Below are 108,912 nucleotides of genomic sequence, written 5' to 3'. Positions count from 1 at the left end.
CAACGCCAACGCCAACACCAACACCAACACCGACGCCGACGCCAGTCGGCGGGCGCGAAGTTGGTTCCTACTTTGCGCAATGGGGCGTGTATGGCCGCGCCTATGAAGTGGCAGATATCCACACCACGCAGACGCCAGTGAATGGCGTGCAGACCAGCGTAGCTGATCAACTGACCTTCATTAACTATGCCTTTGGCAATGTGTATGCAAAAAATGGTGGCTATGAGTGCGATATGGTCACCAGGACAGAGACGGGTAATAACAACCCGCCGCCTGCCGATGCCGGTACTGGCGGTGATGCCTTTGCCGATTATCAGCGCCAGCCTGCACGCACCGTCGATGGCAAAACCATACCCTGGGATGCTAATCTCACCGGTAATTTTGCACAACTAAAACTACTCAAGGCGGCACATCCAAACCTGAAAGTATTCATTTCAATCGGTGGCTGGACGTGGTCAAGATACTTCTCGGCAGCAGCGAAGACGGATGCCTTGCGCAAGCAATTGGCGAAGTCTTGCGTCAAGCAATTTATCGCAGGTGATTTACCTGTGCAGGATGGACGCGGTGGTCCTGGTGCGGCAAAAGGCGTGTTTGACGGCATCGACATCGACTGGGAATATCCAGGTGGTGGCGGGCAGCCATACAACACGGTGGATGCTGCCAATGACAAGCATAACTTCACTTTGTTGATGGCAGAATTCCGTGCACAACTCGATGCGCAAGGGGCTCTCGACAACAAGCGTTATGCGCTGACTGCAGCGATAGGTGCGGGCACTGAAAAGATCGCCCAGACCGAACCTGCCTTGTATAGCCAGTACATGGATTGGGTGAATGTCATGACCTATGACTTCCATGGCGGTTGGGAGAATACCACCAACTTCCATTCACCGCTGTACCATGACCCTGCAGACCCATCTACGGGTGTGCTTGCCAAGTACAATAGCGATGACGCTATCCAGACACTGGTCACAGCCGGTATGCCACGCAATAAAATCTTGCTGGGTATCCCGTTCTACGGGCGCGGCTGGAAAACTGTCAGTGCCGGGCCAAATGGCAATGGCCTGTACCAGGCAACAGGTGGGCCAGCAGCGGCCACCTATGAAGCAGGGATAGAAGACTACAAGGTCTTGAAAAACAAGACCGGTACGCGCACCCTGCACCCAGTGACCAAGCAGTTGATGCTGTTGACTAATAATGGCGAATGGTGGAGTTATGATGATCCGGCTGTCATCGCCATTAAAATGAAGTATGTGCGTGACCAGAACCTGCGTGGCGCATTTACCTGGGAACTGGATGGTGATGCTGGCGGTGCCCTGGGTAGTGAAGTCTGGAAAGGGCGTTAATCCTGGCTTGAAGTAAATGGCTGCGGATGTGATGATGTATAAAATCACATCCGCAGTTTTTTAGTGAGAGGAAAGCAAATGAATGCACAACTTGGTTTGCATGCAGCAGCAAGTCAAACAGCTCAGTCCATGAGCGATGACTGGCGTCGCTGGATCGCAGAAAATCTGCTACTCGGCGCGCATCCGGCCACTCTGGAAAATGTCTTGCAACAAAATTCCTTCAGTCTGCATACAGCCAGGTTGGAAATCAGTGCGGCTTTGTCCAGCCCTTATTTTCAAGGCGTGCAAAGACTCAAGAACCGCCTGGACAAGCGTGACTGGGTGTTGGCCATTACTGCCAAACTCGACCAGATAGAGCCGCTTGCACTGGAGCGTAAACAACAGTTAACGGGTGAACAGTTTTTGCATGACTATTACCAGCAAAATCGACCCGTCATCATTACCGGCATGCTGGACGATTGCCCGGCGCGCAGCCGCTGGAATCTGGCCTGGTTGCGTGAGCATTTTTCTGAGCGTCAGGTAGAAGTGCAATTTGGCCGCAATAGCGACGCCAATTATGAAATGAACAGCATCGTCCACAAGCGCCAGATGCGCTTTGGTGACTACGTCGATTTGGTGGAAAAAAACGGCCATAGCAATGACATGTATATGACTGCCAATAATGATTCCAGCAACCGTAAAACACTCAATGAACTGTGGGAAGACGTACCCTCATTGCCAGAGTACCTGAAGACAGATCAGGGCAAGCAAGGCTTTTTCTGGTTTGGCCCGGCCGGGACGATTACGCCTTTCCACCATGACCTGACCAATAATTTCATGATGCAGATCATGGGGCGAAAACGCGTCAAACTTATCGCGCCCTGTCACCTCGCCAAGCTGCAAAATGAGCGTCATTGTTTTACGCCGGTGGATGGCCGAAATATTGACCTGACACGCTTCCCCCAGATGCGGGATGTGCCTGTGCTTGAATGCGTGCTGGAGCCTGGTGAGATACTCTTCCTGCCTGTAGGCTGGTGGCATTTCGTGGAATCACTGGATATTTCTGTCACTATCGCTGCGACGAATTTTCGCTGGGATAATGACTTCTTCAGTAATTACCCGGCTAATCACGACTTCTGATCAAGTGTCTCTTACAAGAAAACTGCAGAAAAGAAAACTGCGCTTCCAGCGTATGCCGGAGCGCAGTTTTTTTATAAGCTATCCATACGCCGCCCGTTATCAAACAGGCGGCGCATTTCAACACTAAGGCAAGGTTTTCAAGACAGCCTTGGTCGGTGCCGAGAAATTATAGCCATCATGTTTATCCCAGTTGATAGACCAGGTCATGACTCCCCTGAAGCCAGGGTAGGCTTGTTTGGGGACGATGTTGCCGCAGTTTAGAAGCCTGGTTAAACAGTTCAGCGCATTACTGACATCTGCTGAAGTGGTAAAGCCGGAATTGGCAGAGCTACGGCCAGACGGTACACCAAAAGCAACCTGGTCAGGGCGCAGACCGGCAAAGGTATTGCCAGCATAAGTAAAGCCCTCAATCAGCATTTTTGCTGTGCCCACCAATTGGTCTGCCGACCCCGCCCTGAGTGGCGCAGCCTGGTAAGGTGTATAGATATCGCCATTATTGTAATACTGCGGATGCAGGATAGTCAGCTCATCACGCAGCGCATTGATGATGGGGATGTAGGCACCCCAGATAGAACCGTAGGAGGTAAAGCCACCTTCCACATACACCCATTCCGGTGCCATCGACAGGTAGAAGTTTGCCCCCACTTTGGCTTTCAGTTTCTTGACGGCGACAGGCAGATAAGTCTGGATAGCTGCACCCTGTGCGACGCCGTTTTCAAGGTCAAGATCTATGCCATCAAAACCATATTTGCTCATAATGTCGTACAGGCTGTTGGCGAAGTTGGTCGCTTCTGCATCAGAGCCTACCGAGACTGAACCATTCTGGCCACCCAGTGACAACACCACTTTTTTTCCCTGCGCCTGCTTGGTCTTGATATCCGCAATAAATTGTGCTTCGCTACCGGCACCTGGGTCCAGCGTAAAGCTCACATTGCCACCACCCGCATTGTCACCAAACGAGACGACGATGACATCCCAGTCATTGCTGACTTGCGCGATAGGATAGGTATTACCGCTGGGATTGGTAAAATTATGCCAGTAACCTACCAGCGCATGTTTGGCCAGGCCGGGGACTGGCGTAGGAGTGGGAGTAGGAGTCGGTGTCGGTGTCGGAGTCGGAGTCGGAGTCGGAGTCGGAGTCGGAGTCGGAGTCGGAGTCGGAGTCGGAGTCGGAGTCGGAGTCGGAGTCGGAGTAGGAGTAGGGGTAGGGGTGGGCGTGGGCGTCGGTGTCGGTGTTGGTGTTGGCGTCGGTGTTGGAGTAGGGCAGGCATTGGTAGTGACTGATGTCCATGCGCTGGTCCAGGCCCAGCCTACACCAGGCTCATAAGCCGATGCCCCGGTCGAACACCAGCCCGCGACATCGCAACGATAGTAGCCGCCTGCATTACTGACCACTCTTCCAGCAAGATATTGAGTGCCGGCGACATAGGGAGAACAGTTAGGTGTTGGCGTCGGAGTTGGTGTGGGAGTCGGCGTAGGTGTCGGGGTTGGTGTGGGCGTTGGAGTCGGAGTGGGCGTCGGTGTTGGCGTAGGCGTAGGCGTTGGCGTGGCATCACATGCACCTTTGCCCGTCCAGGGTTTGCCACTGCCAGAGGCTCCGCTATTGGTCGCAGGGTTTTCATTGTGCGTCCACCAGTTCGCGACATAATTATTGCCACCCGCACTGACCAACGCGCCGCCATTGTAGGCCGTTGCCGCATCCCAGGCGACGTAGCAAGCTGTAGAAGCGACAGCAGGCGGGGGTTGTGGTGTGGTATTGGCCGGGCTTGTGCCCGCACTGTCACTGCCACCACCGCATGCCACCAGCAAACCACCACTGGTCGCGCACAGCAGCATGTTTCGAATCAAGTTTCTTAAAGTTGTATTTTTCATTGCCGTCTCCCCATGATTTTGTGAATTCAGAAAATGTGTTTACTCCTAAAAAATGCAGTCCTGAGATGCTCGTTCTTATTGCAAACCAGCCACCCAGAGATTCAGCATGTGTGTCAGCAATGCGGTGGTCAACTGGTTTTACTATTATCTAGCCACTTAGATACCACTTAGTTTTCGGAAATAAAATACTGTCGCAATAAGACTGTAAAGCCAATTTGCTAGCGCTTTTTGATGATGTTTGATCAGACCAGTGTGCCTGTTAGCATCACTGGTATTACGAAGATTTGACAAAAAAGTCTGCTTTGAATTGCGTCATCGCCAGTGTTGATCAGGCAGCCTGATAGATAGCTTGATCGACAGCAGGATAGACAGCATGCCTCAGGAGTGGTTTACTGCCATTGCGAAAGGCGAAAGCATGATAATGTCTGCACCAAACTCCGGGCTACCGGATAACAATGAGTCTACAGAAATGATCATCCAATCTTCAGCTTCCTTCCCCGACTTGTCAGCAGATAACGCAAGGGATCTTGTTCTTGCCATACTGGATAACTATGCGGTCAGCCTCAATGCGCAAAACTATCCAGCCACACTGTATGCAGAATCGCTGCTGTACATGATTTACTGGTTCCATCGCCTGCGTGACCCGGCCCGCAAGAGTGGCATGGAAGATTGCATCGCAAAATATCTGGAGTTAGCCAGTGAGTCGGCTGCCGTGCAAGCCTTGTTGTCGGATAAGCGGCTTCAAGCCCTGGCAAAACAGCGCATAGATCAGGGCGTCATGGTGCGCAAGACGGTTGATGTGCTGGTGATGCGCGACGGGCAAGGTGGCCGTGAATTTCTGACGCTGGACAGGACGATTTTCCCTGAGGGTATCGCTTTGCCAGGTGGCTTGTTGCAGGATGACGATGAACACAATGGTCTGGGCATTCCAGCCAATATTTTTGCGGCACTGCGGGTAACGGGAAGCAAAGTGTTTGGCGCTATTGCGCCGGAATATGGGATTGCAGAAGCAGATGGGCGCAAATATTATTTTGTGCAAGGTGAAGCAAAAAACCAGGCAAAAAACCAAGCCCGCATCTACATGGATAGGACTGTCACGCACGGCTATCGCGACCATCTCAAAGAAATTGCCGTCCCATCTGATCCGCGCCATATCGTCGACACTATTGGGTTTTTAGTAGAAATTGCCGACACAGCAGGCATACAGGGAAGGTGGTTGCCTGAGAGCGTGATGACAACGCCAAACGCAAAAGAAGGCGCATTCGCCTTTGGTCATCACAAGCAGATTGCCGCCGCATTGGTGGCAAAAAATTTCACCCGGACGCAAGGTATCTCTCATCACGAATGGATAAGGGAATGGGTCAGGAATCCGGTCGACTTATACCAAGAATTGCGCACGCGGTTTGAGTCGCATGACAACAGTCTGGATACCTCAGTCATGGAATTGTTGCCAGTGGTGGATTATTTCCGTAGCCAGATGATGCTACCGGCGATGGATGAGAAGTGCCTCAATAATCCTGCACTTTCCTTTATGCGGGACCAGTTGCTGCATAAATTCCATCATGTCACCATACAGAATGGTGCTATGTGCCCGTATGCGCCAACGCTTCGTATTCTGTTTGAGGCAGTTGGCTTTTTTGATGTGGCATGCCGCACAGAGAAAAACCTGAGTACGCATTTTCAAAAGAAATACTGGTATCGTTATGAAGCGCTGATGCACAGGATTCCTGAAGTCATCATCATCCCGACTTTTGATAATATTTCTGCTACTGACCTCATGAAAATACGCGGCACGCCTGTGTATTTTATCGGTGTATCAACCGAGCCTGTGTATGTCGATGAATTTTGGCAATCTCCACTGGAATTTCTCATCCACGACCTGAACCACGCCTGGAAGATGATGGACATGGACGACCGGTTTTTCCAGCATAGACCAGAAACAAGCAGGGATGAACTGATCAGCACATCCAATGCCTTCATCCGAGAGTACTTCCCGACGATCGCCATTCAAAAGACGGATACGGAAGAACAAAAAGAACTGAAGAAGCTCAAGAAGATACTTTTGTTCGAGGTGGGACATGAAGACGCCCGGCCGCTGTTGCCAAACATCGTCAGCGAAGCGCTGCTGGAAGATGAGGGATATGAATTCCCGGATATCGTCGTCCGTTATGATGAGAGTGGCAAACAAGCCTATCTGGAACAGCGCACCATCCCCGGCATCACCGCACTTTCTTATGTCAGGCATAAATTGCAGCATGGTTTTTTTGATCAGACTGATTCCCAAAACATCCAGATCGTCTCGCCAAAATACCGCAGCGTGGAATGGATAGTCAGGGCGACCGAAGAGTTGTTGAACGAAATGCAGGCGACAATTCCACCCGCAGTGCTGGCTGAAGGATTGACAGAATATCTGACACGGCAAGCCTGTTCCAGAGGCCCGGCGATTCTTCATTCACCGCAAAATCTCGACCCCGCGATAGACGAGTATGGCGATGGTACGGTTTTACGGGGATAGCCATTCATCTATCCACTAACATAGACGGCAGTGATGAGCTCGGGCCTTTGCATTCACCTGATTGCATTTAATCAAAACCAATGCAAAACCGCCCTGGCAAGGGCGGTTTTTTAAAAGCGATCATCTGGCCGTGATCATTTTTACGTCAGATTTTCTTGTAAAAATTGTGACGGCAATTTCTGTATATCCCGGTGCTGCCCAGATAACAATAACTACGCAATAACTACTGTCCTTTGACCACGATGAGCACGGTTTCCCAGCCCGGGTAGCCGGCACCGCTACCACCTACCGTGCCGGAAATACCAAAGCTGCCAGTGGCATTAGGGCGCTGTTCATAGATGCGCGAAGTGATGTAGGTGCCTGCCTCGGGGCTCACCAGTTGCCAGGTGCCGTTCGGGCTGAATGGGATGGCATTGCCTATGCCCAGGTCAACCAGTGCAAGCACCAGATCATTGGCTTTGGTGCTGACTTGTGTTTGTGAAGACAGGGCCGTAGATGCAAAGCGTGGGCCTGAACTGGTTTCTGTCGGCACATCCAACAAAGTAAGTGCATCTGCATTCTGGATTTCCACCATATGTATGCTGCCCTGGTTGGGGATGCCAACGGTCAGGGTGTAGACACCGGATGTGGTGGTCTTTGCTGCATACAGATCAGTCCCCATTCCATCGACATAGATACGGCCCAGCGGGGTGAAAGAATTGATATCGGCATGCCCCTGATTGTCGGACAAGGTGCCAGATACACCCAGCGCATTATTGTTCACGCCCACGGTCACCAGTATCCAGTTACCTGCTGACACAGCGCTGGATAATTGATGCTTGCTGGTTCCTGCCGTGATCACCCCCGAGTATTGCTGGCGCACGCTGGGCGAGGTGGATGGGTCAGGGTTGCTCACCAGGTTGGCACTGCAGCTTGCCGTTGTGCCACCATTGCTGCCAGCACAGCTCCAGGCCCAGCCATTACCAGTAAATGACACTAATGAGGCGATGCCTGAGGAACAAAGCTGGCTGCTAGGTGCCGCGCTGAACGACTGCCCGTTAGCTGCGCCGCACATGCCATTCACAGGAGTCGGGCTAGGTATCACCGCGCCGCTCAGCTCGAAAGCACCGATGTCCTTGCTCATGCCTTGCGGGCGCAGGGTATTGTTGATGTCATCATTGACGGCAAAAATACCAGGCTGAGTGGCTGAGTCCACCGCTGGGCTGGTCGGCAGCAAAGTGTAGTTGGCTGCCGCTGCATTCTTGAACTGTGGGTTGCCAGAGATGGCCAGGTTGTCGCCCAGTGTGCCTGGCAATGGCGTGATTTGCCCGTTGCTGAAATACAGGTTCTGTTTGAAGTCGTAGCTGGTGGTGGTTGATGGTGTACTGTAATCAATCAGCCAGGTCGTGCCCGGCTGGGTGTCAGGGCCGAAGGCAAAAATATTATTGTAGAACTTGTTGCGTATGCCTGCACCACTGCCAAAGCCTTCATCCATGATGTAGGCTTTATTTCCAGAAGCGCCGGTCATGGCGTTATATACCGTATTGTAGGCAAACCACATGTTTTGCGTCGTGGCGGTTGAGTTGATGCGTATAGGGTAGAGCTTGGTGCCGGTGATGACATTGTTCCAGCTCTGGGCTTCATACGTGCCCTTGTGGGTACTGCCCTGGTCATTGAAATTGATGCCGTATTTCGCGGCGTTTTCCAGCCAGTTATGATGTATGCGTATGCCGGTAAAACCCTGCCAGATGCCGCCGTGAGGCAGGGTGTAGGAACCTGCACCACCTTCGTTGTCATTGAACTGTATAGCCGAGCCGCCGGTGATATTGTGTATCCAGTTATAGGCAACTTCCCAGTTCTGCGCCGTGGTGTCTGCGTAGATGCCATGGTTTTGCAGCTCAGTTGTGCCAGCAATATCATGGATGTTGTTACCTAAAACCTTGTTGCCGTTACCGTGGCCAGACACACCTGCGGCATTGAGTGTGACAGAGCTGCCTGCAACCCAGGGGCCCAGCTCATTGTTGACGACACGCCATGGGCCCGCGGTGTATTGGAAGTTGACAGGCGCAGCATCACGGCTGGCACCGCCAGCCACATCCATCCTCAAATTGGATACCGAGATGTACTCACCTGTCGTACCCGCGATGGCCGACCAGGGACCGGCGATGCCGCCAGATGCACCGGCTGGCGTCGTATAGTGGACATCTTCTATGGCATTGCCGTTGACAGGTCCAGGATAGGCGGTGACGTGTATCCAGGCCGAGGGGCTGCCGTTCCTGGCATAGATGCCGCTGCCAAAGCGCATCCAGGTTTTATCCTGACCATTGGTGTCATGCCAGGCACCGCCGCGTATGACGACCTGGTCACCCGCCTGCATGGCAAAGTAGGCACCTTTCAAGGTGCTCATGTTTTGCAATGAGCGCCAGGGTTTGGCAATATTATTGGCTACTGCGCTGGTATCCGAGCCAGATAGTGAAACGAAAAGTACCCGGCCAGAACTAGGCGTAAAGCTATTGTCCGTATTCGAGGCTGCGCCGTTAGAGACGACTTTGACAGGCAGTGCGCCGCCCGCAGCTGCACCACCTAGTGAGCCTAGCTGTACAGTGATTTGCTGCAATCCTGTCTTGCTGCTGGATTTTGCGTTTCCCAGGTAGCGATAATTGGCAACTTCCTTGTCGTTGATATACACCCTGGTATTCGTACCCAGGTCATTCGCAGAACCAAAATTTTTACCAAAAATAGAAAGGTAGCCACCCAGGTTGTTTTCTCCACCTGTGGTCGGCGCGCTTAATGTATCGGTATATAAGACTTGCGGCGCAAGGCTGCTGCTGGCTACCGTCGCTTTTACCGGGGCTGGGCTCACTATTGTGTTTGCAGTGTTCGTTGTCTGCGTCTGTGTATTAACCAGAGAGGAGTTGTCCGTGCTCACTGGTGGCGGGCCTGATGTGAGTGCCTGCGGGGAGCTTGAACCTGCGCTATTGTTTGTACCGCCGCATGCACTTAACAAAGTGACCAAGCTGGCTTGCAGCACCCAGGACGTCCATCCAGACTTGCGAATTGTGTACATCACTTGCACCTTTTGAAAGAGGGCTTCCAGGTGGAACAGGCAAGGCCTTGCCATGTTGGAAAATAAAGCAAATGCTGGCAGATTTAGTACTTATTCACAATCTTAATGATTTTTTGTTACCAAAACCTACAATTGGTAACCAATGTTCACTTGTCAATCAGCCCTGCACAACATTGTTTTTATAAGAGCAATTCAGTAATGAAAAGAGCAGTAAAATGCCGGTGCAATATTCGAGATGAAGCAGTTAAGGAAGCAAGTAGTTTCTGTTTTGATAGCACGATAGAAGTCAAGGAAGTGCTTATAGAAGATTTTAAAAATTCCTTGAAGCTCAAGCAGCAATAATTAACAAAAAACTGATGATCCCGCTCTATATTGAAAATGGATGCTCTCAGAAATACCCTAAAATAAATGGAACCTGGAAAACTGCCTGGTATCTGAAGATGAAAAAGAATAAAAGACAACTTGACCGCTTAGAGCGCATCATCGCGACACAATCACTGCTCGCCCAGGCAGATCTGGATCTTGCGGCATTCATGCAGCTTGTTGTAAACACATTGCAAGAATTGACAGAAGCCAAAGGCGCGGTAGTTGAACTGGTCGATGGCGATTATATGGTGTATCGCTCTGCCAGCGGTACAATATCCCAGCATGTTGGCCTGCGTCTGCTGAGAGCGAATAGCTTGTCTGGCTTATGCGTCAGTAGCGCAAGAATCCTGCAATGTGATGATGCAGAAACCGATCCACGTGTCGATGCAAATGCCTGCAAAAAAGTCGGTGTTCGTTCCATGATATGCACGCCGCTTTTTGAAAGAGGCTTGCCAGTTGGTGTTCTGAAAGTCATGTCAGAACAGGCATGCGGATTTGATGAAGAAGACTTGCAAACGCTGGAACTCATGGGAGCAGCCCTGGGGGCCGCGCTCGGCAAGCAAGTCGCTTTTGACGAGATGCTGCGTGTGCAGGCTCAACTACGCACGAGTGAAGAACGTATACGCACCATTTTGGAACATGCCAATGATGCTGTGATATCGATAGACAATCTTGGGGTCGTCACACAATGGAATCGGTCTTCCGAATCCCTGTTCGGCTGGACCAGTCATGAGGCCATGGGGCGCAATATTGCCGACCTGATCGTGCCACCTGTTTTTAGAAATTCCTTCGTCAATATCCTGACGCATCTCGATAATAGTGAAAAAGCAGCAACGACTGCGCGACGGGAATTTCTCGCTGTGGACAGGGAGGGTAAAGAAATTTCCGTCGAGGTCAGCCTGAACGTGAATAATATCGCAGGCCGACTCGAATTCACGGCGTTTTTGCACGATATTTCCGAACGTAAAAAATGGGAAGAGACGCTCAATGAAATGGCCTTGTCAGATGGCTTGACCGGGCTCCCGAACCGCCGGCATTTTATGGAAGTCTTGCATCAGGCGATAGTCCGTCAGCTACGACAAAACAATGGCCTGGCTTTATTGTTTATGGACTTGAACGGCTTCAAAAAAATCAATGACACTAACGGACATGACGCCGGGGATCAGGTACTAAAAGAATTTGCGAAAAGAGTTTCTGGCTGTTTACGCGAGAACGACACCATGGCCCGCCTTGGCGGAGATGAATTTGTGGTGCTTGCCGAGGGGGTGCGGGTATTGGAACATGCCCAGGTTTTAGCCAAAAAAATTGTCACAACGCTGGATGTACCTTTACCCGGTTCTACGATCATGATGTCAACGAGCATCGGTATTAGCCTTTACGATTCCCTGGCGAATGCCGAACAGTTCCTGAAGGAAGCTGACATCGCCATGTACAAGGCAAAACAAGCTGCATCCAGTCGCAGCGCGATTGCGGCATTTGCGGAGTGAAGCGTATTGGTTAATTTATTTTTCCGCTGATTTATATTGAAATTTGGCTCGCTTTGCCTGATCGATTCTGATCAACGTCTGGCAAATTATCCTATCTATCTTGATAAGTCGGGGGCAGGTGTGATCTCTGTGCCTTATCTGGTATTACTGACACTGGCACATTCGTGACCATCTTCTATGACTTGAGATTACCAGACGACTGACTGGGCACCTCTCGCAATACAGTGCGGCACCTGGCGAGTAAATTTCTTCAGGTCAAAGAATTCAGCGCTAAGTGTCAATATCCGTTTAACTCTGAACTTTCATGGGTTTCGTTCAGCCAACTCTGAACTTTTCGACTTCCCCAATTTTATTCAAATCTTTTGGTCGTTTTTACTAAATATGTTGTCTCTTGTTATCTTGTAAAGGACATTAGAATTTATGATTGATACAAAATCGTGCCATGTATTGCATCTGTCAAAGCTATTTTCGTAAAAAAATAGAGATATATATTTCCCAGGGGAGAATTATCAAATGTACCGCATGTTTGTTCTATCCCAATAAACTCCAGCTCAACGTGGCAAGTCGAACAAAATTTTTTTTACCAAAGGTTTAAATTGGTTTGCGTAAGTGGTTGTGATCTGAATGAAGGTGAGGGTGGCTTGTGAATCTCCCGAGAATTCATACTGACCAGTTAGCTACTGCATTTTTTTACTTTTCGGGTAAAAATTGCGTGACCTTCGCCAAAAGTAATACTAAAGCCCCGCATGCTATGGACAGGCCTTGACTTTGATAGACGCGTTCCTATTTGGGCAACTTATCGCATTGCCATCCTGCTCCTTACAGCTTGTGCTCATAGGTAATGCGCCAGCCCGGACGCACTGGGCTGGTCGTCATGCTGTCGTAGTTGCCTTCCGGACCATCGAAGCGCAATTTACTCACATTGTCAGGGCGCAGCAGGTCGCGCGCTGTGATCCGCAACTGGATCTTAGGCGTGAACTTGTATAGCAGGTAGGCTTCGAGATCGCGTCGCGAGGAATTGAAGCGCGAATCGGTCAACGAGGTACGGGACCATGAACCTTCCACATACGAGAAGCTGGCGCCGCCATTCCATTGACCAAGCTTGATGTCAGCGCCAAAGTTGGCCGAGAGGCGCGGCTGGTTATCGAGGCGACTACCTGGGCCTGGCACGCCATCGACGGTAGACCAGTTGCGGCTGATGCTGGCGCGCACGTCAACGTTAGGCGCATCCTTCATCACGGCCTTGAGCGGGAATTTTGCTTCCAGTTCCAGACCCTTGACGTGGGCCTTGCCCTGGTTGTACGGTGCTGAGACATAGCGGTCGCCGACGAGACGCACTTCATTGCGGATTAAACCTTCGATCTCGCGTGACGATACCGCAACCGACAGCAATGCGCCTTCGGACCAGTAGTGCTCGAAGGCAGCATCGATGCCCAGTGCCAGTTCAGGTTTGAGGTTCGGATTGCCGCTAGAGTCAGGTGAGACAGCGGTGTTGAACGAATTGTAGAAATGGCGTGGCACCAGTTGCCACAATCCCGGTGACTTGTAGGTCTTGGTCATCGCGAAACGCAGCTGGTCACCTTTGTGGTCAGGGATCTTGTACAGGGCCTGCATCAGTGGGCTCAACACCGACAGATGCGAGTCCGAATCAATGCCAATGGCCGTTGCATGAGTGCGCACGCCTTCCCATCGTGCGCCGAGGTACAGCGACAAGTTCTTGGTAATGTCCCACTCGTCCTGCGCAAACGCAGCGAGGCGGGTGATAGTCGCGCCGTAGTTATTGTTGAAGTCTAGCTGCACCTGGCCGGGCAACGGCGCGTCATCCTGAACTTCGTTTTCATGATATTTGGCGTAGCCGAAGTCCCAGCCAAACGCGATCGAGTGGCCGCTGAACCAGGGTGCCGTGTATTTACCAGTAGTGCTTATGCCACGGTCCTTACCGCGCGTGGTGTAGTCGCGGTCAAGCACGAGGGCATTGGCCGTGTCGCGACCCCGGCGGCCGACGAAGCGCTCATTGTCCGAACTGGAGATGCCCAGCTTGGCATCGAGCGTGCCACCGTCGATGAACTTGGCCACCCAGTTCATATCGCTGCGCAGGTAGCGGAACATGCCGTCGAAGTTAGCCACCAGCAAAGGATAAGGATAGGCCGGTTCCGTCAAAGTCGTGGTGCGGTCGTCGTTGTTGCCTTTGAAGTAGCCTTGGCTGGCAAAGGTTTGCCAGGTAAAGCTGTCTTCCCCTTTGAGTTGCCAGTTCAAGCGACTATTGAGATTGATGCCCTCGACTTGACTGGTGTTGACTGAGGTCGTGTTGCGCTTTTCGGTCAGTGCACCATTGGCAGCGTGGGCCTCAACGGTGCTGTACGACGGATTGATATTCCGGTTGAAATTCAAGTTGGCATCAAGCGTATAGGACAGCTTGTCCGCGCGGTCCGAGGTTGATAGATTGGTGCTGGCATTGCGCTGACCATGGGCACCACCAACGAGCACCTTCACTTCGCTGCTATCCTTGGCAACTGCCCTTTTGAGCACGATGTTGATGGTACCAGCGATCGCCTGAGTGCTGAATTCGGCAGTGGCAGCGCGCACGATCTCTACCCGCTCCACCATGTCTGGTGCCAGCGTATCGAGCGAGAAGCCAGCCGACGGGCGCTCACCATTGACCAGAACCTGCGTGTAGCCATTGCCAAGACCGCGCATGCGCACACTGGTGCCTTGCACAGTCACGCCGGGCAGGCGCTTCATCGCGTCGAGCACGTTCTGGTCTCCGTATTTGACCAGCTCTTCATTGGTGACGACGATCTTGGTGGCGGTTTCGTTGCGGCGTATCGCATCGACAGCACCGCGGATTTCAACCGACGGCGTCGCTGGCGCTGCATCTTTTGGCGCGACTGCCGCTGCAGATTCTTTGGCCACCGGCGTGGTATCAGCCTGTGCGGCTGCTTCCTTTTGTGCGTGAATGATGCCGGTGGTGAGCAAGGAAACGAGGAGACGACGAGGCATTAGAAATTTATCTGATGATAAAGTGAATACGATACGCGTTTTGTCTTCTTCCCGGAAAATTATCTGGCGCTACGCCAGTGTTGTCAAGAATGGTGTTTTTATGCCAGAAGCGCGGGAAGCAGCTTTGCGGAATCCAAATTAGCATTTGTAATGTGTTTAATTCTCCACTAATTCTGCCAACGAATTAATCGTAGAATTTGTCGAAGGAGTATTTTTCCGGTTTAAATGCACGCTGCACATACCAATGCTTTGGGGGCCGATATAATCAGCCAGCAGCGTGTCTCCAACAAACAAGATCTTGGATGGCGCAATATTTAACGCATCATTATCCGCAAGAGTTCAGAGTTAAATGAACAAAGTTCAGACTTAAATGAATTTCGATAAATTTTGTTAAACGAATAATAATTAGATGATTGCCAACACTTCGCTGTAAAATCCTCTGTTCAACAATCTATGCAAAAAGTCGCTTGCATAAATCACTGTTTTTTTATACAGTACTGCAAATCGCAGGAAATTAAGCCTGTATTCCTTTTCCACCCGCCGCTTATTGAATGAAAGAATGTATGGACGATAAGAAACCAGAAAATGCCTCAGAAAAAGCAAAGGCACTTGCAGCAGCGCTGGCACAGATAGAAAAGCAGTTTGGTAAAGGTTCGGTCATGCGCATGGCCGACGGTGAAGTGGTGGAAGAGGTGCAGGTTGTTTCTACTGGCTCTCTGGGGCTGGATATCGCGCTGGGCGTCGGTGGCTTGCCACGTGGCCGCGTGGTTGAGATTTATGGTCCTGAATCTTCTGGTAAAACCACATTGACGCTACAAGCGATTGCTGAAATGCAAAAGCTGGGCGGTACTTGTGCATTTATCGATGCTGAACATGCGCTGGACGTTGGTTACGCTCAAAAACTGGGTGTGAATCTGTCTGATTTGCTGATTTCACAGCCTGATACAGGTGAGCAAGCGCTGGAAATTACCGATGCGCTGGTGCGTTCTGGTAGCGTCGATCTGGTAGTCATTGACTCGGTCGCGGCATTGACGCCACGTGCCGAGATTGAAGGCGACATGGGTGATTCTTTGCCTGGTCTGCAAGCACGTCTGATGTCCCAGGCTTTACGTAAGCTGACGGGCAGTATCAAGCGTACCAATACCCTGGTGATCTTTATTAACCAGATCCGTATGAAAATTGGTGTCATGTTTGGCAGCCCTGAAACCACGACAGGCGGTAATGCGTTGAAGTTTTATGCTTCCGTGCGTCTCGATATCCGCCGCACTGGCTCTATCAAGTCGGGTGATGAAGTGGTGGGTAATGAAACCAAGGTCAAGGTTGTCAAGAACAAGGTGGCGCCACCATTCAAGGAAGCACACTTTGACATCATGTATGGTGAAGGTACTTCACGCGAAGGTGAGATTCTGGATCTGGCGGCGGATGCCAAAATCATAGAAAAAGCTGGTGCCTGGTATAGCTATAACGGTGAGCGTATCGGTCAGGGTAAGGACAATGCACGTACTTATCTGAAAGAGCGTCCTGAGCTGTCATTTGAAATTGAAAACAAAGTGCGCTTGCATCTGGGCGTGCCTTTGTTGATGCCGTCGGCGGCAACGGCTGAATAAGCTGAAGCACTGAGCTGAAGCCTAAGTTGTAGTACTGTCAGCACCATAGTTTTGTATCATGCCGGTTGGTAGCTGCCAACCGGCATTTTTGCTTTTAAAGTATGAAAAAACCTACCATCAGCCTGAAAGCGCGCGCCCTGCGTTATTTATCCATGCGTGAGCATAGCCGCATGGAGCTGGAACGCAAGCTGGCACGCTATGCGGAAGAGGGCGATGATGTAGCTGCCGTACTGGATTTTCTGGAGGCGGCCAAGTATTTGTCTGGCGAGCGCTTTTCTGAATCGCTGGTGAACCGGCGGCAGGCGAGGTTTGGCAATAACCGCATTTTGGCGGAGTTGCAAAGCCATGGACTGGATGCGCAGGATATAGAAAACGTCAAGGAAGAGCTGAAAGAGTCTGAAGTAGAGAGAGCGGTGCAGGTCTTGCACAGGAAGTTCCGGCACGCGCCACAAGATCATCAGGAAAAAATGAAGCAGGCGGCATTTTTGCAGCAGAGGGGGTTTTCCAGCCGGGCGACACAAGCGGCGATGCGAGTGCCGCGGGATGAGGATGTGGAGTAAATATAGAGTAAACGCACACTTCAGCAATGGCGCAGCGCAGACTGGGGCCTAGCGGCGTTGCTTGATTTTGTTTGTTCTTGACTTATTTGTATAAACTCAAGAATCGTGAACAAGATTGCGGCAGATTTGGCTCTAAAGTTGTTAATACGATGGATTCCTGCCTGCGCAGGAATGACGAAGTGGAGGGTACTTTTTCTATTGAGGCTGAGACGTGAGCTTGATAAGCCGCAGGTGCAGGTGAGTCCAGCACCGACCTTCGAAAGCTTGGCCTTTGTCAGTCCGATACTTGGCCTCGAAACTTTGTAAGTGTTTATAAACGCCAGGTGTTGGGTTGACGGAGCGTAGTCTGACGAGGCGCGGTACTAAGCTACGAAGCTGATAAAGCGCAGCCTGGTGAACCCAGTGCTTAGCTGCAAAGCAAAAACTTTGGTCTGAACTTTGAAATAGACATTCATTTTCGATTTGAATGAGCACTGCTTCCAAGTACATATCGATATTGTAAGGAAAGACATTTATCTGATAATCACCCGGTTTTCTTTTGCCAAACCACAAAAAACTTAATTTTCTGCTTAGATTTTTGCATAAGCATACTCAGAAAACTGCTTAAATTGTAGTCATATGATGAGTTCACGGCTGGTCTGTGCTAAACTCTGCTGGTTTTTTTGCAGGGCCGCAGGAGCGGCTGTTATCGTAGAAGCTGCGGTAACGACACGCAATTGTGGCTATTTATTCAGTAATTCCGGTTTAGCCGCCAGCAGGCATGATGCCCTTATCTTCGTCAACCAACAGACGCGCCTTAAAGCACACGCGTACTATCCAGATCGAAGCGTTCGCGCGCGATGACGGATTGTGGGATCTTGACGCCCGTATCACTGACTATAAGCCCCGCGACATCACCCTCGCATCCGGTGTGCGCCCGAATGGCAGCGCACTGCATGACCTTAGCCTGCGTATTACCATCAACCTGCAAATGACGATTGTGGATGTGGAAGCGTCTTCGGATGCCGTACCTTATCCTGGCTATTGCGAAGCCATTACTCCAGATTATAAAAAACTCATCGGTTTGAATTTGATGAGACAGTTCCGCCAGGGCGTCAAAGAACGCATGGCTGGTGTGCAGGGTTGCACCCATCTGACGGAAATGGCGCAAATTCTGCCCACTGCTGCTGTCCAGGCTTTTGCCGGGGATGTGATCGATACCCGCGATGGTGCGACAGATCATGGTCAGCAGGCGCAACAACCTTTTCAACTTGATCGCTGTCACGCTCTTCGCATAGATGGGCCGGCGGTTGTTCAATATTACCCGCGTTGGGCAAAAGTATCGCCTGACGCGAAATCACCCAGCTAGTTTGTTTGTTTAATTATTTATACCTCAGTGTCTGAAGGGAAGTCGTATGAAAATTCATGAGTATCAGGGTAAAGAAATCCTCCGTAAATTCGGAGTGACAGTACCACGCGGTATTCCATGCCTGTCTGTTGACGAAGCTGTCAAAGCGGCTGAAACGCTGGGCGGACCAGTCTGGGTTGTTAAAGCACAGATCCACGCCGGTGGCCGTGGCAAGGGTGGTGGCGTGAAAGTCGCTAAATCCCTGGAACAAGTGCGTGAATACGCTGACGCGATTCTGGGCATGCAACTGGTCACGCATCAGACCAGTGCTGAAGGTCAAAAGGTTCGTCGCCTGCTGATCGAAGAAGGCGCAGATATCAAAAAAGAACTGTATGTCAGTATGGTCACTGACCGTATCAGCCAGCGCGTGGTCTTGATGGCCTCCAGCGAAGGCGGTATGGATATTGAAGAAGTGGCAGAAAAACATCCAGAACTGATCCACAACCTGGCAATCGACCCGACTGCTGGCTTGCAAGATGCTGAAGCTGACGACATCTCCCGTAAAATCGGTGTACCTGAAGGCTCTATCGCTGATGCGCGCGTTCAATTGCAAGGTTTGTACAAAGCCTTCATGGAAACTGACTGCTCCCTGGCTGAGATCAATCCTTTGATCCTGACTGGCTCCGGCAAAGTGATCGCACTGGATGCAAAATTCAACTTCGACGCGAATGCCTTGTTCCGTCAACCAGAAATCGTGGCTTACCGCGATCTGGATGAAGAAGATCCAGCTGAAATCGAAGCCTCCAAATTTGACCTGGCTTACATCTCCCTCGACGGCAATATCGGTTGCCTGGTCAACGGTGCTGGTCTGGCGATGGCAACCATGGACACGATCAAACTGTTCGGCGGCGAACCAGCCAACTTCCTCGACGTAGGTGGTGGCGCGACGGCAGAAAAAGTAACTGAAGCCTTCAAGATCATGTTGAAAAACCCAGGCCTGAAAGCCATCCTGGTCAACATTTTCGGCGGCATCATGCGTTGTGACGTGATCGCTGAAGGCGTGATCACTGCATCCAAGGCAGTTTCCCTGCAAGTACCACTGGTTGTGCGTATGAAGGGTACTAACGAAGACATCGGCAAGAAGATGCTGGCTGACTCTGGCCTGCCTATCATCGCGGCTGACACGATGGAAGAAGCAGCACAGAAGGTTGTTGCAGCTGCTGCAGCTCAAGCTTAATAATCGCAAGGAACAGATATGTCCATCCTGATCAATAAAGACACTAAAGTCATCACCCAAGGTATCACTGGCAAAACTGGCCAGTTCCATACTCGCATGTGCCGCGACTACGCAAACGGTAAAAACTGTTTCGTCGCTGGCGTGAACCCGAAAAAAGCTGGCGAAGATTTCGAAGGCATCCCGATTTTTGCTAACGTATCTGAAGCTAAAGCAGCTACTGGCGCGACAGTTTCTGTTATCTACGTTCCACCAGCAGGCGCAGCCGCTGCCATCTGGGAAGCCGTTGAAGCTGACCTGGACCTGGCAATTTGCATTACTGAAGGCATCCCTGTCCGTGACATGATGATGTTGAAAGACCGCATGGCAAAATCCGGCAGCAAAACAAAATTGCTCGGCCCTAACTGCCCAGGTCTGATTACTCCAGACGAAATCAAGATCGGCATCATGCCAGGCCATATCCACCGTAAAGGTCGTATCGGCGTGGTTTCCCGTTCCGGTACTTTGACTTATGAAGCAGTGGGTCAATTGACTGCACTGGGTCTGGGCCAGTCTTCTGCTGTTGGTATTGGTGGTGATCCTATCAATGGTCTGAAACACATCGACATCATGAAGATGTTCAATGATGATCCAGATACTGATGCGGTCATCATGATCGGTGAAATCGGCGGTCCGGACGAAGCGAATGCTTCTTACTGGGTACGCGACAACATGAAGAAGCCAGTTGTTGGCTTCATCGCCGGTGTGACTGCGCCTCCGGGCAAACGCATGGGCCATGCTGGCGCGCTGATCTCTGGTGGTGCTGATACTGCACAAGCCAAGCTCGACATCATGGAAGAATGCGGCATCAAAGCCACTAAAAACCCGTCAGAAATGGCGCGTTTGTTGAAAGCAATGCTGTAAGTTAAGCGCTTAAAAGCTACTTAGCAAGAAAAAGAGTCGCAAATTTTGCGACTCTTTTTTGTTTATGGCCGGGTTTATGGTGGATATCCGTGCAAATAGATTTCCTTAATGTTAAGCTTCAGCATGATGCACAGTTCACAATTGAATTGTGATTGAATTGTGATTGAATTCATCGTGAACTGCAGGCACTAGCTAAAACGAAGCAAAATAAAAAACAGAATAAAAAGCAGGGCAAGCGGTTAATGAAACTAGCCTATGAATACAGGTTTAAAATTTAGCCAATAAAATCTGCGTAAAATATTATAAATTTATACACTCAGAATAATTCCCAGCGTTTATTGATGCCATACCAGCGTGTTCTAGAATTTGCCGCCCTGTCTGATACGGGCTTAGTCAGGTCGCACAACGAAGATGCCATCATCGTTTGTGCAGACTACGGCTGCGCCATTCTGGCCGATGGCATGGGTGGTTACAATGCCGGTGAAGTCGCCAGCGCCATGACGGCGCAAATCATTGCAGAATATTTATGCAGTAAGATGGATGCCATCTGGTTCCCTTCCATGGGCCCCAGGCCTTTGGCGATGGCGCGCTGGATTACCGAGTCTGTCGAACTGGCCAACCGTAACGTGCTGTACGCAGCGCAAACCAATCCAGAATGCTCAGGCATGGGCACCACAGTGGTGGTGGCATGTTGTTTGCAGGACAAGCTCTTGCTTGCTCATGTGGGTGATTCACGTGCTTATCGCTTTCGTGATGGTATATTAAGCCGTCTGACCCAGGACCATTCGGTGTTGCAGGAGCAAATCAATGCCGGTCTGATATCGGAAGAAGATGCGCGTTTTTCTTCCATCAAGAACCTGATTACCCGGGCTGTCGGTACGCTTGATGAGGTGCATACCGAGTTGCATACTCACCATACCGAAGAAGAAGATTTGTATCTGATGTGCTCGGATGGATTGACCGATATGTTGGAGCATGATGAAATCCAGAGTCTGATCAGGATGTATGGCACTGATCTTGATCGTTGTGCCGAAGCACTGATAGACAGGGCAAAGGACAGGGGGGGGCTGGATAATATTTCTGTCGTCTTGTTTCGTCTGGTTGGTGAAAAAAACCAGTCCTGGTTGCAAAGAACATTTACCCGGTAGTCCGGGGCTTATGAATTGATGAGAGATTTATGGCGAAAATTATCGTCACCTTTAATGGTCTGGTTCAGCAAGAAATCACTATCAGCAAATCACGCCTGACGATAGGACGGCGCCCCAGCAATGACATCGTGATCGATCATCTGACGGTGAGCGGCCAGCATGCCGCAATTGATACTTCTTCGAATGGTTCTTTTGTTCTTGACCTGGGCAGTACCAATGGCACCATGGTCAATGGTCAGCCAGTCAAAAAGCATTTGTTGCAAGATGATGATGTTATCGACATAGGCAAATACAAATTAAGATTCCAGGTTGAACAATCCGGCAAACAGACTTTTGTGCCTGAACCAGGGCAAGTGCAGCCACCGGCGATCGTCGACAAGCAAAGAGCCAAGATCAAGGTCATGAACGGCACGAATGTGGGTAAGGAGCTTAATCTTGTCAAAGCCGTCACTACCATAGGCAGCCCTGGCACTCAGGTCATTGCCATTACCCAGCAAGGCAAGGACTATGTCATTGCCCAGGTCGAGGGCAGTGCTGCGGCAACCGTCAATACCGTCTCCATCAAGGACAAGCCGCACACCTTGAAGCATGCTGACATGATAGAGCTGTCAGGCACGAAGATGGCAGTCATCTTTTATTGAGGGCGCTGGGCCAGACCTGGCGAGGGCATTTCCCTTTTATCAGGATTTACGAAAACCGCCCCAATTGCGTTACAGTTCCTGGCCGTACTAAAGTGCTGGCTTCGTCGCTGATGTCTTGCTGGGACAATTTTGCGTCAGTCCTGCTTCTACGATATAAACCAGCTTGCCCGTCCATAAGGGCGACGCTTTATAGCGTATATGCAGGTAGGCAAGGGGCAATATGAGTATGGATAGTGAACACTCACCCCAAGTGTGTCAGGCAGCGGATTTCATCTGCTCCCGATAGTCTGGCCCCTGCTTTTCTATTTGGGCAGGACATAGTTACTGAAGCACCGCCATCACCTCAGGGCAGCTCCATAGCTTACCCTTAATGCCAACAATCACTCCAAGTCAGAGTTTTTAGTCATCACTTTGCCATGACAATTTCCCTTGCATATGAGGTGATCTGTGTGGCGGCGCATTTCTTTATTACCCTGACGCCTATTCAGCCTGGTCAAACATGCACTGAGATTATTAATACACACTTCTTGTAAAGTAAGTATTTATTATTTAATAATAAAAAGCTGAAATATGTAACTTAGGTTACAGGAGTGACATTCTCGTCAGTCATATTTATATTTTGACATAAGAAATGACAAAAAATTGCAAAGGGATTTTGGAGGCTATTGACGCATTTTGTCAGTTGCCCTGAGTAAACATCCAAAGATATGTATTTCCACCACAAAACCCCCTGTTTTCAGGTCTTGCGACGAGTTGGCACGGCGCTTGCTGATGATGAAGCGTTGTTCCCGAATTTAACTTTTTTACTGGAGTTCAAGATGAAATCTATCCCTAAACAGCTGCAACGCGGCTTTACATTGATCGAGTTGATGATTGTTGTTGCAATTATCGGTATTCTGGCAGCGATCGCTATTCCTCAATACTCTGATTACACATCCCGTACTCGTGCTGCTGGTGCTAGGGCTGAGTTGGATAGTTTGCTGACATCTATGGCAGTTTGTTATCAAGAGAATAATGGCACTTGGGGTGCTGGTGCTACAGGTTGTTTTTCAATGGGCAATAATGGTATCCCTGTTGTCGTTACTTCCAAGTTTTTGCCTAATGCTCCAGTACCTGCTGCTGGTTCAGTAGCGATGACTAGTGCTGCTACTTTAAGTGGTGCTGCTACACTGTTGAATGGTACTCTGACAGCAACGTCTGTGACCAATCAAGCAAACATGATCTGGGCTTTTGCTGCTGGTGATGCTATCTGTAATGGTCAACGTGGCTTGAAGGCCGGAGCTGGCGGCTGCCCATAATAGGTAAGAATTCTATCGAAAAAGCCCCTCAATTTTATTGAAGGGCTTTTTTTATGTATTGATTTATATTTGTTCACTGCAAATCTATGTTGGACAAGGTTGATTGGTTGTTTTTCACTTGGATTTTTTCGAATTGTTGTTGAAGTAAGTACTATCAATAAGAGTAGTTTGAACACATGTGGATGTTTAACTGAATCACATTGCGATGGAATTTACTATGGCTAATTTTTTCTTATGGGTTTTGGGGAAATGTATATGTACTCCATTTCAAAGCGGTTGCAACGCGGCTTTACACTGATCGAGTTGATGATTGTTGTTGCAATTATCGGTATTCTGGCAGCGATCGCTATTCCTCAGTACTCTGATTACACATCCCGTACTCGCGCTGCAGGTGCTAGGGCTGAGTTGGATAGTTTGCTGACATCTATGGCAGTTTGTTATCAAGAGAGTAATGGCACTTGGGGCCTTGGTGCTACAGGTTGTTTTTCAATGGGCAATAATGGTATCCCTGTTGTCGTTACTTCTAAGTTTTTGCCTAATGCTCCAGTACCTGCTGCTGGTTCAGTAGCGATGACTAGTGCTGCTACTTTAAGTGGTGCTGCTACACTGTTGAATGGTACTCTGACAGCAACGTCTGTGACCAATCAAGCAAACATGATCTGGGCTTTTGCTGCTGGTAACTCTATATGTAATGGTCAACGTGGTTTGAAGTCTGGGGCTGGCGGTTGTCCATAGTGTTTTGTGCTGGCTCAATGCTTAGATAGGATGGCAGGAAAGTCCAAATAACGCCTGACGCGCAGTATTGGTTTTTTGGGTGTCAGGATTTTATGCAACCGGTTTTAGTTCATTTCTGCGACATCCGGTCATCAAACTGGATGGTAAGGTGGTTGAGAGCACCTTTTAAGTCCCGTATGGGTACGTCAATTTCTTGCTTATGGTGTTGAGTGCCATGTAAAACAGCTTGCTGACCCTTGTCAGTAGGGAAGGCGCTACTTGTCTTGATGACCTTTGCATACTGATGTTAAGCAATTCAATGACGTTCGTGGTGTGGATGACCTTACGAATCTCCGCCGAATTGTCGAAGATCCAGATGGCCCGTGCCCAGTTACTCTGGCATGATTGCACTATTAATAGGTATCGCTGATCCCAATTGCCCTCAAATTGTATGAGTATAAGACTGCCCTCGTCAGCAGCGGCTGCACTGTAAATACGACGCAAATCGACGGTCACTTCCTTTTGATCTTTTCATGGCACAAAGTGCGGGCTGTTGCGTGCCATGTGAACAATGCAGAGCTGGACAGTCGCCTTCAGGTAGGCAGCTTCGATCGCGTCAAGGAAACCTTTGAGACCTACCACAAAGGCAATGAAGTTGTCCTGCATGCCATGATTTTTCAGTTTCATGACTATTTGCAGCCAGAACCTGGCTCCCTCGATCTGAACAATCCACAGGTGCAGCACTTCTTTACGGCTGTTAATGGTCACGCCAACGGCGAAAAATGGGGCCTTGTTACTCATGGCATCAGCATCGCGTGCTTTGATGTGAGTGCAGTCAAAGTACAGGATGAGATAGGGGGAGTTGGCGGGTTTGCTAGGCCTTTGCTTGCCCACTGACACCATCGGTTACGTTGGGAGATAGGGCTGGTGATGTTTCTGTGCCATACACCTCTTCTAGGTGACTCTGGATCTCCCGTGCGCTCAAATCACAGGTGTAGCTTGAGACGATCTTGCTGGATGTCGATTGGCAGCACGCCGAAATCGTCTTTCAACGTTTGGCCTCTATGACCATTGCGCGTGTTGGTGCTGTTGGCATTGACGGTCCCACTCTAGCGTAGCCAAGATGGTCAGTTATTTCGACTTCCTGCGCACGCTCGACGAGCATAATGGTGAGTTGCTTGAGCAGGCCGTTCTCACCAACCAGGTCTATGGGTTCCTGGTAGGAGGCCAACAATTCTTTTGCCAGTTTGAGTAACTCCGAATCGGGTTTGGCCTGCTTGTTACTATTTACAATGACTATCATTTCTACTTGAAAGTAGCTGTCTCCTGCTAAATGAACGTTTGCACAAAAATAATTACACCCTCTTTTTTATTTGTGGCAAACAGTCTGTGATTGCACTTGTCAGTTAGTGGATGTTGAAAAGATTACGTTTGGTTGCAAAGGTGCCTTGCTGCATTCGGTGGTTGCTACATAAACCATCTTGGTGCTGGCCGGCGAGGCAGTGACACCACAGATCACCATGCAGATTTTCAAGGGTATCCCTTGCATTTATTGGCTCCTATTGTATTTGAATCGTGTTATTGCCAACTTTGAAATGGTATGAAATTTGCTTTTGCTTAATTTAGCTTTATATCTTTTTCTATGGAGGTAGGAATGCAACTTACTTTAAAGCAACTGCACCGAGGCTTTACATTGATTGAGTTGATGATTGTTGTTGCGATTATCGGCATTTTAGCTGCAATTGCCTTACCTCAATATACCGATTACACCTCGCGTACCCGTGCTGCTGGCGCACGATCAGAGTTGGAAAGCTTGTTGACTTCGATGGCTATGTGCTACACAGAAAGTAATGGCACTTGGGGTGCTGGTGCCACAGGTTGTTTTTCTATGGGGAACAATGGTATTCCTGTTGTCGCTACTTCCAAGTTTTTGCCGAATGCTCCGGTACCAGCTGCTGGTTCAGTAGCGATGACTAGTGCTGCTACTGTAAGTGGTACTGCTACACAGTTGAATGGTACTCTGACAGCAACCTCAGCGACCAATCAAGCAAACATGATCTGGTCTTTTGCTGCTGGGGACTCTATCTGTAATGGTCAACGTGGTTTAAAGTCTGGTGCTGGTGGCTGTCCATGAGGTGAGTTACGTTGCATGTAGACCATTTTTAGATACGGTTTCATTGTAATTGATAACATGCATCTAATAATTTTTTATCCCTATTCTGCGATTTTAAATAAATAATTGTAGAATTATTGGGCTCCGGCATTTGTTGTTACCTTCTAAGGTATTAGTTGAAGCATAAGATTCGTTGAAAGATAGGATCCAGTTCACAATAATCATTGCATCACTAGTGCCCTAACGTTTCTCATAGGTCATGCATCTGTTTTGGTTGATTTACATCGTCGAGATTTCCACATGGGAGCATAAATAGTTGATTTATTGCTGTTGTTTTAAGCATGGTGAGACTTAGAATTTGTAAGATTTCGTAAAGGTTGTAGGGCTAAAACAGATATTTTTTGACAATAGTAATGAGTACGCAAATACAGAACTCAATTCATATTGGCGTTATCATGGCATTCTTGCTGGTTCGCAGAAAGGTTTTGATATGCGAATGTTGCTTGTCCACTTGAAGAGTAAATCGACCTGCGAATACTGGTTGTAAAGTTCCGAAATCATTTCGGGTTTGAGAGTGAAATTTTTGCTCAAGAAAGCATTGTGCTATCCAGCGGCGTCTTTGACGTCGACATTACGCAAAGTCGCTTTGCAATCCTTGCTTGCATAGAAAAGCGGAAATCTGACCGTTTGATTGCAGAAAATGTTGCTCATCGTCTGATCGACATGATGCGAATACCAGCGTTTGGACTTGGTATTGTTTTTTGCTCTGGTTACAAGGAACGTGCCCATCTTATCCTAAGATATGTCTTCACGATAAGGAATTCTCAGGGCATCATTTTGTTACGTCGTATATTTATAGAGTCTGAGAGAGTTGGCGAATGCTGAATTGGTTCAAGCGTTATATTTTTTTTATTGATGAAAGTGTGACTACCACCAAAGAAAGTGATCACAATGTTGGGGGCGAATTTAAGGCGAAAGTTGAACAAGAGACGAGTCTGGAACGACTAGGTGACCTTAGTTTTAAGAGCGGCGACTTGGTTGTTGCTGCGCAATATTATCAACGCGCTCTATTGGCGGAATCATCTAATGCAGTGCTATATAGCAAGCTTGGAGACGTTTTCTATGAACAGTATGAGTATGCACTTGCCGAAGTTCAATACAAGCATGCCTTGGTATTACAATCCGACTTTCCTGAGGCTGAATTAAGCCTGGGATTGTGTCTGGATAATACCGGGCGGTATCAAGATGCTTTGATTTGTTATCAGCATGTAGTTCAAATGCAGCCTGCAAATCATTTTGCTCATTATAATATTGCAGTAACTCATACCTCGCTCGGTCATATAGCTGAAGCAATGTCTGCTTACCGAAATGCGATCGACATTAAGCCAGATTTTAATTTTGCTCAATTTAATCTTGCGGTATTGCTGCAGCGTCAAGGAAATTTGCTTGATGCTGAGACTCTTTATTTACAGATTTTATCAGACAATCCAAATCATTTTTTGGCTTACTGCAATCTTGGTATTCTGTACATGGAAAACCATAACTATATTTTGGCGCGCGAGAAACTGTTGCATTCTTTGAGTATTAATTCTCAGCATGTTGAGACAAGTTACAACCTTGGAAAACTTGAGCTTGAGCTTGGTAATGCAAATCTCGCTTCAAATTATTTTAATCGTACTTTAGTGCTAAAACCCGATTTTGCAGGCGCCATGATCGGTTTAGGTGATGCTTATAAAGCTCAGCATTTGCTGCAAGAGGCTGAATCAACTTACCGTTTGGCCATAGGCTTGCAACGAGAGCATCCTGCGGCTTATTGTAACTTAGGAGTCATGTTGCATGACCAGCAGCAATATGCCAAGGCGCTCACCCTTTATCAGCAAGGCGTTGTCAATGGAGCTGGTTCAATATTGCTATACAATAATCTAGGTAATACTTTAAGCTCTGTTAATTGTTTGTCAGAGGGAGAGGCGGCTTATCGTAAGGCGTTAGAGCTTGGCACTGAAGTGCTGGAAGCGGATAGTGAATTGGTCGGTTTAAGTGGCCCTGATCAAATTCTCACTCATACTAATCTTGGCCTCATGCATATGCAGAAGAAGGAGTTTCTTCTCGCTCGTGAGAATTTCCTGATATCTTTACGCAATCATCCTGAACATGTTGAAACTATCTACAATCTGGGCTTGATAGAACTTAAGCTTGAAAAAACAGAAGCAGCATTGACCTATTTCAAGCAAGCCTTACATTTGCGCTCCAATTTTTTCGAGGCAATGATAGGCATTGGTAATGTTTATACAGCGCAGCAATTGTTGTCACAAGCTACAGCTATATATCGTCAGGTGATTGCCACGAAAGCAAACAATCCTGAGGCTTATTGTAAGCTGGGCGCCATTTTATATGGTCAAAAAAAGATAATGGAAGCCATTGCGATTTACGAGGAAGCAATTGCTAACGATGTCAGTTCAATGACGCTTTACAGCAATCTTGGCAAGGCTTATAGCTCTATCAATTGCTTTGCTGATGCTGAGGTCTGTTTTTCAAAGCTATTTCAAATGGAGCAGGATGGTTATAGCGGCTACATTAAACTGGCCCCTGAATATGCGCAAACCTATGGTAATTTACTATTCGCACTTAATTATGACCCAGACCGCAGTGCCGAGGATATTTTTGACTCCTATCAGGAATATGAGAAACGTTATGCACTTCGTTATAAAAGTGCCTGGCTACCATTCGCCAATGACAAAAATCGTCAGCGCCGTCTAAAAATTGGCTATATATCGCCAGATTTTTGCCATCATCCTGTCCAGTATTTCCTCGAACCATTAATGAGCCAGCATGATAAAGACCTGGTTGAAGTGTATGCCTATGCGCAACTAAGCACGGAAGATCATGTCACCAAACGCTATAAACAATATGCTGACCACTGGGTCCCAACCGGTGGCTACAGCGATGATGCCCTGGCTCAGCGCATCCGTGATGATGGTATCGATGTCTTGATTGATCTGGCAGGCCATACTGCCAATAACCGCTTGTCAGTATTGGCGCGCCGGCCCGCACCCGTGCAGGTGTCATGGTTAGGGTTTGCGTATACGACAGGTTTGACGGCGATAGACTATTATCTGACCGATCATATGAGTGCTCCACCGGGTAGTGAGCACTTATTTGCCGAGCAAGTGTGGCGGCTCAATACGCCATTCATCGTTTACCGTCCTGCCGCAGGTATGGGAGAGGTCAGCCCCTTGCCAGCACTGACTGGTAAAAAAATCAGGATAGGCACCCTGACACGATCAATACGGATTAACCATAAAACCATACGCACCTGGGCCGCCATATTGAAGCGAATTGACAATGCCGTGCTGGTTGTTGATAGTGCGAATTATCAAGACTTGCAATTACGCCAGGCCTTGATTGATAAATTTGCAGCTCATGGCGTCGATGCATCGCAACTCGATATTGGCTTTCATACGCCACCCTGGAATACCCTGAGGTCACTGGATATAGGGCTGGATTGTTTTCCGCATAATTCCGGGACGACCTTGTTTGAAACGCTTTACATGGGCGTGCCCTTCGTCACACTGGCGGGTCGCCCCAGTGTAGGGCGCCTGGGCGGCAGCATATTAATTGGCGCAGGGCATCCAGAGTGGATAGCAAATACAGAAGAGGAATACGTGGAAAAAGTCGTCGCTTTGGCGCAGGACATTCCAAAACTGGCTGAAACAAGGTCAGTTCTGCGTGAAGAAATGCAAAACAGTGCCTTGATGGATGAAGCTGGTTTTACCCGTGAAGTGGAAAGCGCCTATCGCTCCATGTGGGCGAAATGGTGTGAAACTCCAGCCTGAATAGTAGCTTGCCATCCAGGCTGATTAAAGTAGTCTTAAAACCCTAGTGCACTGCCATCCGGATTGCGTGGGTCTGAGTATCCGGCAAAGCCCTGTTCCAGCACTTGTATGGTCTGGGTTTTGCCCAGGGTAGCAGCCGGGCGCAGCACCTGGCCTTTTTGTTCCAGCAGGCGCAGGGTATCGATACTGATGCCTTTTTCATAGCGCAACTGGTCCGGCATCCATTGCTGGTGTATGCGTGGCGAGATCGTGGCTTCGGCCACGTTCATGCCATGGTCGATGACATTCAAGATGGTTTGCAGTGTCGTCGTGATGATACGGCTGCCACCAGGGCTGCCAGTGACCAGGAAGGGTTTGCCATCTTTCAGTACTATGGTGGGGGACATCGAGCTCAAGGGCCGCTTCCAGCCCTGTACTGCATTGGCGTCCCCTCCCAGCAAACCAAAGGCATTCGGTACGCCTGCCTTGACCGAGAAATCATCCATTTCATTATTCAGGACTATGCCTGTGCCGCTGGCAACGATGCCACTACCGAAGTTCAGGTTCAGGGTATAAGTCGTGGCCACTACATTGCCGAACTTGTCGGCCACGCTGTAATGGGTGGTCTGGTCGCTTTCATAGGGAAGGGGTTTGCCAGGTTTGATCTCGGCAGAAGGCGTGGCATGATCGGCCTGTATTTTCTTGACCAGCTCATCCGCATAGGCGCGTGAAGTCAGGCCCTTGAGTGGTACTTTATAGTAATCAGGATCACCCAGGAATTCAGAACGGTCAGCATAGGCCAGTTTCATGACTTCGCTGAGTTGATGCAGGGTTTGCGCACTGTTGGCCCCCTGTTCTTTCAGCGGGTAGTGTTCCAGCATGTTCAGCATCTGGATGATATGTACGCCGCCAGAACTCGGTGGCGGCATTGATACTACTTCATAGCCACGATAATTGCCGCGTACGGGGATGCGTTCCACAGCCTTGTAATTCTTCAGGTCACTGGCAGAAATCAAGCCTTCATGTTGCTGCATCTCGGCGACGATTTTTTTGGCGACCGCACCTTCATAAAATGCTGATGGGCCTTGTTCGGCGATCAGGCGCAAGGATTGCGCCAGGTCTTTTTGCAGCAAGCGCTCACCTGCCTGCAAGGGTTTGCCATCCTTGAAAAAAATTGCCCGGCTGGCTGGCCATTTTCCCAGCTGGTTTTTGCTGGAATCGATCAGCTCGGCCAGATGCGGGCTGATCTCAAAGCCCTGCTCGGCCAGGCGTATTGCCGGGGCGATGACGTCTTTCCATTTCATGCTGCCATATTTGCGTAAGGCCAGGTCCATGCCTGCTACCGTGCCGGGTATGCCGACAGCCAGATGGCTGAACAGGGACTTGCCGGAAATGACATTGCCCTTCGCATCCAGGTACATGTCGCGACTGGCTTTTTCAGGAGCCAGTTCACGAAAATCCAGGGCGATATCCTTGCCTGATTTGCTGTCATGAATAATCATGAAACCCCCGCCACCGATATTGCCTGCGTTGGGCAAGACCACAGCCAGTGCAAAGCCGACTGCCACCGCCGCATCTACCGCATTGCCACCACGCTTGAGTATCTCGAGGCCAACCTGGCTTGCCAGCGCTTGCTCAGTCGCCACCATGCCTTGTCTGGCATAGACCGGGCTGATGATGGGGTAGCTGGTGTCGTATTTGATACCGGCAGCGAGTTGCGCCTGGCTGGCAGGGCTGGCTACAGCGAAACACAGGGGGATGAGCAGACTCAGGCATAGCTTGCGGGAGGAGGGCGAGGGCATGCAGATAACTCCAGAAATCAGTGATGGCAGAAATAGTAATACCAATTCCCGTATTTCGCATAAACAAAGTTTCGCGCAAGCCAAAAATAAAAAAGCCGCCCTAAGGCGGCTTTCATTCATTTGCATGCAAATGCAAATTATTTTGCTTCAGCTTCTGCAGAAGTTGCGCCAGCTGGAACAACAGCGATAGCAACAGTAGCGTCACCGCCGTGTACTACAGCTGTCACGCCTTTTGGCAATGCCAATTGAGAAACGTGGATGGATTGACCGGCTTCCAGTTTGGACAGGTCAACTTCAACGAATTCTGGCAAGTCTGCTGGCAAGCAGGAAACGTCCAGTTCAACAGCAACGTGGCTGATCACTGCAGAAGACAGTTTCACAGCTGGGGAAACGTCAGCGTTCACGAAATGCAGAGGCACTTTAACGTGGATTTTTTGGTTAGGATCTACGCGTTGGAAATCAGCGTGCAAAACCAGTTGTTTGTATGCGTGGACTTGGAAGTCGCGCAACAATACTTTTTCTGATTTGCCATCAACTTCCAGGTCCAGAATGGACGAGTGGAAGGCTTCTTTTTTCAATGCATGGTACAGGGCATTGTGATCCAGAGTGATGGCGACTGGTGCTTCTGTACCGCCGTAGATGATGCCAGGTGTTTGGCCAGCAAGGCGCAGGCGGCGGCTCGCTCCGGTCCCCTGTACATTGCGTGCAAATGCGATTACTTTCATGGTGTTACTCCAAAAAATGCAAACCGTTTATTGGGTTTGCGGTGTTGAACCCCCGCGACCAGGGGCCCAGAAAATAGCCCCACCATCAAGGAGATGGCAGGGCCGGAAATAATTTAGTCCGTGAACAGGGAGATGACCGACTCGCCCTTGGTGATGCGGCGGAAAGTCTCGGCCAACAGGCTGTCGCAAGACAATTGACGAATCTTGGGGCAGGCACGAGCAGCTTCAGACAGGGGGATGGTATCGGTCACGACCAGTTCATCCAGCGGTGATTGCGAAATACGTTGTATCGCAGGGCCGGACAAGACAGGGTGAGTACAATACGCCAACACTTTCTTGGCACCGCGCTCTTTCAATACTTCGGCTGCTTTGGTCAGCGTACCGGCAGTGTCTACCATGTCATCCATGATGACGCAGTTACGGCCTTCGACTTCACCAATGATGTTCATGACTTCAGAGACATTCGCTTTTGGACGACGTTTGTCGATGATGGCCAGATCGCAACCCAGGCGTTTTGCCAAAGCGCGAGCGCGTACTACGCCGCCCACGTCAGGGGACACTACCAGCAAGTCTTCGTAATTCTTGGCAACCAGGTCGCCCAGCAAAATGGGTGAAGCGTAAATATTGTCGACAGGGATATCAAAGAAACCCTGGATTTGGTCAGCATGCAAGTCCATGATCAGGACGCGGCCTACACCGGCTTCTTCCAGCATATTGGCGACGACCTTGGCAGAAATCGCCACACGTGCAGAGCGTGGACGACGGTCTTGACGGGCATAACCAAAATAAGGGATGGCAGCAGTGATGCGACCGGCAGAAGCACGTTTCAGTGCATCAACCATCAACATGATTTCCATCAGGTTGTCATTGGTAGGAGCACAAGTGGATTGCAGGACGAAGACATCTTTACCGCGGACGTTTTCATTGATCTCGACCATCACTTCGCCGTCGGAGAATTTGGAAACGTCTGCCTTGCCGAGGGGGATGCCTAGTTGTTTGGCAACACCGGCAGCCAGTGCAGGATTGGCGTTGCCAGTGAAAACCATCATGTTGTCATTTGCGCGCGCATTTGCCATGGCTGGGACCTATCGGCTGAGATTTTTGTGGGTCTGGCTTATTTTGCATGGGTTTTACACAAAAGAAGCCGCTGATAAAACTGAAAAAGCCGCCGCACAATCTATGCGGCGGCTTTAATTTAATGGCAGGGGAAGAAGGATTCGAACCTTCGCATGCCGGAATCAAAATCCGGTGCCTTAACCAGCTTGGCGACTCCCCTACACAACCGTTTTGCCTGTTTCCAAGTTCGCCGCTATTTTAGCGTTAAACTGGCTTCAAGCCAAATATTTTTCGATCCCAATTTCTTCGCCATCGGGTGGCGACTCAGTGCTTTTGCTTTCCATGATACCCAGCGATCCGGTACTTGCTGTAACACTTGCTCAGCTGCTGATTCTTCAGCAAAAGCGCAAAAAACGCAAGCCCCTGATCCTGTCATCTTTGCATCGCCGTATTGTGAGAGCCACTGAATGGCTGCATCAACTTGCGGAAACAATGCGCAGGCAACTGTTTGCAGATCGTTTTTCCAATCATGTTTTGCATCACTGGAAAAGTCCGCTATTCTGACGGGCTTTGTGTCTCTTGTCAACTCCTTTGCCGAAAAAATTGCTGGCGTGGGGACTTGCACACCCGGTTCCAGCACCACAAACCAGACCTCAGGGGTAGTCAGCGCCTGCAATTCTTCACCCACACCTTCAGCAAAGGCATTTTCACCAAACAGGAAAAAAGGCACATCGGCACCCAGTTGCAGGGCCAGACGCATCAATTCTTCACGCTGCAAGCCGGTTTCCCACAAATGATTCAGGGCCAGCAGAGTGGTGGCGGCATCGGATGAGCCTCCGCCCAGACCTCCACCCATGGGCAGGTTCTTGCGCAATGTCAGATTGGCACCAAGCGGGCAGCCAGTATGATTTTGCAATAATCTGGCAGCCCTGACGATGAGGTCGCTGTCGGCAGGCACGCCGTCTATCTCATTGCTGCGGCATATCTGGCCATCCTCACGTACTTCCACATCCAGGTAATCGCAGCGGTCTATGAGCTGAAAAGCGGTTTGCAGCAAGTGATAGTCGTCGACGCGGCGGCCCGTGACATGCAGGAAGAGATTCAGTTTGGCCGGAGCCGGGCAATTGTCGAGTCGCTTCATTTCCATTCATTCACCACGATGCGGATAGAGACATCACCTGCTTGCTCTGTGTATCTTTGCAAGTCTATACGCTTGGGGAAACTGGGCTGTTCATGCCAACTGACGTAACGCAGCTTCCAGCCCTGGATATTCAGGGTCTGCTCTTCTGCCTTGACGGCGATGGCTTGTTTGCCATCGATGGCGACAAAGCCTTGCAACCAGTCACGCAGACCTGCCACTGGCAAAGACCAGCCCAGGGTATCTTGCAAGAGTTGGTCCAGGTCGCTGGCGCTGCGCGTGCTCTTATCATTGAGTTCCAGTGTTGCCCCTAGCTCATTCTGGTTGATGCGGGCCATGACCTGACCCAATTGCGACAAAAGATTGATACGTATCCCCTGGGCATCCTGCTCCCATTCAAAACTGCCTGGCAGGCTTTGTGGCTTGCCAGCTTGTTGGTACTGTATGGAAATCTTGCCGCTGATTTGTATCTGCGGCTGGTATCGCCGGGTATTCGCTGCCTGAGCACTGGCTGTCACGGGTGCAGGCTGGCTATGCAGGCTGGCACAGCCGGTATTGAGCAATGCTAAAAAGAGGGCAGTAACCAGTAGTTTGAAACGGATAGTGGATGGCATGTGGGCTATTTTGATTCAGTGTGTATCGTATAAACTGTATGTCAGAGCTTGAATAAATAAGGCGGACAGTATCTGTCCGCCTTGTTATTAAACTTGGTAAATCAATCAAGGTTTGACTTTCAATCTTTCCAGTGTCGATTTCAGGGTGGCATTGTCCGGGTCTTTTTTCTGGGCATCGCGCCAGATTTTTTTTGCATCATCTTTCTGTCCCATGGTCCACAATACCTCGCCCAGATGGACGGCGATTTCAGCGTCAGGGCGCATTTGATAAGCACGGCGCAGAGCTTGTTCTGCTTCGTCATACTTGGCCAGCCTGAACTTGACCCAGCCCAGGCTATCGAGGATGAAAGGATCATCTGGTGCCAGTTGATTGGCTTTTTCTATCAGGGTATTGGCTTCGTCGAGTTGTATATTGCGGTCGGCAAAGGAATAACCCAGGGCATTGTAGGCATGCTGGCTGGTCGGTGCCAGTTCTATGACTTTACGCAAGGATGTTTCCATGCCGTTGATGTCTTTTTGCGACTCGGCCAGCATGGCAAAGTCATACAGCAAATCAGGGTTATTGGGTTGCTGTTTGATGCCTTCTTCGAGTACGGTCTTGGCCTGGTCCGGCAAACCGGCATCACGCAAGAGCTGTGCTTCTGATTGTATCAACTGGATTTGCTCGGCTTCATTGCTGGCCTTGATTTGCTGTATGAAGGCACGCGCCTCCAGCAGTTTGCCCTCTTTGGCCAGCAAGAAAGTGCGGCGTATCTGCACATTGAACCAGGCCGGGTTGCGGCCATCATAAGCTTCGACCTGGGCCAGCCAGTCTTGCGCCGCTTTGTAATCCTTGCGTTCGGCAGCGATGCGCGACAGGTTCACCAGTGCGGTCGTAGGATCGCGTTCCTCTCCAGATTTGCCATCCAGGGCTTTCAGGTATTGCAGGAAATAGGCTTCGGCTTTTTGCGTCTGATTGCGCTCCATTGCCAATACGCCCAGGGTATAGATGGCGCTGATATCATCGGGTTTATCACGCAACAGGGTTTCAAACTCATGGGCAGCCTGGTCGAGTTGCTTCAGGTCGATCAGTATGCTGGCATAGGCCAGCCTGACATCACGTGCTGCCGGGTTTTTTGCCAGAAAAGCTGACAAGGCCTTGGCCGCCTCGGGCTGTGGTGATGCCTGGGCTATCGTCAACACGGCCAGTTGCGAATCCGGCTTGTTCTTCAAGACAGTCTGCGCCTCGGCAACTGCACGTTGGCTGTCGGCCTTGGTATAGGCGCCCTGGGCCAGGGCCATATGCGCATCCGTACTATCTTTATAGGGTTGCAGCAGGGTTTCCAACGTGCTGAATGCAGCGTTTTTATCGCGTGCACGTGACAGCAGACGCTGGGCTTGCAACATCGTCACACCCAACTGTTTTGGGTCGGCGTTTTTCATTTTTTCAGCATAAACGCTCTGGATTTCCGCCAGATTATTGTTCATGACCATGAAGCCCAGGTAATACTGGGTAGCTTCATTGGAATTCGGTGCCAGTTCGCGCCACAGGCGTACAGCTTGCAGGGCTTCACCAGATTGCTTGGCAGACAGGGCGATTTCAGCGGCGCGCCGGGCAATGCGGGGGTCGCGGGTTTGCTGGGCAACCGAATACAAGGTGACATAAGCACCTTGCCAGCTACCGCGCTGGTAGGCGATTTCGGCAGTAATGATTTTGTAGAATAATTCTTCTGACAGTGCCACTTCCGGCAATTTGTCTTCATAGGCTGGCAGACTGCTGACCCCGTGCAGGGTTTGCTCTGCAGACAGGGCCGCCTGGGCCGCGTCGCTGACATGATGGGTATCATCGACAGCCTCGCTGCTTTGCTTGCCTATAGTCGCACATCCGCTGACCAGTGCCACACTTAAGAGTATCGTGGCGGGCCGCCATGGCGAAGCAGCCGTGATAGCGGATATAGCGGATACAATAGGCTTGAATAATAATGTAGGCAGTGTTTTCAAAACGAGTCCGGATTTGACGTTGATAACTGATTTTACGCTTAAGCTGGAGAACTGTGGGTTCTGCAGCGCTTATACACTGTGTCAAATTGTAATGGTAAAAGTTCCCCTCCATGCCAGAATTACCTGAAGTAGAAGTGACACGTCGCGGCGTAGAGCCGCATCTGACCGGCAAGCAAGTCACGGGTGTGATTTTACGCCGTGCTGGCCTGCGCTGGCCTTTCCCGCCAAATTTGCCAGATTTGTTAAGCGGCCAACGCATACTGGCAACCGGGCGCCGCGGTAAATATCTTTTATTGCATTTCCAGCATGGTACTGTGCTCATCCACCTGGGCATGTCTGGGCATTTGCGCGTGCTGGATAAGGATGTGCTGCCAGCAAAGCACGACCATATTGATATAGTGGTTGGGGATTTTGCCTTGCGCATGACAGATCCACGCCGCTTTGGTGCCGTGCTCTGGCATGATGCTGCCGATGGCAACCTGGAAGAGCATTTGTTAATACGTCAGCTCGGTGTAGAGCCGCTGGAGGCGAGGTTTACCGCAGAATTATTGTATAAATTGACCAGAAACCGTAGTGCCCCCATCAAGCAAGTCTTGCTGGCCGGGGACATTGTGGTAGGTGTTGGTAATATTTATGCATCTGAAAGCCTGTTCAGGGCCGGTATAAATCCTAAAACTCAGGCTGGACGCATCAGCCTTAAGCGCTATACTTTATTGGAAGCGGCCATACGTGCGACCCTGGCCGCCGCCATAGAACAGGGCGGCAGCACCCTCAAGGATTTCATCGGCGTGGATGGTCAAAGTGGCTATTTTCAGCAATCTTATTTTGTGTATGACCGCACAGGCGAGCCTTGCAGGGTCTGCGGCGAGCCTGTCAAACAGATAAAACAAGGACAACGTAGTAGCTTTTATTGTGCAAAATGTCAGAAATAAACCCACAAATATGGCTGAAATGTAAGCAAAATTCGATTTACACGTATTTTTTTAACGCTTCCATATATACTTGGAATATCAAAAAAGTTAACTGAGGGGAACATGAGCAATCTGGTTCAGAAATTCCAGGAGTACAGCGACTGGCGCAAAGGAGTGGTCAAAGCGCTGGAGCAGTACCGGTCATGGATACATGGATCGGATATGGCCGATGCCGCCAGTGATCAGCGTATTGCACGTCTGATGGAGCGTCTGGTTGACGACAAACTGTCCATCGCCTTTGTTGCTGAATTTTCACGCGGCAAGTCCGAACTCATCAATGCCATCTTCTTTGCTGATTATGGCCAACGCATATTACCGTCATCTGCCGGTCGCACCACCATGTGCCCGACCGAGCTTTTGTATGACGACACCATCCCGCCTTGCATACGCCTGCTGCCTATAGAAACCCGTGCCGAAGCGCAATCGACCAGTGAATACAAGGGCCAGAGCCATGTCTGGACGGTGCTGCCGCTGAATATCAATTCCGGTGACGGCATGCTGGAAGCCTTCAAGCAAGTCAGCCTGACCAAGAAAGTCAGCATAGACGTGGCCAAGCAATATGGCCTGTTTGATGAAAACGACCCCGATGCATCACTGGAAGTCGATGAAGATGGCTTGGTAGAAATTTCTCAATGGCGTCATGCCATTATCAATTTCCCCCATCCTTTGTTGAAAGAAGGCCTCATCATCGTCGATACGCCGGGCCTGAATGCCATAGGTACTGAGCCTGAACTGACGCTGAACCTGATCCCGAATGCGCATGCCGTATTGTTCATCCTGGCCGCTGACACTGGCGTCACCAAGAGCGATATCGATGTCTGGCGCAATAATATAGGCAATGGCCCAGGCCGCATGGTTGTCCTCAATAAGATAGACAGCATGTGGGATGAGTTGCGCACGCCTGAAGAAGTGGAAGCACAAATCGTCCGCCAGATCAGCACCGTTGCTCATACCCTGGGTCTGGAAGAAAAGCAGATTTTCCCTATCTCGGCGCAAAAAGGCCTGGTTGCCAAGATCAACAAGGATGCCCCTTTGCTGGCTAAGAGCCGTCTGCCTACGCTGGAATATGCCCTGTCCAAGGAATTGATACCAGCCAAGCAAAACATCATCCGTGCCCAGCTGACTTCAGAAATCAATGAAATCATCCATGCCCAGCAAGCGGTTATCTCTGCCCGCAGCCGCAGCATGGTTGAGCAAATGATGGAATTGAAGAGCCTGCGCGGCAAAAATATGAACGTCATTGAACACATGATGAAGCGTATCGATGCCGAGAAAAAAGAATTCGACGCTAGCCTCTTGCGCATGCAGGGTACACGTTCAGTCTTCACCCGTCTGTCTACCGAGGTCTACACCAGCCTGGGCATGGATATCCTGCGTGAAGAAATCCGCAAATCGCGTGAAGCCATGGAGAAGAGCAAATTCTCTATCGGTCTGCGCGAGTCTGTGCGCCAATTCTTTGCCCAGGTTAAATTGAACCTGCAGACATCCAACAGAAAGACGGATGAAATTTCGGAAATGATGACCGTCATGTACCGCAAGTTCTCGACTGAGCATGGCCTGGCACTGTCCGCGCCTATGTCCTTCTCGCTGGATAAGTACATCAAGGAAGTCGAAGCCATCGAGGGCGTGTACCAAAAGCAATTCAGTACCGCCACTTTGCTGACGACACCGCAAGTCGTCCTGATGCATAAATTCTTTGATTCTGTCGCTGCCCGCGTCAAGCAAAGCTTTTTGCAAGCCAACCGCGATGTCGAAGCATGGCAAAAAGTCGTCATGGCACCGCTGGAAGCACAGATTCGTGAACACAAGGGCCAGTTGAAAAACCGCATGCAATCGATACAGCGTATCCATGTGGCGACCGACAGCCTGGAAGACAAGATAGGTTCTTTTGAGAGCTTGCAGGCAGATATCGATGCACAGAAAAAAGCCCTGACTGATCTGGAAGACAGCCTCAAGACTGCATTGAATGCCGAATTGAAGGCACTCAGGGTGGCTGCCTGACACAATGAAGTCCACAGTATCAAGTAGCAAGGCTGGCCCGCAGGGCCAGCCTCAGTTTCATGCTCAGCCCCAATCTGCCAAATCCGCCTACACCGATCCCAGTTTTTCGTCCGATCTGATTACCTGGCAAAAGCAACATGGCCGCCATGGTCTCCCCTGGCAGCAAAGCCGTGAAGCTTATCGTGTCTGGCTGTCTGAAATCATGCTGCAACAGACCCAGGTGACGGCGGTCATCCCTTATTACCAGCGTTTCCTTGAGACTTTTCCTACCGTGTTTGACCTGGCTGCAGCGCCAGTTGAGCAAGTCATGGAACACTGGAGTGGGCTGGGTTATTACACCCGCGCTCGCAATCTGCATCAGTGTGCCAAACAGGTGGTGGAAAAATACCAGGGCAAATTCCCGGCTGACCCTGCCTTATTGCAAGAGCTGCCTGGTATAGGCCGTTCTACAGCAGCGGCGATCACGGCATTTTCTTATGGCACGGTGGCAGCCATCCTGGATGGCAATGTCAAGCGGGTATTTGCCCGTGTATTTGGCATAGATGGTTATCCCGGCACCAAACCCGTTGAAGACAATATGTGGCTGCGTGCCCAGGCCTTGCTGCCAGCGCAAGACATAGGCGCCTATACCCAGGGCCTGATGGACCTCGGTGCTACCCTATGTGCCCGCAGCAGCCCCAAATGCCAGCTATGCCCTTTCCAGTCGCGCTGTGTGGCGTATGCCCAGGGCCGGACAGCCGAGCTGCCTGTGCGCAAGCCCAAGAAAGCCCAAAAAGAAAAACAGGCCATCATGTTGCTGCTACAAGATGGTGCTGAAGTCTTGCTGGAAAGACGGCCACCCACAGGCATCTGGGGCGGTTTATTGTCACTGCCAGAACTGGCAGGCATGCAAGACTGCCAGGATGCTGCTTTCTCTGTCGATGCACAAATGGCGACCGTGCGCGCTCAAGCAAGCCGTTTTGGTGAGATTGCCAGTATCCAGGTCTTGCCTGTCTTTGCCCATGTCTTCACCCACTTCAAATTGCATATCCTGCCCGTGCATGTGCAACTCAGCAAACGATATCTACAAGTCGCGGAAGCCGATCATGCCTGGCATCCACTCAGTGAGGCCGCGCAACTGGGTTTGCCTGCACCTGTCAAGACTTTGCTGACGAATCTCGGTACACAGGCCAGCCTGGCATTTACTGAATAAACAATTACGCTTAGACTCCTGAACTTGCAATTCGCATCATTGCTTTTCAGGAGACCACTTTGAACCAAAGATTCATGCTCGGGCTCGTGTCCGGGCTGGCACTGTGCAGCAGCATGGCGGCTCATGCCGCCGCCCCTGCCACCACCAAGGCTTGTCGCTTGCCAGACTTCCCGCAAGAAGTGCAGTGCGGGCAGATACAAAGGCCGCTGAACCCGGCCCAGCCGCAAGGCAAGCAGATAGACATACACTATGTCGTCGTGCCATCGCAAGACAGGAACAAACTGCCGGATGCCGTCTTCCTGCTGGCAGGTGGGCCTGGGCAAAGTGCCATCAATGTCGCCAGTTGGGGTACAGCCCTGATGTCGCGCCTCAACCGTCGCCGTGACCTGGTGTTTGTTGACCAGCGTGGTACAGGGCGCAGCGCACCATTGGAATGCCCGGCGCTGGAAAAAGCTGATGAAGTTTTGTCCCCAGAGCAAAAAGTCAAACTGACCGATGATTGCATGCGCCAGTTGCAAACCCTGCCTTATGGTGAATTGCAATACTTCAGCACCAGCATCGCCATGCAAGACCTGGAAGCCGTGCGCTTGAAGCAAGGCTATGGCCGCATCAATCTGGTCGGTGCTTCGTATGGTACCCGTGCCGGACTTGAATATTTGCGGCAATATCCGCAATCCGTACGCCGCGTCGTGCTTGATGGCGTGGTGCCGCCGACCATGCGTCTGGCCAGTTCCGATGCGCAAAAGGCGCTCGATGCTCTGTTCCGCGATTGTGAAAAAGAAGCCGCCTGCAATGCCAGTTATCCTGACCTGGCAAACCGCTGGAAAAAACTGCTGGCCAGCCAGCCACAAAAAATCAGCCTGCTACACCCGCGCCTGGGCACACCCATCAAGCTCGACATGACGCGTGATGGTTTGCTGGGCCTGGTGCATAAAACCCTGTACAACCCTAATTCGCTGGCCGCCTTGCCCTATGCGCTGACGCAGGCAGAGCAGGGTAATTATGCGCCCTTGATTACCATGAGTGGTGCAACAAGCTTGCCCGGTCCTGGCGGGATTTCTTATGGCATGCATTTCTCGGTCTGGTGTGGTGAAGCCTTTGCCCAGTCGGCGACTTTGCCTGCCAACGACGATTTTGAAAAACTCATGGCCGAGATGTATACCCAGGCTTGCAAAAAATGGCCACGCGCCGAGATACCAGCAGGCTTCTTTACCATCCCTCAATCTGCTACTCCCGCCTTGTTGCTCAGTGGTGGCATAGACCCGGTTACTCCTATCAGACACGGTGCAGAAGTTGCCAAGGCACTGGGCCCAAATGCCCTGCATGTACAGATAGAAAACACTGGCCATGGTTTGCTGGCACAAGGCTGCGTGCGCGATGTCGTGCACCGCTTTTTGAATGCCAAGGAAGATAGCGAAGCCATCAAGGTCGATACCGCTTGTGTGCGCCAGATCCCACGCGCCCTGGCCTGGCAGGCACCGACGCCAGCTTCTGCCAATAAAGCTGGCAAGGAGGCCAAGCCATGATTATCGTCCATGACTTGCACAAAGAATTTGTGCGCCTCGGTAAATCCTCAGGTAATGCCCTGGTCCAGACTGCGCGCAGCCTGGGCTTGATGAAAAAAAATCGTGAAGTGGTGAAGGCTGTCAGTGGCGTCAGTTTCAGCGCTCAGGATGCCTGCATCACTGGCTTGTTGGGTGCCAATGGGGCTGGCAAGACCACCACGCTGCGCATGATTGCCGCCCTCTTGCAAGCCGACCAGGGTGATATCAAGGTGGATGGCACTGCTGTCAAGGCCGGCACTTCTGCCACGCAATCGCAGATGGGGGTGTTGTCGGATGCCCGTGGTTTGTACCCACGCCTGACCGCGAGGGAAAACATTCATTACTACGGGCTCTTGCATGGCATGGACGCCGGGCACGCCGAGCAACGCACTTTGCAACTGGCGCAATGGCTGGACATGGATAAATTGCTGGACCGCCGCACCGATGGTTTCAGTCAGGGCGAGCGCATGAAAACCGCGCTAGCCAGGGCGTTGGTACATGATCCCAAGAACATCATCCTGGATGAACCCACCAATGGGCTGGACGTGGTGGCCACCCGCGCCCTGAGAGAATTCCTGCGCTTCTTGCGCTCACCAGAAGGGGGCGGCAAGTGCATTATCTTTTCTACCCACATCATGCAGGAAGTAGAACGCCTGTGTGACCAGGTCGTCATCGTGGCTGATGGCAAGGACGTGGCCCATGGCACGGTCGATGATTTGCTACAGCAATCTGGTGAAAACAATTTCGAAGATGCATTCGTCAAACTGGCATTTTTGCATCCACAAAAATCCCTGACAGGAGTCAATTGATGAAAGCCACTTTAGCTATCCTGCGCAAGGAATTGCGTGATGCCTTGCGTGACCGTCGTACCCTCCTGGTGGCCCTGATCAGCTCATTGCTGGGCGTGCCACTGATGCTGCTGATTTTTTCCGTGGTGCTGACGCAAGTGGAATCACAGGAGGAAAAACGCAGTGTACTCGTCAAGGGTATAGAGCATGCCCGTGGCCTGGAAAATTTCATCCAGCGCCAGGGGTATAAAATCAAAACCGCGCCTGACGACTATGCTGCCAAATCGCAAAGCAAGGAACTGGATCAACCGGTATTGCTGATCCCTGATGACTTTGATGAAAAGCTGGCTACAGGTGACAAGGGCACGCTGGAAATTGCCTTTGATACTTCGAATCGTCAGGCAGAATTTGGGGTGCGCCCGCTGCGTCGCTTGCTGGACGGCTATTCGCAAGAGGTTGCCACCATGGGTCTGGCCATGCGTGGCGTCTCTACGGAGTTGTTGCAACGCATAGATGTGCGTGAGCGCCATATCAAAAAGCCGGAAGAACGCAAGGCCACCATCACCACCATGCTGCCCATGATGGTCTTGATGGCTATTGTTCTTGGGGGCATGTATGCTGCCATCGATACAACTGCAGGCGAGCGTGAGCGTGGTTCGCTGGAACCCTTGATGATGAATCCCGTCACCGGCTGGCAACTGACTATCGGTAAATGGGGTGCCGTCGCCATTGTCGGCATGGGTGTGGTGGTGCTGACCATAGGCAGTTTCTTTCCTTCGCAATGGCTGATCCATAATGAAACCCTGCGCGCTGAATTTCAGTTCAATGTCAAGGATGCCTTGGGTTTCTTGCTGGTCTTATTGCCGCTGGCGGCCAGCATGGCAGCGATACAGATAGCCGTCTCGCTTGATTGCAAGAGCTACAAGGAAGCCCAGGTGCGCAATCAAATGGTGACTATGTTCATTCCCTTTGTTTCTTTGGTCCCCATACTTTTCCCTGGACGCGAACCTGCCTGGTTCCAGTGGGTACCCGTGCTGGCGCAAAACCAGATGATGAATCAGGTCTTGAAGGGGGAAACCATGAGCACAGTGGCAGTCGGCATTGCCTTCCTGGTCTGTGCCTTGATGAGCCTGGTCAGCCTGGCGTATATCTCGAAAAAAATGCGCAGGGTAGTCATGCATTGAATGCAAAGAATGGCTTGCCAGATGTTAAATGCATGAGTATCTGGCGCATTCCCTGGACAAAGAAAAAGCGCACCCGGTGCGCTTTTTCTTTGTTTGCTGAGCCTATCTGAACTTATTTGAACTTATCTGAACTTTGAATTCACTTTCAGCAATTTGTTGTTACGCCATGGGCGCGGTTCCCTGTCCTTGACAGCATCAAACGCTGCCGGTGGCGGGGCTGGGCTCAATGCCGTAGTCGGGCATGCACCAGTGTTGGCATATTTCAGGGCAGCTGACAGGCGCGGTTCATTTTGATCGCCCAAAGCATAATTCAAACTATCGGATACCCGGCAAGTCGGTGTGAAGCCATTTGTGAAATCCCCCTGGTTCAAGGCATTCACACCAGAAAACTGGATGGCAAAATAAGCGGTATTGCAGTTATTGGTCTGGATAAAACCATAGGGTTTGCCGCAAGTGGTGTCACCGATCAAAATCACGTCCATGAAGGGTTTCAGGCTATTAATGACGGACTCACTGGCTGAGCAAGTGATACTGCCGGTCAGGACAAATACACGTGGCAGATTGAGTTGTGGCAAGGGACGATCGTAGGAGTCTGTCTCGTAGAAATACTCAATATTACCCGCAGTTTCATCAGGATGTTTATCGTTGAACTGCAATTTTTCAAAGACATAGTTGACAGCTTTTTTACCAGCGATCATGGCCGCCAGTTCATTGGCAATGTACAGGTAACCGCCACCGTTATAACGCAAGTCCAGAACCAGATCACTGATGCCCTCCTGTTTGAACTGGGTGATGGTGCTGATCAATGGTGCTTCTGCCGTGCGTATATGGTCAGTAAACACCATATAACCTATCTTTTTGCCATTCGAATACAACACCTGGCTTTGCAAGACCGGGGCAGTCATGACTGTGGTGGCTGTCATCGTCACCGGACGGCTGGAGATGGAACCATTATCCATTATCTGGAAACTGTGGGTTTCAGCCTTGACCGGGTAGATGGCACCATATTGAGTATCGGTCAGGTAAGAGCTGATAGGGGTATTGTCTATGCTGATCAGGGTCGCACCACGCTTGATTTGTGCCCTGTCGGCAGGTGAGCCAGGCTGCACATAACGTACCCGTATGGTACCGCTATCGCGGGTCAGGCTAAAACCAAAGCTAACATCAGTACCATTTTCAAAATAATCATCAATACTGCCTTGTTCGATAGTAAAGCTGAACCTGTCCTTGGATTTGACGATCAGCGCCTGGAAATAATCCTGCGGTGTGCTATAGAAGGATTGTGGTACGTTGATAATATCTTTGTACCAGAGATAGGCATCATCCAGATGCGCACGTACCCAGTTTTTCTCACCTGCTGGCGTACAAATATTGGCCAGACTGTCGGGAGTGCCATATTGGCTCGTGATAATTTGACTGAAGTCATTGCCACTGACACCGATCAAGTCCAGGGCGGCAGACGTAGAGTTGCTGGTGACGGCGGCGGCAATTGCCATGTTCTTGGTGATATTGTCGCTACGCGTCAGATAACTCAAACCTTGTTGTACCGCAAAATAATTGGCGACATCAAGCTTGTTATTGAGTAATGCGGCAACCCAGGACCAGTTGGGGTCATTGGCAGTGTCGCGCGCGGCAACCAGCACTGCCCTGACGATACTACCCTTGGACGCACCTTTTTTAAGCTGGCTGGACCAGTAATCGACCTCAGCTGCATTAGGGGCAGTGCTGCCACTACGGCTCAGTACATTTTTATAGATCAGGCGGATAAAGTCATCATTTGTAATATAGCTGGTATAACCAGTCAGCTCTGGTGATTGCGCAGCCACCAGGTAAAAGCTTTCGGCAATTTGCGCTTCCGTTGCACCTGCTTTGTACTGGTCTATCCAGTAAACCAGACCATCTGCATCTGGCACACAATTGAAGAAGGCAATGTACAGGTCAATCAGATTGTTCAAGGCCGTTGTGGACAAGGTTTTGGACTTGTCAGCTATTGTCAGATTGACGCGGAAATCTGTAAATTGCAGTACCTTGATACTGGTGCCTACAGTGGTGGCTGGTATGCTGGCGGTAGTGTCAAGTACGACAAAGCCTGTATCCGTGCGCGTGATCCTGTAGTTTTGGCGCTTGCCAGCAAACTGCATGACATCTGAGCTAACCGGCGCTGCCTGCATCAAAGGAGCTGGCGAAACTGTGGTTTGCCTGGCATCCTGGCTACTGCTGCCACCGCAGGCACTCAGGATCAGTGTCAATGCAGACAAGGCCAGCAGTTGCGTACTGCTTTGCTTAAAACTCAACATGGTTATTCCACTATCTGATGACGAAAGACGATTCTAAGATAAATAAGTAAAATGTCAATTTTAATTGAAAATTTTTGTTAAAAAGCTTTTCTCACATCCTATCTTACTCTACATGGTTTTTTACGTATGAAGACACGTTGCAGCTGGGCCAATCCCTCTAACCCTTTGTATTTGCACTATCACGACCATGAATGGGGCCAGCCCTGTCACGATGAAGTACGCTTGTTTGAGATGCTAAACCTTGAGGGCGCGCAGGCTGGACTCTCCTGGGAAACCATACTCAACAAACGTGAAAACTATAGAGTAGCCTTTGATGGCTGGGATGCCAAAAAAATTGCCAGTTATGATGATGCCAAAGTCGCCAGCTTGCTGGGCAATGCTGGCATCGTCAGGAATCGTCTCAAAGTCGCAGCTGCCATCAGCAATGCCAAAGCGTATCTGCGCCTGTGTGAAGAGAAAGGCAGCCTGGATGCCTATCTGTGGGCTTATGTCGATGGCAAGCCCATCATCAATAGCGGTGAACGCATCATCACCACAGAATTATCAGACCGCATCTCCAAAGACTTGCTGAAACGTGGCTTCAAGTTTGTCGGTTCCACCATCATCTATGCCTATATGCAGGGCATAGGCATGGTGAATGACCATGCAACTGACTGTGCCTGGCGCAAGCACAAGCAATAAGCTCATTTCCTGATATTGGCCTGGCCCAGGCATGTGACTTCAGGCATTTGTAAAAGCAGATCAGCTCTGTTATCGTTTAATAATTAGTGAAAACTTGATAAAAATGAAGCAAATTACACCCAAACTGCGCTTGCAGGCCGCCTGCCTTGGCCTTTTATTCATCGCCTATGCTAGCCATGCAGAAATCTATAAATGGGTAGATGCCAATGGCAAAACACATTATTCCGAGAAAAAGGATGATGCTGGTAAATCCAAGGTAGAAGAAGTCAAAGTCAAAGCCTTGCCTGAGTCAAGCAATACCGCTCCCTCGCAAAGCTGGCAAGACAGGGAAATTGAATTCCGCAAGCGCCAGGTGCAAAAACAGGAAGCCGATGCCAAAGCAGCCAAGGCGAGCGAAGCCAAGCCGCCCGCAGCCCCCGACTATCACCAGGAAACCGATGCCTCACGTTGTGCCCTGGCCAAAGACATCCTCAGTGGCAAGGCAGCACATGGAAATGGTGCCAAGACCGATGCCAATGACAGGACCATCGCTGAGCGGGATAAGAGTATGTTTTGCCATTAAGTCAGGTTTTGTATCTGAGCTTGAATGAACAGTGGGCTGCGGCTTAGCCCCAATACATCCTTAAGCCTGCTTGCTATTGTCAGGCTGCTGCGCCAAAGACTGCAAAGGTGAAGGCGTATTTGCCGTATCCCGCAACTCAGCTGGCACGGCGACGCGCACAGGCTTGCTGTGCATATTGGTGGCTGACAAGACATTGCCCTGGACCTCGGGGCTGGCGTTCCAGACCGGGTCGTCTATGCTTTCAAAGACCGACTTCAATTGCTGGCCCCAGGTATTGCGTATCATCTGGAAATACTGGTTTTTTTCATCGATGGTGACAAAATGGGTGATAGCCAGTTTATTGTCTTCATACACCAGCAAATCCAGCGGCAAGCCCACCGAGATATTGGAACGCAAGGTGGAATCCATGGAGATCAGTGCGCACTTGGCGGCTTCATCCAGTGGTGTCGCCGGTGTCACCACACGGTCGAGTATGGGTTTGCCATACTTGGCTTCGCCGATCTGGAAATAAGTATTTTCATTATGAGATTCAATGAAATTACCGGCAGAATAAATCTGGAACAAACGGCAACGCTCGCCCTTGATCTGGCCACCAAAAATCAGGCTGACATTAAAGTCTATGCCAAATTCTGAAAGTGACTTGGCATCGCGGTGATACACAGTGCGCACGGCCTCACCCAGGATGCGTGCAGCCTCATACATATTCGGTGCAGTCCAGATGGTCTTGCCAGCAGCATCGACATGCTCGGACACCAGTTGGCGTATGGATTGTGAAATCGACAAATTACCCGCAGTCATCAACACCATGGTGCGATCACCCGGGTTTTCAAACACTGACATCTTGCGGAAAGTGCCCACATGATCGACGCCAGCATTGGTGCGCGAGTCGGAAAGAAACACTAGCCCGGCGTCTAGGCGCATGCCAATACAGTAAGTCATAGTGCGGATTCTTGATCTGTCGAAACTTGAATTCTACCCGAAAGCGGGGCGACGAAATACGCTTGTCACATTGGTATGTAGCATAGCGATTGTTTAATGAGTAATATCGTGGACTACGATTTAGTCGGGCGCACTACAGGCTACTACATTGAATGGCATGCTGTTAAAGCCTAATTTGCCCGGCGTTAACCAATATACACCGTCGCAATATTCCTGAACTGCAAATTTTGAATAGCCTCTCGGTAAAGTTAGTTCGTATTCCATCCCTTCATTTAAGACATATATGCTTTGCTTGCCTTTGCGTTGGCCGCTAGAGAAAAATGGGCTGACAATCACGCGGTCGAGGCTTGCGCATATATGTGCAAGGCTTTCATCAACAGGCTGAAATACTGGGGCATGCAAACTCAAATCCACATGGTTGCGGGTAAGGATAGAGGGGGATACGCCATCTCTTTGATAAACGGGGTTATAACCAGCAACAAACAGATGCCAGTATTCATCTATCCACGCACAGTCATGGATGAGAGGCGGCAAGTCCATGTTAATACTATTGTTTGTGAGCCTTGCACCACCCGTGCCAGTTTTCGAATAGGGTTTGTAGTCATTAAATTTGGTAGATCGCGGAATTCCCAGTTCTTGGGTGGATAACCATTTTGCCTGTTTGCTTTGTTCGTCGATTTCCAATAGGCAGACATGACGCCCTCCATTGCCACTATCTTCCGGTGAGGAAAATACAACTGGCAGCAAATTACCACTGGGATTGCCACAATGCACAGGCATAAAGTGGCTGTCCTTTTTAAAGGAATTGTATTTCGGTGCACTGAACAATCGGAAGTGATTTTCAATTTTTAGCAACTGTGGCGATGCATCGATATCATCTAAAAGATAAATGTATTCGCTTCCAAGCAAAAGACCAAATGCCTCCCCGAACTTGAAAGCCTGAATTTGGGTTCTTGTGGAATCTTCGTGCAAAGAGCCAGAAATGACTAGCTTGAATTGCTGAATTATCTCAGCGGGCAAAATGCGATATCGAATACCTTCGCGTGTTATCTCAGCGAGCCAATAATTGAGTTCTGAAGCGGATGATTCCCTATTTTTTTTCCAGCCAAAAGCAATCGCTTTACTATTAGCGAAAGACATCAATTTAGTCATACTGTTAATACCGGAAAACTCTTTACCAAGGTTCAGTTCAACCTGGAAATTGTATTTCAATTTAATCAATCTTTTTGCTCTCCATAAGAAATCCGGTTACAAGTCAATCAAAAATATGGGCTGGATTCAAATTACCTAATCTATGCAATAGAAAGATAGCAGACTTTTCGCTGCAGCACGGACGTTGCAGTAAAAGCTCAATCATCAAACTCGTCAAGGTGGCACAATCCACGCGCTCTCACCTGGGTGTGACTTGCACAGTCACACTCAAAGTCTCCAAACCACCACCGCGGCGCACGCCGCGCACCGGCGCGGCTGAATCATAGTCGCGTCCTATGGCCAGACGGCAATAGGCATCTGTCATCAGCACGGCATGCGTCACATCGACGCTGACCCAGCCGCTATAGTCGCCGTCTTCTACCCAGACATCCACCCAGGCATGACTGTCGGCATGGCCAGTGGATTCAGGATCAATATAGCCAGACACATAGCGTGCCGGTATGCCACGGGCATGGCAGCAGGCCAGCATGATATGGGCATGGTCCTGGCAGACGCCGCGGCCCAATTGCAGGGCATCACTGGCACTGGTCGTGACGATGGTTGCACCGGTTTGGTACTCGACTGCACCACGTATGTGCGCTGCCAGATTAAGTAGTGCAGCCGTGCTGGTCTTGCCACTGTCGGGCAAGTGCGCATGAGCAAAGTCCATGATCGCTGGCACTGGTTCGGTCAGCCGCGTTGGCACAGTAAATACCAGCGGTGAAAATGTGTCAGGGTCGGTGATGCGCCCCTGATAAGGTGTCGTCAGTTCGACTACCCCTTCGGCAATGATGGCAACCTCGTGATGCTGGCCCGTGATGGTCAGGGTATGCGAAGGGTTGCCATAGGCATCAATATACGAATGGCGCTGCCCTGCAGTCTTGATTTGCCAGGAGATGGCATGCTGGTGTTGCTCGGCACGTGGTGTCAGGCGTAATTGTTGTATGGTGTAAGTCAGCGGTGCTGAGTACTTGTAGATAGTCTGGTGGCGTATAAAAAGTTGCATGATGTTTTCTCAGGCCGCCAGCGGGACCAGGAAATCGCGACTGACACGATTACCCAGGTCAAAAATGTTTTCCATGAAGCGCGTCAGGTTGTCATGCAAACCTTCTGCCAGGATCTCTTCTATGCGGGCAAATTGCAATTCTGCATGCAGCTTGCCAGCAAAACGTTCAGTGTCTGCTGACACATCGTTACGCACTTCTTTCAGATTGGCGACCACCTCATCCATGCACGCCAATAAGGAACGTGGCATATCACCCCGCAGCATCAGCAATTCTGCCACCCGTTCAGGTGTGATGACATCGCGATAGACCTTGCGGTAAATTTCAAAGCCAGAGACTGAGCGCAGCAGCGCCGCCCAGTAATAAAAATCCCTTTGCAAGCTGTCATTGCCGCGCCCGCTTTCCTTGGCACCGTGGAACTTCACATCCAGTATCCGCGCCGTATTATCTGCGCGCTCTATGAAAGTACCCAGGCGGATGAAGTGCACCGCCTCATCTTTCAACATCGTGCCCAGCGTCACGCCACGTGACAGATGCGAACGGTACTTGACCCATTCAAAAAACTGGCTGGGATCGTTTTCCAGTATCGTGTCTGACAACCTGTCCTGCATGTCCAGCCAGGTGGCATTCTGGGTTTCCCATACCTCGGTCGTCAGCGTGCCGCGCACGGCCCGGGCATTTTCCCGCGCTTCCTTCAGGCATGACGCGATAGAGGAGGGGTTCATCGGGTCCCTGACCATGAAGTCCAGCACATCCTTCTTCGTCAGCAAACCATATTGATGGTCAAAGGCAGACTGCAATTCAGAGATACCCAGCATGGCACGCCAGCCACGTTCAGCATCTTCGGCAGACTGTGGCAACATCGAGGTCTGGATATTTACATCCAGCATACGGGCAGTATTCTCGGCGCGCTCGGTATAGCGCGCCATCCAGAACAAATGATCGGCGGTACGGCTTAGCATGTATTTTCTCCTGACTTAATTTTCCAGAATCCAGGTATCTTTCGTCCCGCCACCCTGTGAAGAATTCACTACCAGCGAACCCTCCTGCAAAGCCACCCGCGTCAAACCGCCTGGTACCATGGAGATGGTCTTGCCAGACAAAACAAAGGGTCGCAAATCTATATGGCGCGGGGCAATGCCGCTTTCAACAAAGGTAGGGCAGGCCGACAATGCCAGCGTAGGTTGGGCGATATAACCATCGGGCCTGGCCAGCAAACGCTGGCGAAAATCTTCTATCTGCGCCCTGGTCGAAGCCGGGCCCACCAGCATGCCGTAACCACCTGCGCCATGCACTTCCTTGACGACCAGCTCAGCCAGGTTCGCCAAGGTATAAGACAGGTCTTCGGGTTTGCGACACTGGTAAGTCGGCACATTGTTCAAGATAGGTTTTTCTGTCAGGTAAAACTTGATCATGTCCGGCACGAAAGGGTAGATCGATTTATCATCCGCCACACCTGTACCTATCGCATTCGCCAGCGTTACACGACCAGCGCGATACACCGACAGCAAGCCCGGCACACCCAGAGAAGAGTCAGGCCGGAAAGCCAGGGGATCAAGAAAATCATCATCAATACGGCGATAAATCACATCCACCCGTTTGGGCCCGCGCGTGGTGCGCATAAAGACCGCATTGTCATTCACAAACAAATCCTGGCCCTCAACCAGTTCCACCCCCATTTGCTGGGCCAGGAAGGCATGCTCAAAATATGCCGAGTTATACATGCCCGGCGTCATGACCACCACAGTAGGGTTATCCACACCCACGGGAGCGACTGAGCGCAGGTTATCCAGCAACATGTCAGGATAATGATCCACCGGTGCAATCTTGTTACGTGCAAACAGTTCAGGAAAAAGCCGCATCATCATCTTGCGGTCTTCCAGCATATACGACACGCCAGAAGGCACCCGCAAATTGTCTTCCAGTACGTAGAATTCGCCCTCGCCAGCGCGCACAATATCCACACCAGCAATATGGGCATAAATGTCAGAAGCAACTGAAATACCCTGCATTTCAGGTCGATATTGGGCATTTTTATAGATTTGCTCAGCCGGGATGATGCCCGCCCTGATGATATTCTGATCGTGATAAATATCATGGATAAACATATTCAGCGCCTGCACTCGCTGCGCCAGACCCTTTTGCAACTGCGCCCATTCACCCGCATGGATAATGCGTGGGATGATGTCAAACGGGATCAGCCTCTCCGTACCCGCATCATCACCATACACGGCAAAGGTAATGCCCACCCGGCGAAAGCTCAGGTCCGCCTCGGCCCGCTTGCGCTTCAATCTCTCGGCAGGCTGTTGTGCCAGCCAGTCGCAAAACTCACGGTAATGTTCCCGTGTCAATTCTCCGCCAGGTGCAGCTGCACCCGGTGCGGCATCATCATAGGCATGCATTTCATTGAAAAACTTGGCCATGTTCTCGTCTCGTGGTTACGGTTCCATTACAGCATATCAAGAAACGTGCCAGTGCCCATCAGGGTTAACCGTAGCGTGGTTTTTTTGCGATGGTGGACGTAGTCAGGCTGGCAATAAGATCGAAATTTTTAAGTGCAGTTGAGTGATGGCGCCAGGCAATGCTTGTTAAAAATATATTTTTCAGATGCTTAAGATAAGTCGAAAACAGTATTTTATAATCGGCTTGTTTTTATTGAAACGCGGGCTACTTTCTTCATTTTCAGAATTTTTTGCTGAACGCAGTCATGGCTTACAAGTTAAAACTACTTGGAGCCAGCATATTTTGATTGCGCGTGCACAGCCCCCTATTTTTCACCTATCTATATTCGCAGTGTCAGGCCATGCCCTGATGTTTTTTAAAATCCTTAAACAAAAACAGAATAACTGTTTTGCACCCGATGCAAGCAAAGCGGGAGTTTTGACGGAGTGATTACCTACATGAAGTTTATCTACCATCTTATTTCGCGTCCGCTGGCATTGCTGGGTGTGGCGTTCATGTTTTGCTCGTCCCAGGCACATGCTGGCTATGTTGAACCTACCTATGCTTATGGCTATCAAATTCTGCATAAAACCTTAGATAGTCTAAGGGAGGCGATCATTTCAAGTATGACCAATGGCACCATGCAGTCGGATTATTGGCGTTGGGAAGATGGAATATTTCCATACTTTGATGATCGAACACCTACGACTATAAATGGTGGGGCGCGGTCTTTTTATGTATTGGCACATCCTACTCAGAGAGCAATTAAAGAGGGACTTGTGCCTCCCGGCGATTACAAATGGATAGGAGGATTGGTATCCGCTATTTGTCCAGATGGCTATACAAAAATTGATTCCGCCGATGCATTTCCTGCAGGCCCGGATTTCCATGTGGCTTGCTTTAAGCCTGAACCTTGTAATTGCGATAAAGCGGGCAATCCTGTCTTGATTTCTTCCGGCACCAAAACAGAAACTGCAGTCGACTACCAGGGCGCGCCAGGCCTGGAGTTTGTCCGCAATTATCGTAGTGACCGTCAGGGCTGGACGCACAATTATGCCGTCAAAGGATTTGATACCGGATCTGCGGCATCAGTAGACGCTTTGAAAAACTATTACGAGCAACTGCCCTGCATTGCTGGTATTGATCAACAGTTCAAGCAATCGTATTGTTTCAAGCAGGTTTCTCCCAACTTTGCCTATAATATTGGCACCCACCCCAACGAATTTATTCTGATACGCGGCAATGATCCCATGCGGGCTTTTGGCACTGCCAACAACTACAATCCTTTATCAGATAACAATGATCGCGTCACCAAGATTTTTGATGCAGGTGGTGCGGCCACAGGCTGGTCCGTCTATAACTCTTCAGACGAATCTACAGAGTATTTTGATCTGAAGGGGTATGTGGTCAAGATAGTCGAACGTGGTGGCATGCAAAAGCTGTTCACTTATTCTGATATAACTACACCAGTCGCAATCGCCCAAAAGCCCGGCTTATTGATACGCGTGACCAATCACTTCGGTCAGCAACTCAACTTCACCTATCGCGGTGACCGTATGCTGACTATGATTGATCCTGCCGGTGGTGTCACCACCTATGCCTATGATGAAGCCAGTTCCTTAGGGGCCAATGGAACCACTCCCAAGGGTAACCTCACATCTGTCACTTATCCTGACAGTAAAAAACGCGTCTACTGGTATAACGAACAAGACAAGACCAAAGGCACGGATTTAGCGATTGCCCTGACCGGTATTACCGACGAGAACGGTGTACGTTTTGCCACCTGGACCTATGACGAAAAAGGTCGCGCAACCAGCTCTGAGCATGCTGGCGGTGTAGAAAAATATACCTTCACTCCTGCAGGCTACCTCATCAATCCTACCCATACCGATCCATTGGGCGTGGTATGGGAACATTATTATGTCGACGTGCAAGAAACCAAGCAGCTAGGATATAAAAAGCGCATAGTAGGTTCAGAATCTTCCCAGATTCACTATACCTATGACTATAATGGCAATGCCTACGACATCACCGGTTATAGAGGCCAGTCAACAACACGCACCTTTGATAACAATCGCAATCTGGAACTGACACGCACAGAAGCCACAAGCCGCAGCGAAGCCCAAACCACCACCACCAGCTGGCACCCGGCTTTCCGCATTCCAGTCCAGATCAATGCCCCTTTACTGCGCATCAGCTACAGCCACGATCTTAAAGGCAACGTCCTCACCAAGACAGAACAAGCTACCACTGACACAAACGGCAGCCAGGGTGCCAGTGCACCTGTCACCGGCAGTCCGCGCACCTGGACCTATACCTACAACGACATCGGCCAGGTATTAACCGTCACTGGTCCCCGTACCGACGTCGTCGATAAAACCACCTACACCTACGACAACCTTGGCAACCTGAATACCGTCACCAACCCCCTCGGCCATGTGACCATCCTCAGCAACTACGATGCCAACAGCAGAGTAGGCCAGATCACCGACGCCAACGGCATGGTCACTAACCTGAGCTACACCCCCCGTGGCTGGCTCAAACAACGCACCACCAATGCCGATGGCGTGACTGAAACCACTGTCTACGACCACGACAACGTCGGCCAGATGACCAAAGTCACCCTGCCAGACAACAGCAGCATCAGCTACACCTATGACGACGCCCATCGCCTCACCAAGATCAGCGACAGCCTCGGCAACAGCATCAACTACACCCTGGACGTCATGGGCAACCGCACCAATGAAACCGTCACCGACGCCAGTGGCACACTGAGCCGCCAGGTCAGCCGCGTCTACGACCTCCTCAACCGCCTGCAAAAGGTGACAGGAGCAGCACAATGAAGCGCACAACCAATACACCCATGAAACAGCACATCACAGCGACCCTCGTCAGCCTGGCCCTGGTCATCAGCTATGGCCAAGGCACCGCCCTGGCCCAGACAACGGCAACGTCTCCAAGCACCGTCTACCAATACGAATACGATCTTAACGACAACCTCATTAAAATTACCAACGGCAACAATGCAGTCACCAAGCAAAGCTATGACATGCTCAACCGCCTGCAAAGCCAGACCGATGCCGACAACAAAACCACCAGCTACACCTACAATGGCCAAAACCGCCTGACCCAGGTCACCGACGCCCGCAACCTCAACACCATTTACAGCATCGATGGTCTCGGCAACCAACTGAGTCTGACCAGCCCCGACACTGGTGTGACGACGACCACCGCAGATGCCGCAGGCAACATCCTCACTAAAAAAGACGCCAAAGGCCAGACCACCACCTATGCCTATGATGCCCTCAACCGCATCACCAGCATCACCTACCAGGATGGCAGCAGCACCACCTACACCTACGACCAGGGCAATAATGCCAAAGGCCGCCTGAGCCAGATCAGCGACCAGAATGGCAGCATCGCCTACACCTACGATGGCCGTGGCCGCGTACTGACAGAAACCCGCAGTATCAATAGCGCAGGCAGCAACACCACCCGCTACCAGTACGACAATACTGGCCGCCTGAGCACATTGACCTACCCCAATGGCCGCCAGATCAGCTACACCCGCGACAGCCTGGGTCGCGTCAGCCAGATCGACACCAGCAAAGACGGCATCACCATGACCGTCCTGAGCCAGGTCAGCTACCGCCCCTTTGGTGGCGTCCAAAGCTACCGCAACAGCGCAGGCCAGACCACCAGCCGCAGCTTCGACACCGAAGGCCGCATTGCCAGCTACACCCTCAACAACAAAGTACAAGCCATCAGCTACGATGCCGCAGGCCGCATCACCGCCATTAACGAAGCCAACAACCCCAACCGCCAGACCACCTACGGCTATGACAACGTCGACCGCCTCACCAGCTACCTGACACCCCAGGCCAGCCAGGGTTTCAGCTACGACCCCGTGGGTAACCGCAACACCAAGACCAATGGTGCCGCCAATACCAGCTACACCTATGCCAGCAACAGCAACCGCCTGAACCAGGTCACCGACAGTCAAAGCAAAACCATCGTCACCGACCCCAACGGCAGCATCACCAACAACGGCAACAACCAGTTCAACTACGACACCCGTGGCCGCATGATCTCCGCCGTCACCCCCATAGGCACAGTGCAATACCTCATCAACCCCCTGGGCCAGCGCGTACAAAAGACCGTCCCCGCCAACGGCAGCAATCCTGCCACCAGCAGCCTGTACCACTATGACCAGGGTGGCAAACTGATCAGCGAACGCACAGGGCAAAGTGATATTGACTACATCTACCTCGATGATTTACCGGTAGCCGTCATCAAATAAGCCTGGCTCTAAAAACTAAGCCATTACTAAAAAACCGCCCTCAGCTCACCCACGAGAGATGAGCCAGGGGCAGGGGAGAAGAATTTGTTTCAACAACGATTATTAAGCAGGATAAGCATCAGCGCAGCCCTGGTTTGCCTTGCTGCCATCAGCAGCCAGGCATTCGCCGTGGTGCCCACCGTCAGTTTGACGGCACCCACCGCCAATGCCCGCTATGCTTCACCAGCAGCGATTACCCTGACGGCCAACGCCAGCAACACCGGCGACACCATCAGCAAAGTCGATTTCTATCAAGGCGCCACCTTACTGGGAACCGCCACCACGGCCCCTTACACCTATACCTGGAGCAATGCGCCCACCGGCAGCTATAGCCTGACTGCCAAAGCGACCAATAGCCATAATGAAGTCAAGACTTCCACGGCTGTAGCTGTTGTCGTCAACAATGGACCCACAGTCAGCCTGACAGCACCAGTAGCCAATAGCAGTGTCGCAGGCAAAGCCACGATTACCATCACCGCCAATGCCACAGATGCCGATGGCACAGTGAGCAAAGTTGAGTTCTACAACGGCGCAACATTGCTAGGCAGTAGTACCACCAGTCCCTACAGCTATAACTGGGTCAATGTAATACCTGGCACGTACAGCATCACTGCCAAAGCAACAGATAATCTCAGCGGTACAACGACCAGCAGCCCGGTCAGTATTACCGTCACTAATCCGATCACCGTCAACGTCACCGCACCGGCGAATAACGCCAGCGTGACTGTAGGTACACCCATCGCCATTACTGCGACAGCAGCAGATAGTAAAGGCACGATCAGTAAAGTCGAGTTCTACAATGGAACAACACTACTGGGTAGCAGCACGACTGCTCCCTATAGCTACAACTGGGCCAATGCCGTAGTCGGTACTTATAGCCTTACCGCTAAAGTGACAGACAGCCAAAGCCTGACACAAACCAGTACCCCAGTGACCGTACAAGTCAAGGCAGCAGTCACACCGCCCACTGTCAGCCAGACACCGGCACTCAATCAAACTACCCAGACAGCACCAGCCAATGGTACTTTCGTGGCACCAGCAGGCATCAGCTTGGCAGCGACAGCCACAGCAGTAGCAGGCAGCACGATTGCCAAGGTCGAGTTTTACCAAGGCGCGACACTGATAGGCACAGCCACTGCACCAACAACAGCCAACGGCAGTAACTACAGTGTCAACTGGACCAATGTCACAGCGAATAGCTATAACGTCACAGCCAAGGCGACAGACAATAACAACGCCACGGCAACAACAGCGCCAGTGACAGTGAATGTCATCAACAATAACGCGCCCACGGTCAGCCTGACAGCAAGTCCGCAAAACGCCACGGCACCAGCGACCATCATCCTGAATGCGACAGCCACAGATAGCGATGGCACGATCGCCAAGGTGGAATTCCTGAATGGCACAAACAGCATTGCGACAGTGACGCAAGCGCCGTATAAAACCAATTGGGAGAATGTGGCGCAGGGGAGTTACAACCTGACGGCCAAGGCGACGGACAACCTCGGTGCAAGTACGACTTCAGCAGTTGTACCGGTGGCTGTGACGGCAAATACACCGAAGATGTATGATATTCATGCGGATCATCTCAATACACCGCGGGTGATTACGGACGCGACAGGAACAGAAGTCTGGCGTTGGGATAGTGCGCCGTTTGGGGAGACGGTGGCGAATGAGCAGCCGCAGAATAATGCGACCAAGTTCACGTTTAATCAGAGGTTTCCGGGGCAGTATTATGATCAGGAGACGGGGCTGCACTATAACTATTTTAGGGATTATGATCCGCAGATGGGGAGGTATGTTCAGAGTGATCTGATTGGGTTGGGTGGAGGAATAAATACATTTGCATATGTAGGTGCGAATCCGAATTATTTGAGTGATTTTTTTGGGTTAGAAGTTGACTTAAACTACTTTACACCCGGTTCCAAAGATTGGTCTTATGCAAATAATGTGAAGTCAATTCCTGGAACATATATTATTGCCGGGCATGGAAATAATTCTTGGGTTATTGACATGAGAATAAGAGGTACTGAACGGGAAATTCCTGTAGAGGAATTAATTGAAAAAATTCTTTCTGACAAAAATTTTAAAGGAAAAAAAAGGATACTAATTCTTTCATGTTTTGTCGGACAAGATGAAACCAGAAATGGAAAGCCTACAGGTGAAAATTATTCTCAAAATTTGGCGAATGGGACAGGGGTAGAAGTAATAGCTGCAAATAGTTTCGTTGATCTTGCTGCTGATGGAAGTTATTCACCTCGAAAACCAGGGAGGTTTGTAGTTAAGAAATGTGCTTGTGGAGAAAAAAAATGAGTGTGAATAGAAATATTTTAATAATGTTTTATTTTATTAATATCTCAGCGATGGCTCATGTTACAAATTCATTTTTTGAGTCAGATGTTGTTGAAAATAGTGGATTTAATGGTCAAGAACGATGTCAGCAAACGGAAGATCGTTACTTAGATATTAAAGACTATATAAAAATGTCGAAAAGGGAATTTTTTACGTTACTCGCCAACGCAAGAAACGGAGATGCATCTTCTGCAAATAGTCTTGGTATGTATTATGATGTTGTGCCAGGTTGTTATAATAAAGCAGTTTATTGGCTTCGGATTGCGGCAAAAAAAGGTTATGGAATAGCACAATTTAATTTGGGGTCTTTATTGCTTAGGAATCAAACAAAAGATAGTTATACAGAGTCCATCCATTGGTTAGAATTAGCAGAAAAAAATGGTGTAGATAGCGCAAAATATTCAAAAAAAAGAGCTTTAAACTGGCTTAACACTAACAATTAAAAGGGGTGGCTGTTGATTTGCACTGAAAATTGACCCACTTTGCTGGATAAATTGCATCTAAAATTGACCCACGTTTAGCACACAATCCTACTTATCTTGATGAGTAGGGAGCAGGAGTGATTGACGTGGCATTACTAGGTATTATTCGACGCTGGCACATTCGTGACCAGATTCCATTACGCGAGATTGCCAGGCGACTGGGCATCTCTCGTAACACTGTCCGGCGCTATCTGCGCTCTGAAGTCACAGAGCCAGCATACGCGGATCGACAAACAACAAGTGCAATCGATAAATACGCATTACAGCTTTCAAGCTGGCTTAAAACCGAAGCTAGCAAGAATCGTAAGCAGCGACGAAGCTTAAAACAACTTCATCTGGATCTGAAAGAACTGGGATTTGAAGGGTCGTATGACCGTGAAAGAAAGGGTCAGGTCTTACATTCATACATTTCTAAGAATAGAATCCACCGAGTCAGTGCCACCATAAGCCAATGCCTTGATGTGATCGATAACATACCCAGGGCAAGCGCCCTTTGTATTGCCTGTGCTGGGGCATGGGTTCTGCCGCTGGGTTTCGCGCTTGACGCTTGAGCTGCGGGCTGGCGCAGCCGTCACAACTACTGAATGCATAAGCAGCGTGGCAACAATCAGAAACACGACCTGACGTCTCATTTTCCCACCTCATCCGGACAGACTTTTACCCTTCCCTTCAAGTATTCAAGTTGCCTCTGCATAGACTCAAGCCTGCTCACCATTAACCTGCTCACAGCATCCCTTAAAGGTTCAAAGACGACTTTGCCATCCGCATCCACATAAAAATCATGAAACCCCACGTACCCGCCCGTGCTGTTCTTGCCATTAACCTGACCACAAAGGCCTTTGGTTTCCCGCACATACTTCACATCCATAAAAACCGCAGAATCTGGGTCTATAAGCTCATTTCGAACAAGTTGTTCCCCTCGATACTGCGGATACCATGCATACGTCATCACTCCCCCTGCAAAGAGAAGAATCAAGGCACATACTAATATTATTTTCTTTGACTTCAATTTGCTTCCTTATGAATTTTACAAAATTATTCCCATAGCGACTCGCAAAAGTCATAATCACCGCAGCTAACCAATTCACGGGCTTTTAGAGTAAACATAACTACGACTCCACGCTGCACGATCGCATTCCGCTAATGGTGTATTCCCTTCTTTTGAACGACTAGCGCGGCCAGAAGCCAATTCACATTGCAATGCATTGGCCCTATAAGCAGTCTCAGAAATCGGCAACTTCGGCAAAACGCATTTATTCGCCTGCATCAGAAGTAGATTAGCCTGGATAGCACCCATCTGGAGAACCTGGTTTAGCTTTCTGTTTGTTTCTCTGGGTGCGCTGTTATCCAATATCCCCGTCATTTCATAATATGCCAACTCTTTAACCCCACCCTCAACAGCAATAGACAACTGCTCACAAGTAGAATCGACGGCCTTCGTTTGTGCCTGCACCACGTTCACACCTAACAAAAAACACAAAAAAACTAAGTAACTTTTCATCTTAACCCCCGCGTAGCCGCATTCATGATATCAACAACTGACACTAGAGTGACTAGTATTGTTATTACTGCAAACACCTTCAGCGTCACCCCGTTGTCTTTTGCGAGAATCATCTCAACCATCCGCGTAAACCAAGAAAGGGTCAAGTCTTAAATTCATACATTTTCCAAGAAAAGAATTGTCGTAATATAAGACCTGCCCCCTTCTTTTTTGATAACAAAAAATGAGCAGGATTTAGTTGCCGAGAACTATTCAAAATCAGCAGACATCGAAAGTGTTGATATATTGAAATTGCAAAATTCGACTAATAAATTGCTGGCTCCACCCACCAGTGAAAATAATTTTGGAGATTTTGAAATGATTGAATTCCCAGAAATAAATGTACCGTCACCGGTATCAGAAAGCGCGGTAATGGTGAATGTTGGAAAGAAAGGGGCAGGTCTTACATTCATACATTTTCCAAGAATAGAATTGTCGTAACGTAAGACCTGACCCCTTCTTTTCGTAATGCAATACCTGCACCTATATTTTTGCCGGTGACCATGAATAAGCACTAAAGACTCAATGGATTTCATAGATAGGAGAAAAGAATGTCAGCATTGAATGCTACTGTTGTGAGAGTTGAAGCCATAGGCTTTGTAGAGGCGATGCGCCCTCATGCTGAGGATGATTACTGGGGTGGCGAAGAGGCATGTATCACATTAACTGAGGGTTTTACTCCTGATGCCTTAAAGGGGCTCGCAGACTTTTCTCATGCTGAAATTTTGTTCTATTTTCACGAGGTCGATGACGCAAAAATTATCTCGGGCGCACGCCATCCCAGAAACAATAATGCATGGCCTGAAGTGGGTATTTTCGCTCAGCGTGGCAAGAACCGGCCAAACAGAATCGGCAGCACGATTTGCCGTATCTTTCGAGTGGAAGGTGTAAAGGTTTTTGTTGCCGAGCTTGATGCAATCAATGGAACACCCGTGCTGGATATTAAACCCGTCATGAGAGAATTCCTGCCGCGCCAAGAGCTTCAACAGCCAGCGTGGTCACATCAAATAATGAGTGAATATTGGAAAAGAAAATAGTACTTGGGCGCTTTAACTCCATCAATCCATAACTCATGGACAGTTCGAATATTGTGCCTTTGGAGAGCATGTCTGGCAAAGCTATGCCGAAAGTAGGTAGACTGAAACTAAGGTGTGATGTTGCAGAGTACCGTGTTATATTGCCGATTTGCTACATTTGACACCTTAACCAACAAGGAAACAATATGTCACTTCGTCTGCTGCCATTATTGCTGCTTGCCTGCCTCAGTTCGAATGCCATTGCCGCTCAGGCAGGCGCTGATTCGACGATCTCTCGAATTGATCATATCTTGATTGAGCAGAAAGCGACTGACGACTCATTCCAGCTCTTTGCGAACCAGCTTCAGGTTCCAGTCATTTGGCCAATGGTGAAATACGGGCCTTTTAGCAGCGGCGGTCTTTACTTCGGAAATGTCGTGCTTGAGTTTGGCCAGTTTGCTGCGTTAGGAGGCGTTGCACCAGAAAGCCCACGCCTCGCAGGTATCGCTTTCCAACCACTTAAGTCGGCGGCCGCGAGCATGTTGGAATTTGATCAGCATCAGATTGCTCATGGTCCAGCAGAACCGTTCACCACGTATCGTGATGGCAAGCCGCAAGCCTTGTGGACCAATGTCAGAATCAGCGGAATTGGACCTGCCGATTCCTGGCTATTTGTCTGTGAGTATCACTTCGACTCGAAGCTTCGCCAGACTGCGGCGTTCGACGAGCTACAGAAACTCAAAGGCGGGCCTCTTGGTCTCCTGGGTGTGAAGGAAGTCATCATTGAGACGCCCGACTTGCAGGCAGCAAGGGCACGATGGAAGAATCTTCTTTCGTCGGCAATTGAGCAAGAGGCCGGCGTATTTACACTATCATCGGGACCCGTCATCCGGCTTGCTCAAGGGAAGAGCGAAGCGCTCCGTTCGTTGACGATAGAAGTGTCGTCTTTGTCACAAACCAGAGCAGCCCTCGCTGCGCAGAGCATTGCCTATGATGACAAAGGGACGGAAATCCTCCTTGGCAATGGCAATGTGCACGGGCTCCCCTTTCGCCTGGTTCAGCGTGATTGATGGCTAAGCCTGGCATCGAGCGGACGTACCTTTGGCCTGTCACTCATGTCAAGTATTGACCTGACTCTGACCCAAAAAGACGGGTGCAGGCCTTACATTCGTGCATTTCCTTGGCATAGAATCGTCGCAATATAAGTAGTCGTCGGTTCACTACCAAAAATCTCGCTGAAGCAAACACAGGAATTTACTCACTGAAAATCATTGACTTAGAGTTTTTATTGAGAGGCTTGATCCCGTGCCTTGGCCCCACGCCGCTGGCACTAGCAATCTGCGATGCAAAGCTTAAGTGGGCCTGGGCATGGCCTTGGCAGCGATGCGGTCAGGCAGGATCCTAGCGATTAGCTCAGTGTCGCAATATTCTTCGTATCGGGTGATCTTGCCATCTCTGAAATGAATCACGAAGACATAATCGTTGTCATATCGCTGGCCGTCAGTGGTGAGGTTTTTGCCTCTGGCCTGCAATACGATGATGTCGCCGCCGTCAATCAGGCGACTGGGAATCGTGGCGCGCTCGACAAGGACTTTGCCAAGGGGGCGGAAGATTTCGTCAATGATGACCTGCTTGCCGACGAACTCGCCACTCCATGAGCCCTGTCCTATGGTTCGCCAGATGAGGTCCTCATGGCAGGCCTCCCAGAAAGGAACGCCATTCCCCTTCGCGACTTCATCGAAGATGGTCGAAACAAGCTGAGCGTTGGATGAAAGTTTTGTCATGGTTTCCCTCCCAGTTATTGCAAATGAACTTCATTCTTCCTGCGCTTCATCACGTCCATCAATTAATAAAACACTAAACCACATCGCAACCAATCTGATCGATCACCTAGCTAAGCTTCATCGGGCTCCTGGCATAGGGTCAAAGCGCCAACCTGTCGCATCCTTCTCAAATCGCACATCACCCTTATCACCGGACTCCCACTCGGCCGAGGCGTGCGCTTTTGTTCCTTCAACCACAAGGTTTGAAAGGCGAACCTTGTCAAGGTAATCCCAGACAAATGAAGTACCAGCATCGTACCTTCTATGGTTCGCTTCCAGTTCTGCGGCCAAGCTACGCGAGTCATGGATTTTTGCGATTGCTGCTTTGTACGCGTCAGGGAAATTTCCCGCACTTGCAGGCCAATTGTAACGTTTAAGTATTTCTTCACAGCCGATTGACTGTTTAAGGCCTGCCGCAACTGCCTTTGGATTAGATCCACTGAGGCAAATCATGACGGAATTTCCCAGTTCATCAAGGACAGCTTGGTCAGTCAAAGCGTCAAAGTAAGTTTTCAGATCATGATTTTTGAGTGCTGCTCGCGCTGCTAAAAATGCTGCCTCCGGCGATTCGGCGCGATTTGGAATGGGCTCGCTACAGGAGCATACTGCAAGAATCATTAGTGTGAAGAGAAAAGTGTGCTTCATGAGATTTAATGCAGAAAAGACTGGCGCATCGCGTCCGAGTCGATTGTTGAGTTATGCGCCATGATTCGATCCCAAGCTTGAAAATACATTTGCTATTATTGCAGGATATTGTAGCTGAGTTTATAACAAGATCATCTCTATCGGATTTGATGTGGCAGATACAAGTTCGAAGTACAAGCCTGTGTTAGAGCGATTGTATCTGAGCCATATAGATTTAGTGTTGAGTTTTGTAAGCAAGACATTTTCTAGGGCTATGGTTCAAGTAGTCCATTGCATCAGTCATGTCTTGCGTTGGGATGGATTCACAACGGATTTTTTTCGGGAAGAACTGCCACAAAAAGAAGAGGTCAGGTCGCCCCACCAGCAAGCATTTGCTGTTGCACGACAGCTGATACGACCTGCCGGTTTTTCAGCGCCAGCACAAGGACGCCTGCGCTTGCCAGTGTCAGCGCCAGCAGCATGCCGCGATAGCCAAAGAAATCCAGCAAGACGCCTGCTGCCAGCGGAACTGCCATTCTGCTCATGGCAAACAGGCTGGCTTGCAGGCTGTAGTCGATGGCGTTTCTGTTGGTTCTGGTGAAGTACATCATGAGGCCAAAGGCCAGGCTTGCTGAGCTTCCCAGGGCGATTGCCAGCATGAGGGCTGCCAGCAGCAAAGCGTATGACCCCAGGTTCAGGCATACCACCAGACTCAGGGTGGACAGGGACACGAGATTCAGTAAGGCACACGCCGGTATGGCCTTGATTGCACCTATCCTTTTGCACACGCTTGCTGCCAGCAGGCTGGCGACGGCGGCTATGGCACCGCCGCCCATGCCTGCGATTTTGGCGATGTCGGCGATGGTAAATCCGCTGTCCAGCAAGAGTGGTTTCAGATAAAACCAGGCGGTTCCAACGAAAGGAAAGCAAAGCAGCAATAAGCAAGTCCATGCCCTGGCACCTGCTTGCGAGAGGTAGGCCTGGAATTGCATGAGGGCAGCTTGCGGATGCTGTTCAGTTGCTGTGTCTGCCTTTGATGCGGGTTCTTTTATCGTGAGTAGCAACCCGGCTGCGCTTGCAAGAAATCCGGCCATCGACCAGAACGGTGCATGCCAGCCGAACTGGTTTTGCAGCAAGAGCATGAGGCCACCGCCGACGATGCTGCCTGCAGAAAGCGCGGCTGAACGCACGCCGCCAGCACGCATGCGCTGCGCTTCTGGCAGTAGCCTGATCGCCAGCGCATTGACAGGAATATCTGCCCAGGTCGCCATCAATGCTGCGGCCATGGCCAGCGCAAATAATGCACCTGGGCTGGACAGTAAATCCTGGCGACCTAGCATCAGCAGGATGAGGGTAAGCAAGAGGCAGAGCAAGATTGCCCAGTTGCGATACTGGCTGCCAGCAAGGCGATAGCGTTCTAGCGGCGCAGCCATGGCAAATTTGAAAATAGCTGGCAAGCCAGCCAATTGAAACACACCCAGCTCCATGCCGGTCCAGCCTTGCTGGCGCAGTATCAGGGGCAGGCCCAGCCACAGGTAAATGCTGGGGGCTGTCAAGGCCAGGTTCAGCCAGCCTAACAGGGCATGATGCCAGGCATCTCTTGGACTCGTCTTCACGATACCGCCTTTTTGGCGATCAGCACTTGCACAGGTGCCATGGGGAAGTCGCAGGCTTCAAAACCACCTATGCTGCAAAAACCCACCTGGCGCAATTCCGTCGCCAGCCCACCTTGTTTGCCCACATGTTTGCCCTGCATCATCATGGGCAGATAATACGGCAGTACGCGGGCAGCCGTTTGCGCATTTGGGGCTATCTCGGCATGGGCGCATACCAGTACGCCACCTGGCCTTAATGCCGCATATATTTTTTGCAGACAGGCATTTACATCAGGCACAAAATGCAGGACGGACGAGCACCAGATGAAATCATATGCTTCACCAATATCGTCCACCGCCAGGTCGCCCCCTTGTGCCTGCACGCGGCCAGACAAGCCCGCCTGTTCTATATTGTCTTGTGCAACCAGCGCTGTTTCTGGCCAGTCAAACACGCTGGCCCTGAGTGCGGGATTAGCTTGCGCCAGAGCGATGGCTACCCAGCCTGGCCCGCCGCCAAGGTCAAGGCAGTTTCTGGCATCCTTGAATTCTGGGATGCGATGGATGATAGCCAGCGCCGCCGCTACCGTGACAGCTCTTTGCTCCTGGCCTATTTGCGCCTTGGCTGCTGCGGCCCAGTTTTTACCTATGGCAGATGCAAAAGCGCTTGCGCTGCCAGATTTGCCATGCTTTACATGCTCACGCAATTGCGTTCCAAAGTGGCGAAGGGCACGTAACCGGTATAGCCAGGCATCGCCACAATAGTCAGGTGAATCTTTCGACAGATAGTGCAGTGCTTCTGGCCTGCTCTGGTAGCTCATGACATGCTTGCCCTGGGCTTTGGTTTCGCAGCGTTGCAGCAAGCCCATGCTCCATAATAGATCGAGGAAATTCGCGGTATTGCTGGCATGCAGATCCAGCTGCGTCGTCAGGTCTGCCAGGTCGCAGGGCTGCGTCAGTGCTTCAAAGATGCCGAGTTCCAGGGCGAGGTCCAGGGCGTCCGCCTGTACGCTGGCAGCGGCCAGATCCCAGTAGGCTTGCAGGGCATGGGGTGTTTCAAAGTGCATGGCTGTTTCCTTATTTGTTTGCTTGATTAGTTTGGTTTGCTTGGTTTGCGCATTACATGCGCCACACTAATTTCAAGCCCATTTGTCGCGGCGGGCTGTAGACCGTGACGATGCCGTTCTGAAAACCAAGGGCATCGTATTGACGATTGGCGAGATTATTGACATAGGCAGATATCTCGAACGCTCCCACGCGGGTGCCCGCAGCCAGATTCAGCAAGCCATAGCCATTGCGGCTATAACGATTGGCGGCATCCAGATACACCTTGCCCGTTCCTGTCAACATGGCTTGGGCATACCAGCCCTGCGGCGCTTCGTAGCGCAGGCTGGCATGGCCATTGATGTCCGGCGCGAAGGGGTTGCGATGGCCGTCGTAGATATTGCTGCCATCCCGGAAAGTATTAAAACGGGTATGGTTCAAACCCAGGCCAGCCTGGATTTGCCAACCCTGGCCCAGCAGATAATCCAGTTCAAACTCGGCCCCGCTGGAACGTGCAGAACTGGCATTGGTGATATACACCAGGCCAGGTACGGGCATTTGCTGTACCTGCATATCGCGTACGTTCATGGCATACCAGGCTGCGGCATAACGCAGGCGACGCTGCATGAGGATGCCCTTGATGCCGACTTCCAATGAGCGTACTGATTCAGGCTGAAAAGCGGCATAGTTGGCTGCCGGAGTAAACACGTTAAAGCCACCGGCACGAAAACCTTCCGTCATGCTGGCATACATCTGGCTGTTGGGTGTTAGCTGATATTGCAGGGCCAGCTTGGGTGTGGCCTGCGTCCAGCGCATAGAATTAGTGGCGAGTTGCTTGCTGGCGGCTGGCTGGAACTGCTCTAGGTTACGCTCTATACGTGCACCCGCCACCATGTCCCAGCGTTCAGCCAGGGGGATAGTCCAGTGAGTGAACACAGCAGTGGAATGGCCTGTGAGCGTAGCCATGCTTTTGCTCAAACCCATGGGCAGTTTTTGTTCATTCAGCAAATCATGATCGTCCTGGTCGGTGTAGAAACCGGCCAGCCATTGTGCCAGCCCGAATTTGCCTTCCAGCCTTAACTCTTGCGACAAGTTGCGAAAATGATGGTCACGCCCTATGTGCAGGGTATCCTGAGGTTTGAAATCGGTATCCTGCAGTACCCTGTCCAGAAAATCATTGCGCGCGGTGATGGAGCGCAGGTGTACACCTGAAGAAAATTCGTGCGTTACATCCAGCGATATGCTGCGCCCACGCGACTTATTCCAGCTGGGTGTGCCAGAGTTGACGGTGTAACGTGCCGCCGCGGGTGAGCCCCATAACGCGCCACCATCACGGTAATCCTGCTGGGTGTAGCGCAATATGGCATCGGTTTGCTGGCCTGGTGTCCAGCGCAGTGCCAGTTTCAGGTGGTGGCGTTCACGTGTATCTTCTTTTTGCGTAGTTGCCAGATTATCGATGAAGCCATCTTGCGAAAATAATTCACCGGCCACGCTGGCAGACAAAGTATCCGCAATCAATGGGCGGCTCAGGTCAAAACGCAGGCTGTGCAAATCACGGCTGCCCAATTCTGCCGACACCATGCTGCGTGGCGTATTGCCCGGCAGGCGGCTATAAATATTGATGACACCGCTTTCGGCATTGCGCCCATACAGGGTCGATTGCGGGCCGTGCAGCACTTCGATCCTGTCTATCCCCAGTAAGCGGTCATCATAGCCTTGCGCCATCAGGGTGGGCACGCCATCGACCAGGAGCAGGGTAGAAGAAGAAAATGAAAAGAAATTTGCGGTGAGCCCACGCATCACAGGCGCATGTATGCCGGATTGCCCAAATGGCTGAAACGCCAAACCTGGTGTCATCTGCTCCAGGGTTTCCAGGCTGCTCGCTCCGGCGGCATCCAGTGCATGGGCCTTGAACACGGTGACACTGGCTGGCAGTGCTTCCAGCGTTTGTGTCTGCTTGTTGGCCGTGACCGTGACAGTCGGCAATTCTGTCTGGGCGTGGCCATCACTGCAGGCATAGCCCAAAACCAGCAAGGGCCACAGGGGAGGGCGGGAGCGAATTTTTTTAAATGACATAGCCAGGCTCATTCTCTATGGATTGCGGATTAAATGAAGGATTCAATGTGTGCTGTGGAACAAGCATGGTTTTGCTTGATGCATGTACAGGCGATGTGTGAAATAATACCCACAAATGAGAATGAGTATCATCCGCATTTATATGCATTCCGCTGTATTTCATATGATTTCTGGCAATCTGCGTGCAGACTAATCAAGGAGCCTTGCCATGCCCTATCACATTGATGCCAGCGAAGCCCGGCCAGCGTCATCGACCTCACCCGGCTGGCTAAGGCAAGCCTTACCAGCCAGCCTGGGGGATTGCAGCGCGCAGCGTTTTGAGGTGGATGAGGGATTGGCCATCGTGTATTCACGCTACCGTCCTATCAAGGATCTGGTCGAGGAAAGCCATAATCCCAAGGGGCCGCGCACCCTGGTCATCACCCTGGGTTTGAGTGGCCAGTCCATGTATACCGACATGCGGGGCGATCAACTGGAGTTTCGTGCTGGCCATACCACCGTCACTTCATTCAATGGCAATGCCGGGCAACGCCGTTATCAAGCGGCCAGCTCAGTGGCCCAGTTGCGGCTGCTGATTGCAGAGCCGGTATTGCATCGCTATCTGGGGGCGTCTCGCGATCAGGATTTGCTGGCTACTGCAGGCGTGCGCCGTCTCGGTTTTGGCAAGACCTCTAGCGCCAGCGCTGCCCATGCCAGGGCCCTGATCTCAGGTTTGACTACCCCGGTAGCTGACGTGTTAGGCATGCACATCCATGCCCTGGGCCTGCTGGCAGAGCAGTTGCGGCAACTGGCCCCGGTGGCGGAGCATGCCGCTCATCATAAAATCAGCCCAGAAGACATCGCCAGGATGGAGCAGGTGCGTGACCTGATGCAGGCGCAAATGCAGCATCCTCTGAGCATTGCTTATTTGTGCGCCACTGTTGGCCTGAGTGAATTCAAACTCAAGCAAGCTTGCCGTCATTTGTACAATGCCAGCCCGCACCGCCTGCTGCTGGAAATACGCATGCGCCGCGCCTGGGTGCTATTGGAAAGCGGCTATCAAGTCGCCCAGGTTGCGTGGCAGGTTGGTTATGAACATCCCAGTAATTTCAGCGCCGCATTTACCAGGTTCTATGGCCGCACACCCAAGGCTGTTTTTGCCAAACGGAATTGAGCCGGGTATGGCAATCAATGACAAGTTCAAGACGGACAATCTTGACTGGCTCAAGGTGTACGCAGTATTCGATAGAATCTGAATTTACTTCTTGTTACAATGCTGAGCGTCCCCTGACTGTATGTCATTTGCTTTAGCTGATTGCGGTCATCACTCAAATTCTGATTCTCTTCCCATATGATGAAACTTAAAAGCAAGTTAGTACTGACTCTCTCGATTTTTTTATCTGCCTGCGGAGGTGGTAGTGGTGGCAATGGTGCTGCAACTGCTGGAGGTGCTGGTACGGTTTCGGGATTGGATGGCTCCACTCAATTGGCTTGTACCAATAAATTTGGCCGCACCTGGACTGCGATCGATAATGATACGAGCAAACCAAAAGTTGGTTATTTCAGTAATGTGGTGTACGGCAATGGCATGTTTCTTGGTGGAATAAAAGAGGGTGGATATGGTCTCTGGAGCAAAGATGGTGAAAATTGGACCCGTTCGTCAGCTACTAATTCAGGGTCCGGCGTAGTGACTTATGCGTTCGGGAAATTTATCACGCTCGACAGGGATTCATCCGGAAACTTGATAGTCTCTAGCACTACAGATGGGGCGAGCTGGGATAAGAAAATCATTGCACAAACCTCTGCAAATTCCAGCTCGACTTTACCCTCGTTTTACCCTTCCGACCTAGTCTCTGGAAATGGCAGGCTTATTGTTGTTGGTAGCAGCAACAAAATTATCTGGACTACAGATAGCCAGACATGGAATCTTGCCGCGAATCTCAATGAGCTGAAAGTTGCAAAAGATTACGATTTTAATTGGGCGGCTTTTGCTAAAGGAAAATTCTATACCACCACAAGTGCAGATCCGCGAATGCTATATGTCAGTACGGATGGCAATATCTGGCAAGCACAAAAAATTAGTGGCGACGGCGTTTTTCCTACCGCTGTTATTACAGGGATGCAGTATCTCAATGGGCTATATATTGCCGTGGATGCCAATGGCGTGATCGCCAACAGCAGCGATAGCGTCAACTGGAAAACTGTTCTAAAGGGGAATATGAGTCCCATCATTTATGGTAATCAACTGGTGATAGGTGCCGGACAGGTGATGACTATCGATTACCAGAAGAGTTACGATTATGCAGAGGTCGCGTATAGCTGTGATGGTGTGACTTGGGCAAAAACAAAATTTGAATCCGGCAACTTTATTAACACGGTTGCCATTGGTGATAACGTGGCAGTAAGAGCTGGTGTCAGAGCATCTTTCTCCAAATTCTGATTCATGTTTGCAGTACTTTGCACGCCTCTTATTCACAGGGGTGTGCAATTAGTTTCAGCAGCATGTAATTAAAGCCTTGCGTGCTATGTACGGGCAGTCAGTAAATATATGGCTTGCTGCTATTTAGCTGGACATACATCGGGATTTTTTTTGCATACTCGCGGGTCTGACAAATCTACATACCGGGCCTTGAATTGTTGATAGCGTTTGCCATCGTATTGATAATTTGCTGCAGAATAATGACCTGCTGTCGCGCTCGTGATTTCCAGGTTTTTTAGCATATGTGATTTCTTCCCTTTGAGATTCAGTGCCTGGCCACCACTGTAGAGAACCACCCGGTAAGCATTGCCTTCATGCTTCAAAACCCAGATTGCTGCTGTTGCAGCTCCCCATGCACAACCATCTGCTGTTTTTGCGACCCAGTCCAATTTCTGCGTGCCGCCAGCAAGGGCTATTGCGGTCCCTATGAAGCCGCCATCGGCACAGTCGCGGTAATCAGTAGTTTTTGCATGGGCTCTTACCGCAGTTAGTGCGGCAGGAGGCAGTGTGGATAAGCTGTCATCTTCAATATTGAATTCTTGCGAGAAAGCCGGGTTGACCAAGCATGACAAGCAGATTGATGAGGTTAGAAAAATTTTATAAAAGGCAGTCATTTTCAGGATAGCTCTTCCATTGAATAAGACCCACAGCCAGTCTGGGGGATTTTTTAAAAGCGCATTTTGAATAGTGCGGCGCTACAGAGATTTCTGGATTTCCAAGCTTGTGGGTAATTACGCAGCACTACATCACAAGTATCCTGGCAATGCGTGGTATTCCATGCATGAGCAGGTATGTAGCTAATGGATACTATTCCAGCTCATTGTGTCATGAATGGAAAATCTGATCAAATTTATCACTTATCATTGAGTTTGCCGATGAAGGCCAGCTTTCATACTAGTGGACTGTAACAGTGAGTCACGCTTGATCTGGTGGCTTATGCGTATGCTGTACGATCAAGTAAAATTGCCATCATCTGGCTAGGGCGTGCTGACATATCTTTTAGACAAAGCGCTCCCGCCATATCGCAGGCTGGCAAGGCTAGAGCCCCTGACAAGACGCGCAACGCAGTCCAGCGTGCGATATGGCGAGAACCCGAAGGGAATGGACCAGAAACCTCGCCTGGCGTTGTTGTGCGTCGCTCACTTGGCTCGCCAAGCAGCGCTCCGCACGCCTAGCCAGACAAGGTTTCTAACCCATTCGCTTGACTAAAAGATATGTCAACACGCCCTAGACTCAGAGCTTGCCTTGGCCTGGGGTGAGACCAGTTTTGACGAACATGCCACTTCACTCATATCCAATAAGGTTTTCATGAAACTTAGATTTTTTCCAGTTTTGCTGAGTTTTTCACTCCTGGTCGCAAATAGTCATGCTGCCTCGTCTTGCATAGTACCTGCGGTATTTACCTCCCAGCTGGCATTTAAAACGCGTGATATGCGTGATGCTGCAGGGATAAAAACTGCCCCACTGATCGCTGCAGAAGACGAGAGTCAGTGTCGCTGTCCCTCAGCGGAAGATAGTGCATCTTTTACCTTGGGCAAACCATTCAGGATGAACAATTTCTGTAGCAAGCCTGGTGACGTCCCTGAGCATACTTACCTGTTCTCTGGTCAGGCAACAATCAAAGGGAAGATACACACTGAAGCATCGGAAGAGTTTGGCAATCATCTGGTATTTGCACCGGATGATCATGAAGAAAAGAAAATCCCTCTATGGCAAAAAACACCCATGACTTTTTATCGCGTGCATGCGAAAAAAAGCTTGTGGCGTGGTTTTTACCAAAAAGTCGCCCGCTACACCTATGAGAAAAAGGCCATCGTTCATGTCTATGCTTATGCATACACGAATGTAGATGAGCGCGATCCTGTCATCATGGTCAGCAAACTGCAAATGCTGGATTGAATCTGGCCTGGCCTCATCTTGTAAAAGCGACTTATGGTTGCCGCACAAAATCCACCAGGTCCAGTGTTTTCTGATCTGGCCTGGGTGTAAAAAAACTGACTACCAGCATGGTGATAAAGCCTGCAGGCACACCGAATACACCAGCCGAGATGGGGGCGATGCTGAACCACTGGTTGGCGGGAGTGCCGCCGAACAGGGGGTGGGTATATAGCATGTAGAACACGCAGATGACAAAACCGCAAACCATGCCGCAAATGGCACCCTGGCGATTGGCGCGTTTCCAGAATATGCCCAGCACCAGCGCCGGGAACAGCGTGGATGCAGCCACCGAAAATGCCGTCCCCACCAGCGACAAGATATCGGCAGGCTTGAGTGAGGCAACATAGGCAGCGATCAGGGCGACGACCAGCAGCAGCAATTTGGAAATGGTCACCCGCTTTTGTGTCGAGGCTTGCGGGTCTATGATTTTGTAGTAGATGTCGTGTGACAGTGAGTTGGAAATTGTCAGCAGCAAACCATCGGCAGTCGATAGTGCTGCGGCCAGGCCACCGGCAGCCACCAGGGCTGAGATGACATAGGGTAAGCCTGCGATTTCTGGCGTGGCCAGCACCACGATGTCGCCATCAAGCACAATCTCGGCCAATTGGACTATGCCATCATGGTTGATATCGGTGATCGTGACCAGTGGGTTATTGCGGTCTATATTGGCCCAGTAAGTGACCCAGGCCGGTAGCTTGGAAAACTCGCTGCCCACCAGTGAATTGTAGATATCGTACTTGACCAGAATCGCCAGTGCTGGAATGGTGATGTACAGCAGCATGATGAAGAACAGTGACCAGAATACTGAGTCGCGGCTTTCCTTGACGGTGGGCGTAGTGTAGTAACGCACCAGTACATGAGGCAGGGCAGCAGTACCCATCATCAGGCATAACACCAGGGCCATGAAGTTGTTGCGTTTGTTGTCGGATTCTTTTTTATCCCTGGCGGCATAGGGCGTGTATTGAGAAAACCCGGGCTGTGCCTTGGCCAGATAAGCATTGCGGATATCACTCCAGCGACTTTGTGCTTCATAAGCTGACTTGGGGTAATTACTCAGCACCCGGCCTGCTGCCTTGATATCGAGCAGCGAGGCATTGCCTGATTTTAATTCTTCCAGCTTTTGCTGTAACTCATAACGGCCATCTTCCCAGGACTGCGGCAATTGCTGTATCTTGATTTGCAATTCATCGGCGCGCTGGCGGTAGATGGCCCGGACTTCTTGCTCCCTCGGGTCTGCCTCAAAACTTTTTTCCTTACTGACCAGTGCAGGCAGTACGGCACCATAGGAGAGTGGTGCCACCGGATTATGGGTATGCTTGATCGACAGCCAGGCCACCGGGATCAGGAAGGCGATGATGATAATGATGTATTGCGCCACCTGGGTCCAGGTTACGGCACGCATGCCGCCAAGGAAAGAGCATACCAAAATGCTGGCCAGGCCCAGGAAAATGCCGACAGAAAAATCCACGCCGGTAAAACGCGAAGTGATCAGGCCCACGCCATAAATCTGTGCGACTACATAGATGAAAGAGATAAACACGGTGGCAAATACAGCCAGTATCCTGACTATATTATTTTCTGGTGCACCGGCAAAACGCGCACCCAAAAAGTCAGGGATAGTGTATTGGCCGAACTTGCGCAGATAGGGGGCAATCAGCATCGCGACCAGGCAAAAGCCACCAGTCCAGCCTATGATGTAGGCCAGGCCATCAAAGCCCTGCAAATACAGGCCACCAGCCAGGCTCAGGAAACTGGCGGCAGACATCCAGTCTGCTGCGGTGGCCATGCCATTGAAGATAGCGGGCACGCGCCGCCCGGCTACATAGTATTCACTGATGTCCGAGGTGCGGCTGAGTACGCCTATGCCTGCATACAGCACGATGGTGGCGAACATGAACAGATAACCTATCCAGGCCCGCGGCACACCTTCTTTTTCCAGGATCGCCAGGCTGATGAGGAAGACAATAAACAGCAGGGTGTACCACAGGTAATAACGTGTCAGTCTTTGGGTAAAGCTTTTTTGTCCCATATGCTTAGTTTCCTGTCAGTTTTCTGTTTGCCTGCGGCTTATCCAGTGCATGCCCAGAGAATAAATGGCCAGTATAATGACAAAGCTCAGTGTCAAACCCTGGGCTGCCATGTAGAAAGAGAAAGGCCAGCCAAAGAAAGTCAGTGCCGATAATTCTCGCGCGAAAAACAATACGCCAAAACACAGCAGCCCCCAGCAGCAGAGCAGGGTCATGGTCAGTCTTTTGGTCTGCCGCCAGTATTGTTTGCCTACGCCGCCACTAGTCTCAGGTAGCTGGCTCATGACAGCCTTTCCATGGCAAGTTCATCATAGGGATTCAACTGGAAAGAAATACGGAATATGCAGCCAGGATAAGCCGGGTCTTGCGGCTGGGGATTGTCGACTATCTGTATGCGGGCTTCATGCTGGCTGGCGATTTCGCGCACGATGGCCAGGCCCAGGCCACTACCCTGCACATTGCTGCCCAGGATGCGGTAAAAACGTTCAAACACGCGTTCTCTTTCTGCCATTGGTATGCCGGGGCCATTGTCTTCCACTTCCACTATGGCCAGCGCCTGGTCGTGGTCTATGCGCACGCGTACAGTCACGCTATGTTCTTGCGGGGTATAGCGCAGGGCATTGTCGATGAGGTTGCTGAGCATTTCACGCAACATCAAGGGGCTGCCAAAGACCAGCACGGCATTTTTATCCTGCTCAAAACCCAGGTCTATCTTTTTTGCGAAGGAGGCCGGTATCCAGTCTTGCACGACATTGCGCGCCAGGATATTGAGATCTATCTGTTCGCGCGGCTGGTTGCTTGGCGCCAGGTTTTCTGCGCGGGCCAGTGTCAACAACTGGTTGACAAGGCGGGTGGCGGCTTCCGAGCTGGTGGCCAGTTGCGTCAGTGATTGATGTATTTCTTGCTGATCGGTCTGGCGTAAGGCCAGCTCAGACTGCATGCGCATGCCAGCCAGCGGGGTTTTCATCTGATGGGCAGCATCGGCGATGAAGCGTTTTTGTATGGCAATGGTTTGCGCCAGTCTTTCCAGCATTTCATTGAGTGATTTGACCAGGGGAGTGATTTCTTCCGGTACATGGCGCGAATCTATGGGGCTTAAGTCATCTGGCCGGCGCGCCCGTATTCTCTGCTGCAATTCTGCCAGCGGCGACAGGCCACGACTCAGCGCAAACCAGACCAGGGCCAGGGCTATCGGCAAGATGATGAATTGCGGCAGTATCACACCCTTGATGATTTCATTGGCCAGCAGGGCACGCTTTTCCAGGGTCTCGGCGACTTGCACCAGCGCTAGGTGCGGGTCTTTATTGGGGCCGCGATGACTGGTCTTGTTGAGGTCGATATAGCTATAGGCAATACGTATATCGATGCCGCGCAGGACAGCATTCCTGAATTGTACCGTGCCTATTGGTGGTCTTTCATCGTCCATGGGCATGGGCAGGTCACGGTCGCCATCGATGACTTCATTTTTGGTGACCTTGATCTGGAAATAGATATTATCAAGGTCATCAGCACGCAAAATATCGCGCGCCGGATTGCTGAGCTGGGTGACAGCCTTGCCATCTATCTCTTTGACTTGCTGCGACAATACCAGCACATTGTCTTCCAGGGCACGGTCAAAGGGTTGGTTGGCGATAGATTTGGCCACCAGATACGTGATGGCGATGCTCATGGGCCAGAGCAAGAGCAAGGGGGCTAGCATCCAGTCGAGGATTTCTCCAAACAAAGAGCGCTGGATTTTTTCTTCAGGTTGTTTGCCCACCGTGTCGCCAGGCGTGGCCGTGTCGCTAATAGCGCTGCCTGGCTGTTCGCTCATTTTTGTTCAGGGTTTGCGGGTGCTGCAACTGTTGCTACAGTGGCAGGAACAAAGAATTTTTCCAGGCAATAACCCAGACCGCGCACGGTGGCGATACGCACACCATCGACTTCTATTTTCTTGCGCAGGCGGTGTACATAGACTTCGATGGCATTGTTGCTGACTTCTTCACCCCATTCACAGAGATGGTCGACCAATTGTTCCTTGGAGACCAGCCGCCCCGTGCGTTGCAGCAGCACTTCCAGCAAGCCCAGTTCACGTGCAGACAAGTCCAGCATTTGCTCATGGATATAGGCAATGCGCCCGACCTGATCATAAGTCAGCGGTCCATGCTTGATGACAGTCGGGCCGCCACCAGCACCCCGGCGCGTTAGCGCCCGCACCCTGGCTTCCAGTTCAGACAGGGCAAAGGGCTTGGCCATATAATCATCCGCCCCCAGGTCCAGGCCCTTGACTCTTTGTTCTACTGAATCTGCTGCCGTCAGGATCAGCACTGGCAGATGAGAATTGCGCGCCCGCAAACGGCGCAGGACTTCCGGGCCGCTGAGCTTGGGTAAGCCCAGGTCGAGTATCAGTAAATCAAAATCCTGGGTCGTCAGCGCCGTGTCGGCCGCCTCGCCATCGCTGACGCAATCGGTGGCATAACCGGATTGACGCAGAGACCGGGTCAGCCCGTCAGCCAGGACACTATCGTCTTCCGCTAGCAAAATACGCATGATGTTTTGTCTCTTGTTTTTTTCTATGGGCGATGGCAATGACCCAAATGGCATCAAAGTTCGTTCATACAGCATTGTTATTACAGAAACAGATGCAGGATGAGTCAGTCTACGATGTCACCTTCAGGCATACATACATTTGATCTATGTCAAATTCTTCCAGCATCTCATGGTGGACAGATGCGGTGATGGCATAACTTTAACTCAAAACCGGGCTTTGTTTAGCAGAAGATAGAGGCAGGAGACAAAAGCCGCCACTTTATTTGTTACTTTTGTTGTCACCCAGGTAGTGGATAGGATTTGACTCTCACGGCACCTGTTACTTTGCGGAGTTGGTACAGGTTTGTTCTCCAGCCGAAAACCTGGACGTGAGCCTGAGGATGAATGTGAATTTTTTCGCGCAGGTATGGCTGCCAATGCCATGCTCAAGGTGGCATTGCCCATGCAAATGCCGGATGTACACAAAGCCTGAGAATAAACACGATGGTCGGTAGTGGTATATACAAAAAGGGTTGATTCTGTCCCTGGCATTTTCTGGATACCGCATCAACATTATCACTTAATGGTTTCTTTTGAGCTTAGTTATAAATTTCAGGATTTTACAGTCATTAAAAAACGCTCCTTGCGTACAGGCTTGTTTTGTTCGCTCACTGACAAATAAATACAGACAGGCTCAGGCCAACATCAAATTTAGCTAAACGAGAAGTTAAAAATATGTCGATGGCGTGACATCCATATACAACTTAGACTTTTTCATGTCGAATCAAAAAAGCTTGTGTGCCTTGCTCCATAAGAGTCAGCCAGACACCTGAATGATTTTGACGAGCAAAATAAATTCAGAATTCCCGACTTGCAAAAAAATAGAAGCACAAGCATGCACGATAGCAGCATGTCAGGACTGCTCACGTCTGTAACTCGGGTAAGTCAGCCAAACAGAGACCAGGACCATGCAAAATAGAAAAATGAAAATACGTGAGACAGTAATGACACGCGCGCTTTGCCTCACTTTTGGCAGCATGATGCTGCCTGTTGCCGTGCAGGCTCAGGACAATACGCCAGAAGCTGAAAAAAGCCAGCAAAGGGTGGAAATTACCGGCAGCAGCATCAAGCGCATAGACAGGGAACAGGCTTCACCCATACAGATCGTCAAGCGTGATCAGATAGAGCAAATGGGTGCCAGCACCCTGCAACAAGTGCTGGCCAATATCAGTGCCAATGTACCTGACCTGAAAGATTCGCAAAGCCTGTTCACCGGCATGGATGGGGCATCTTCTGCCAATTTGCGCGGCCTGGGCACGCAAGCCACCCTGGTCTTGTTGAATGGCCGCCGCCTGTCCAGCTATGGCGCGACCTATGGTTTCCAGTATCAGTTCGTGAACATCGATTCCATCCCTGTCGATGCGATAGAGCGGGTAGAGATACTGGCCGATGGTGCATCCGCAATTTATGGTTCTGATGCGATAGCTGGTGTCATCAATGTCATCACCAAGACCAATTACCGCGGCCTCGATGTGCGCGTGAATGGACAAAAATCCATGCAAACCAAAAGCAATGGTGAATATGGTGCCGCCATCACCTATGGCTTTGGTGACCTGGAAAAAGATAAATTCAATGTCTTTGGCACACTCAGTTATTACCAGCGTGACGCCGTTTATCTGCCCCAGATATTGTCATCCATACCGGATGACTACTATAAATACCATCCCAGCTTTTTGACCAATATGCGCATCGCCGAAGGCAGCGGCCCGGGCGTGCTCAACCCCGGCACCCTGTTCGCTTTCAGTAATGTAGGCACCAACCGCGCACCGGCCCAGGGTTGCCCCACGCCCTTGTCCCTGAAGGCAGATGGCAGCAATACCACCTGTGCCTTGAATACCCTGAACCTGGGTAAATTCTGGGTGCCTTCATCCAAGCGCACCAATGGCTTTATCAGCGCCCACTATGATATCAATGATAATGTGCAAGCCTTTGCCGAACTGGCTATTACCCACATCGACCTCAGTACTGATGTAGGTCCGCCCAATTTCAGCAGTGGGGATTATCCATCCTGGTATGCGCGTAATACGGGCGTCAAGCTCAATACTTTGACCTTCCCTTATCTGTCGGCCAAAAATCCCTATAACACTTTGCCTGCAAAATTGCAGGGCAATATGGGCGGCGTTGCTGGTATTTCTTACCGCTTTCTCGATGCCGCAGGCCTGGCCAAACAAAGCACGGTGGATGATGAATTCCGCCTCGTCACCGGTTTGAAAGGTAATACCGGCCGCTGGGACTGGGAAACCGCATTGACACTGGCAGAAACCCATAGCGTCATGAACCAGCGTGGCAGTAACCCCAGCGTCAGTGGTTTGCTGGCAGCCTTTGGTCCTTACACTACCGACCCCAAAACCGGTTACACCATCATGAGTGATAATCCGGCCTATAAATTTGGTGTCGACAATGCCAGCAACCGTGCCTTGCTGGAAAAAATGTACCCGAATGTGCAATACCCATCCTGGGACAAGGTTGCCAACCTGGATGCCAAAGTCTCAGGCAAGATCGCCACCCTGCCAGCAGGGGACTTGATGATGGCGGCAGGTTTCAATCTCAACTATGAAAACTACTCCAGCCCTGGTGATACAGCCGCCGCGAATGGTGATATCTGGTGGCAGGGTGGTTCCTGGTTCAAGGGCCAGCGCACCAGCCAGGCATTGTTTGCTGAATTTTTGGCTCCCATCACCAAGAGCATAGAAGCTGATTTTGCCATCCGTGACGACAAATATCCCGGCTTTGACAATAACATCGTGCCCAAGGTCGGCTTGAAAATACAAGCACTGAATAGTTTGCTGGTACGCGGCACGTACTCAGAAGGCTTCCGCGCGCCCAGCTTGGCAGAATCTGGCACGGGCGGCATCTATGCCGTGAGCCAGGTACAAGACCCCATACGCTGCGCGCAAACCAATGCGATTGCCGACGTACTCATGAAGTCGGCCAATGCCAGTGATGTGACTACCGGCAAAAACTTGTTGAACTCGGAATGCAGTGCCTACAACATAGGCGGCGTCACCAGCCCCAACTCAAAACTGATGCCGGAAAAAGCCAGGATTTCCACCGTCGGCTTTGTCTTCCAGCCGACCAAGGACTTTGATATTTCTGCCGACTACTATTTCATCAATCGCAAAAATGAAATCATTCCGGAAAACTATAATCAATTACTGGAACGTGCCATCGCCAAATTTGGCCCTGACATAGCCGACGTGACCGGCGTCATGCTGCGCACCCCTGTCTCGCCGCAGGACAAGGCTAACCAGGGCCAGGCTGCCGCAGTGTGTGCTGCCAATCCTGGCTTGTGCAGCAAGCTGCCAGTGTATACCGTTGGTCAGGTCGGCGGCATGATAGGCAGCTATATCAACCAGTCACAAACCCTGGTCGATGGCTTTGATGTGAATGCCAATGCCCGTTTTGGCCTGGGCGAATATGGCCGCCTGAACCTGGGCCTGCAAACCACCATCGCCCGCCGTTTTATCGTTAAGGGTGCTGATGGTGAATGGCAAGAGAATTCTGTCGGTGCGTATAACAACCCGCGCATCACAGGCCGTTTCTCGGCCTTGTGGAATTACGGCCAGTGGGACCTGGCCCTGGCCGCCAACTACACCGGCCCGCAAAGACTGCAAGGCGTGGGCGGCTGGTATGACCCCTCCTATGATCAGGAATCTTGCGAAACCAGGCTGGATACGCCCAAGTCTTTGTGCAGCAAGGGCATCGCTGCCGTCACGACCTGGACCAGTAATATCTCATGGCGGCCAAGAAAGGATATGAAGCTGGATTTGAATATCCAGAATCTGTTTAATCACAAGCCGGAGTATGATCCGCGCGGGAATTATGGGGTCAATAATTATGATAATTTTTTGGGGAGGATAGTGAAGCTGTCGTTTAATTATCAGTTTAAATGAGAGGAGGGATTGAGGGGGGAGATTGATCTCGTAGGTTGGGCTACGTTTCACCAGCCCAACACTCGACCTCCGATCAACGTATTCTTAAAAAACGAAGCGATATTTCTGAGTTCGTTTTTTAACTATCTGCACACGTTATTTACGATTGCAGGCCGGTGGTAGACCGGCGGCTATCCACCTTTTTGCTTCGCCAAAAAGGTGGGCCAAAAAGGCGACCCAGGCATAGCACTCCACTGCGCCGCTTGCAAGCGGCTTAGATATTGGCAGCGCAAAGCGTGCTTTGCGAAACCCTGCCAATATCCCCTGCGGGGTTCCCGTTTGTGCAGCACAAAAAATGGGAAGGCCCGAAACTCGCTACGCTCAAACAGCGGTCCTTCTTTTTCCATTTTCTGTACCGCACAAACGGCGTCTACACATGGGAAATTCGGAAAGTCAATAGCAACCCCAAATTCAAAAGCAACCCCAAATTCAAAAGCAACCCCAAATTCAAAATCCGGCTACACGAACGCCAAAGCAATATACTTACCAAAGCACTGTCAAACACTATACCCAAAACACCACCATGCCCCCATCTAAAAATTTCCCCACCTATCTCAATCCCATCCCCCTGGTCGCCATCCTGCGCGGCATTCAGACCCATGAATGCGAAGAAATCGCCCTGGGCCTGTATCAGCTAGGTTTCCGTTGCATAGAGATACCCTTGAATTCACCAGACGCCTTGCGCAGCATAGGTGTGCTGGCCAGGGCTTTGCCAGCCGATTGTTTACTGGGAGCAGGAACGGTATTGCGGCTGGAGCAGGTGGGGCAGGTGCAGGATGCGGGTGGTGCTTTGATCGTCATGCCGCATACGGATGTGGCTCTGATTGCGGTGGCCAGGCAGCGTGGCATGCTCAGCTTGCCGGGTGTGGCCACTATCAGTGAGGCTTTTGCGGCACTGCATGCGGGGGCGGATGGGCTTAAGTTATTTCCGGCAGAGTCAGTGCCACCCACGGTCTTGAAAGCCTGGCGCACGGTCTTGCCAGCGGATAGCCTGTGCCTGCCTGTGGGTGGTGTCAAACCGGCAGGCATGCAGACGTATCTGCAGGCGGGCGCGAATGGTTTTGGATTGGGGGCCAGCCTGTATCAACCGGGCTGGTCGGCGCAGCAAGTCATGCGGGCGGCCTCCGGGTTTATCACGGCTTGGAAACAAGTCCAGGAAGAATAAACCGCAACAGCGATATAGACAGGCGCGCAAGCTGGTGTTGCGCGTTTTTGGTTTACGGTGATTTTTTCACATTATTTGTTTGACTTCATCGATTACGCGTGTAATCATTAATTATCGATTACATCTGTAAATGAATAAATTCTGGAGCCTGCAATGAAAAACATCGCTATCAGCGAAGCCGAATCGCTGGTCATGGACACCCTGTGGCAGCAACATCCGATGGCAGCCGAGGAGGTCAGTGCCATCCTGGTGCAACAGCAGGATTGGCAGGAAGCTACCGTCAAGACCCTGTTGAATCGCCTTTTGAAGAAGGGCGCGATAAAGGCAGAAAAAGATGGCAGACGCTTTTTGTATTCCCCCGTCCTGAAGCGTGAACAATGGCTGATGTCCGAGAGCAAGGGCTTTCTGGACCGCATGTTCAATGGTCGTATTGCGCCTCTGGTGGCGCATTTCAGCGAGCAAAAGAAATTATCCAAGCAAGACATCGCCGAACTCAAACGTCTGATCAGGGAGCTGGGTGATGATGAATAATTTATTGCAGACAGGTTTGCTGATCTGCATGGTCACTAGCGCAATCATTGCCATCATCTTGCTCATCAGGCTGCCATTGCGCAAACTTTCTGGCGCCAACACAGGCTACCAACTCTGGGCCATGTTGCCATTGACCTTGCTGGCCATGCTGCTGCCGCATCGCCAATACCTGGAGATGCGGGTGGACCTGAATGCACCTGCAGGCAAATTCATGGCTGCGGCCACGATGCTGGACATGCCGGTTACCAGCATCTGGCCCATCTTTTTTATTACTGCATGGCTGACAGGTAGTGTCTGCTTCATGGGCATGCTCATGGTTGCGCATCTGCGCTTCATGCATAAGCTGGACCAGCTGACCGAGGATGAAGGTGTCTACCTCTCCAGCAGTGCAGAGGTTGGCCCGGCACTTGCAGGTTTCTTTAAACCAAAAATCATCTTGCCCGCCGATTTTTTTGCACGCTATAGCACAGAAGAACAGGCACTCATCATCCGTCATGAGAGAGTCCATTTGCGCCGGGGTGATGTGTATGCCAACAGCCTGTTTGCCTTACTGCAATGCCTGCTGTGGTTTAACCCGCTGGTACACCTGGCAGCCAGATATTTCCGTCTCGATCAGGAGCTAGCCTGTGATGCCAGCGTCATCGCCGCTCAGCCGCAAGCCAGGCGCAGTTATGCCGAAGCCATGCTCAAGACGCAACTCAGTGTTACCCCAAGCACCCTGGCCTGTCATTGGCCTTCCCATCATCCTTTGAAGGAAAGAATCATGCAATTACAAGAATCAACACCTAGCTTGTTTAAACGTAGCCTTGCCTATCTCTTGCTGAGTGGCCTGTGTGCAAGCACTGCCTACAGCGCCTGGGCTGTCACACCTGTCAGTACGGTAGTCACGCAAGCTGGGCAAAAGAAACAAGCCAGCGTCAAAACCGAGGCCGACACTTATCTGGTGAATACAGACATCCATGTCGGTGGAGAAACCATTACTCCCCGTGTCATGGTGGAACAGGGCAAAGAGGCCAAAATCAGCCTGACATCAAAAGAGCCACAAGCCACATGGGATATCAGTTTCAACCTGGTGCCAGCACCTGCCAAGTATAAAAACGCAGTCCTTATCGCCATGCAAGTCAGGAAAGATGGCAATCTGGTAGCAGAACCAAAACTCGTCACTGGCCTCAATCAAACAGCCACTCTCCAAAAAGAGTCGACAGATAAGCAAGAGGATTTTGATATCAAAATGACGGTCAATTTGGTGAAAAAGCCTGAATAACTGGTAAAAACGGAGCGGCCTGCTCTGATAGAATGAGGGAGAAATTATTCTCTCCCCCTGAACAGGCCGTCATGAGAACTACATACATCAGATTCATCACCGCACTATTGCTAATGTCTGCTTCCACCGTCATGGCCGCGACCGATAAAGTCTGCACTGGTGACGCTGCCCTGAACAAGCTCGAAGGTTATTGGAGCACCAGTCATTTTCTGAAACTCTTGAAGAAGCATGGTAGCTGGACTGCTGCCATGGCAGCGACTGATGACCAGCAAGTGGCCCTCACCGTCAAAGATGGTCGTATCAAACAAAACCTGGCCTGGCATGAAGGCGATGAAGCAAATTACTGCCTGCGCCTGCAAGGGGATAAAGTCTGGTTACTTGGTGATGGCAAAAAAAGAGCTGAGCAAGGCCCATATCAACGCTTGGGCGGGCATGGTCAAAAAGAAGCCGACCTGTATCTGGTGCGCCTCATACAAGGTTGCTTTGTCAGCCAAGAAAAAGAGCAATGGTGTTTTCAGGATGGCAAGCTCAGCATCAATGGCAAGCCATCCAACGCCAGCCTGTCTCTGGATTTATCTGAACTGGATTTATATGGAACACCTCTGCGTGTAGAAGGCCGCAAACTGCCATTCTGGTATCTGGTCCGGCGTGGCGATGCCTGGGCGGTGTTTGAAGATGATTATGCGAGCAATGAAAAACGTTTGCCTGTCGACCCCAAAACCAGCAAGCCCTGGCGCGTGCTCAGAAAGCAATAGCCTTACACATGTTTCAGGGATATAAACTGCGTCGCCATTTTGCTATTAAATATATCGTTCTTCTGAGCTTAGTGTTGCTGCTGGCGGGATACCTGGCGGTGATGTGGAGTATCGCAGCCTATCCGGCCTTGCTGTCACAGCAGTTCGCTGCGACTGAAAAAACAAAAGCAGATGCTGCCATTATCCTGGGCGCATCCGTCTGGAAAGACAAGCCTTCCCCCGTATTTGTCGAGCGCATCAACTATGGCATACAACTCTACCAGAGCGGTCAGGTAACTCACCTGATCTTTACCGGCGGTTTGAGTAAGGGTGATACCCTGTCAGAAGCCGCTGCCGCCCGGCAGTATGCGATTGCTGCGGGTGTACCAGCCTCGCAGATATTGATAGAAGAAGTCTCGAAAAATACTTATCAAAACTTGCAGCAAGCATGCAAGCTCATGCAAGTAAATCAATTTAAAAGCAGCATGGTAGTCAGCGACCCGCTACACATGAAGCGCGCGATGAGCATGGCGCAAGACTTGCATCTTCATGCAACTTCTGCCGCCACACCCACCAGCCTTTATGTAGGCTGGAGTGCTAAAGGCCAGTTTTTGCTGTATGAAAGTCTTTTTTATGTGAAGTACAAATTGCTAGGGGAAGCTGAAAATTCCTGCATGAGTAAAAAAACATAAGCACGGGCCAGATTAATCTGATGATGTGATCAAATATCTGACCTTTCCTCGTAGAAGCGGCTTCAGCCGCGAATGGGTTTTACTCCTGCGTATATAAGCGACACGGCAAAATGTTCGCGGCTAAAGCCGCTCCTACATGTATCAGTCTAGATATGGTGTGCTTGTGCGGCCAGCACTGTACTTATTTCCCTTAGACTTCCAGATCCTCATTCAGGCTTTAAACAAGGCTTCGAGCTTTGCCAGCATTTTAAACAATCCCCTATCTTCTTCCGAATAGGGATAATCAAAAAATTCTATCTGCATCCATTGCGCCGCCTGGCCAGGATGGACATAGATTTCAAAATCATCGACCAGGATCGATTCTTCTACCCTCGCATCAGGGATATATTCCAGATTCTTGGTCTCGCCTTGCCAGTTCACGTATTCAATATGGGCAAACCAGGCAGGTGCCTTGCCTTCTTCCACCAGTAGTTGGGCGATATGTCGGAACTTGGCTTCATTGACTGTCGTGAACATGACCAGTCTTGGGAAAATCAAAGCGCAACGTTCCAGAAATTCAAACAGGCCAGGGCGTGGAATCTGACTCATGGCGTTAGAGATCAAAGTGCCTTCAAGGTCCAGTGCCAGGGTAGTTGGTCTATGAGATGTCATGATGAATAGGAATATTATGTGTTTGGCTTCAGGCCGCAGGCAAATTACCTTCAAACAATTGCTGATGCGCAGCCAGCGCAGGCTGGAGTTTTTCTATGCAGGCATTGATGCGGCGGACACGGCGCAAGTCAGGGTGGCTGAGTATCCATAGCGTAGAGCGAAATTCTTCCATGGGCAAGCCCAGGCGTTTCAGGGCTGGTGCACGGTCACCCAGGTAGCAAGGCAGGATGGCCATGCCCATGCCTGCATTGGCCGCGCTGGCGACATTGCTGAGGCTGTTACAGCGAAATACCGCTTGCTCAAGCAAACCTTGCGCGGCCTGCCATCTGGCTGAGTCCAGATGGGCCAGCGTGGCATCGGTCATGACCCAGGGACGAAGTGTCATCTCACTGCTGTGCATTTTCGGCCAGGTAGCGGGATAGTAGATGCAAGAGGCAATATCACACACACGACGGGCGATCAAATGATCCGGCGGCGTCCCGCCAGCACGTAAGGCGATATCGGCTTCGCGTTTTTCCAGCAAGAACATACTGTTGCCGGTGCTGACTTCCAGGCGTATGCCCGGCAATTGCTGCTGCATGCCGGCAAAGATGGGTGGCAGTAATTGGAACATCAGCGTATCCGGGCTGGTAAGGCGTACGCTGCCTGTGGGCTTTTCATCCAGCCCGGCAATACCCAGCTCCAGACGGTGAATGTCTTCCTCAATTTGCTGCGCTACGGCGATGATTTCACTGGCAGCAGCGGTGGGGACGTAACCAGAACGCTTGTGTTCAAACAGGGCGACCGCAAGTTTTTTCTCTATCGCTCGCACGCGACGAAAAATAGTCGGGTGGCTGCTACCCAGCGCAAGCGCAGCCTGGTTCAGGCTGCCTGTCCTGGCAACCGCCAGGATGATGCGCAAATCATCCCAGTCCAGCCTGGCTTGTTCATTTTTGAAATACTGCATTGCAAAATCATGTCTTGTGATGAGAACTACGCAAGATTACCATGGCTGTCAATTCAATTTGGAGTCAATAATGAACAACCCCGAAATTTTCCAGCCAAAAACCACAGCCGAAATCGATCAGATGGTAGCCCGTAATCCTCTGGCCCTGGTCATCAGCGCCGACGGTGTGAATATACAAGCATCGCCCCTGCCTTTGATCCTGCAAAGAGATGCTGAGGGCAATGCCAGCTTCATAGGGCATTTTTCCATCCATAACCCCCAGCTTGAGATCATCCGCAAGAATCCGCGTGCCTTGCTGGCTTTTACGGGTGTCCAGGGTTATATCTCATCTGCCTGGCTGAGTGACCGCCGTTATGCCCCCACCTGGAATTATGAAGTGGCCCATTTTGAAGTCGATATCTACTTGGAAGAAGGCCCTGCAGCTGCCATGCATGCACTGGGAACACTGGTCAGCCAGATGGACGCGAATGAAGCACACCCCTGGAAGATAGAAGAAAGCCCCAGGGCAGAACAATTAGCAAAATTCATTGTGCCTTTTCGCGCCACAGTCTTGTCTTGCCAGGCGCAATTCAAACTTGGGCAAGGTGATCCAGGGAGCCTGATACAAGACAGCCTGGTGGCGCTCAGGAGAACAGGCAATCATGGCCTGGCCGATGCCATGAGCAGGATGCATACGCTGGATAGTTAAGTCGGATAGTTGAGCCGGATTGCTGCGTTGGATGCATAAACTGCAAAGGCTGAAAACAGCAGTCAGGTGCAAAACTTGGAAGGCAGTTTTTATGGATTTACAGAAGTGGAAGAATTATTTTCTTGAGTGCTGTTAAGTGAGGATATTCCAACTCACTGTAGGGTGCTATCTCTGTGTCTCAGTGTCTCTGTGGTGAGATTTTTGGTCTTTTCAAAAATTCCAAATGAATGTTAAGTAGGGTGCGCCATGCGCACCGCCCCCAATACGGAACACATAATAAATTTAGTCGTCAAAGTTATAACGTTCATCCTGTCTGCGCAAGACCTTGCCAGCGCGCTTGCCAGTCAGCTTGCCTTCTGCCATGGCAATCTCGCCATTCACCAGTACCCACAGCACACCTTTGGCGGCCTGTTTGGGGTGTGCAAAAGTGGCGGTATCGCTGATCGTGGCCGGATCAAAAATCACCAGGTCGGCCCAGCAGCCGCAGGCGATGCGGCCACGTTGTTTGAGTCCAAAATGATCGGCAGATAAAGTCGTCATGCGGCGTATGGCGACTGCCAGGCTGAACAGTTTTTCTTCGCGCACATAATGACCAAGCACCCGCGGGAAAGCACCCCACAGGCGTGGATGTGGATGCTCATCATGTGGCAGTCCATCAGAACCTATCATCGTGTGCGGGTAGCTAAGCACGCGCTGTACATCATCTTCACGCATCTGGAAATACACGGCACCGGCAGGGTGCAGGCGGCGTGCGGCTTCTTTTTGATCGACTTGCCATTCAGTGGCGATATCGGACAGATCACGCCCCGACATGGCCGGGTAAGGCTCGGAAAATGTCACCATGATGCGGATGATACCATCGACATAGTCAGGGTCAAGCACGGTGGAACCGGCGGCATAGGGGTAGGCATCCAGTCCCACTGCTTGGCTGCGGCGACGTTCGCTGATATACGCCAGGGTCTCGCTCGTTCGCCCCCAGTTGGCCGGGCCTGCACATTTGTGATGCGAGAGTATGACGGGCAATTGCGCCGCTTGCCCGGCATCGCAGGCTTCTGCCAGGGCATCCATGACACCATTGTATTCATCACGTATATGCGAGGTATACACGCCGCCAGCCTGGGCGGCGATTGTGGCCAGGGCAATGACTTCGGCATTGTCTGCAGCCCTGCTGGTCTGGTAAAACAGGCCGGAACTGAAACCCAGTGCACCCGCCTGCATGCCTTCTGACAGCAGGGTTTGCATGCTGCCGATTTCTGTAGCGCTGGCGGGCCCTGTCCAGTCTGCCATGGCATTTACACGCAGAGTGGAGTGGCCTATCAGCATGCCGACATTGACGGCGGGCTCAGCACTTGTCACGGCTGCGACATAGCCGGCCATGCAGTCAAACTGGTAGTCTTTTTGCGTGCCTATCAGCGACAAGGGAGCAGGCACTGCAGCACTGGCTTTCAGGGGTGCAAGGCTGATGCCGCAATTGCCGGTGATGACTGTTGTCACGCCTTGCGTGAGCTTGGGCTGCATGGCGGGCTGTTGCAAGACTACCCTGTCATCATGGGTATGCACATCAATAAAGCCAGGTGCCACGGCCATGCCCGTGGCGTCTATGATGTGTTGCCCTTTCAGACTGGCAGGGGCGGCGATGGCAGCGATCTTTTGCTCGCGTATGCCTATATCGGCAGGGTAGGGCGCGCAGCCGCTGCCGTCATAGACCTGGGCATTGCATATCACCACATCATATGTAGCGTCTGGCATGATCAGAATATCGTATTGATAGCAGACTGCACGCGATAGACATCATCGACCACCAGCATCAGCGGCCATTTGTCAAAGGTGGTGCAAGGGTGGGAAATGCCACAGGCGACGAGGTCACCGACTGCAAGGGTCTGGCACAGGCCACTGTCTTTGGGCAGGCGCAGGTAAGCATGCTGGTCATTCATTTTTTCTATCTTGCAACCGGCAGGCAGGGCAAATGGTGCACTGGTGTGGCCGGGCTTGTGTGTGGCAAAAGGCAAAGGCATATCGATGTCGTATGAGGCATCGCGCTTGCCCATGGTCAGGATGGCCAGGTCGCTCTCAGGGCGAGACTGCACCATGCTCCAGACTTCCAGCGCAGGGCGCAAGCCGCCGGCTGGCAAGTCAGCAACACGGCCATGCATTTCTTCCACCAGTCCATGATAAAAACCATGGTCATGCGTGACATAGCAACCGCTACGCAAGATGGGTAGCAAGGGGCGCGAGAGTTTCATTTCGCTGGCAAATTCCTCACCCACCAGATCAAAATAAGCCGAGCCACCGGCAGAGATTAATATCTCAGGCAAGTCAAATAATTGTTCGCGATCAGCCTGCTGGCATACTGCGCTCATGTTTTGCAAAAAGCTTTTCACTTGCTGCAAGTCTTGCTCGCGGTTTTTACCAACCAGCAAGCCTTCATAACCTTCTACGCCTGCCAGTTGCAGGTAAGGGCTGCGGTGGATATGACGGGCCAGTTCCAGTGCTTCTTGCGTGCTGCGGCAACCTGTGCGGCCACCGGCAAAACCCAGTTCCACCAGCAGTGGCAAGGTTCTTTGCAAGCCTGCTTCACGCACTGCATCGGCCAGCATGTTGACACCAGGGATGGAATCGCAAATTGCATAGAAATTGAAGTCCGCATCTTCAGCCAGCAAGGCCAGGACAGAATGGATATCGCTCTTGCTGATGAGCTGGTTGGCGATAATGACGCGTTTCACGCCAAAACGATGTGCTACACGCATCTGGTTGACATTGGCCAGCGTCATGCCCCAGGCCCCATTACGCAACTGCATGTCAAACAATTGTGGGCTCATGGTGGTCTTGCCATGAGGGGCCAGTACGATATTGCGGCTGGCGCAGAAGGCCTTCATCCATTGCAGATTATGTTGCAGGGCGCTGTCTTTCAGCACAGCCACAGGGAAGCTGGTGTCGGCATTCAATACATTCCAGGCTTGTGCGCCCAGGTCTTTTTGCAGCAGTGGGGTAGTCAGGGCCAGGCCCTTGGTGCCGGGTAGCAGGGTTTGTTCATTCAGTGATGTCAGGTTCAGCATGGGGTTCTCTTCATTCTTTCTTTTTTGCCTGTTAATTCAGGCGCAAGCCGGTTTGGCTGTCAAACAGGTGACAAAGTTCAATCGGGAAGTGCAAGGCTAATTTTTCACCGGTCGCTACTTGCAGGTGTTCACGTGAGGCCAGGCAGCAGGGATGCTCATTCAGTAGGCCATCGAGTTTGCCATAAAAATAAGTCTCGGCACCGGTAGGTTCTATGCTATCTATGCTCATCGTCAAAGGGATGATACCAGATGGTCTTGCCTGCACATGCTCAGGCCGTATGCCCAGCGTAATAGCCTGGCCTTGCCGCGCGGCAGATGCGGGCACAGGCGAAGGCACAGGTATGCGGAGATTGCTGGCGGTGCGCAGGCAGGGCTGGCCTTCTTCCATGCTCAGTATGCCTGCGATCAAATTCATGCCGGGTGAGCCGATGAAACTGGCGACAAACAGATTGGCTGGCCTGTCGTACAAATCCAACGGCTTGCCGACCTGCTCTATGCGCCCGGCATTCATGACGACGATGCGGTCGCCCATGGTCATGGCTTCGATCTGGTCATGAGTCACATACATGACGGTATTTTTCAGGCGTTGGTGCAGGGACTTGATCTCGGCCCGCATCTGCACGCGCAATTTGGCATCAAGATTCGATAGCGGTTCGTCGAACAGAAACAGCGCTGGCTCACGCACCACTGCACGGCCCATGGCGACACGCTGGCGCTGGCCGCCGGACAGGGCCTTGGGCAAGCGGTCCAGGTAAGGTACAAGATTGAGCATCTTCGCTGCTGCTTCTATGCGTGGCCTGTAGCTGGCCTCTGACTCCCTGCGCAGCTTGGGGCCGAAGGCGATATTTTCATACACGGTCAGATGCGGGTAGAGCGCATAACTCTGGAACACCATGGCAATATTGCGCTGTTGCGCAGGCAAATCATTGGCCCGCTGGCCGGCGATATAAAAATCGCCGCCAGTAATCTCTTCCAGCCCAGCCACCATGCGCATGAGGGTACTCTTGCCACAACCCGAAGGCCCAACCAGCACCACGAATTCACCATCAGCAATATCGAGGTCTATGCCATGCACAACCGGAGTTTGCTCATAGTGCTTGACGATGTTTTTTAACTGTACGGCTGCCATTACGTTCTTTCTGTTTTTACCGAAGATCAAGACCTCTCAACACAGAGGCACAGAGTTTGCACAGAGGGGAACAGAGAAAAAAAGAACAAGAAATGCAAAAAAACAAGAGGACCTTAAATCGATTTTGCAGTTCTCTGTGCCCCCTCTGTGTCTCTGTGTTGAGAGGTCTTCAACAACAATTTAAATTTCCTCTTGCGTCAACTCCATGGCCATCACGCGGTTGCCTGCCATCAGGCCGCCGTCTACTGGCAGGGCGACGCCGGTGATGACGCGTGCTGCATCAGATGCGAGGAACAGCACAGCATCGGCGATATCATCCGGTGTGGCAAAGTCTTGCAGCGGATACCATTTCTTCAAATCTTCAAACACTTGCGGGTTTTTCTCGGCACGGGCTTGCCATGCCTGGGTTTTTACCGTGCCTGGGCAGACGATGTTGGCGCGTATTCCATGTTTGCCCAGTTCCATTGCCAGCGCCTTGGTATAGCTGATCAAGCCAGCCTTGGCGACGCTGTAGGCGGGGTGGCCCAGCGAAGTCATGCCATTGACTGAACCGATGAGCACGATATTGCCCTTGCGTTTGGCTTGCATGCCGCTGCGCACGGTTTCCACACTATGAAAAGTACCGTTCAGGTTCAGGTCCATGTCCTGCTTCCAACTGCTTTCTGAGGTGCTGGCCAGGTTAAGGCTCTGTGCGGCACCAGCGTTGGCGACAAGTACATCGATGCTATTGCCTTGTAAAGCTGCTGCTAGTGCGGTTTGCAATGCGGCAGCATCAGTCAGATCCGCAGCAACGGCGACACAGTCTTGTGGCCCCAGTTTTGCCACCAGGGCATCAAGTGCTGTGCCTGGCAAATCCTGGGCATATACCAGGTCGCCATTGGCGATAAAGCGCTGGCACAACACGCTGCCTATGCCGCCACAGGCACCGGTGATGAGTACATGACGTTTCATGCTGTGTCCTTTCCAAACTGGCTGTTGAGTGTCGTCGCCAGGTGATCCAATTGTTTTTGCGGCAGCAAGCCATAGTTGTAAAACGCAAAATCGCTGATGCTCAGTTCGCGCAGGCCTGTGATGGCGGCATCCAGTTCTGCGCCAGTGTTAAGATCGGGGTAACCTGGCCGCAAGATCGCGCGTATCTTTTCTGGCCGGTCGCCGACGGCATGCAGGGTATGGCGCGCATCATTGATGGCGCGGGCGGCGCTGGGTTCATAAAATGGCACTTCCAGATAATCTGCTGCATCGGCCAGCGCAGCCAGGTCGCTTCCTTCCTGCCAGCAATCGGCAGTGGGCCTTTGTACCGTGGGGATGATGGCCAGTTGCGTTGCCTTGGGCAATTCTGCGGCGATCTGGCTCACCAGCTTGGTGACGCGGCGCTGGCGCAAGCTGATGAAAGCACGCAGCTCTTCATCCCTGAGCAAGTCAGCCTGTATCCAGTCTTGCGCCTGATGGGCAGTGACGGGCACGGGGTTGGCGAGGTAGTCATTGATATTGCCTGCAATGCGCTGCTGTACAGCCTGGATCTGTATGTCTTGTTCAGTCGCGGCACGTTGACAGGCATTGCAAAAACACATACCCAGCATGACATCCAGCCAGGCATTTGAGGGCATTTGGGCAAATTCATGGTGATAACCATGCGCATAAGGTTGCCAACCCGGGCTTTCCAGTATCAGGCTGTTGAGTGCATATTGCTGCGCCAGATCACGGCAAACAGCACGTGCATATTCCAGCACCGCTGGTTGCATGGGACACAGGCTATATACATAACGGTCACCAAACACATTTTGCGTCGTCAGATGCGGGTAAGCTGTACCCAGACGGGTGTTATGCAGCAAGACTGTCCAGGCGTGCACACGCAGACGGCCATCGGCCAATAAATCTGCCAGCACATGACGGATGGCTGCATCACTATGTGCCTGTGGCTTGATTTCGCCATATCGCTCTTGCCGTGGTTCAAAATACAGCACGCCATCTTCAGGGAAAATTACCTTCGGCCCCTTGCGTGCATGTGGCCGCAAGAATTTACCTGCGTGGTAACTGCAAGCCAGGCTGACATCGGTGACACCCATGGCCAGCGCCGCATCGACAAAGGCCGTTACGCCCATATCCAATACATCCCAGGCATATACATAGATGGAACGGTAGGCGGTATCAATTTGCATGTGCATAGTGTTATGAAACAAATTTAAAGAGGTTTGTAAGCAGTGACTTCTATCTCTATCTTGCAGTCAACCATCATTTCAGAACGCACGCAAGAACGTGCCGGGGGGTGCTCGCCAAAGTAGTCGAGATAGATGCGGTTGAAGGTCCAGAAGTCACGTGTGTCATCCAGCCATACCGTCACCTTGACGACATCGGCCAGAGTACAGTCAGCCAGCGCCAGCACCTTTTTGACATTCTCCATGGTACGCCGCGTTTGTGCTTCTATGCCACCATCTTCAACTTCGCCATTGTCCTTCATGGCGACCTGCCCAGAACAAAACACAAAATCCCCAGCCCGCACCGCAGGCGAAAACGGCAACCTCTGCCCACCAGCACCTGCAGGGATATTGCCGTAACGTGTAATTTCTTTAGTCATAAAATTTCCTGTATTAATTCAAAACCATTAACCACAGAGGCACAGAGGAAGGAAAGACTGCTTGCAAGCAGTCTTCGTTCCGCAGGCGAGTGGCATGCCACTCGAATTCCCTGCTACACCACAGAGAAAATCAAGAGGAAACTCTTATTTAATCTACGCGTTTCATACATTCTTCTCTTGATTTTCTCTGTGCTACCTCTGTGTCTCTGTGGTGAGCTTTTCGGTCTAAAAATTCACTTAACCGCACCTAACGATAATCCTTTTACCAAATATTTCTGCAACCATGAAAACAGTATCGCCACCGGCAGCGTCGCCAGCAAGGCTGCTGCCATGACGTGATGCCAGTTGACGGTGTATCTGCCTGCCACCAGGTCGACGATCTGTACTGTCACAGTCTTGTTTTCTGCCGAGCGTATCAGGGTATAGATCACTGCAAATTCATTCCAGGCATTGATGAAGGTGAAGATGCCGGTGACTACCATCGCAGGCATGGCCAGTGGTAGAAACACCTTGAGCACGGCGCGGGGTTTGCTGCAACCTTCCAGCCAGGCGGCTTCTTCCATGTCGCGCGGGATGGTGGCGAAATAAGATTGCAGCATCCACACGGCAAAGGCAGTATTCAAGGCGGTATAAGTGGCGACGACGCCTATGTGGGTATCGACGAGATTACCATCACCATAAGGTATCGCTGCAGCCAGGCGGAACAGGCCCAGCACCAGCAGGATAGGTGACAGCATTTGCGTGACCAGTAAGAAACGTCTATAGCCAGCCTGCCCGGCAAAGCGAAAACGTGCCATCGCATACGCCGCAGGTATGCTGATGCCCACCGCCAGCACGGTCGACAAGGTACTGATGATGATACTGTTTTTCAGCGCCGTGCCAAACTGGGTTTCTTCCCACATCACGGCAAAATTCTCCCATGCTATCTGCGTAGGCAGCCAGCGCGGCGGGTAGGACAAGACTTCATCTGCCGGTTTGATGGCAGTCAGCAGCATGACCGCAAATGGCAGCAATATCACAATGACCAGGGGTGACAGGGCCAGCCAGCAAAGCAGGCTGCGCTTAAGCTTATCCTTATTGTTCTGCATGCTCACCCCCTTGCATGCGCATATAGATGCCGGTAAAAGCCAGCAGCATCAATAACATCACAAGTGATACCGCCGCCGCTTCGCCCGGCCTGCCGAGGCGGAAAGCCAGTTCATACAGATAAGTGACGAGGATATGCGTGCCGTTGTCCGGCCCACCCTGGGTCATGACCCAGATGATGGGGAAGGAATTGAAGACGTAAATCACATTCAGGACGATGGCGATATTGATGAAAGGCCTTAGCAAGGGCAGTGTCAGTTTGCGAAACTGTTGCCAGGCATTTGCCCCTTCCATGCGTGCTGCTTCATAAATATCAGTCGGCACTGACGACAAACCACCGAGAAAAATCGTGACCGTGAAAGGCACAGACACCAGGATGCCTATCATGACCTCAACCGGAAAAGCCAGCGCCGGATCAGCCAGCCAGTGCAGCGGCTGACTGATGATGCCCAGTTGCTGCAAGCCCAGGTTGATGAGACCAAATTCATCATTGAAAGCCCAGCGCCAGATGATGGCGGTCATGGTCAACGAGATAGACCAGGGCAGCATGGTAATCGTGCGCGCCAGGCCACGGCCATAAAAATCCTGTACCAGTATCAGCGAGGCGGGCACCGCCACCAGTACCGTGCCGCCAACGACGCAAACTGTCCATGCCAACGTGCGCCACAGCGTTGCCATGAACACCGGGTCGGAAAAGATAGTGGCAAAGTTGGCAAAGCCAGAAAAATCCCGCACCTGGCCAAAGCGCGATACTTCGTGAATAGACTGCCAGACGATATTGAAAAACGGATAGCTGACGATGAACAGCGCCAGCGCAAAGCTGGGCAAAATCAGCAGCCACGGTGCCAGGGGGCGCTTGCTCATGTTTACTTCTTCAGCATCTTGTTGGCTTGCAGCGCCGCGGCTTTCAAGGCATCTTCCGGCTTGCTCTTGCCCAGATAGACGGCTTGCATGGCATTGGCGACGATTTTTGACAGGTCTTCCCAGCCCGCGATGACAGGGGCAAACTTTGCCGTTGGCAGGTAGCTGATAAAGCTTTGTGTCACCAAGTCGTTGAAAGCCGGGTCTGCCGCTTCTTCTTTCGTCGTCGGCAAGAAACCTTCACCGCTGGTGAATGCGACCCGCGCTGCCTTACTGAACAAAAATTCAGAGAATTGCCAGGCCGCCGTCTTGACCTTGGAATTCTTGAACAGTATCAATGAATCAGTCGTCGCAAATGTCGCTGCATTGCTGCCCTGGGGGATGGCTGTCACGCCATATTGCAGGCCGGGTTTTTCTTTTTGTATCTGCTTCGCCAGGAAAGGCGCTGTAATCACCATGCCCAGGCGGCCTTGCTTGAACAGGTTTTGCACATCTTCGCGGCTGTTGCTGGTGACGCCGGGCTGGGTCAGGCCCTGGTCGATCAGGCTCTTGTAGATATTCGCCGCCTTGATGCCTGCGGCACTGTCAAAGACAGCCTTGCCATTGGCATCGACAACTTCACCACCGTTAGTCCATAGCGAGTAAAACCAGTAAATCTCAGTTTCGATTTCCTTGCCCTGTATGCCAAAGCCATAGGCACCTGTGGCCTTGATCTTCTTGGACGCTGCGATGACTTCATCCCAGGTCTTGGGGCCGTTGGGGTAGCCCGCTTTTTCCAGCATGGCCTTGTTATAGTAGAGGCCACGGGCAGAGGCTGAAATGGGCAGGCCATAGGTCTTGCTGGCCACCTTGCCAGAGTTGATGAAGGCACCAATGAACTTGTCCTTGAAGGCGGGCGTCATGCGCGCATCCAGCGGTTCGAGCACCTCATCCCTGACCAGATCAAGCAGCCAGCGTGTGGCGACGATGGAAAGGTCAGGGTTGGTGCCGCCGACGATATCGGTTTGCAGTTTTTGTTGCAGGCTGTCCCAGTTGACTTCTTCTACCTTGATGGTGATGCCGGGGTTGGCCTTGCTGAACTCCTTCGCCATTTTTTCAAAATAGGGCAGGGTTTGGTCACTGTAGTGGGCCACGGCGATGCGCACGGTTTCTGCGTTTGCGGTGCTCATGTACAGCAGGGCGGTGGCCAGGCTGGCAAAAATTCTTATGTTAATGCGGGTCATGCATGTCTCCAGATTTTTTCAGGCGGGCGCTTATTTTTATTTTATTTTTTTATTTTATTAGTCCGCGCGCTGTGGCAACTTTGATGGCACCCAGCCCGGCCAGATGCGCCTGCACTTCGTCGCTGACGACGGTCACTTTGCCTGAGAAATAATCATCATTTTGTATCAGCAGGGCCAGGGCTTCTTTCATGATGGGCTTACCGCAGATGATGACGGGTGTGCCTGGCAGCATCTTGATGGCGGTGCTGTTTTTGAGTGTCAGCAAATCTGCCCCGAGGATGGCACCCAGCAGGAAATTGGCCCTGTCATTGCGCTCATAGATCGTGAACTGGTCGAGTATGCGCACATTGAAACAAGTGCGCCCCAGGCCTATGGTTTGTGCCGATTTGGCACCGGCCAATAACATCTCCGGGCTGATGGTGCTGGCAAAAGAAGATTCCAGCGATTGCGCCAGGATGGTGTTGTGGGTGATGACATACATCAGTTCTCCCGCCAGCGTGGTCACGCAGCCGGTGATGCGGTTCTTGTCATCGATGCAGACAAACTTGGAATGAGAACCCGGCATCACCATCATGGCCGGGCCGGTGATGCCCAACTGGTCGATGACGCCTATGACTTCCACTTCTTCACCGCGCATCATGTCCATGGCTTCGCAATTGTGCAGGCCTATGTTGTCCACCACATTGCGCACGCCGGGCACAAACCACAAGGGCTTGGAAAATACCTCAGGAATCGTCACCGACACCATGCCACGCGCCAGTTGCTGCAAACCTGCCGGGGCCAGCACATGCGGTAGTTCAAACAGGCCGACGTTGGAGCTGATCATGCCTGAACCCAGCACCAGGCTGATATCGTCTTCAGTCAGGCTGGCCTGTTCCAGGGTTTTGAGCAAAGTGGCACGCACACCTGTTTGCAGCTTTTCACGGTTGCCTGTCATTGCCGTATCACGCACACCCACTTCATGCGCCTGATGCGCAATCACGACGCCATCGCGCCAAAGGGTCACCCTGGTATTGGTGGTGCCGGTATCTATCGTCAGTATGTGGGTCATTGCAATAAGAATCTGTATAAAGTGCTTGAAAGTGACAGAAGCTTAACCATGCATGCCCTGTCTTGCCAGCGATTAATTTTTGAGACTGCGTTTAGATTAATTCAATGTCGGGTTGGTGATCTGTTTGCGAATTGTAGGTTGGGCCGGGCCTCGCTAGGCTACGCTTCATCAGCCCAACACTGGGCTTTTAAACGACGTATACATTGATTGAGGCCGAGTGTTGGGCTGGTAAACCCTAGCCCAACCTACGGAGCTGGGCCTTCAAAAGACGTATAAGTTAATTAACTGCCGTGTGTTGGGCTGGTGAGGCGTAGCCCAACGGGGCCCGGCCCAACCTACAGAGCAATGAAGCTTGAGGTCTTTTAAGGGGGTCTCTTGCATTTCTCTGTGCCTCCGTGTCTCTGTGGTGAGAGGTTTTGTTCTTATTCTTCCTGCTGTCCCACCCATACTGCCAGAAAACCAACATCCCATCGCCTCAGAAAATTTCAATCATTCATTAAGTTAAATTTAATGAACATCTGTTACCGTATCGTTTTTTGATGGATGCCCATGTCTAAACGTCTTCCGCCCTTGAATTCGCTGCGTGTTTTTGAAGTTGCCGCCCGGCGACTGAGTTTTACGCGGGCGGCGGAAGAGTTGCATGTGACCAATGCGGCCGTCAGCCACCAGATCAAGTTGCTGGAAGATCATCTGGGCATAGATTTGTTTCAAAGAAGCAATAATGTTTTGAAACTGACAGAAGCAGGGGAGTTGTACCTGCCGCGCATACGTGAAGGTTTCAAGATTTTCCAGCAGGCGACCGATGCTTTGCTTAATGATAATAATGCCCTGTTGCGCGTGGGCGTACCGCCGTCTTTTGGTTCCAAATGGCTGGTGCCGCGCCTTTACCGTTTTTTGAACCGTCATCCGCATATACGGGTGGAAATCGTTTCTGAAGTGGACCGTACTTACCGCGATTGCGATATCTCCATCGACTTTCGCCGCACCCAGTTTGCTGACTTTCGCATCGAGCCTTTTATTGCGACTGAAGTCTTCCCGGTCTGTAGCCCGGTCATCGCCGAGCAATTGCAGACACCCACTGACCTGGCCAGGCAAACCCTGCTGCATGAAGTCAGCGCCATGAACGACCCGGATTACCCCAGTTGGCAATCCTGGTTTGCTACCCTGGGTTTGCCCAATCAGGAATCCCGCCAGGGGCCATTGTTCACCCTGGCGCTGATGGCCTTGCAAGCCGCCATAGACGGGCAGGGCATCGCCCTGGGGCAGGCTTTGTTGGTCGAATATGATATCGCCGCTGGCCGCCTGGTGCGGCCATTGAATGTAGAAACCCCGCTGCGACTGGATTATTACCTTATCTATGCGGCAGACATGAAAGAGAATCCGGCTTTCCAGGCCTTCCATCAATGGCTGGTCAGCGAGGCAAGAACGCGCTGATCACGCTTACTGCTCTGGCATTGGTACAATGCTCGTTTTATATCATTGACCCCGCCACCCTGCCTTCATGCGCACGCCTGCCGATATTTTGATACTCAGCCCAGCCAGAACGGCAGAAATATTCACTGGTTTTCAACATATGTCTGCCCACAAGCTTGACATCATCAGTGATGGTCTCGACAGGCAAAGCAGCATCCAGATCACAGCCAGGCAACTCAGCTTGCATTACCGCCATGGCGACATTCCTTGCCAGTTGATGATTTTGGCGATCGCGGAAGTCTTGCATGACCAGCACCATCACCCCGTCCAGCAAGTCTTGCCAGGGGTGCGCGAGCTGGTCTTGATAGGGGAAGGCAAATTCATGCTGGAACAAGCCCTGCATTTGGCGGGCCATGGCCGCAAGATCACGCTGATACGACACAGGGCCAATGACGCCTGTCGTCGTGTGGTCAACCATTATTTATCGCGCCTGCGCCATACTTTTTGATAGTCTTGCAGCGTCATTCAAATTTTTTTGATGAAGGCAAAAAATAAATCTCGCTGTTGCAAAAGGCCGGGCGCAGTTACATTGCTGCATGCACCATAGGCAGCATGCTCTGTTCTGGTGTCTAGCGCCCCACATTCAAAGATAGGATGAAACACCAACATGCAAACTTTGCACGCCATCATACGCAAGACCGTCATCGCCAGCCTGATCTTCCATACGTTTAATAGCACCAGTCTGGCTGCGCCGCTGGGCAATATGCAAAAAATAGCAGCTGATGCCAATCAGATAGAACTGCTGACTTCAGATGGCAGCATCGTACGCATCAGTCTGCTCAAGCCTGATCTGTTCCGCGTCTGGGCAGGCACCAAAGGGCAATTGCTCGATGCTGGCGACAAGGCGGCCCCCATCGTGCTGAAGCAGGATTACGTCAAAGTAGCTTACCAACTGACGGCACAGGCTGATTCAAAAACTGATTCAAAAACTGATTATCAGCTGGTACAAACCTCAGCCATGGCCTTGCGCATCTACCGCGCACCACTGCGCCTGGCATTGTACAGACCTGACAATAAAACCCTAGTCTGGCAAGAAACCCAGCCGCTGGAACTGGGTGACAAAGCCAGCTTCCAGACCTTGTCCAGCAGCGCAGATGAAGTCTTCTTTGGTGGTGGCCAGCAAAACGGTGCCTATGCCTTCAAGGGCAAACAGATGGAGGTTTCTTACTCAGGCGGCTGGGAAGAAGGCGACAGGCCCAGCCCCGCGCCTTTCTACATGAGCAGCAAAGGCTATGGCGTCTTGCGCAATACCTGGAGCAATGGCAGCTATGATTTCCGCTCGAATGAATACCTGAGCACCAGCCATCAGGAAAAACGCTTCGATGCCTATTACTTTGTCGGCAATTCCATCAAGGATGTGCTGGCTTCTTATACAGAACTCACAGGCCGCGCCAGACTCTTGCCACGCTGGGCTTATGAATATGGTGATGCTGATTGTTATAACGATGGCGACAATAGCAAAAAACCCGGCACCGTGCCCGGGAACTGGACAGATGGCCCGACAGGCAAGACACCAGATGTAGTCAATTCCGTCGCTGCCAAATACCGCGAACATGATATGCCCGGTGGCTGGATCTTGCCCAATGATGGCTATGGTTGCGGCTACACCAATTTACCCGATGTGGTTGCCGGGCTGAAAAAACATGGCTTCCGCACCGGCCTGTGGACAGAAAACGGCGTCGATAAAATCGCATGGGAAGTCGGCACCGCAGGCACACGTGCACAAAAGCTGGACGTGGCATGGACAGGCAAGGGCTATCAGTTTTCACTCGATGCCAACATGGCCGCAGCCAAGGGCATACTCGACAATTCTGACGCACGCCCCTTTGTCTGGACCGTCATGGGCTGGGCGGGCACGCAACGCTATGCCGTCACCTGGACCGGCGACCAGTCTGGCAGCTGGGACTATATACGCTGGCATATCCCCACCCTGATAGGCTCTGGCCTGTCTGGGCAGGCTTATGCCACTGGCGACGTCGATGGCATCTTTGGCGGCAGCCCGGAAACCTTCACACGTGATCTGCAATGGAAGACTTTTACGCCCGTGCTGATGGGCATGTCAGGCTGGTCTAAATCTGAGCGCAAGCACCCCTGGTGGTTTGATGAACCCTACCGCAGCATCAACCGCGATTATCTCAAACTTAAGATGCGCCTGATGCCGTATATGTACACCTATGCGCATGAAACCGAGTTGACCGGCGCACCCATAGTACGCGGCTTGATGTGGGATCATCCGCAAGATACTAACGCCAATAATGAAAATTATAAATACCAGTTCATGCTGGGAAAAGACTTTCTGGTTGCGCCAGTTTATCGCAGCCAGGCTGCCAGCAAGGGCTGGCGCAAAGGCATCTATTTGCCGCAAGGCCAGTGGATAGATTACTGGGATGGCCGCGTCGTGCAAGCCGATGCCAAAGGCAAAGTCATAGACCAGCAAGTCACACTGGAAAAACTGCCCGTCATGGTACGCGCCGGTGCCATCCTGCCCATGTACCCGGTCGCCCTGTATGATGGCCAGGTACCCAAGGACGTGCTGACCCTGGATATCTACCCGCATGGCAAATCCAGCTTCAGCCTGTATGAAGACGACGGCGAAAGCCGCCAGTACCAGACCGGAAAATCCAGCCTGCAAGTCTTTGCAGTCGATGCACCTGAAAACAAGGCAGGCGATATCCGCATCGATGTCGGTGCAGTCAATGGCAACTACGCAGGCATGGAAGCACAGCGCGTCTTGCAACTGCAAGTGCATAGCCGCGTAGCGCCAGATGTAATCACTTTTGGCGAGCAGACCTTGCCCGCCTTCAAGACCCGCGAAGAATTCCAGAAAAGCAGCGCAGGCTGGTTTTACGACGCCACAGAAAAATACGGCACCGTGCATGTGAAGACAGTGAAACTGCCAGTCGATAAAGCCTACAGCTTCCGCCTGGCGATTGCCGTCAGCAAGCAACTGGCGACGACCGCTGATTACCCGGCTGCACCCGACCTGGGCAACACCATCGCCGCAGACAGCCTCATCGTCCTCAACCGCCCGGCAGAAGAACCAGGTCATCCGCTGGAAAACGCCTTCGATGGCAAGCCTGGCACCTGGTTCCGCACCCTGCGTGACCAGTCGCAAAAAACCGGTGCCCATGAATTCAGCCTGGCACTGGGCGAGCGCCGTATGGTCAGCGGTTTTGAAATCGGCCCGCGCAATGACAAGAACTGGCAATATGGCCAGGTCAAGGACTTTGAAATCTACCTGGCCGATACCAATGGTGAATGGGGCAAGCCTGTCTACACTGGCCGCCTGAAACAACAGCAGGAAAAACAGAAAGTGGAATTTGCTGCCAAGGCAGGCCGTTTGTTCCGCTTCCGCGTACTCAGCACGCATGACCAGAATGATGATGGCGAAGCACAAGACCCAATGGTCCTGACCAGCACAGGCGCGACCACTACTGCCAAGGCATACAATGCCTTTAACCCCGTGGTCGTCACCCCCATCACCATTTCAGAGTTCAGCATTCTTGAACACCCCATGCCCGACAAACCCAAGGCGCAAGTGTATTTGTCGGATGCTGTCGCCAGTAATAAAACGAGCTATGCCAAAGACCTCGCCTACAAAGTTCAGCCAGTCAAAACAGAGGCAGGCATGCAAATGAACGGCCTGCGCTTCCGCAAGGGCCTGGGTGTGGCAGGTAATAGCGAAGTCGAATACAAACTCTCAGGCGACTGGCAAACCTTCCGCGCCGACGTAGGCATAGACGACACCTGCCGCAACAACGGCGGCCTGCAATTCCAGGTCTGGGGCGATGACAAGCTTCTGTTCGACAGCGGCCTGATCGCCGCACCAGCCGTAGTCAAACCAGAACTGGACATACGCGGCATCAGCAAACTGGTGTTGAAGACGACGGGTGTCAAAGCGAATGGCAAAGCCGGGGTGTGTGCGAACTGGGCGAATGCGTCGGTGATCGGGTTTGCGGGGGATAGGGTGGGGAAGTGAGTGTTTTGAAGCGATGTTGCATTGAATAGCATACTTCAAAAAATTGAAATTTTATTAAGTGAACTGTGTCTTCAAAGAGTATGTTACATTAACAATTGCATTAATAAGTAGACAATTTATAATTAAATTATGCAATTTTAGGAGCCATGTAATGACTATTTTTGAACTTGTAAAAATTGCACTTGATGAGCTTTATGCCGAGGGCAGGAAGCGATACGGCGATAAACTGGACGCTGAGATTCTGGAGAAAGTCAAATATCTGAAAAACAGCTACACTCTTTTGAATGACTCCAGACGCATTCCTGTTGATTATGAGGATCCAGCTACTCGATTTGCTTATGTTTACAAATATGTAGCTGCACATGGTGATTACGTTGCACAACTTCTTCAAAAACTTAAAAGCGCACGTGGCGGAAAAGCATTTGATGGAGAGGTTCTCAGGGTGAGTTGTATTGGTGGCGGGCCGGGTAGTGACATAATCGGAATTTTAAAGTATTTGGCTGACTACAGTGGAGCAGAAACTATTACTAAAGTAGTTTGCTATTTGCTAGATAAAGAGCAGGCATGGGCGGATTCTTGGACTGAGTTGGATAGCGGGCTTCAACTGGATATACAACTTAATGTAAACTTCCAAAAAATGGATGTTACAGACCCAGTTTCTTGGAGTAGTCAAACAAAATTTTTGCAAGCTGATTTATTTACCTTAAGCTATTTTGTTTCTGAAATAAAGGCTTTAGATGAACGCGGTGCTCTAGATAAATTTTGGCAGTCGCTGATGTCTGAAGCAAAACCAGGTGCCCTATTTTTATACGACGATAACGGACATACAGACTTCACTGATTATTTCGATGCAAAATGGAAAGCGGCTGGTTTTCATTGTATTCTTGCAACTGACAATTTTGCTATAACTCCTCAAACAGACGAACAGGCCAGTAGTCTTAATGAGTACAAGTCTAAATTTGGTGATTGGCCAAAACTAAGAAGTCAATTGACGTTTAGGATATTGCAAAAACCCACAAATTAAAATGATGAATGACTTATTCTCTTCTGAGACAGAGCTTGAAAGATTGCCGATCCCCGACGCTGAAGTCTACTATTTATCTAAATTACAGCTAGACTCTGAGCCGATGGATATTCTGTCTCGACTTACTTCAAATATACCTTGGAGGGAAGAGAAAATCACAGTGTGGGGAAAAACGCATATTCAACCACGCCTTATAGCTTGGTATGGCGATGATGGCTTGGACTATACGTATTCTGGCATTCACTTAAATCCTCTGCCATGGAATGCTGATTTGCTTGATTTAAAGAAGAATGTTGAGAAAGTTACATCCACAGAATTCAACAGTGTACTGCTGAATTTTTATAGAAATAATCGAGATAGCATGGGGTTTCATAGTGACGATGAGCCAGAGCTTGGCGTTACTCCAATAATTGCTTCTATAAGTTTGGGGACAGTGAGGACTTTAGTATTTAAACATAAATTTAGAAAAGAACTTAAGCCAATTAAACTACCACTTGCAAGTGGTAGCCTTCTACTTATGAAGGGAGATACTCAACGCAATTGGAAGCATGGCATAGAAAAAGAATCTGCTGTTTGTGATGCGCGAATTAATTTGACGTTTAGGAAAATATTTCTTTAGTAAATCAGCCCGGGGGTGTCCGGAATTTTGTGTAAACGGTTTTTCATTTATTTCAGCGACATCCGGTCATCGAACTGGATGGTAAAGCGGTTGAATGCCCCTTTCCAATCCCGTATTGGCATAGTCCATTTCTTGCTG

General features: G+C 50.9%; 87 protein-coding genes, 1 tRNA gene and 2 pseudogenes. 49 read left to right on the top strand and 41 right to left on the bottom strand.

What is annotated here, in order from left to right; all coding sequences use genetic code 11:
* Nucleotides 1-1,343, top strand: a 1,343-nt coding sequence (locus tag ACO0LC_RS18920) for a glycoside hydrolase family 18 protein (RefSeq protein WP_423005910.1), incomplete at its 5' end; no start/stop codon positions are given.
* A 78-nt stretch (nucleotides 1,344-1,421) separates the two neighbouring features.
* On the top strand, nucleotides 1,422-2,462 hold the full coding sequence (locus ACO0LC_RS18915) for a cupin-like domain-containing protein (RefSeq protein ID WP_423005908.1): 1,041 nt from the start codon (nucleotides 1,422-1,424) through the stop codon (nucleotides 2,460-2,462).
* A gap of 123 nt (nucleotides 2,463-2,585) precedes the next feature.
* Here the strand turns inward: ACO0LC_RS18915 and ACO0LC_RS18910 are convergent, their stop codons facing one another.
* The gene (locus ACO0LC_RS18910; protein ID WP_423005906.1) at nucleotides 2,586-4,334 is read right to left on the bottom strand and encodes a chitinase; all 1,749 of its coding nucleotides are present in this window, start codon (nucleotides 4,332-4,334) and stop codon (nucleotides 2,586-2,588) included.
* Between the two features lie 469 nt (nucleotides 4,335-4,803).
* Between ACO0LC_RS18910 and ACO0LC_RS18905 the strand changes: the two genes are divergently transcribed.
* Nucleotides 4,804-6,849 (top strand): hypothetical protein, encoded by a 2,046-nt coding sequence (locus ACO0LC_RS18905; RefSeq protein ID WP_423005904.1) that lies wholly within the window; start codon nucleotides 4,804-4,806, stop codon nucleotides 6,847-6,849.
* 223 nt (nucleotides 6,850-7,072) lie between these two features.
* On the opposite strand, the gene ACO0LC_RS18900 is transcribed toward ACO0LC_RS18905, so the two are convergent.
* On the bottom strand, nucleotides 7,073-9,691 hold the full coding sequence (locus ACO0LC_RS18900) for a choice-of-anchor Q domain-containing protein (protein ID WP_423005902.1): 2,619 nt from the start codon (nucleotides 9,689-9,691) through the stop codon (nucleotides 7,073-7,075).
* 644 nt (nucleotides 9,692-10,335) lie between these two features.
* Between ACO0LC_RS18900 and ACO0LC_RS18895 the strand changes: the two genes are divergently transcribed.
* Complete coding sequence (locus tag ACO0LC_RS18895) at nucleotides 10,336-11,748, top strand: diguanylate cyclase domain-containing protein (RefSeq protein ID WP_423005900.1); 1,413 nt, start codon at nucleotides 10,336-10,338, stop codon at nucleotides 11,746-11,748.
* Nucleotides 11,749-11,784: 36 nt separating this feature from the next.
* Nucleotides 11,785-11,916 (top strand): hypothetical protein, encoded by a 132-nt coding sequence (locus tag ACO0LC_RS18890; RefSeq protein WP_423005898.1) that lies wholly within the window; start codon nucleotides 11,785-11,787, stop codon nucleotides 11,914-11,916.
* A gap of 651 nt (nucleotides 11,917-12,567) precedes the next feature.
* Here ACO0LC_RS18890 and ACO0LC_RS18885 read toward each other — a convergent pair.
* Nucleotides 12,568-14,748: a TonB-dependent receptor plug domain-containing protein gene (locus tag ACO0LC_RS18885; RefSeq protein ID WP_423005896.1), complete on the bottom strand. Its 2,181-nt coding sequence runs from the start codon at nucleotides 14,746-14,748 to the stop codon at nucleotides 12,568-12,570.
* A 563-nt stretch (nucleotides 14,749-15,311) separates the two neighbouring features.
* Here ACO0LC_RS18885 and recA point away from each other — a divergent pair.
* The 9 genes from recA to ACO0LC_RS18840 all read left to right on the top strand — a co-directional run bounded on the left by recA (nucleotide 15,312) and on the right by ACO0LC_RS18840 (nucleotide 24,201).
* Nucleotides 15,312-16,355 carry a recombinase RecA gene (gene recA / locus ACO0LC_RS18880; protein WP_422952273.1) on the top strand — a complete coding sequence of 348 codons (1,044 nt, stop codon included), beginning with the start codon at nucleotides 15,312-15,314 and terminating at the stop codon, nucleotides 16,353-16,355.
* 101 nt (nucleotides 16,356-16,456) lie between these two features.
* Entirely contained in the window at nucleotides 16,457-16,915 is a 459-nt protein-coding gene (recX, locus tag ACO0LC_RS18875; RefSeq protein ID WP_423005894.1) for a recombination regulator RecX, read from the top strand.
* A 763-nt stretch (nucleotides 16,916-17,678) separates the two neighbouring features.
* Nucleotides 17,679-18,263 (top strand): DUF2889 domain-containing protein, encoded by a 585-nt coding sequence (locus ACO0LC_RS18870; protein ID WP_423005892.1) that lies wholly within the window; start codon nucleotides 17,679-17,681, stop codon nucleotides 18,261-18,263.
* A gap of 31 nt (nucleotides 18,264-18,294) precedes the next feature.
* Nucleotides 18,295-19,479, top strand: coding sequence for an ADP-forming succinate--CoA ligase subunit beta (gene sucC / locus ACO0LC_RS18865; RefSeq protein ID WP_268978095.1), 1,185 nt, complete (start codon nucleotides 18,295-18,297; stop codon nucleotides 19,477-19,479).
* 18 nt (nucleotides 19,480-19,497) lie between these two features.
* Nucleotides 19,498-20,379 carry a succinate--CoA ligase subunit alpha gene (gene sucD, locus ACO0LC_RS18860; RefSeq protein ID WP_186947208.1) on the top strand — a complete coding sequence of 294 codons (882 nt, stop codon included), beginning with the start codon at nucleotides 19,498-19,500 and terminating at the stop codon, nucleotides 20,377-20,379.
* A gap of 341 nt (nucleotides 20,380-20,720) precedes the next feature.
* Nucleotides 20,721-21,527 carry a Stp1/IreP family PP2C-type Ser/Thr phosphatase gene (locus tag ACO0LC_RS18855; RefSeq protein WP_423005890.1) on the top strand — a complete coding sequence of 269 codons (807 nt, stop codon included), beginning with the start codon at nucleotides 20,721-20,723 and terminating at the stop codon, nucleotides 21,525-21,527.
* A gap of 29 nt (nucleotides 21,528-21,556) precedes the next feature.
* Nucleotides 21,557-22,168 (top strand): FHA domain-containing protein, encoded by a 612-nt coding sequence (locus ACO0LC_RS18850; RefSeq protein ID WP_423005888.1) that lies wholly within the window; start codon nucleotides 21,557-21,559, stop codon nucleotides 22,166-22,168.
* An 818-nt stretch (nucleotides 22,169-22,986) separates the two neighbouring features.
* Complete coding sequence (locus tag ACO0LC_RS18845) at nucleotides 22,987-23,466, top strand: pilin (protein WP_423005886.1); 480 nt, start codon at nucleotides 22,987-22,989, stop codon at nucleotides 23,464-23,466.
* A gap of 255 nt (nucleotides 23,467-23,721) precedes the next feature.
* The gene (locus tag ACO0LC_RS18840) at nucleotides 23,722-24,201 is read left to right on the top strand and encodes a pilin (RefSeq protein WP_423005884.1); all 480 of its coding nucleotides are present in this window, start codon (nucleotides 23,722-23,724) and stop codon (nucleotides 24,199-24,201) included.
* Between the two features lie 109 nt (nucleotides 24,202-24,310).
* On the opposite strand, the pseudogene ACO0LC_RS18835 reads toward ACO0LC_RS18840, so the two are convergent.
* Nucleotides 24,311-25,483 (bottom strand): annotated as a pseudogene (locus ACO0LC_RS18835) (IS256 family transposase).
* A 351-nt stretch (nucleotides 25,484-25,834) separates the two neighbouring features.
* Between ACO0LC_RS18835 and ACO0LC_RS18830 the strand changes: the two are divergent.
* Both ACO0LC_RS18830 and ACO0LC_RS18825 read left to right on the top strand, forming a co-directional pair.
* Complete coding sequence (locus tag ACO0LC_RS18830; protein ID WP_423005882.1) at nucleotides 25,835-26,314, top strand: pilin; 480 nt, start codon at nucleotides 25,835-25,837, stop codon at nucleotides 26,312-26,314.
* Between the two features lie 857 nt (nucleotides 26,315-27,171).
* A complete protein-coding gene (locus tag ACO0LC_RS18825) occupies nucleotides 27,172-30,126 on the top strand; it encodes a tetratricopeptide repeat protein (RefSeq protein ID WP_423005880.1) in 2,955 nt (984 codons plus the stop codon).
* Between the two features lie 35 nt (nucleotides 30,127-30,161).
* On the opposite strand, the gene ggt is transcribed toward ACO0LC_RS18825, so the two are convergent.
* From ggt to ACO0LC_RS18790, 7 genes are all read right to left on the bottom strand, one after another.
* Nucleotides 30,162-31,907, bottom strand: coding sequence for a gamma-glutamyltransferase (gene ggt, locus ACO0LC_RS18820; protein ID WP_423005878.1), 1,746 nt, complete (start codon nucleotides 31,905-31,907; stop codon nucleotides 30,162-30,164).
* A gap of 137 nt (nucleotides 31,908-32,044) precedes the next feature.
* Entirely contained in the window at nucleotides 32,045-32,632 is a 588-nt protein-coding gene (locus ACO0LC_RS18815) for a 50S ribosomal protein L25/general stress protein Ctc (RefSeq protein WP_423005876.1), read from the bottom strand.
* Between the two features lie 113 nt (nucleotides 32,633-32,745).
* Nucleotides 32,746-33,708 (bottom strand): ribose-phosphate pyrophosphokinase, encoded by a 963-nt coding sequence (locus tag ACO0LC_RS18810; protein WP_186956001.1) that lies wholly within the window; start codon nucleotides 33,706-33,708, stop codon nucleotides 32,746-32,748.
* Nucleotides 33,709-33,831: 123 nt separating this feature from the next.
* Nucleotides 33,832-33,908, bottom strand: a tRNA-Gln gene (locus ACO0LC_RS18805).
* 33 nt (nucleotides 33,909-33,941) lie between these two features.
* Nucleotides 33,942-34,829: a 4-(cytidine 5'-diphospho)-2-C-methyl-D-erythritol kinase gene (gene ispE / locus ACO0LC_RS18800; protein WP_423006139.1), complete on the bottom strand. Its 888-nt coding sequence runs from the start codon at nucleotides 34,827-34,829 to the stop codon at nucleotides 33,942-33,944.
* Entirely contained in the window at nucleotides 34,826-35,440 is a 615-nt protein-coding gene (gene lolB / locus ACO0LC_RS18795; protein WP_423005874.1) for a lipoprotein insertase outer membrane protein LolB, read from the bottom strand. Before lolB ends, ispE begins: the two co-directional genes overlap by 4 nt.
* Before the next feature lie 105 nt (nucleotides 35,441-35,545).
* Nucleotides 35,546-37,420 (bottom strand): tetratricopeptide repeat protein, encoded by a 1,875-nt coding sequence (locus tag ACO0LC_RS18790; protein WP_423005872.1) that lies wholly within the window; start codon nucleotides 37,418-37,420, stop codon nucleotides 35,546-35,548.
* A gap of 110 nt (nucleotides 37,421-37,530) precedes the next feature.
* Between ACO0LC_RS18790 and mutM the strand changes: the two genes are divergently transcribed.
* From mutM to ACO0LC_RS18760, 6 genes are all read left to right on the top strand, one after another.
* Nucleotides 37,531-38,352 carry a bifunctional DNA-formamidopyrimidine glycosylase/DNA-(apurinic or apyrimidinic site) lyase gene (gene mutM, locus ACO0LC_RS18785; protein ID WP_423005870.1) on the top strand — a complete coding sequence of 274 codons (822 nt, stop codon included), beginning with the start codon at nucleotides 37,531-37,533 and terminating at the stop codon, nucleotides 38,350-38,352.
* Between the two features lie 102 nt (nucleotides 38,353-38,454).
* Nucleotides 38,455-40,392 carry a dynamin family protein gene (locus ACO0LC_RS18780; RefSeq protein WP_423005868.1) on the top strand — a complete coding sequence of 646 codons (1,938 nt, stop codon included), beginning with the start codon at nucleotides 38,455-38,457 and terminating at the stop codon, nucleotides 40,390-40,392.
* A gap of 4 nt (nucleotides 40,393-40,396) precedes the next feature.
* Complete coding sequence (gene mutY / locus ACO0LC_RS18775; RefSeq protein ID WP_423005866.1) at nucleotides 40,397-41,584, top strand: A/G-specific adenine glycosylase; 1,188 nt, start codon at nucleotides 40,397-40,399, stop codon at nucleotides 41,582-41,584.
* 74 nt (nucleotides 41,585-41,658) lie between these two features.
* Complete coding sequence (locus tag ACO0LC_RS18770) at nucleotides 41,659-43,110, top strand: alpha/beta hydrolase (RefSeq protein WP_423005864.1); 1,452 nt, start codon at nucleotides 41,659-41,661, stop codon at nucleotides 43,108-43,110.
* Entirely contained in the window at nucleotides 43,107-43,937 is an 831-nt protein-coding gene (locus ACO0LC_RS18765; protein ID WP_423005862.1) for an ATP-binding cassette domain-containing protein, read from the top strand. The genes ACO0LC_RS18770 and ACO0LC_RS18765 overlap by 4 nt, the downstream gene beginning before the upstream one ends.
* A complete protein-coding gene (locus ACO0LC_RS18760) occupies nucleotides 43,937-45,100 on the top strand; it encodes an ABC transporter permease (protein ID WP_423005860.1) in 1,164 nt (387 codons plus the stop codon). The genes ACO0LC_RS18765 and ACO0LC_RS18760 overlap by 1 nt, the downstream gene beginning before the upstream one ends.
* A 122-nt stretch (nucleotides 45,101-45,222) precedes the next feature.
* Here the strand turns inward: ACO0LC_RS18760 and ACO0LC_RS18755 are convergent, their stop codons facing one another.
* Nucleotides 45,223-47,397, bottom strand: a complete 2,175-nt coding sequence (locus tag ACO0LC_RS18755) for a S41 family peptidase (RefSeq protein ID WP_423005858.1) — start codon at nucleotides 47,395-47,397, stop codon at nucleotides 45,223-45,225.
* 126 nt (nucleotides 47,398-47,523) lie between these two features.
* Between ACO0LC_RS18755 and ACO0LC_RS18750 the strand changes: the two genes are divergently transcribed.
* Nucleotides 47,524-48,078, top strand: a complete 555-nt coding sequence (locus ACO0LC_RS18750; RefSeq protein WP_423005856.1) for a DNA-3-methyladenine glycosylase I — start codon at nucleotides 47,524-47,526, stop codon at nucleotides 48,076-48,078.
* A 103-nt stretch (nucleotides 48,079-48,181) separates the two neighbouring features.
* A complete protein-coding gene (locus ACO0LC_RS18745) occupies nucleotides 48,182-48,640 on the top strand; it encodes a DUF4124 domain-containing protein (RefSeq protein WP_423005854.1) in 459 nt (152 codons plus the stop codon).
* 60 nt (nucleotides 48,641-48,700) lie between these two features.
* On the opposite strand, the gene ACO0LC_RS18740 is transcribed toward ACO0LC_RS18745, so the two are convergent.
* The 5 genes from ACO0LC_RS18740 to ACO0LC_RS18720 all read right to left on the bottom strand — a co-directional run bounded on the left by ACO0LC_RS18740 (nucleotide 48,701) and on the right by ACO0LC_RS18720 (nucleotide 54,197).
* The gene (locus ACO0LC_RS18740; protein ID WP_423005852.1) at nucleotides 48,701-49,579 is read right to left on the bottom strand and encodes a peptidase; all 879 of its coding nucleotides are present in this window, start codon (nucleotides 49,577-49,579) and stop codon (nucleotides 48,701-48,703) included.
* A 120-nt stretch (nucleotides 49,580-49,699) separates the two neighbouring features.
* Nucleotides 49,700-50,800: a hypothetical protein gene (locus ACO0LC_RS18735; protein WP_423005850.1), complete on the bottom strand. Its 1,101-nt coding sequence runs from the start codon at nucleotides 50,798-50,800 to the stop codon at nucleotides 49,700-49,702.
* A 169-nt stretch (nucleotides 50,801-50,969) separates the two neighbouring features.
* Nucleotides 50,970-51,776, bottom strand: a complete 807-nt coding sequence (locus ACO0LC_RS18730) for a transglutaminase family protein (RefSeq protein ID WP_423005848.1) — start codon at nucleotides 51,774-51,776, stop codon at nucleotides 50,970-50,972.
* Nucleotides 51,777-51,785: 9 nt separating this feature from the next.
* A complete protein-coding gene (locus ACO0LC_RS18725) occupies nucleotides 51,786-52,736 on the bottom strand; it encodes an alpha-E domain-containing protein (protein WP_423005846.1) in 951 nt (316 codons plus the stop codon).
* A gap of 15 nt (nucleotides 52,737-52,751) precedes the next feature.
* Nucleotides 52,752-54,197: a circularly permuted type 2 ATP-grasp protein gene (locus ACO0LC_RS18720; protein ID WP_423005844.1), complete on the bottom strand. Its 1,446-nt coding sequence runs from the start codon at nucleotides 54,195-54,197 to the stop codon at nucleotides 52,752-52,754.
* Between the two features lie 223 nt (nucleotides 54,198-54,420).
* On the opposite strand from ACO0LC_RS18720, the gene ACO0LC_RS18715 reads away from it, so the two are divergent.
* The 6 genes and pseudogenes from ACO0LC_RS18715 to ACO0LC_RS18690 form a co-directional block, all read left to right on the top strand.
* Nucleotides 54,421-54,666: a hypothetical protein gene (locus tag ACO0LC_RS18715; RefSeq protein ID WP_423005842.1), complete on the top strand. Its 246-nt coding sequence runs from the start codon at nucleotides 54,421-54,423 to the stop codon at nucleotides 54,664-54,666.
* 8 nt (nucleotides 54,667-54,674) lie between these two features.
* Complete coding sequence (locus ACO0LC_RS18710) at nucleotides 54,675-57,059, top strand: hypothetical protein (protein ID WP_423005840.1); 2,385 nt, start codon at nucleotides 54,675-54,677, stop codon at nucleotides 57,057-57,059.
* Complete coding sequence (locus ACO0LC_RS18705) at nucleotides 57,056-58,516, top strand: hypothetical protein (protein ID WP_423005838.1); 1,461 nt, start codon at nucleotides 57,056-57,058, stop codon at nucleotides 58,514-58,516. Before ACO0LC_RS18710 ends, ACO0LC_RS18705 begins: the two co-directional genes overlap by 4 nt.
* 84 nt (nucleotides 58,517-58,600) lie before the next feature.
* On the top strand, nucleotides 58,601-60,868 hold the full coding sequence (locus tag ACO0LC_RS18700) for an Ig-like domain-containing protein (protein WP_423005836.1): 2,268 nt from the start codon (nucleotides 58,601-58,603) through the stop codon (nucleotides 60,866-60,868).
* Nucleotides 60,865-61,350 carry a tetratricopeptide repeat protein gene (locus ACO0LC_RS18695; RefSeq protein ID WP_423005834.1) on the top strand — a complete coding sequence of 162 codons (486 nt, stop codon included), beginning with the start codon at nucleotides 60,865-60,867 and terminating at the stop codon, nucleotides 61,348-61,350. The genes ACO0LC_RS18700 and ACO0LC_RS18695 overlap by 4 nt, the downstream gene beginning before the upstream one ends.
* Nucleotides 61,351-61,466: 116 nt before the next feature.
* Nucleotides 61,467-61,766, top strand: a pseudogene (locus tag ACO0LC_RS18690) (helix-turn-helix domain-containing protein); the annotation flags it as partial.
* A 251-nt stretch (nucleotides 61,767-62,017) separates the two neighbouring features.
* On the opposite strand, the gene ACO0LC_RS18685 reads toward ACO0LC_RS18690, so the two are convergent.
* Both ACO0LC_RS18685 and ACO0LC_RS18680 read right to left on the bottom strand, forming a co-directional pair.
* Nucleotides 62,018-62,398: a hypothetical protein gene (locus ACO0LC_RS18685; RefSeq protein ID WP_423005832.1), complete on the bottom strand. Its 381-nt coding sequence runs from the start codon at nucleotides 62,396-62,398 to the stop codon at nucleotides 62,018-62,020.
* Nucleotides 62,399-62,473: 75 nt separating this feature from the next.
* Entirely contained in the window at nucleotides 62,474-62,890 is a 417-nt protein-coding gene (locus ACO0LC_RS18680) for a hypothetical protein (RefSeq protein ID WP_423005831.1), read from the bottom strand.
* Nucleotides 62,891-63,100: 210 nt separating this feature from the next.
* Here ACO0LC_RS18680 and ACO0LC_RS18675 point away from each other — a divergent pair, with 210 nt between their 5' ends.
* The 3 genes from ACO0LC_RS18675 to ACO0LC_RS18665 all read left to right on the top strand — a co-directional run bounded on the left by ACO0LC_RS18675 (nucleotide 63,101) and on the right by ACO0LC_RS18665 (nucleotide 65,015).
* Nucleotides 63,101-63,370, top strand: a complete 270-nt coding sequence (locus ACO0LC_RS18675) for a hypothetical protein (protein ID WP_423005829.1) — start codon at nucleotides 63,101-63,103, stop codon at nucleotides 63,368-63,370.
* A 110-nt stretch (nucleotides 63,371-63,480) separates the two neighbouring features.
* Nucleotides 63,481-63,966 carry an SAM-dependent methyltransferase gene (locus ACO0LC_RS18670; protein ID WP_423005827.1) on the top strand — a complete coding sequence of 162 codons (486 nt, stop codon included), beginning with the start codon at nucleotides 63,481-63,483 and terminating at the stop codon, nucleotides 63,964-63,966.
* Between the two features lie 185 nt (nucleotides 63,967-64,151).
* A complete protein-coding gene (locus tag ACO0LC_RS18665; RefSeq protein WP_423005825.1) occupies nucleotides 64,152-65,015 on the top strand; it encodes a hypothetical protein in 864 nt (287 codons plus the stop codon).
* Between the two features lie 282 nt (nucleotides 65,016-65,297).
* On the opposite strand, the gene ACO0LC_RS18660 is transcribed toward ACO0LC_RS18665, so the two are convergent.
* The 5 genes from ACO0LC_RS18660 to ACO0LC_RS18640 form a co-directional block, all read right to left on the bottom strand.
* Entirely contained in the window at nucleotides 65,298-65,729 is a 432-nt protein-coding gene (locus ACO0LC_RS18660; RefSeq protein WP_423005823.1) for a nuclear transport factor 2 family protein, read from the bottom strand.
* 117 nt (nucleotides 65,730-65,846) lie between these two features.
* Nucleotides 65,847-66,413, bottom strand: a complete 567-nt coding sequence (locus ACO0LC_RS18655; protein WP_423005821.1) for a hypothetical protein — start codon at nucleotides 66,411-66,413, stop codon at nucleotides 65,847-65,849.
* 347 nt (nucleotides 66,414-66,760) lie between these two features.
* Nucleotides 66,761-68,008: an MFS transporter gene (locus tag ACO0LC_RS18650; protein WP_423005819.1), complete on the bottom strand. Its 1,248-nt coding sequence runs from the start codon at nucleotides 68,006-68,008 to the stop codon at nucleotides 66,761-66,763.
* Complete coding sequence (locus tag ACO0LC_RS18645; RefSeq protein WP_423005817.1) at nucleotides 68,005-69,051, bottom strand: methyltransferase; 1,047 nt, start codon at nucleotides 69,049-69,051, stop codon at nucleotides 68,005-68,007. Before ACO0LC_RS18645 ends, ACO0LC_RS18650 begins: the two co-directional genes overlap by 4 nt.
* Before the next feature lie 52 nt (nucleotides 69,052-69,103).
* Complete coding sequence (locus tag ACO0LC_RS18640) at nucleotides 69,104-71,104, bottom strand: TonB-dependent receptor (RefSeq protein WP_423005815.1); 2,001 nt, start codon at nucleotides 71,102-71,104, stop codon at nucleotides 69,104-69,106.
* A 208-nt stretch (nucleotides 71,105-71,312) separates the two neighbouring features.
* Between ACO0LC_RS18640 and ACO0LC_RS18635 the strand changes: the two genes are divergently transcribed.
* Together ACO0LC_RS18635 and ACO0LC_RS18630 are read left to right on the top strand one after the other, a co-directional pair.
* Nucleotides 71,313-72,257 carry a helix-turn-helix transcriptional regulator gene (locus ACO0LC_RS18635; RefSeq protein WP_423005813.1) on the top strand — a complete coding sequence of 315 codons (945 nt, stop codon included), beginning with the start codon at nucleotides 71,313-71,315 and terminating at the stop codon, nucleotides 72,255-72,257.
* 177 nt (nucleotides 72,258-72,434) lie between these two features.
* Nucleotides 72,435-73,523 (top strand): hypothetical protein, encoded by a 1,089-nt coding sequence (locus tag ACO0LC_RS18630; RefSeq protein WP_423005811.1) that lies wholly within the window; start codon nucleotides 72,435-72,437, stop codon nucleotides 73,521-73,523.
* Between the two features lie 119 nt (nucleotides 73,524-73,642).
* Here the strand turns inward: ACO0LC_RS18630 and ACO0LC_RS18625 are convergent, their stop codons facing one another.
* A complete protein-coding gene (locus tag ACO0LC_RS18625; RefSeq protein WP_423005809.1) occupies nucleotides 73,643-74,134 on the bottom strand; it encodes a hypothetical protein in 492 nt (163 codons plus the stop codon).
* 736 nt (nucleotides 74,135-74,870) lie between these two features.
* On the opposite strand from ACO0LC_RS18625, the gene ACO0LC_RS18620 reads away from it, so the two are divergent.
* Nucleotides 74,871-75,461: a hypothetical protein gene (locus ACO0LC_RS18620; protein ID WP_423005807.1), complete on the top strand. Its 591-nt coding sequence runs from the start codon at nucleotides 74,871-74,873 to the stop codon at nucleotides 75,459-75,461.
* Between the two features lie 31 nt (nucleotides 75,462-75,492).
* Here the strand turns inward: ACO0LC_RS18620 and ACO0LC_RS18615 are convergent, their stop codons facing one another.
* The 4 genes from ACO0LC_RS18615 to ACO0LC_RS18600 are packed head-to-tail and all read right to left on the bottom strand — an operon-like array spanning nucleotide 75,493 to nucleotide 80,056.
* Nucleotides 75,493-77,529, bottom strand: coding sequence for a sodium:solute symporter family protein (locus ACO0LC_RS18615; RefSeq protein WP_423005805.1), 2,037 nt, complete (start codon nucleotides 77,527-77,529; stop codon nucleotides 75,493-75,495).
* 15 nt (nucleotides 77,530-77,544) lie between these two features.
* Nucleotides 77,545-77,811, bottom strand: a complete 267-nt coding sequence (locus tag ACO0LC_RS18610; RefSeq protein ID WP_423005803.1) for a DUF4212 domain-containing protein — start codon at nucleotides 77,809-77,811, stop codon at nucleotides 77,545-77,547.
* A complete protein-coding gene (locus ACO0LC_RS18605) occupies nucleotides 77,808-79,340 on the bottom strand; it encodes a sensor histidine kinase N-terminal domain-containing protein (protein ID WP_423005801.1) in 1,533 nt (510 codons plus the stop codon). The genes ACO0LC_RS18610 and ACO0LC_RS18605 overlap by 4 nt, the downstream gene beginning before the upstream one ends.
* Complete coding sequence (locus ACO0LC_RS18600; RefSeq protein ID WP_423005799.1) at nucleotides 79,337-80,056, bottom strand: response regulator; 720 nt, start codon at nucleotides 80,054-80,056, stop codon at nucleotides 79,337-79,339. The genes ACO0LC_RS18605 and ACO0LC_RS18600 overlap by 4 nt, the downstream gene beginning before the upstream one ends.
* A 343-nt stretch (nucleotides 80,057-80,399) precedes the next feature.
* Here ACO0LC_RS18600 and ACO0LC_RS18595 point away from each other — a divergent pair, with 343 nt between their 5' ends.
* The 7 genes from ACO0LC_RS18595 (at nucleotide 80,400) to ACO0LC_RS18565 (ending at nucleotide 88,413) form a co-directional block, all read left to right on the top strand.
* Complete coding sequence (locus ACO0LC_RS18595; protein ID WP_423005797.1) at nucleotides 80,400-80,528, top strand: hypothetical protein; 129 nt, start codon at nucleotides 80,400-80,402, stop codon at nucleotides 80,526-80,528.
* 511 nt (nucleotides 80,529-81,039) lie between these two features.
* Nucleotides 81,040-83,988, top strand: coding sequence for a TonB-dependent receptor domain-containing protein (locus ACO0LC_RS18590; RefSeq protein ID WP_423005795.1), 2,949 nt, complete (start codon nucleotides 81,040-81,042; stop codon nucleotides 83,986-83,988).
* A gap of 562 nt (nucleotides 83,989-84,550) precedes the next feature.
* Nucleotides 84,551-85,192 (top strand): 2-dehydro-3-deoxy-6-phosphogalactonate aldolase, encoded by a 642-nt coding sequence (locus tag ACO0LC_RS18585; RefSeq protein ID WP_423005793.1) that lies wholly within the window; start codon nucleotides 84,551-84,553, stop codon nucleotides 85,190-85,192.
* A gap of 153 nt (nucleotides 85,193-85,345) precedes the next feature.
* Complete coding sequence (locus ACO0LC_RS18580; RefSeq protein WP_423005791.1) at nucleotides 85,346-85,723, top strand: BlaI/MecI/CopY family transcriptional regulator; 378 nt, start codon at nucleotides 85,346-85,348, stop codon at nucleotides 85,721-85,723.
* Entirely contained in the window at nucleotides 85,713-86,987 is a 1,275-nt protein-coding gene (locus tag ACO0LC_RS18575) for a M56 family metallopeptidase (RefSeq protein ID WP_423005789.1), read from the top strand. Before ACO0LC_RS18580 ends, ACO0LC_RS18575 begins: the two co-directional genes overlap by 11 nt.
* A 113-nt stretch (nucleotides 86,988-87,100) precedes the next feature.
* A complete protein-coding gene (locus tag ACO0LC_RS18570; protein WP_423005787.1) occupies nucleotides 87,101-87,742 on the top strand; it encodes a hypothetical protein in 642 nt (213 codons plus the stop codon).
* Nucleotides 87,743-87,816: 74 nt separating this feature from the next.
* Entirely contained in the window at nucleotides 87,817-88,413 is a 597-nt protein-coding gene (locus tag ACO0LC_RS18565; RefSeq protein ID WP_423005785.1) for a YdcF family protein, read from the top strand.
* 210 nt (nucleotides 88,414-88,623) lie between these two features.
* On the opposite strand, the gene ACO0LC_RS18560 is transcribed toward ACO0LC_RS18565, so the two are convergent.
* Both ACO0LC_RS18560 and ACO0LC_RS18555 read right to left on the bottom strand, forming a co-directional pair.
* Nucleotides 88,624-89,064 carry an NIF family HAD-type phosphatase gene (locus ACO0LC_RS18560; protein ID WP_423005783.1) on the bottom strand — a complete coding sequence of 147 codons (441 nt, stop codon included), beginning with the start codon at nucleotides 89,062-89,064 and terminating at the stop codon, nucleotides 88,624-88,626.
* A gap of 28 nt (nucleotides 89,065-89,092) precedes the next feature.
* Nucleotides 89,093-90,010, bottom strand: coding sequence for a LysR family transcriptional regulator (locus ACO0LC_RS18555; RefSeq protein WP_423005781.1), 918 nt, complete (start codon nucleotides 90,008-90,010; stop codon nucleotides 89,093-89,095).
* Nucleotides 90,011-90,080: 70 nt separating this feature from the next.
* Here ACO0LC_RS18555 and ACO0LC_RS18550 point away from each other — a divergent pair, with 70 nt between their 5' ends.
* Nucleotides 90,081-90,698, top strand: coding sequence for an FMN-binding negative transcriptional regulator (locus ACO0LC_RS18550; protein WP_423005779.1), 618 nt, complete (start codon nucleotides 90,081-90,083; stop codon nucleotides 90,696-90,698).
* A 282-nt stretch (nucleotides 90,699-90,980) separates the two neighbouring features.
* Here ACO0LC_RS18550 and ACO0LC_RS18545 read toward each other — a convergent pair whose 3' ends face one another.
* The 10 genes from ACO0LC_RS18545 to ACO0LC_RS18500 all read right to left on the bottom strand — a co-directional run bounded on the left by ACO0LC_RS18545 (nucleotide 90,981) and on the right by ACO0LC_RS18500 (nucleotide 101,679).
* The gene (locus ACO0LC_RS18545; protein WP_423005777.1) at nucleotides 90,981-92,447 is read right to left on the bottom strand and encodes an N-acyl-D-amino-acid deacylase family protein; all 1,467 of its coding nucleotides are present in this window, start codon (nucleotides 92,445-92,447) and stop codon (nucleotides 90,981-90,983) included.
* 2 nt (nucleotides 92,448-92,449) lie between these two features.
* Entirely contained in the window at nucleotides 92,450-93,754 is a 1,305-nt protein-coding gene (locus tag ACO0LC_RS18540) for an amino acid deaminase (protein ID WP_423005775.1), read from the bottom strand.
* Between the two features lie 31 nt (nucleotides 93,755-93,785).
* Nucleotides 93,786-94,883 (bottom strand): ABC transporter ATP-binding protein, encoded by a 1,098-nt coding sequence (locus ACO0LC_RS18535; RefSeq protein WP_423005773.1) that lies wholly within the window; start codon nucleotides 94,881-94,883, stop codon nucleotides 93,786-93,788.
* 180 nt (nucleotides 94,884-95,063) lie between these two features.
* Entirely contained in the window at nucleotides 95,064-95,834 is a 771-nt protein-coding gene (locus ACO0LC_RS18530; RefSeq protein ID WP_423005771.1) for an SDR family oxidoreductase, read from the bottom strand.
* Nucleotides 95,831-97,042, bottom strand: a complete 1,212-nt coding sequence (locus ACO0LC_RS18525; protein WP_423005769.1) for a hypothetical protein — start codon at nucleotides 97,040-97,042, stop codon at nucleotides 95,831-95,833. The genes ACO0LC_RS18530 and ACO0LC_RS18525 overlap by 4 nt, the downstream gene beginning before the upstream one ends.
* A gap of 23 nt (nucleotides 97,043-97,065) precedes the next feature.
* Nucleotides 97,066-97,458, bottom strand: a complete 393-nt coding sequence (locus tag ACO0LC_RS18520; RefSeq protein WP_423005767.1) for a RidA family protein — start codon at nucleotides 97,456-97,458, stop codon at nucleotides 97,066-97,068.
* 233 nt (nucleotides 97,459-97,691) lie between these two features.
* On the bottom strand, nucleotides 97,692-98,546 hold the full coding sequence (locus ACO0LC_RS18515; RefSeq protein ID WP_423005765.1) for a carbohydrate ABC transporter permease: 855 nt from the start codon (nucleotides 98,544-98,546) through the stop codon (nucleotides 97,692-97,694).
* Entirely contained in the window at nucleotides 98,533-99,408 is an 876-nt protein-coding gene (locus ACO0LC_RS18510; RefSeq protein ID WP_423005763.1) for a carbohydrate ABC transporter permease, read from the bottom strand. Before ACO0LC_RS18510 ends, ACO0LC_RS18515 begins: the two co-directional genes overlap by 14 nt.
* A gap of 2 nt (nucleotides 99,409-99,410) precedes the next feature.
* Entirely contained in the window at nucleotides 99,411-100,628 is a 1,218-nt protein-coding gene (locus ACO0LC_RS18505) for an ABC transporter substrate-binding protein (RefSeq protein ID WP_423005761.1), read from the bottom strand.
* A gap of 49 nt (nucleotides 100,629-100,677) precedes the next feature.
* Nucleotides 100,678-101,679, bottom strand: coding sequence for a 2-dehydro-3-deoxygalactonokinase (locus ACO0LC_RS18500; RefSeq protein ID WP_423005759.1), 1,002 nt, complete (start codon nucleotides 101,677-101,679; stop codon nucleotides 100,678-100,680).
* A gap of 549 nt (nucleotides 101,680-102,228) precedes the next feature.
* Here ACO0LC_RS18500 and gcvA point away from each other — a divergent pair.
* From gcvA to ACO0LC_RS18475, 5 genes are all read left to right on the top strand, one after another.
* Nucleotides 102,229-103,113: a transcriptional regulator GcvA gene (gcvA, locus tag ACO0LC_RS18495; RefSeq protein ID WP_423005757.1), complete on the top strand. Its 885-nt coding sequence runs from the start codon at nucleotides 102,229-102,231 to the stop codon at nucleotides 103,111-103,113.
* Between the two features lie 67 nt (nucleotides 103,114-103,180).
* A complete protein-coding gene (locus ACO0LC_RS18490) occupies nucleotides 103,181-103,600 on the top strand; it encodes a hypothetical protein (RefSeq protein WP_423005755.1) in 420 nt (139 codons plus the stop codon).
* Between the two features lie 159 nt (nucleotides 103,601-103,759).
* Entirely contained in the window at nucleotides 103,760-107,131 is a 3,372-nt protein-coding gene (locus ACO0LC_RS18485; RefSeq protein WP_423005753.1) for a TIM-barrel domain-containing protein, read from the top strand.
* A gap of 151 nt (nucleotides 107,132-107,282) precedes the next feature.
* The gene (locus tag ACO0LC_RS18480) at nucleotides 107,283-108,155 is read left to right on the top strand and encodes a hypothetical protein (RefSeq protein WP_423005751.1); all 873 of its coding nucleotides are present in this window, start codon (nucleotides 107,283-107,285) and stop codon (nucleotides 108,153-108,155) included.
* A gap of 4 nt (nucleotides 108,156-108,159) precedes the next feature.
* Entirely contained in the window at nucleotides 108,160-108,774 is a 615-nt protein-coding gene (locus tag ACO0LC_RS18475; RefSeq protein WP_423005749.1) for an alpha-ketoglutarate-dependent dioxygenase AlkB family protein, read from the top strand.
* Nucleotides 108,775-108,912 lie beyond the last annotated feature (138 nt).

The organism is Undibacterium sp. JH2W (genome assembly GCF_049340425.1).
Taxonomy (GTDB): Bacteria; Pseudomonadota; Gammaproteobacteria; order Burkholderiales; family Burkholderiaceae_D; genus Undibacterium.
Note: the sequence above shows the minus strand (reverse complement) of the source record. Positions and strands in the feature narration are given on the sequence as shown.

Coding starts and splice junctions, on each gene's coding strand:
- ACO0LC_RS18915 (WP_423005908.1), top strand. CDS start 1,422: ATGAATGCACAACTTGGTTTGCATGCAGCAGCAAGTCAAACAGCTCAG.
- ACO0LC_RS18910 (WP_423005906.1), bottom strand. CDS start 4,334: ATGAAAAATACAACTTTAAGAAACTTGATTCGAAACATGCTGCTGTGC.
- ACO0LC_RS18905 (WP_423005904.1), top strand. CDS start 4,804: ATGATCATCCAATCTTCAGCTTCCTTCCCCGACTTGTCAGCAGATAAC.
- ACO0LC_RS18895 (WP_423005900.1), top strand. CDS start 10,336: ATGAAAAAGAATAAAAGACAACTTGACCGCTTAGAGCGCATCATCGCG.
- ACO0LC_RS18885 (WP_423005896.1), bottom strand. CDS start 14,748: ATGCCTCGTCGTCTCCTCGTTTCCTTGCTCACCACCGGCATCATTCAC.
- recA (WP_422952273.1), top strand. CDS start 15,312: ATGGACGATAAGAAACCAGAAAATGCCTCAGAAAAAGCAAAGGCACTT.
- recX (WP_423005894.1), top strand. CDS start 16,457: ATGAAAAAACCTACCATCAGCCTGAAAGCGCGCGCCCTGCGTTATTTA.
- ACO0LC_RS18870 (WP_423005892.1), top strand. CDS start 17,679: ATGCCCTTATCTTCGTCAACCAACAGACGCGCCTTAAAGCACACGCGT.
- sucD (WP_186947208.1), top strand. CDS start 19,498: ATGTCCATCCTGATCAATAAAGACACTAAAGTCATCACCCAAGGTATC.
- ACO0LC_RS18855 (WP_423005890.1), top strand. CDS start 20,721: ATGCCATACCAGCGTGTTCTAGAATTTGCCGCCCTGTCTGATACGGGC.
- ACO0LC_RS18850 (WP_423005888.1), top strand. CDS start 21,557: ATGGCGAAAATTATCGTCACCTTTAATGGTCTGGTTCAGCAAGAAATC.
- ACO0LC_RS18845 (WP_423005886.1), top strand. CDS start 22,987: ATGAAATCTATCCCTAAACAGCTGCAACGCGGCTTTACATTGATCGAG.
- ACO0LC_RS18840 (WP_423005884.1), top strand. CDS start 23,722: ATGTACTCCATTTCAAAGCGGTTGCAACGCGGCTTTACACTGATCGAG.
- ACO0LC_RS18830 (WP_423005882.1), top strand. CDS start 25,835: ATGCAACTTACTTTAAAGCAACTGCACCGAGGCTTTACATTGATTGAG.
- ACO0LC_RS18825 (WP_423005880.1), top strand. CDS start 27,172: ATGCTGAATTGGTTCAAGCGTTATATTTTTTTTATTGATGAAAGTGTG.
- ggt (WP_423005878.1), bottom strand. CDS start 31,907: ATGCCCTCGCCCTCCTCCCGCAAGCTATGCCTGAGTCTGCTCATCCCC.
- ACO0LC_RS18815 (WP_423005876.1), bottom strand. CDS start 32,632: ATGAAAGTAATCGCATTTGCACGCAATGTACAGGGGACCGGAGCGAGC.
- ACO0LC_RS18810 (WP_186956001.1), bottom strand. CDS start 33,708: ATGGCAAATGCGCGCGCAAATGACAACATGATGGTTTTCACTGGCAAC.
- ispE (WP_423006139.1), bottom strand. CDS start 34,829: ATGAAGCGACTCGACAATTGCCCGGCTCCGGCCAAACTGAATCTCTTC.
- lolB (WP_423005874.1), bottom strand. CDS start 35,440: ATGCCATCCACTATCCGTTTCAAACTACTGGTTACTGCCCTCTTTTTA.
- mutM (WP_423005870.1), top strand. CDS start 37,531: ATGCCAGAATTACCTGAAGTAGAAGTGACACGTCGCGGCGTAGAGCCG.
- ACO0LC_RS18780 (WP_423005868.1), top strand. CDS start 38,455: ATGAGCAATCTGGTTCAGAAATTCCAGGAGTACAGCGACTGGCGCAAA.
- mutY (WP_423005866.1), top strand. CDS start 40,397: ATGAAGTCCACAGTATCAAGTAGCAAGGCTGGCCCGCAGGGCCAGCCT.
- ACO0LC_RS18770 (WP_423005864.1), top strand. CDS start 41,659: ATGCTCGGGCTCGTGTCCGGGCTGGCACTGTGCAGCAGCATGGCGGCT.
- ACO0LC_RS18765 (WP_423005862.1), top strand. CDS start 43,107: ATGATTATCGTCCATGACTTGCACAAAGAATTTGTGCGCCTCGGTAAA.
- ACO0LC_RS18760 (WP_423005860.1), top strand. CDS start 43,937: ATGAAAGCCACTTTAGCTATCCTGCGCAAGGAATTGCGTGATGCCTTG.
- ACO0LC_RS18755 (WP_423005858.1), bottom strand. CDS start 47,397: ATGTTGAGTTTTAAGCAAAGCAGTACGCAACTGCTGGCCTTGTCTGCA.
- ACO0LC_RS18750 (WP_423005856.1), top strand. CDS start 47,524: ATGAAGACACGTTGCAGCTGGGCCAATCCCTCTAACCCTTTGTATTTG.
- ACO0LC_RS18745 (WP_423005854.1), top strand. CDS start 48,182: ATGAAGCAAATTACACCCAAACTGCGCTTGCAGGCCGCCTGCCTTGGC.
- ACO0LC_RS18740 (WP_423005852.1), bottom strand. CDS start 49,579: ATGACTTACTGTATTGGCATGCGCCTAGACGCCGGGCTAGTGTTTCTT.
- ACO0LC_RS18730 (WP_423005848.1), bottom strand. CDS start 51,776: ATGCAACTTTTTATACGCCACCAGACTATCTACAAGTACTCAGCACCG.
- ACO0LC_RS18725 (WP_423005846.1), bottom strand. CDS start 52,736: ATGCTAAGCCGTACCGCCGATCATTTGTTCTGGATGGCGCGCTATACC.
- ACO0LC_RS18720 (WP_423005844.1), bottom strand. CDS start 54,197: ATGGCCAAGTTTTTCAATGAAATGCATGCCTATGATGATGCCGCACCG.
- ACO0LC_RS18710 (WP_423005840.1), top strand. CDS start 54,675: ATGAAGTTTATCTACCATCTTATTTCGCGTCCGCTGGCATTGCTGGGT.
- ACO0LC_RS18705 (WP_423005838.1), top strand. CDS start 57,056: ATGAAGCGCACAACCAATACACCCATGAAACAGCACATCACAGCGACC.
- ACO0LC_RS18695 (WP_423005834.1), top strand. CDS start 60,865: ATGAGTGTGAATAGAAATATTTTAATAATGTTTTATTTTATTAATATC.
- ACO0LC_RS18680 (WP_423005831.1), bottom strand. CDS start 62,890: ATGAAAAGTTACTTAGTTTTTTTGTGTTTTTTGTTAGGTGTGAACGTG.
- ACO0LC_RS18670 (WP_423005827.1), top strand. CDS start 63,481: ATGTCAGCATTGAATGCTACTGTTGTGAGAGTTGAAGCCATAGGCTTT.
- ACO0LC_RS18665 (WP_423005825.1), top strand. CDS start 64,152: ATGTCACTTCGTCTGCTGCCATTATTGCTGCTTGCCTGCCTCAGTTCG.
- ACO0LC_RS18660 (WP_423005823.1), bottom strand. CDS start 65,729: ATGACAAAACTTTCATCCAACGCTCAGCTTGTTTCGACCATCTTCGAT.
- ACO0LC_RS18655 (WP_423005821.1), bottom strand. CDS start 66,413: ATGAAGCACACTTTTCTCTTCACACTAATGATTCTTGCAGTATGCTCC.
- ACO0LC_RS18645 (WP_423005817.1), bottom strand. CDS start 69,051: ATGCACTTTGAAACACCCCATGCCCTGCAAGCCTACTGGGATCTGGCC.
- ACO0LC_RS18640 (WP_423005815.1), bottom strand. CDS start 71,104: ATGTCATTTAAAAAAATTCGCTCCCGCCCTCCCCTGTGGCCCTTGCTG.
- ACO0LC_RS18635 (WP_423005813.1), top strand. CDS start 71,313: ATGCCCTATCACATTGATGCCAGCGAAGCCCGGCCAGCGTCATCGACC.
- ACO0LC_RS18630 (WP_423005811.1), top strand. CDS start 72,435: ATGATGAAACTTAAAAGCAAGTTAGTACTGACTCTCTCGATTTTTTTA.
- ACO0LC_RS18620 (WP_423005807.1), top strand. CDS start 74,871: ATGAAACTTAGATTTTTTCCAGTTTTGCTGAGTTTTTCACTCCTGGTC.
- ACO0LC_RS18615 (WP_423005805.1), bottom strand. CDS start 77,529: ATGGGACAAAAAAGCTTTACCCAAAGACTGACACGTTATTACCTGTGG.
- ACO0LC_RS18610 (WP_423005803.1), bottom strand. CDS start 77,811: ATGAGCCAGCTACCTGAGACTAGTGGCGGCGTAGGCAAACAATACTGG.
- ACO0LC_RS18605 (WP_423005801.1), bottom strand. CDS start 79,340: ATGAGCGAACAGCCAGGCAGCGCTATTAGCGACACGGCCACGCCTGGC.
- ACO0LC_RS18600 (WP_423005799.1), bottom strand. CDS start 80,056: ATGCGTATTTTGCTAGCGGAAGACGATAGTGTCCTGGCTGACGGGCTG.
- ACO0LC_RS18590 (WP_423005795.1), top strand. CDS start 81,040: ATGACACGCGCGCTTTGCCTCACTTTTGGCAGCATGATGCTGCCTGTT.
- ACO0LC_RS18585 (WP_423005793.1), top strand. CDS start 84,551: ATGCCCCCATCTAAAAATTTCCCCACCTATCTCAATCCCATCCCCCTG.
- ACO0LC_RS18580 (WP_423005791.1), top strand. CDS start 85,346: ATGAAAAACATCGCTATCAGCGAAGCCGAATCGCTGGTCATGGACACC.
- ACO0LC_RS18575 (WP_423005789.1), top strand. CDS start 85,713: ATGATGAATAATTTATTGCAGACAGGTTTGCTGATCTGCATGGTCACT.
- ACO0LC_RS18570 (WP_423005787.1), top strand. CDS start 87,101: ATGTCTGCTTCCACCGTCATGGCCGCGACCGATAAAGTCTGCACTGGT.
- ACO0LC_RS18560 (WP_423005783.1), bottom strand. CDS start 89,064: ATGACATCTCATAGACCAACTACCCTGGCACTGGACCTTGAAGGCACT.
- ACO0LC_RS18555 (WP_423005781.1), bottom strand. CDS start 90,010: ATGCAGTATTTCAAAAATGAACAAGCCAGGCTGGACTGGGATGATTTG.
- ACO0LC_RS18550 (WP_423005779.1), top strand. CDS start 90,081: ATGAACAACCCCGAAATTTTCCAGCCAAAAACCACAGCCGAAATCGAT.
- ACO0LC_RS18545 (WP_423005777.1), bottom strand. CDS start 92,447: ATGCCAGACGCTACATATGATGTGGTGATATGCAATGCCCAGGTCTAT.
- ACO0LC_RS18540 (WP_423005775.1), bottom strand. CDS start 93,754: ATGCTGAACCTGACATCACTGAATGAACAAACCCTGCTACCCGGCACC.
- ACO0LC_RS18535 (WP_423005773.1), bottom strand. CDS start 94,883: ATGGCAGCCGTACAGTTAAAAAACATCGTCAAGCACTATGAGCAAACT.
- ACO0LC_RS18530 (WP_423005771.1), bottom strand. CDS start 95,834: ATGAAACGTCATGTACTCATCACCGGTGCCTGTGGCGGCATAGGCAGC.
- ACO0LC_RS18525 (WP_423005769.1), bottom strand. CDS start 97,042: ATGCAAATTGATACCGCCTACCGTTCCATCTATGTATATGCCTGGGAT.
- ACO0LC_RS18520 (WP_423005767.1), bottom strand. CDS start 97,458: ATGACTAAAGAAATTACACGTTACGGCAATATCCCTGCAGGTGCTGGT.
- ACO0LC_RS18515 (WP_423005765.1), bottom strand. CDS start 98,546: ATGCAGAACAATAAGGATAAGCTTAAGCGCAGCCTGCTTTGCTGGCTG.
- ACO0LC_RS18510 (WP_423005763.1), bottom strand. CDS start 99,408: ATGAGCAAGCGCCCCCTGGCACCGTGGCTGCTGATTTTGCCCAGCTTT.
- ACO0LC_RS18505 (WP_423005761.1), bottom strand. CDS start 100,628: ATGACCCGCATTAACATAAGAATTTTTGCCAGCCTGGCCACCGCCCTG.
- ACO0LC_RS18500 (WP_423005759.1), bottom strand. CDS start 101,679: ATGACCCACATACTGACGATAGATACCGGCACCACCAATACCAGGGTG.
- gcvA (WP_423005757.1), top strand. CDS start 102,229: ATGTCTAAACGTCTTCCGCCCTTGAATTCGCTGCGTGTTTTTGAAGTT.
- ACO0LC_RS18490 (WP_423005755.1), top strand. CDS start 103,181: ATGCGCACGCCTGCCGATATTTTGATACTCAGCCCAGCCAGAACGGCA.
- ACO0LC_RS18485 (WP_423005753.1), top strand. CDS start 103,760: ATGCAAACTTTGCACGCCATCATACGCAAGACCGTCATCGCCAGCCTG.
- ACO0LC_RS18480 (WP_423005751.1), top strand. CDS start 107,283: ATGACTATTTTTGAACTTGTAAAAATTGCACTTGATGAGCTTTATGCC.
- ACO0LC_RS18475 (WP_423005749.1), top strand. CDS start 108,160: ATGAATGACTTATTCTCTTCTGAGACAGAGCTTGAAAGATTGCCGATC.